Raw genomic sequence first — 115,343 nt, 5'->3', positions numbered from 1 at the left:
TAAATTCTTTTTGAACTATTCACATCACCACCATCCATAATTTTTATTTAATAATACAATCCTATTTTAAAAATTTCAATCTGCTTTTATCAACTGTAACTTTTGTTTTTTGCGCCATGTGTTTTATTGAAAGTTGGTTTAACTTACCTTTAATGACTCCTTATTAAACATGTTTATCTAAAAGATGAAAACTAGATTACTTCTTATCATCACCTTGTGCATTATTCCTTTGTGGAGTAATGGGCAAAACCTTTCCCCTCCAATTCAGAATTACAGTAGCTATGAATACAATGCCGCTAGTAAAAATTGGGGACTAACTATTGATGAGAACGGTGAATTATATGTGGCAAACAACATAGGCTTGCTTCACTTTAATGGCGAAAGTTGGACACTAAACAAACTGCCCAATAAAACGATAATACGCTCAACCGCATATGTAAATGGAAAAATTTATACCGGCTCTTATGAAGAATTCGGATTTTGGAAAATGAATCCATACGGTTCATTAGAATACACCTCTTTAACCCATTTAATAAAAGAACACGAATTTACAAACGAGGAGTTCTGGCAAATAATACCTCTTAACAATACCATCATATTTCGGTCATTTTCAACCGTATATATTTACCGAAACAATGAAATAACAGTTTTAGATGCTCCTTTTGTTGTTACAAATATTGCCAAGTATAAAAACGAGATTATTGTTGCCGGTGAACAACGTAGATTATATCGTATTAAAGACAATACACTTGCTCCCTTGGAATCTCAGGAAATATTGGAAGGAAAAACTATTGTAGATATGGTTTCCTTTGGAGACGATCTACTTATCGGCACCAAACTTAATGGTTGTTATATGCTCACCAATGGTCTAATAGCTCCATTGGACGACTCAATAAACAACGAGCTGAAAGACCACCAACTGAACAAAGTATTGTCTCTCGACAAAAATACAATTGCATTTGGCACTATTAAAAACGGCATCTACACGTATGATGTTAAGCACAATACCTTTCAAAACCTCAACAAAGCACTGGGACTGCAGAACAATACCGTTTTGGCCATGCTGCATTATAAAGAACAATTATGGCTGGGTCTAGATAATGGTATAGATAAAATTCAATTGAAAAACCCCATTACTTATTATACCGACCATTCAGGTGTTTTAGGTACCGTTTATGATCTTGTAGACCATGAGGGCGAGCTATATTTGGGCAGTAATACCGGTATTTATCATTTTAAGGATGACCAGTTGCAATTTGTACCTGGATCACAGGGGCATGTTTGGGATTTGGAAATTATAGACGGAGATTTATTCTGTGGTCATAACACAGGTACTTTCATTTTAAAAAATGATAAGCTCAACAAAGTGTCCGACATTTCCGGGGGATATCAAATAGCCAAAATCCCTGAAACACAATCTTCTTATATTCAGGGTACATATACCGGTTTAGCAAATTTTAAAAAGGGGGAAAACGGAAATTGGATCACCAGCCGTATCACCGGCATTGACTTTCCCGTAAAGCAATTATGTTTTGAAAACGCTACAACTTTATGGGCGGCACATCCATATAAAGGGCTTTTTAAAATAACCATGAACGGTACGCACACAAAAGTGCTATCAACAACAGAAATTAAAACTGGTGCCATACCCAACAATTACAACATCAAATTGTACAATATTAAAAACCAAATAATACTATCTAGTGAAGGTAATTGGTTCAAATATGATCCAATAGCTGATATTATATCTGAATTTGAAGAGTTTAAAGATTATGTAAATATGGATCTTGTCAACTATAATTCAAAAAGTTATTGGTTTTTTGATAATGATAATCAGAAAAAAATTATTCATACAGACCTTGGTGATAATCAATTTACTTTAGATGATGCCCTTCTTAGAAAAAGACTTGCTATAGAAACGGAAACCATAGTAAACTATAATGATTCCATATACTACTTTACCCTTACCGACGGTTTTGGAAAACTTAACTTGAATAAATTTGAAAATGAATTAAAAAATGTAGCATTACCAATACCCAGATTAAGTTCTTTTCAAGATGAAAAAGAAACGTATCTATTAAATAATTCAAGTTTTATAATACCCTTTAACAAATCCAAATCTTTACTTATTAATGTTTCCGCTGGCAGTATTAAACGGTATACCTATTTCTATGAACTTACGGGCACAATTGATCAGTCTAACTATTTAGATCATGGTACAATTCAACTTCAAAACCTACCCTTTGGAGATTACACGCTTAAAGTTCATACCGTTAGTATTGGTAATGAACTATCTGCCCCAAAGATTATTGAATTTAAAATTTTGAGGCCTTGGTATTTTTCCAATTGGAGTTTATTGGGCTATCTACTATTGATTATTGCGGCCATTCTTTTATTCCGCTGGTATAATAGGCAAAAATTGGCTAAAAAGCATAACCAACTAAAGGTTCAAATGCAACGGGAACAAGATGAACGTTTGGCACAAATAGAGAAAGAAAAATTAGAAAAAGAAATTAAAAGGAAACAGACAGAACTGGCAAGAACCACCATGAGTGTTGCCAAAAAAAACGAATTAATCATAGAGCTAAAAGATATGATCGCATTAAATCAAGAAGCCTTTAGCAACAAACAGCGCTTTAAGTCGCTATCTAAAAAACTTGATAGCTCTTTGGATGAAGACCAAGACTGGAAACATTTTGAAGTAAGTTTTAAAGAACTGCATGAAGATTTTTTTGAAAATCTTTTAAAGAAATATCCAAAATTAACACCCAAGGATTTAAGATTATGTGCTTACCTCAAAATGAATCATACCACAAAAGAGATTGCTCCGTTAATGGGTATTTCTGTTCGTGGTGTTGAGATCCACAGATATCGTCTTCGCAAAAAATTGAATATAGACAGCTCGCAAAACCTATCTAATTACCTCATTAAATTTAAATAAAACATCAATTAATGGTTTTTACAACCACCACTCGTATTAAGAATGCGTTAATTAGCTACATCATTACTACATCAAAACGTTAATTTTTACTTTTCCATTAACACATTTACTACTGCAAAACCCCATAATCAAGGCTTTTCACGCACTACACACTATTGATGTACTTTTTATGTAGTTCAATAAAATTTAACTGCTCCTTGTTTTGATAACTTGCTATCAAAATTAACAACTTGATAATTTTACAACTCAATTTTTAAACAATTATGAAAATAGGAATCAAATTTTTAACATTCTGCATTTTAATGACCCACTTGGCGGTTTTTGCGCAAAATGGAATTTCGGTTTCGGGAACTGTTATTGACGAAGGTGGTCAACCATTACCTGGTGCAAGTATTATAATTAAAGGTACTACTACAGGAACCCAAACTGATTTTGACGGTCTATATGTTTTAAACGATGTACCTAGTGATGGTACTCTTGTCATCAGTTACATTGGCTACTCTTCCCAAGAAATTTTGGTGAACGGTCAATCAACTATTGACATAAGCTTATCTGAAGATTCTCAAACTTTAGATGAAGTGGTTGTCGTGGGTTACGGTACTCAGAAAAAGGCAGATCTTACTGGATCTATTACGACCATTAAAACAGAAGATATCACTAGAACGCCAACGAGTGCGGCCATGCAATCCTTACAGGGTAAAGTAGCAGGTCTTCAGGTAGTAAGTAGCGGAGCTCCCGGTACAGGACCAACAATTAGGGTTCGTGGTATTGGATCATACGTAGGTGGCGCATCTGACCCACTATATGTAGTTGATGGTACCTTTTTCGATGACATCGATTTTCTTAACACAGAGGATATTGAAACTATCTCTGTTCTTAAGGATGCCTCTGCCTCCGCAATATACGGGGTACGTGCCGCTAATGGTGTAGTATTGATCGAAACCAAATCGGGTAAAATCAACCAAAAACCAGAAATTACATATAATGGTTACCAAGGGGTACAAATAGCACAAAATGTGGTTACACTTTCAAACAGTGAACAGTTCGCCACCTTGGCAAGAGAATCTGGTTCTGCTGCCGAGGCACAGTCTATTGAAAATGCCATACAACGATATGGAAGAAGTAGAATCAACCCTAATGTACCAGATGTCAACACAGATTGGTACGATTTAATTTTACGTCATGCCCTACAACAGAACCATAGTATTGGTGTTGCCGGTGGTACGGAAGCCGTAACATATTCATTAGGCTTAAACTACTTTGAACAAGAAGGTATTTTGAACATGAAGAATGAATACCAAAGGTTCAATATTAGGTCTAAGGTAAATGTGGATATTACCGATCGCTTAGATATTGGTATCTCTACCCTTTTTAGCAATGCTACAAGTTATAGACCGGAAAACACGGCTTTTGCTTTGGCATATTATGCAACGCCTACAATGCCTGTATTAGATACTTCTAAAACAGATGCATACCCTAAACCTTATGCGAATGCACAAGATTTAGGATACAGAGGTACGCAGAATCCTTTTCCTATAATGGAAAATACCGAGAACCGAGACAAGATCAGAAATACCTTGACTACGGTGGACTTGAACTATCAATTAGTACAAGATAAATTAACACTAAAAACTGCTTTTTACCACAACTTTGAGACTACAGAAACTAGAGAAGTACGCTTACCTTACTTTTTTGGAAATGGTAACGCATTTAGGGAAAATGCTGAATTGGTGAAAAGAAATGCCACTTTCTCCGAGCAAACTTGGGACAACACGTTAACCTATGACGATAGCTATGGTAAACATAACCTAACGGCATTGGTAGGTACTTCTTACAGAGACCGTTCTTATGAACAATTAGAGGCTAAGGGACTTAACTTTCCCAACGGACCCGGTATTGGCGATGAATCTTATTTCTTGGATTTAGCAAAAACTATTGACGTAGATGGCGTAGGTGATGACGGTCTTAGACAATATTTTTTCTCATACTTTGGGCGAATTGCTTATAACTTTGATAGCAAATACTTGCTCTATGGTACGTTTAGAGCTGACGGAACAAGCAAATATCAAGAGAAATGGGGCTATTTCCCAACCGTTGGTGTGGGCTGGGTGGTTTCCGAAGAATCTTTCTTGGAGAACAGTAATGTTATTGATTTTTTAAAATTGAGAGCTAGTTGGGGTGAGTTAGGTAATGCAAACGTTGCAGCCAGTACCGGTGGTATTACTTCAACAGAGGTAGATGCCGCTTTTGGTGATGTTCGTTATCCAGGCTTAGTAACCAGCAGTGATTTTGAAGCCCTAAAGTGGGAGGTTACTGCAGAAACCAACGTAGGTTTAACCACCAGATTATTCGATAATAAATTAACCATAGATTCTGATTACTACGTAAGGGAAACTCGTGATGCGGTTATACCTGTATCTAGATTGTTAGTACCAGGTGAAACCAGACAGAACGTGGGCGTCATTAGAAACTCCGGTTTTGAAATAGTAGCCAATTGGAATCAGAAAGTATCGGACAACTTTAGCTTTAGTGTTGGGGGTAATTTCTCAACTCTTGATAATGAGGTATTAGACTTAGCGGGACAAGAAAATTTAACTTCTGGTGGCGACACCGCCCAACGTACCGTTGTTGGCGGCACCATTAATCCGTTCTTCGGATTAAAAGTAGACGGTGTTTACCAGACCGATGAAGAAATTTTATCGGATCCTGCGGCACAAGCTGCAATTGCCAATGGTTTAACCGTAGCGCCAGGAGATTTAAAATTCGTTGATCAAAACGGAGATATGGTAATTGATGCCCAAGATAGAGTTGATCTTGGCTCATATCTTCCAACATATTCTTTTGGGTTCAATTTTGGAATGAATTATAAAGCGTGGGATTTTAATTTAAATGTAATTGGTCAAGGCGGTAATGTCATTGCCAACCAAAAACGTTTTGCCATTCGCCAGACACCAGATGCCAATATAGATAGAGATTTCGCCGTAAATAGATGGAACGGTGCCGGTAGTACCAATAGCTATCCATCGGCAAGAGGTATTAGAAACCCTTGGAGCAACCAGTTCTTAAGCAGTTTTTTTGTTGAAAAGGGAGATTTTGTGAGACTACAGAACGTAACATTAGGGTATACGCTACCAAAACTTAATAGCAAATTCAATCCTGATATAAGATTCTATATCACCGCAGAGCGTCCATTGACATTCTTCAACTATAACGGATTTACCCCTGAAGTTTCTGATGGTAGGGATACACAGACCTATCCTATACCTGGTGTATACACCTTTGGCGTAAATATTAAAATTTAAACATACAGCTATGAAATATATAAAAGTTAACAAACTAACAGTGCTTTTAGCCTTTCTAGGTACTGTACTAATAGGTTGTTCAGATGATCTGGATCAACCGGAACTGAATAATAATTTTGCGGGAGGAACCGATTTCTCCCAAACCGATGATATGATTTTTTCATTGATCGGAGTTTACCAATCTGTTGCAGATAGAGGTTGGGAACAGCCACTAGTGGTAGCCACTAGAGGTGATGATGTCAACGCAGCGGGTGACCAACAAGGTCTAAAAAATCAAGACCGTTACGTGTACGACAACTCCTTTTTTGGATCAAGAACCTTATGGGAAACGTATTATGGCGATATCATAGGTGCACATACCGGTATGGAGCAGATAGAGAGGTATATGGAGTTTGCAGATGATGAGGGCATCGCTTTAGGCAATCAATATATCGCCGAGGCAAAAGTTTTACGTGCCGTGCTGCTTTTTCAACTATCACAAGTGTATGGTTCGGTATTCATTCCTACCTCATCAAACTTAAATGATTTTGCAGACGTAACATCCGTACCTAGTAAAGATGAAGTTATGCAACACATTTCGGATCAAATGGACGAAGCAATTCCGTTCTTGCTTGACCTAAGGCCAAATGAAAGAACTGACCTACCTGGCGGCGTTACCAAGTACACCGCTTTAATGATTAAGGCAGAGGCAAATCAAGAACTAAAAAACTACCAAGCCGTAGCAGATGCAACTGGTGAAATTATTGCTTCTGGCAAGTTCAGTTTGTTCCCAGATTATTATGAACTGTTTAAAACTCCCGGTAAACTAAGCGACGAAAACTTATTTGAATTTCAATACTCGGATTTCGGCAATGGTGAGGGTGATAGGGTAAGCCACTTGTACGCTCCATATGGTCCAAACTCATGGAATCCGGAGGTTGATGGCTCTAGTAATGGCTGGGGATTCTTTGAACCTAGTTTAAAGTTTATAGAATTTATGTTGGACAGGGGCGAGACCGATCGTCTGGAAACTTCTGTTTTCTTTAGTCAAAAGGGTATAGACAGTTTGATCGCTACTACGCCTTATACTGCGGAAACCCTACCTTCATTTGTATCTCCCATTACCAGGGATGGTGATGAAAATACTTCAACGGTTCGTTCCATATTTTCAAGTGGAAAACACTATTTACCTACCAATCAATTAATACCTGGCCGTACGGCTTATGGCAGTAACAAGAACAACATTGTTTTTCGTTACTCAGAAACATTGCTAATGTATGCCGAAGCTCTAGTTCAAGGTGCCAATAATTCTGTAATGACTGCAGATGAGGCGGTAAACCAAGTAAGGGCAAGAGCAAATATGGCTCCATTAAGTGGTGTTACCCTTGATCAGATCGTGGATGAAAAATATGCAGAACTTTCAATGGAATGGGGAAAGCGTTTTTTCGATATGGTACGCTTGGGCAGGTATGATGAACTAAGTTTTGATGGCAGAACATTTACGGAAGACAAGGCTTTTGTAACCTATCATCAAGATCAGATAGACGAGTTTCCAATATTAGGTGAAATAGCAAACTAAAAATCAACTACAATGAAATATTTAAAACACATTATTACCTTTTGGTTGGCTGCCTTTGTTTTGGTTGCCTGCGAAGATGGTATAGATTCACTTACCGAAGTTGACCCAGGGGCAGATGAAACGGCTCCTAGTATTACCATTACTTCTCCAACAGAAGGTTTGGCAGTAAAAGTTAATGAAGAATTAGCAACTATTACCATAAAATTTGAAGCTCAAGATGATATAGAATTGGCTTCTGTCAACGTTGCTTTAGATGGAACAACTATTAAAAGCTATGCTGATTTTCTGGATTACAGAAGATTGGTAGTTGATGATTTGGTTTATGATCAATTAGCGGATGGTGATCACGTTCTTACCGTAACGGCAACAGACCTAGATGGTAAAACTACTAACGGCACGGTCAATTTTACGAAAGAGCCAGCCTATGTTATTAAATATCCTGGTGAAATTTTATATATGCCTTTTGATGGCGCGTATGTTGATCTGATCAGTTTTGAAGAAGCCGAAGAATTTGGCACCCCTTCTATTAGCGAAGATAACATTGCAGGAGACGGCGCTTACCAAGGTGCAACCGATACGTATTTGACCTTAGACCCTGATCGATTCAAGAATGCAGAATTCAGTGCTATCTTTTGGATGAAAATCAACAGTTCTCCCGATCGTGCAGGTGTATTGACTATGAGTGCGCCTTTAGTGAATGGCGCAGACAATGACCTTTCTAAAGGATTTAGATTTTTCCGCGAAAATGCTAATGGCAATCAACGCTTTAAATTAAATGTAGGTTCTGGTGATGCAGGTACTTGGTTTGATGGCGGCGAGGCTGCAGACGTAGATCCTTCTTCAGGAGAATGGGTAAACTTCGCATTTACCATTTCCGGTGCTGAAGCCGTAGTATATATTGACGGTCAAATTGCCAGTGAAGGTGCTTTTAGCGGAATTGATTGGACAGATGTTAACGTGCTTTCTATCATGTCTGGTGCCCCTAACTTTACAGCCTGGGGTCACTTGTCAGATGAAAGCTTAATGGATGAACTTCGTATTTTCAACAGAGCAATTTCTCAAGATGAAGTTCAACAAATAATGGCAGATGACTCTGGTGAATTCGTTTCTTCCTACCCTCCTACTTTTGACGGTGAAATGTTCTATATGCCTTTTGATGGCACTTATAATGAACGTTTTAGAGACATTGACGCTACCGTTGTAGGTACACCTGGTTATGCAGGTGAAAGCGTAGAAGGTGATAATGCTTATGCCGGTGCAGCAGATTCTTATTTAACGTTTCCAACGAATGAATCCGGAGCACTTACTACAGAAGAATTCAGTGCCACGTTATGGTATAAATTGAATGCAGACCCAACAAGAGGTTCCATCCTAGTTATGGGTCCGGAAGATGTGGATAACGCAGGTTACCCAGATGTACAGAACAAACGCACAAACGGATTCCGATTCTTTAGGGAAGGTGATGCAACAAGACAAGTATTTAAGTTGAATGTGGGTAATGGTGACGGTGAATCTTGGTTTGATGGTGGCGATGCGGCTGCACTGGATCCTACTACTACAGACTGGGTGCACTTGGCTTTTACCATCTCCGGTACTGAATGTGTGGTTTACTTTGATGGAGAAGTTGTTGCTCAAGGTGACTTTACAGGCGTAGATTGGACAGGTTGTGATCTATTATCCATAGGTTCAGGCGCTCCAAGGTTTACAGAATGGGGACATGGTTTTGACCTTAGTTTTATTGATGAGCTAAGATTATACAACAAAGCACTGACCCAACAAGAAATTCAAGATATAAGACAAGCAGGTCTTTAAGCACGATAATAGTTTAGTTTAAATTAGTTAATGTAGTAGATTTTATGAGGTTATTTTTAATTTCAATGACCATTGCAACTTTGTTAGTGGGTTGCAATGGTCAATCCTCTAAGTCCAAACTTAGAGATCAAGACAAGCAAAAAGAAGATATCAAATTAACGGATGAACAATTATTGGATTCCGTACAAAAACAGACATTCAATTATTTTTGGGAAGGTGCAGAACCTACATCAGGGCTGGCAAGAGAAAGAATTCACTTAGATGATATTTATCCTACCCATCATAAGGATATTATTACCATAGGTGGTTCAGGTTTTGGTGTAATGGCAATTTTAGTTGGTATTGAAAGAGAATTCATTACACGCGAAATGGGTCTTGAAAGATTGGAAAAAGCTGTAGATTTTCTTGACAATGCCGATCGTTTTCATGGCGCATGGCCACACTGGCTTACTCCAGATGGTAAAATGACTCCGTTCAGCAAAAAAGATAATGGAGGAGACCTGGTAGAAACCGCATTTCTTATTGAAGGCTTATTGACCGTTAAAGAATATTTTAAAGACGGTAATGAACGTGAACAAGCACTTGCCCAACACATACAACAACTATGGGAAGAGGTGGAATGGGATTGGTATACCAAAGGTGAAAATGTACTGTACTGGCACTGGTCCCCGGAGTATGAATGGGATATGAACTTCCCAGTAGGTGGTTATAACGAAGCTTTGATCATGTACATTTTGGCAGCGGCATCTCCTACCCATCCTATCAAAAAAGAAGTTTATGACAAAGGCTGGGCTAGAAATGGCGCTATAACAAAAGATACCACTTTTTACGGTCTACCCACCGTTTTAGATCATTATGAAAGTGATGCATCTCCCGTAGGCCCTATGTTCTGGGCTCACTATTCTTTTACCGGTTTAAACCCAAAAGGTTTAAAAGACCAATATGCAGATTACTGGGAATTGAACCATAATCATACCATGATACAGTACAAATATGCCGTTGACAACCCTAAGAATTTCAAAGGGTACGGAGAAGACCTTTGGGGGCTTACGTCTAGCTATTCTATTAAAGGATATGACGGACATAGACCAGATAGGGATATCAGCGTTATTTCCCCAACTGCGGCACTGTCTTCCATGCCATATGCCCCTAAGGAAAGTATGGCATTTTTAAGAAACCTATACACCAACCATGATACGCTTGTGGGTAAATACGGTCCATATGATGCCTTTAGTTTGGAAAAAAACTGGGTTTTGCCTAGATATTTAGCTATTGACCAAGGTCCTATTCCGGTGATGATAGAAAATCATAGAAGCGGATTATTCTGGATGCTTTTTATGACCAACAAAGATGTAATTAACGGGTTGGATAAATTAGGATTTTCAGTAGCATCTACAAAATGAAGGGCAAAAACCGACATAGGTACCAAAAGAAAGCACTCCAAAAGGCGTTCGCTATATTCTTGGGAATCTTAACGATGACGGTAATGGCGTGTTCCTCATCGGAACCCGATGCCCCAACTGGGCAATCTGAGCTACCGGAAATACCAACAGAGCCAGAACCAGACCCTGAAGTACCCGAAATTACGGATGAGGAACTTTTAGACCTTACCCAACGTGAAACTTTCAAATACTTTTGGAATTATGCCGAGGCAAACTCTGGTGCGGCGCGTGAACGTTTTCACCCCAATGAACCATCTAACGACCCAAATACGGTTAGTATTGGTGGTACAGGTTTTGGTTTAATGGCATTGATCATCGGAGCAGAAAGAGGTTTTATTAGCAGAAACGAATCTGTACAACGTATTGATCAAATCTTAAGTTTCCTGGAAACTGCTGATCGTTTTCACGGTGCGTGGCCACACTGGCTAGATGGTACCAATGGTACCGTTAGACCTTTTAGCGAAATGGATAATGGTGGCGACCTTGTAGAAACCGCATTTTTGGCGCAAGGCTTGATCTGCATTAAAGAATATTTTAAAGATGGTGACGATACCGAAAAGTCTTTAGCGGATAAAGCTGACACCCTTTGGAAAGGGGTTGAGTGGAACTGGTATACGCAAGATAAAAATAGCCTTTACTGGCACTGGAGTCCCAATTTTGGTTTTGATATCAACTTAGAACTTAAAGGGTATAATGAAGTAATGATTGCTTATATAATGGCTGCCGCTTCACCGGAATATTCCATTGAAAAAGATGTGTATACCAACGGTTGGGCATCTAACGGAGCTATTAATGATGCTACCAGTGCATATAATATTCCATTAGTGGTGGATCACGCAGGAAATTCTCCTAACGGCGGACCATTATTTTTTTCGCATTATTCTTATTTAGGGCTGCGACCACAAAACTTGAACGACGAATTTGTTGATTATGGTGCTGCGGCCATCAACCATGCTAAAATCAATTATCTGTACTGCGTAGAAAATCCTAAAAATTTCATCGATTATGGCGAAAATTGCTGGGGATTAACGGCTAGCTACTCCAGAAACACAGATGGCACTTTAGGGTATAACGCACATAGCCCAAGTAATGACACAGGCATAATATCTCCAACAGCGGCTATAAGCTCCATTCCTTACACTCCGGAAGAATCCCTAAAAGCGTTACGCTATTTTTATCAGCATAAAGATAAATTATTGGGACCTGCAGGATTTTATGATGCTTTTAGTCCGCAAAACAATTTTTGGGTTGCGGAAGCCTATTTGGCAATTGACCAAGGACCTGAAATCATAATGATAGAAAACTACAGAACGGGCTTACTTTGGAATCTTTTTATGCAGAATGAAGACATTCAAAACGGTCTTAACAAACTAGGTTTTACGTATGAAAAATAAACACTTGTTTCTTCTCGCCATAATTCTTGTGTGCAGCTATACAGCTTTTGCACAAGATACCAGCTTATTTGAAAAGAAAGAATTGATCGTAAAAGGTGATACGTTGCCATATAGAATGCTATACCCAGAAAATTTTGATAAGGAAAAAACTTATCCGTTGATCTTATTTTTACATGGTGCAGGTGAAAGAGGCAATGACAACCAAAAACAATTAACACATGGTAGTGCTTTATTTCTTGATCAAAACAATAGAACCAAATTTCCCGCAATTGTTATTATGCCACAATGCCCTAAAGATGATTATTGGGCTCAGGTAAACGTAGATCGTAGCAACTACCCTGTTCAATTGGACTTTCAATTTAAAAAAGGACCAACCAAGGCAATGGACCTTGTGCTGCAATTATTGGAAAATTATGAAAAAGAAGATTTTGTAGATAAAAACAAAACTTATGTCATGGGGCTTTCCATGGGCGGTATGGGCACCTATGAACTTTTAGCAAGACAACCAGACCGTTTTGCTGCCGCAATTGCAATATGTGGAGCGGGCGACCCAGCTTACGCAACAAATTACGCGAAGAAAATTCCTGTATGGGCATTTCATGGTGCTCATGATTACGTTGTTTCCCCTTTACAAACAATGGAAATGGTTAGTGCTTTACTACATGAGGGAGCTTTCCCCCGGCTTACCTTATATGATTTTGCCAACCATAATAGTTGGGATCCTGCTTTTACAGAACCAGATTTATTACCATGGCTTTTCTCTAACTCCTTGAACAAAGAATAAAAGGTCATTAAAACCGATATTTATGTCTCATACCTTTAAATTACTACCATTACTCCTATTGTCTTTTGCCATTTCTAAAATGTCTGCGCAAGAAACCATACCTGAAGTTGAAGCCTTATTGAGCAAAATGACTTTAGATGAAAAGATAGGACAGCTAAATCTATTGACACCTGGTGGCGGTATTGCTACAGGGTCTGTTGTAAGTGAAAATGTTGAAGCAAAAATAAAAGCTGGTCAAGTAGGTGGTTTATTTGGTGTATCAGGACCAGAGAAAGTTAGGCAAGCACAAGAAATAGCGATAAAAAATTCTAGATTAAAAATTCCTTTATTAATAGGTTCCGATATTATTCACGGTTACAAGACCACCTACCCTATTCCATTGGGTGTGGCTTCTAGTTGGAATATGGAACTAATTGAAAGTGCCGCAAAAATGGCTGCAAAAGAAGCTACCGCAGATGGTATTAACTGGAATTTTTCACCAATGGTAGATATATCCCGTGATGCCAGATGGGGAAGAATTTCTGAAGGTTCTGGCGAAGACCCATACTTAGGATCGGCTATTGCAAAGGCAATGGTGAAAGGTTACCAAGGTAAAGATTTAAAAAATGCGTATACCATGATGGCCACGGTTAAGCATTTGGCATTGTACGGTGCCGTTGAAGCTGGGCGTGATTATAATTCGGTTGATATGAGTAAGGTGAAAATGTACAACCAATATCTACCACCGTACCAAGCAGCTGTAGATGCCGGCGTAGGTAGCGCCATGACATCTTTTAATGATATTGACGGTATACCTGCTACTGGGAATAAATGGTTGATAACGGACTTATTAAGAAAGCAGTGGGGCTTTAAAGGTTTTGTTGTTTCTGATTATACTTCTGTAAATGAAATGACCGCGCATGGATTGGGAGATCTGCAAGCTGTTTCCGCCCAAGCAATTAATGCGGGACTTGACATGGATATGGTGGGCGAAGGTTTTTTGACCACACTTAAGAAATCTGTACAAGAAGGCAAGGTAACCGAAGAAGCCATTACCATTGCCTGTAGAAGGATTTTAACCGCAAAGCATCAATTGGGACTGTTTGATGATCCATATAAATACTCGGACACTTCAAGACCTAAAAAAGATATCCTGACCGCAGAAAACAGAGCAGCTGCCAGAAAAATTGCCACACAATCCTTTGTACTTCTAAAAAACGAGAACAACGTACTTCCTTTACAAAAAGATGCTAAAATCGCATTGGTTGGTCCTTTAGCAAATGATAAAAACAATATGCTGGGTACATGGGCACCTACAGGTGACCCTCAGCTATCCATTCCGGTTTTAGAAGGTTTAAAAAATGTAGCTCCAAAAGCTAAAATAACGTACGCCAAAGGAGCAAATATCACCAATGACCCTGAGCTGGCTTCACGTGCCAATGTTTTTGGGCTGCGCGTAGATATTGATAAACGATCGCCAGATGCCATGATCGAAGAAGCTTTGCAAAACAGTAAAAATGCAGATGTCATCATTGCAGTGGTCGGGGAAGCTTCAGAGTTTGCAGGGGAAGCAGCTAGTAGAACCGAAATATCAATACCTCAGAGTCAAAAAAAATTAATCAATGCCTTGGCAGAGACTGGTAAACCTGTGGTATTGGTACTCTTTAGTGGAAGACCACTGACCATCGCAGAAGAATTTAACCTACCGGTAAGTATTCTGCAAGTTTGGAACCCTGGTGTTGAAGCCGGTAACGCTATTGCAGATGTACTGTTCGGTGATTATAACCCGTCAGGTAAATTAACGGCAAGTTGGCCTAGAAACGTGGGGCAAATCCCCATATACCACAGTATGAAAAATACAGGTAGACCTGCACCTACCCATACATTTGAAAAGTTCAAATCCAATTACCTAGATAGTGAACTATCTCCCCTTTTTCCTTTTGGTTATGGGCTGAGTTATACCACATTTGAATATAGTGCAATAGCTGTTGACAAGAAAAAAATAGCACAAGATGAAGCTGTAAATATCTCGTTTACCGTAAAAAACACTGGTAATTATGATGGTGAAGAAGTAGTTCAACTCTACTTAAAAGATAAGGTCCGTAGTATAACACCTCCAAAAAGACAGCTTAAGGCTTTTAAAAAAATATTCCTGAAAAAAGGGGAAAGCCAAAGAGTAACTATCTCCCTTTCTGCAAATGATTTAAAATTCTATAACAGTGAATTAAAATTTGTAGCTGAACCAGGGAAGTTTATTGTTTTCGTAGGTGGAAATTCCAATGCTGAAATGTCTACTGAATTTGAACTGGAATAAATCTTTGATCCAATATTTAGAATAAAATTGAATTCGACTATGCGACTAGGCATCCTAACGCTTATAGGCTTATTGACCATTGCTTGTAACACCAAAATAAATACGAGTAAAAAAACCGTTGAAAAACCAAATATCGTATTTATAATGGCAGATGATCACGCCATTCAAGCAATAAGTGCTTATGGCCACCCCATCAGCAAATTGGCAAATACTCCTAATATTGATAGGATTGCCGAGAATGGAGCCATATTCCAAAACAGTTTTGTTACCAACTCCATTTGTGGTCCTAGTAGAGCAGTTATCCTCACCGGAAAACATAGCCATATAAACGGGTTTAGACAAAACGGAGATCACTTTAATGGTAGTCAGCCTACATTACCTAAAATGCTACAGCATTCTGGTTATAACACCGCAGTATTCGGTAAGTGGCATTTACATGGTTATCCAGAAGGATTTGATGATTGGAAAATTATTGTAGACCAAGGAAACTATTATAATCCTGATTTTATTGAACATGGCGATACAACCCGTATAGAAGGCTATGCCACCGATATTATTACCAATGATGCCTTACAATGGCTACAACAGGACCGAACAGATTCTATTCCATTTTTTTTAATGGTACAGCATAAGGCACCGCATAGAAATTGGATGCCCGCACTGCGACATGTAAACCTTTACGATTCTATACAATTTCCATTACCCGATAGTTATTTTCCTGATTTTAATAAACAATGGGCTTCCAAAGAGCAACTACAGACCATATATAATGACATGTACGAAGGCCATGATTTAAAAATGACCAAATCTTTTGGGAGCACACAACTCCTGAACAATCCATGGACCACGGACTTTGATAGAATGACCCCAAAACAACGTGATGCTTGGGATGCCGCTTACTTAGATAAAAACAACGACTTTCATAAAGCTCACTTAACCGGTAAAGATTTGGCCATTTGGAAAGGTCAACGTTACCTTCAAGATTATATGGCAACTATTGCCGCAGTAGATGAGGGTGTCGGCAAAATACTTGATTACTTGGAAGAAAGCGGTCTTGACAAAAACACGCTAGTGGTCTACACTTCCGATCAAGGATTTTGGATGGGTGAAAATGGTTGGTTCGATAAGCGTTTTATGTATGAAGAATCTTTTAAAACGCCACTACTAATGCAGCTACCTGGGACCATAAGACCAGGAACCAAAATCAATGCCATGGTGCAAAATCTAGATTTCGCCCCTACTTTTTTAGAACTTACCGGGTTTTCCAATTTAAGTAAAGACATGCAAGGAGAATCTTTTTTCGGATTATTGAACGGGACACTTAACGAAGACGATTACAGAGATGTGGTTTACTATCATTATTACGATTACCCTGCATTTCACATGGTGAAGAAGCATTACGGTATACGAACAAAACGTTATAAACTAATACATTTTTATGATGATATAGATACTTGGGAGTTATACGACCTTGAAAAAGACCCAAATGAAAAAATAAATTTGATCATGAATACCGATTATGACCAAGTCTTACATAGAATGCGCGTAAAACTGGATAGTGTACAAACACATTACAAGGTTACCGAAACTGAATTTAAAAAAGCTCCTAAAGACAATGTGGACAAAGCCTACGAGCAATTTAAAAGACTTAGGGGCACACCAGCTACATTTAACTAGGCTCGCTGCTCTAGGCTGTTATGTAAGTTCTTTGCCGCCAACCAAAATTTCTTGGTAGTGGGGTTTGGTATCACGTGCATTTCTTCATCGTCATCACTAGAACCCACCATAAGCTTTATATATTCAAATGCCTCATTAGGTATTTCATCCGATAGAAATGCCATACTCCAAGTATCAAACTCCCTAGAATAGATATTTCCCTCAGAGAGCAACTTTACCTCATGATGTCGTTTATCAACCTTTATCCTTTCGAACAATGTCAATACAACTTCTGCTTCCCCTTCCAAATATTGTATAAACATTTCATCATGATATATTAAACAACCCGTAATATCATGTTTAAAATTAAAATCTCTTGAGGTATTTAATATTTCATTTATTTGGGTTGCATTCAGTGTTTTGGCAATAGATCTATAAACCAAATTATACATAAAAACCGGTGTCTAATTATTAAATTCTACAACAATATCTTTAACATAGCGAGGGAACAAAAAGACATCTTTTTCTTACAATTATATTAAAAATAAATATCTTAACACTATTTAGCACCTAATCTTCTAAATTAAATCTGTAGGGTCAATTTTATTTTTTATAGCGACTATAGTATTTACATATATACCATAATTTTCGGTAACACTCTTAAAACATGAAGATTATGAAAAATACAATAGTTATAACTGCAGCATTGACCTTGATATTAGCATCATGCTCAAGCACAAAACAGACGACAACAAATCAAACAGAAACCGTTACCGAGCAGGTAAATACTGAACAAAACGTAACAACTGAGAATACAAATTCAGAAGCCTCGAACACATCGGTTATTGATCAGCAAAACATGGCCGCACAAGCTAATGGCTCAACAGGTGCCATGAACAACGTTATGGCAAAAGGTAGCACAACTACCATTAGAGATGAATATGCTGATATGTTCACAAAATTGGAAATGAGCAACGAACAAATAAGTACGTTTACCGCTGCCATGAACAGATTTAAAACTAAACAGGCCAACACACCAAGTGGCGAAATGTTAGGAAGTATGGAAAGTGAACGTACCCGACAATTAGAAGAAATTCTTTCTAGTGGCCAATATTCAAAGTATGAAGAATGGTTAGCTAATAATCAGTAAGTAGCTACGGCTTTCATTCATGTATTGCATCAATTCTATAAGCTATTCAACAAACTTTTGAGCAAAGCCCCTTGTACCTTTATACAATACTAATTATAAAATAATATTACAATGATAAAACCTACGCAAGAAGTACCTGAGTTAAAATTGCCGTTGATCAATGATACAAAATGGAGTTTGTATGATCAAGATAGTAAAGCATTTACAATGCTTGTTTTCTATAGAGGTCTACATTGCCCCGTTTGTAAAAATTACCTTGAAGCTCTAACAAAAAAATTAAAGGATTTTAGTGATAGAGGTGTTCATTTAATCGCCATAAGTAGCGATAGTGAAGAAAGAGCAAAAAAGGCTGGTAAGGAATGGAATATTCCTGAGCTACCCGTTGGTTATAATTTACCCATTGAAACCGCAAGGGAATGGGGGCTATATGTTTCTAAAAAAACATCTGACAAAGAGCCAGATGAATTTTCAGAACCAGGATTGTTTTTAATTCGACCAGATAATACTTTATATGCAAGTGCCATACAGACCATGCCATTTGCAAGACCTAATTGGGACGATATTTTAAACGCAATTGACTACGTTACCAAAAATGATTATCCTGCCAGAGGTGGAGAGTAAAAATTTGTGCTTTTTTATAGCACGCAACAAAAAAAGTGATTTGAATTCTTAAGAATCAAATCACTTTTTTCTGTTTTCAATCTATGTTAATTTCGTTTATTCTTTCTTCTCTTTCCACTTTTCAAACTTGGCTTTTGCTTCATCGCTCACCATAGGATAAAGCCCGATAATAGGCGTACCTGCTTGTACACTTTCCATTACGAACTCTTCATACATGGTCATTTCTAAACATTCATTGGCTACTTCATCTGCAAGATGCGCCGGAATAACCATTACACCATCATCATCACCCAATATAATATCTCCAGGAAATACCGCAACGTCACCACAACCGATCGGATCATTTATAGCAATTGCCTGGTGCAGGGTAAGATTTGTAGGTGCCGATGGTCTATTATGGAATGATGAAAAATCCAGATCCGCAATTTCCGCAGAATCCCTAAAACCGCCGTCGGTAACAATTCCAGATACCCCACGAACCATTAACCTTGTTACCAATATTGACCCTGCCGATGCCGCCCTTGCATTCTGGCGGCTATCTATAACCAAAACAGCACCTTCTGGACACTGCTCTACTGCTACCCTTTGCAAATGCTTTGGGTCTCTAAATACTGAAATTGGGTTAAGATCTTCCCTTGCCGGTATATAACGCAGGGTATACGCTTCGCCGACCATCGTAGGCCTTCCTAATTTCAACGGTTTAACATGCTGTATAAATTGATTTTTCAATCCTTTTTTAAAAAGACATGTTGCTACAGTAGCGGTACTTACTTTTTTTAATTTGTTTTTTGTAGATGTTGATACTTTGGTCATAATTGCTTCTTCAATAATTTTAATATTCCGCCTTTTTCCATGCTTCTTTGATAAAGGTTAAATCCTTTTCCATTTTAGCGAATACTTCTTTTTTATCCATTGTTATGGTTGTTGCACCATGTTCCGCACCACCAAGATCATATTCTAAATGCAATGACATAGGCACCTTAATTTTATACTTTTTTAGTATAGAGAAATAATGTACAAAATCTACCATTCCCTCTCCTAAAGGGGTATTGATCGGCTGCCATACACCATCTTTTAGACCCCACTTAAAATCTTTGATGACCAAAGATTTTATAAATGGCCGAATACGCCTTAAATCTAACTCCCAACTTTTACCTCCTTCTACTATGGCATGCCTAATATCATACTGACAACCGAGAAAATTAGTATCTGACTTGGCAAAAATAGGTGGCAGATCCCAAATTGGGGCACCTACATGATTGCCCGCATGGTTTTGATAACAACCAACCAAACGTAATTGTTTATTTACTTCTGCCAACTTCTTCGCTTGATCAGCAAACTCCTCCATACTTTCATCTATGGTTTTTTCCTCAGGATAAGATAACCAACCGGTACGATAATGTGTAAAACCTAATTGAGTTGCGGTCTGTAATACATTCAACTCATTTGGTTGCAAAATATCCCAAACGTTAGTGGTCATCATTTGAGGTTTTAACCCGTACTTCTTCATTGCTTCTACTACGCGAGGCAAATCGTTTGTAACATTATCTGGCAATACATGACCTTTTGGACGTACGGTTACATCCAATCCATTAAATCCTATTTCTGCCGCTTGTGCAGACATTTCATTGTAATCCAAAAATTGTAAATGTTTGGAGAACAGATTGATTTCCAATTCGTCTTCACTCGTAGCTATTGATGGAAAAAAAGAATTATTTATATGTAGTAACGGTATGCCTGCCAAGGCACTAGCAGATTTTTTCGCGAATTCTCTTCTTGATATCGATTTATTATCATTTCTCATTTTCACCTACTTAAAATTGTTTTACTGCCAGTTTTAATGTTAAAAATTTGGAGGTCTTACAAATATATGTATTTTTGGTCAACCAAACTGGTTAACCAGTTTTGATAAATTGACCTATTTTTTGACGATTAAATCTAATGTCAAATCACAACTAATAACATACACCTGTCACATAACATTTATAGAACAAGATTAACCCCGTTATAATGAAAAAGTATTTTACACTATTAGCTGCCGTCTTACTCCTAATTTCTTGCGGTAAAAAGACCAACGTAAATAATATTACCGTAAAGGATATCAGTGAGCTAAATACGGCATTAGCAAATGCAAAACCTGGTGATGAAATTGTTATGACCAATGGTGATTGGAAAAATGTAAACATTAAGTTTGTAGCCTACGGCAACGAACATAACCCTATCACCTTAAAAGCCGAAACCCCCGGAGAGGTTAAAATCACAGGAACATCTGACCTTAAAATTGGTGGTGAATATCTTATTGTAGATGGTTTACATTTTGTTAATGGAGCTTCTCCAACAGATGCCGTTATAGATTTTGGTATTAATCAGGATACAGTAGCCAATCACTGCAAAGTAATCAATAGCGCCATAACCGATTTTAATAAGGCGCAAAGGAACATGACCGATTTATGGGTTCGTTTTAGAGGAAGACATAATGAGCTTGACCATTGCTATATTGCAGGAAAATCAAATAGAGGACCAACAGTTAGAATAGATTTAGCAGGAAACAACAGTATCAAAAATTACCATAAGATTACCAACAATTATTTTGGACCCAGACCTCCAAAAGGTGGTCCCAGTGCAGAGACCATTCAACTAGGCAATAGTTTTACATCTATGGCTCCTAGCCATACCTTGGTAGCCAACAACTTTTTTGATCATTGTAATGGCGAGGTAGAGGTTATCTCTAGCAAAACAAATTTCAATGAATTTAGAAACAATGTATTTTATAAAAGTGAAGGATCATTGGTTACCAGACATGGTAACTACTGTATTGTAGATGGTAATATTTTTATTGGTGATGAAAAATCTGACCAAATTGGTGGCGTAAGGTTAATAGGTACGGGTCATTGGGTGACCAATAACTACTTTTATAACTTGAACGGACAAACGTTTAGAAGCCCATTGGCTGTTATGAACGGAATTCCTAAATCTCCATTAAATAGATATTTACAGGTTACAGATGTCGTTGTCGCTAATAATTCTTGGGTAAACTGTGTGTCTCCTTGGCAATTTGGCGTAGGATCCAATGTTGACCAAAAAGACATACTACCTAAATCAGAGATAAGATCGGCAACCCCTATACGTACCATAGTAGCCAATAACCTAATCTATAACGAAACACCGGACAAACAACCTATAGTCACCCATGATTCCATAGATGGTATTTTGTTCAAGAGCAATATGATCAACAACCAAGGCGGCATTTTCAAAACGGTAGACGGACTCATACAAGAAGATATTGCTATGACCGTTGCCAAAGGAGATATATTAATGCCCGAAAAAACAATGCCCGATTTTAAGCTGTACCACGGCTTTGAATTTGACCAGATCAAAACAGATCTTTTTGGTAGTCCCAGAGCTGATCACAACATGGTAGGCGCAGTTGTAGAAAAGCCATCTGACAAAAGTGATATGATGAATATTTCATTATATGGACCAGATTGGTACAACAAAGACACCGCTAAAAACTCCTTGACCAAAACACATACCGCTGCTAACACAACAGCACTTATAAGCGCTTTGTCTTCTGCAAATAATGGGGATACCATTGTACTATCTGCCGATCGTTATGAGATAAATTCCCCCTTGAAAATCAATAAAAAAATAGTTATTTCCGGTCCTTCAAACAACTCAAAGACCACCATACAATATAGTGGAGCATCTAAATCTCCTGCTTTTGAAATGCACCCAAAAGGCGAACTTATGCTTAGAAATGTTCATTTAAATGGTCAAAAAGAACAATACGCTTTTGCTAGTTTAAAAGAAAGCATGTCCAGCTTATACAATCTTACTGTTGAAAACTGTATTATTTCTGACTTTGATTACGTTCTAAAAGCCTATAAATACTCCTTCTCAGAACATATCACTTTTGAATCTACATCGGTATTAAACTGTGCGAACGGACTTGAACTATCTGAAGAAACTGAAGACAAAGGAGAATACAATGCAGAAAACATAACCATTAACAACAGCACATTTGATGGTGTAACCAGCAATGTGATCGACTATTATAGAGGTGGATATGATGAATCTACCGTTGGCGGTAATCTAATCATTACCAATAGCACTTTTACGCATTGTGGCTCAAAAGCTGAAGAAGGATTACTACTGAATACCTACGGAATTATCAATGTACACCTTAAAAACAATGAGTTTATAGATAATCCTGTAAAACTTGTTGCACGTCTTTGGGGAGCCAAAAACAATAATGCTTCTGGTAATGAAATTAAAAATTCTGGGGAATTGGTAGTACAAGAGAATTTGCCATTAAAACTAATGTATTAACATATTAAAATATGAAAAATACGGCAGCCCTTTTCCTTATAGGATTTTCAACAATGCTATGTGCTCAACATATTTCCTCAGATAGCGTTTTAGGTGTAAATGAACTTGCCACTGTTCTTAAACCCGAGACAAAAGCTGAGTTTTCTGAAGAAAACAACATTACGGAAAAACAATTGGCAGCCTATTTTAGAAGAAAGTTTACAGAACGTTTTTTCTATGATTACCGCACTGTTGATAATAGACTAGCCCTTTACAATGAAAAGTATCATAATTTTGAAGATCATAAGAGCAGAGCACAAGACCATATCTCAAAATACGCTGATTCTACCCAATGGGTTTTGCCTTTTAATTATTTAAACGGAGATAAAGTAAATGCTTACGCGCTACGCCATTTAGCCAGACAGCACAAAATGGCAGATATTATTCTCACCTATTTTAATGAGGATAGAGACCCAAAACACATTCAATATTTTGAAACTCAAATGCGCTCCTTAAATACCGCACTTGAAAGTGGAGCTTATGAAAAAATTAAAGATGGTAACGGAGTTTATGAGGTATTTAGATCCGGATATAGAATACTGAATTGGTTGTGGATCCATAATTTAATCTTGAACGAAGCCGAATATTCAGATAGGGACCAATTAACCACAATAGCTACCCTTCTGCAACACGGGCAACACCTTTACGAAAGAAACCAAGAGTTTCAACCAGGTAACCATCAAACAAGAGGTATGTCGGCTTTGGCAATGTTGTCTATTTTATTGAGGGATTTTGAAGGTACAGAGTTGTGGTACAACACAGCAATGCAGCGCCTTAGTGAGCATTTGGATAAGGAAATCAATGATGATGGGTTTCAATTTGAACGTTCTGTTCATTACCATATGAGCGACATCAATAACTATTATTACGTATACCAATTAGCTAAGATCAACAACATAACTATTGATACATCTTGGAAGAACAAGCTTGAGGGCTTATTCTCTACATTGGCAAAAATAGCTTACCCAGATAAAAGCGCACCTGTATTACAAGATGATACTGAAATTCCTTGGGCAGAAACCAATGATATATCAAAGGTTATGACCCTTGGATATTTATTATTTGAAAATCCTGAGTTTGGGTATTTTGCCTCGGATAATGTAGATGATAGAATGTATTGGTTCTTAAATCAAAATCAGCTGCATTTATTGCAAAATATTGAACGTAAGAAACCTACTTATGGATCTCTTGCACTAACGGACACTCACTATTACGTTATGCGTGAAGGATGGAATGCAAATGATAAAATGATGATGATTAGTGCCGGATTAGACGAGGACAAACCAGACCACCAACATGGAGATATGCTAGGCATACAAGCCATGGCAAACGGTCATGCCATTCTACCAAATTATCAGGTTAGATATTCGCTGAAAGATTTTGAATTATTCAAGAACTCCATGGTCAAGAATGTGGCTTTAGTAGATAACGAGCTACAGGGAAAACAATGGACTTCTAACAAAGGGGGCAGTGGCTTTGGCAAATTTGGTAATTTGCCAAAACCAACCGTTATTAATTGGACCACGCACAAAGATTATGACCTGTTCATTGGAAAGCATGATGGTTTTGACAACGTAGGTGTTAGTTACTCAAGACAGGTCATCTCTGTAAAAAATGATTTTTGGATCGTGAAAGACAACTTTTCCTCTGATCAAGAACATGAGTACAAACAAGTTTGGCAAGGGCATTACACAAATGAAAATGGATCCAATCTTTTACGGGCTACCGCACCTGACGCCAGCGGACATGACATCTTACAATTATATGCCACAGATACCGTAATCACTTCTGGCAGCAGAGGAAAAAATTGGTCTCAAGTTTCTAAATTGAATGAGAAGAATTTTAGCTTTTTAACCCTTATATATCCTTACAAAGGCTATGACAACAGAATTGATGAGACTAGTGAAACGTTAAATTTGAACGAATGGAACATAAACGCATCTCTTTCCAAAATTCAAAATGCAGGCTATACCAGCATCAGCAAAGAAAACACGGCTTATTTCTTTAATGCAAATAATATCTTGTTCCAAGAACTGAGCGTGAGAACTTCCAAAAATGCGGATTTTATCATTCAAAAAGTTGGAAATATATATCGACTCACTTCTACTAGTGCGGATGAAAATTCTTTTACGGTTTCAAAATTAAAATCTCCTGAAGAAACCAAAACCCTACTACCAGGGGAAACTTGGGAATTATAGTAACATCACCCCTCTATAACAACCCTATTCAACCAATTTACAATAAGGCATTTAGTGAACAAATTTTATTGGAGAAATCACAAAAATCAGCGACCGAATTTCAAAATTTAAATATTACGAAATTGGTAATTGTCCAAGGCATAAATTATCAAAACATAATTAAAAACACCTATAATATGTTAAATATTTGCCAGTCTTACAAATATCCTTATTTTTGGTAAACCAATTTGGTTAACCAGTTTTGCTTTATGAAACCTCATCATCTATTATTTTCAGTTTTATGTCTTTGTTTGGTATTCTCCTTTACGCCAAGCCCATCCTCTAACCTGGTGCATACCGTAGAAGAGTTTGAAGCTAAACTAAAACAAGTACAACCTGGAGATAGTATTGTACTCGCTAATGGTGTATGGACAGATGCTGAATTACTTTTTGAAGCCAACGGTACGGCAGAAAACCCCATAACACTTACTGTTGAAGAAATGGGCAAAGTCATTTTATCAGGTGAATCTAACCTAAGAATAGCCGGAAATCATTTAATTGTAAAGGGCTTGGTTTTTAAAAATGGCCACACCCCTACCAATGCTGTAATTTCATTTAGAAAGAGTAGGGAAAAAATGGCAAATAATTGCCGATTAACCGAATGTGTAATCGATAACTACAACAACCCAGAACGTCAAGTACAGGACTATTGGATCACCATTTTCGGAAAAAACAATAGAATTGACCACAATCACATTGCTGGAAAAAAGAACTTAGGCGTTACCATGATCGTTGGTTTAGATACTGAAGATAGTAGAGCCAATAACCACCAAATTGACCATAACTATTTTGGACCACGCCCTACGTACGGCAATAACGGAGGCGAGACTTTAAGAATTGGAACCAGCCACCATGCATTGGAAAAATCCAACACATTGGTTGAATCCAATTATTTTGACAGAACTAATGGGGAGCATGAAATTATATCCAACAAGTCTTGTAATAACACGTTCAAGTATAATACTTTCTTTGAATGTACCGGCACATTGACTATGCGCCATGGTAATGAAACCTTAGTGGATGGCAATGTGTTCATAGGCAACAACAAACCTAGCACTGGCGGTATTCGTGTAATCAATGAAAGCCAAACTGTAATAAACAACTACCATATTGGCTTAACCGGCTATCGTTTTAGAGGTGCTTTTGTTATGATGAACGGTGTACCAAACTCACCTCCTAATAGATATGTACCTGTTATAGATTCTAAAGTAAACAACAACACATTTATAAATTGTGATAACATTCTTTTTGGTGCAGGCAGCGACGAAGAAAGAAGTCAGGCTCCAAGGACATCAGAGTTTTCAGAGAACATCATTTATAATGAAAGCAAAAAAGATATTTTCACCATAGATGATGATATTAGCGGCATTACTTTTAAAAATAATATTCTTGGTGAACATTCTGAAACCACTATAGAAGAAGGGTTTAAAAATGCCAAAATTAAACTGGTAAAAGACGATAATGGATTATTGATTCCTACTTCTAATAAAATCAAATCGAAAGTATCTATCAGTCCTAAAATTGCAACTAAAGAAAATACAGGTACAACCTGGTATTCTAAAACTGATAATTACGTGACCTTAAACTCTGGCAACGTGATCAATGTTGAAGCTGGCATTAACACGCTGTACGAGGTGGTAAAAACATCAAAACCTGGTGATATTATTGTATTGGAAGATGGTGGTACTTATTTACTGACCAAAGCGGTTAACATTAACCATCCACTTACTTTTAAAACACTAGGTAATGAAAAAGCAACTATTCTCTTTGAAAGAATGATGGCTTTTGAAATACAGAACGGTGGTAGTCTATCATTGGAGAACATCACTTTTGACGGCACAAAATCTCCGGATTACGCAGGTAACGCTGTAATAAGTACCAGCAAAACCAGTATGATAGATAATTACAAACTGTTTATAGAAAAGTGTGAATTCAAAGATATGGTTGTCAACCACTCGTTTGATGTACTACGTGTTTCTAAAGGAACTTTTGCCGATACCATTAGCATAAAGAACTCTAGCTTTAAGAATATTTCTGGCAGTATTGCCGCATTGGACAAAGAAACAGATGACATTGGCGCATATAATGTAGAGTATTTTATAATGAAAAATAACGCTATAAATGATTTACAGGGCGCTGCATTACGATTATACAGAGGCGGTAAAGATGAAAGTACTTTTGGTCCGTTCTTAGAAGTTGAACACAACGTTTTTGACCATGTAGGTTATGGCAAAAAGAACAAATATGACGCTACCCTTTCATTATACGGCGTGCAGGAAATTGATATCAAGAACAATATTTTCAAGGACAGTAAAGCTATAAACATGCATTTGGTAGTTGGTGAACCTATTGTAAAAGTTCTCAACAACGCTTTAAGCAATTCAGAAAAATTGATCGTTACCGGAGACCAAAAATATCATGTAGAAAATCAGTGGCAACTTACCCCTGATTTTAAAGAAAGTAGCAATTATTCATTAAGTACAGACTCCCCTTTAAAAGGTAAAGGTACCGATGGCAAAGACTTAGGTCTTATTAAAAATCAACAACAAGAATGACCAAAAACATAACAACAATACAAGTAATTATTTGCTGCATTTTTCTTTGTTTCAGCACAATGGCCCAAGAGCACCCCAGCTTGATTCTGACCAAAGCCGGCGTTCAAAATATACGGGCAGAACTGGGTAACGTTCCCCTCTTTGATGCATCGCTAGAAAAGTTAAAACAAGAGGTTGATGCAGAGATCGCACTAGGTATTGACACTCCGGTGCCACAAGATTATTCCGGTGGTTACACACATGAACGTCATAAACGTAATATGGTGGTCATGCAGCAAGCAGGTCTTCTCTATCAAATTTTAGATGATGCAAAGTATGCCAAATATGTAAAAGACATGCTTATGCAATATGAAGCAATGTACAAGACCTTACCCTTACACCCTAAAACAAGGTCGTACGCAAGAGGTAAATTGTTTTGGCAATGTTTAAATGACTCTAATTGGCTGGTCTATGTTAGTCAGGCATATGATTGCATTTATGATTATTTGGATAAAGCCGAAAGAAAGAAACTTGAAAAAAATCTTTTTAGACCTTTTGCCGATCATATATCCGTAGATAGTCCGCAATTCTATCAAAGAGTACATAACCACAGCACGTGGGGTAATGCCGCCGTAGGTATGATAGGCTTGGTCATGAACGATAAAGAATTGATTGATCGCGCCTTATATGGCATAAAAGGGGTCAGTTTAGATAAGACAGCAAAAGATGATGATGGCGGTTTCTTAAATAAGGATGGTAAGGCAGGATTTTTAGCAAACATAGAAGAACCATTTTCCCCGGATGGCTATTATAACGAAGGGCCATATTATCAACGTTATGCCATGTATCCATTTCTAATTTTTGCGGAAGGATTGCATAATGTAAAACCTGAACTTAAAATTTTTGAATACAAAGACGGTGTACTGTTAAAATCTATAGATGCACTTCTGAATTTATCTGACGCAGACGGTGATTTCTTCCCCCTTAACGACGGTCAAAAAGGAATGTCCTATTATAATAACGCATTGGTTACAGCCGTAGATATTTCTTATTATTTTGGCAATCAAGATCCTGGTCTTTTGAGTATTGCCGCTAAACAGAACAAAGTTTTGCTAGATGATACCGGACTTGCCGTTGCCTTAGGTGTTAAGAATGGAAAAGCGGAGCCTTTTGAAAAAAAATCCATCAACCTGTCTGATGGACCAGAAGGCAAACAAGGTGGTGTGGGAATTCTAAGAAGCGATGGATTAGAACTTGTTTTTAAATATGCTTCTCAAGGATCTAGTCACGGTCATTATGATAAACTTTCATATTCTTATTATGAAAATGGAGATGAAGTATTACAGGATTACGGATTGGCACGTTTTGTAAATATTGAACAAAAAGGCGGTGGAAATTATCTAAAAGAAAACAAAACTTGGGCAAAACAAACCGTTGCACATAACACGCTAGTTCAAAATGAACAGTCTCATTACCAAGGAAAATATGATATAGGTAGCAAGTATCACCCAAATTTGTACCTATTTGATAGCTCTCAAGAAGATATTCAAATTGTTAGTGCTTCAGAAACAAATGCCTATCCTGGAACAAAAATGCATAGGACCATGGCCATCATTAAACAAGATGGATTTGAAAAACCGTTTATGTTGGATATTCTAAAAGTGACATCGGACAGTACAAACCAATATGACCTTCCATTCTATTTTATGGGACAAGTAGTAAAAACCAATGTAGACTATAAAATCCCCAATACCCTTGAACCTTTAGGTGAACGTAACGGCTACCAACATTTATGGTTAGAAGGTACCGGAATGACAAATAACGAAAACACAAAGTTCAGTTGGCTGGACAATGGTAGATTTTACACCATGACATCAGCTACATTACCAAATGATGAATTAAAATTGGTTAGAATTGGTGCCAACGATCCAGAATTTAATTTGAGGAGAGAAGCAGGTGTAATTTTACGTAGAAAAGACACCAACAATACATTGTTCGTTTCTACAATTGAATCTCATGGTAGTTATAGTCCGGTTTCGGAATTAGCTATAAACTCTAACAGTAACATCAAAGAATTGAAAGTTGTAGTAGATACCGCAGCATATACTGCCATTGAGATTACAGCCATTAATGACGAAACAAGCCTATTCATTATAGCCAATACAAACAACTCTAAGGAAGCTGAACATAAATTAAAAATTAACGATAAGAATTATGAATGGTCAGGTTCTTATCACTTTAACAAATAATAACAGAAATAGATTATGAAAAGATTTAGTGAAAAATATGTCATTGCAAAAGATATGGAATGGGAAGTTCTTGGTGGCGGAGTATCAAGAAAATTCTTAGGCTATGACAACCAAATTATGATGGTAAGAGTTAAATTCGACAAAGGAGCACTAGGGGCTCCACATCAACATTTTCATACACAGGCTACTTATTGTGTGTCAGGAAAATTCGAATTTGAAATTGACGGTGTAAAGCAAATTGTAGAAGCGGGAGACGGTGTTTATATCGAGCCAAATTTACTACATAGCGCAGTTTGCCTTGAAGAAGGAGAACTTATTGATACTTTCAGCCCTGTAAGAGAAGATTTCTTAACAGGTGAGGGTCCATCTTACTTTGGTGACAAAAAATAATTAAGATATATATTTCAATTAACGCTACGTTTTGCATTGGTTACGCCCCCTTTCATGACCCTTGCCATAAAGCATCAATATTAAAATTGTTACGAATGTAGTGTACCATTTTAATTCGTTTTCATAGCGATAACGAATATCAATTTAAAAGCTGAATCAAAAAATAATGGCAACAGACAATTTACCCCTTTTAGGAAAGATAAAACGAAGCCTTAAAAATTTTGGTCCAGCTTTTTTTATTATTGGCTATGTAGTAGGAACAGGAAGCGTAACCTCTATGGTGGTTTCCGGCGCAAAATATGGCCTTAGCCTATCTTGGGCGCTATTACTATCATGTTTTTTTACATATTTTCTTCTTGTAGCCATAAGTAAATTGACCATAGTTTCTGGAGACACCTTAATGTTCAATTTTAAAAAGACATTTGGTAAGCCATTAACTATATTTATAATTACTGCCCTACTCGTCTCTATAGTTTCTTCATGTATAGGTGTAATGGGTGTTGTAGCAGAAGTTACCATGGAATGGATTTCGGTAAAAACAGAAATCTCTTTCCTTAACGGTCCTATGGTATCCATTTTCTTTATTGCATTGCTTATTGCTCTTTTCTGGACCGGAAAACACGAAAATTTTATAAAAGCAATGAGTATAATGGTCGGTTTTATGGCGCTAGCCTTCATTATAACCAGTTTTATGGTCGTTAATGAAGCAGGTACTTCTATCACCGAATTTTTTCCGGAGCTACCCAAAGGGGATAATAACGGATTAGTTATTGCCGGTATTGTAGGCACTACAATGGCTGGTGTATGTTTAGCCTCTAGAAGTATTTTGGTTCAAGAACAAAATTGGGGTTTAAAGGATTTAAAGACCGAAAATAAAGATGCCATGTCATCTATGATAATGACATTCTTTATTAGTCTTGCCATTATGATCAGTGCTACCGGAACATTATATTTTAAAGGCGCACCGGTAGATGATGCAACTGACATGATGCATGCCTTAGGACCTTGGGCCGGAGATTTTGCCTTAACCCTGTTCACACTAGGTATTATTGGGGCAGGTTTATCTTCCATATTCCCTAACCTACTTCTATTCCCATGGTTAGTGGCAGATTACACCAATACGGAGCGTGACATGAAAAAACCACTGTATAAACTTATAGTTGTTTTAGTGGCATTATCCGGTCTAATTGTTCCTGTTCTAGGCGGTAAACCAGTATGGATCTTAATAGCCTCACAAGCTTTGAGTCCGTTTGTAATGCCATTGATCACATTGTTTTTACTTATTCTTTTAAATAAAGAAACGGTTATGAAAGAACATAAAATTAGCTTGTGGATGAATCTTGCTTTAGGTGCCACCTTCATTTTCAATTGCTATATGCTTTATGTAGCCTTAAACGGTTTTATTGATTTTATTTAGAATTACATTTATAGGAATAATTTTGATTGCAATAAAAAAAGAGCTAACAAATAACTTAATTATTGCAAACCCTTTTTACATCTTCTTAATTAAAAATTACTTTCTTAACTAGGAGGGTAACATAGCAAAATCTTAGATGCTATGGTAGATGAAAATTTCACTTCCTCTATAGCTGCCGAAAAAAATATTTCATCGCCTTGAGCAAAACTATACTCCTTACCTCCACTAATGATTGTACCCTCACCGTAATAAATAACAGCAACAAAAAAACTACCATTAGATTTTAAGGAATGTTCACCATTTACAGTTAAATCCAATTCACTTAAACCAAAGCAATCTGTATGGCTTTCATTAAATATTGTATTCAGGGTATGTTTATCAGATGAGTCAATGGTCTTTGGAGATACTTTCCACCTTTTCAACGCCTCTTCATAAGAGCAACCATCATAATGAAAACAGTCTAGCATATTTTGCTCACCAACACCTTGGTGTATTAACTCATCGGAAATTGTTAATCCCGCGAGAGTCACTTTTTCTACTCTCATAGTATAATCCGTAGGCTCTTGTACTTCCATTAAAAAACACCCACTACCAATGGCATGTGGCACTCCGCCATAAATCATATAAGCATCACCAGGGTTCACCTCTATTTTATGAAGGCAATCTAGCATACCTTCAATATCTTGATTTTTAAATAAGATTTCCCATTGTTCTCGGGTCACTCCTTCTTTAAACCCCATGTAAATGACACTCTTTTCGCCATTTATTTCACGTTTGTTCAATACATACCAAGATTCTGTTTTTCCAAAAGCGGAATCTAACATGGTTTTAGCATAGTCTTTATCCGGGTGTACCTGTATGGTTAATCGCTCTTTTGAGTCCAACATTTTTATCAGCACACCGGTAGTGCCAAATTTATCTGCCAAAGCCTTACCTAAATAAAGTTCTTTGTTAGACGCTACCAATTCCTTTAAAGAATAAGTTCCAGAAGGTGTTTGGACCATAGACAGACCTTCATTATCAGGTCTACCCTTACCCCTAGCCGTCACAGTTGACATTATCCACTCCTCTGGCAAGCTCCCATCAACCTCTGGAGAATCTTTTTTCCATTTATCGATTAAGGCGCCACCTTCATATGTTCTCCAAACCCTGTTTGAAAATTGTTTTAGCGGTATATAAGCATATTGCTGAAAATCGGTATTCATATTCATGTTTTAATATGTGTTTAGAAAAATCAAAAAGACCTATGAAAATCCAATATTTTGAATTCAAGGATTATTAATAAAAAGAAAAAACAATTGAAATTTTAGTGTAGAAAACCGTTCAAATTTAAGAATTAAAATACAGATTTTGGATAAAAAACTAGCATTAATGGATTCAAAATTCATTATCTCAAAAATGTTAGCATTTGTTAATTAAATACCGAATCCTCAATATTATATAGGGTTTACAGCAGATTTATAAAAATTAAGCCACCCCGAAGATGTTAAAATGTAAATTTCTCTTTTTTTAACGATTAAATAACATATATTTGGTAAACCAAATTGGATAACCAGTTTGGAAAACCAAAATTTCCAACATTACTCAACTTAAATTCGAACTTAAACTTCAATTAATTAAATGACAAAAATTAAGATTAACAACGAGATTACCCCTTAGTTCCACATTAGAACTATGTAATGATTTACCACTGTATACTATAAGCAAGAAGAATTAAAGATCAATCTAGATCAAACAGTGATTAAATGACTTAATCAGGCTTAAAACAAGTCGAACTTAAATTAACATAACAAGACAAAAATGAATTTAAAAACGAAATTAGCATTGATAATGATGTTGTTGGTCAACATTTCATTATTCGCACAAGATGGGTACAACCTGACCGGTACGGTTACCGACGAAACAAATATGCCTGTGCCCGGTGCCAATGTTGTTATTCAAAATACAACAACCGGAACTTCTACAGATTTTGATGGTAACTATTCCATTACCGTTAAAAACGGCGATGTTTTAGAGTTTTCTTACATTGGATACGCTAAAAAATCTGTTACTATTAATGGCCAGCAAACGTTAGACGTTGTACTAGCTGAAGATGCAAGTCAACTTGAAGAAGTTGTTGTTGTAGGTTATGGATCTCAGAAAAAAAGTGATATTACAGGTTCTGTTTCATCTGTAAAATCAGAAGAATTAAACGCTTACCCTGTACTGAATGCAGAACAAGCATTGCAAGGTCGTGCAGCTGGTGTTGTTGTACAGTCTAACAACGGTGGTGAGCCAGGTGCTCCAATCAGTATTAAAATTAGAGGTAATACCTCTATTAATGCAAGTAGTTCTCCACTTGTTGTTGTAGATGGTTTTGTTGGCGCTTCTATGCCACAAGCAAATGACATTCAGTCAATGGAAGTTTTAAAAGATGCATCTGCTACCGCCATTTATGGATCAAGAGGTTCTAATGGTGTTATACTGGTAACTACTAAAAAAGGTAGAAGTGGAAAATTATCAATTGAAGCCAACACTACTTATGCCATTCAAAATATCTCTAACAGATTAGATTTATTGAATGCCAGTGAATTTGCCGATTATCAAAATCAAATTAGAACTAACAATGGTGTAGCCACTCCTTATACTCAAGGACCAGCTGATACAGATTGGCAAGACTTGATCTATAGATCGGGTAGTACATCTAATAACCAAGTTTCATTTTCAGGTGGTAGCGAGAAAATTAACTTCTACGCTTCTGCCAACTATTTTAAGCAAGAAGGTATTATTATAGGTTCTGATTTTGAAAGATTAACATTCTTATCTAACGTTGATGCTCAAGTAACGGATAAATTAAAATTAGGTATGAACCTTTTTGGAAGTAGAGGAATTAAAAATGGTTCCGCTACTCAATCAGACGGTTCAGTTTCTGCCGGTGGAGATGATGTGATTACATTAGCTTTAAGATATGCGCCAGACCAGCCTGTATATAACGCAGATGGAACGTACACATTTGGTAATACCGTAGGTGACCCTGTGGACAACCCTTTTGCTGTAGCAACAGAGAGAATAGATGAAACAAAAACTGATAATTTTAGAGCTAACCTTTACGCTAACTATGAAATTATTGAAGGTCTTAGCTTTAAAAGTACTTTTGGTTTAAGTACAGAGAACCAGACTAGAGGTATATACTTACCTTCATTATTAACCCAAACAGCAGGTGGTGAAAGTGGAAGAGCAATTGTAAATACTGATAGAGAAACAAGTGTTTTAAGTGAAAACTATTTGACTTACAACAAAGAATTTGGAAAAAGTAATTTAACTTTATTAGGAGGTTACTCTTACCAAAAAACGGTTTCGGAAAACTTTTTCTCTGAAGCAACCGGTTTCATCTCTGATGGTTTTTCTTACTATGGCCTAGGTTCTGCAACCAATATATTACAACCAGATTCTTCAATATCAGAAGTAGAAATCCAATCTCAATTTGGTAGATTCAACTATGATTATGATGATAAATACTTATTGACTGCAACGCTAAGAAGAGATGGTGCATCTAACTTCTCTGCTAACGAAAAGTATGCTCTTTTCCCTTCTGCAGCTTTAGGATGGAAAGTTTCCAATGAGAATTTCCTTAAAGATAGTAAGGCTATTTCCAATTTGAAATTTAGAGCTAGTTACGGTGTAACCGGTAACCCATCAATTGGGGCTTACGAATCTTTATCAAGACTTGAAACTCTTTATGCTTCAAGTAACGGACAAACTGTTAGTGCCGTAACACCGGAACAACCAGAAAATCCTAATTTGAAATGGGAATCTTCGTATCAAACAAACTTTGGTATTGACCTAGGTTTAGTCAACAATAGAATATCCATGTCATTGGATTACTATAACATTGACACTAAAGATTTGATATTAACGGATAATAGTATCACCGAATACTTAGGGTTCTCAGGTGATGATATTCTAGCTAATGTTGGGGAAATTAACAACAGAGGACTTGAAATTGCTTTAAGCACAAAAAATATTCTTAAAGAAGACTTTAGATGGACAACTGACTTTAACATTGCCTTCAATAAAAATGAAGTAGTGAGCTTAGTTAACGATGCTGATTTGTTTTTTGATGCAACACCAAGTTATTTTAGCCATGATAGAAGTTATATCTTAAGAGTTGGCGAAGAAGTAGGTCTTTTCTGGGGTTATGAATATGCTGGCGTATACCAAGGCGGTACAGCACCAGATGGCACACAAACTTTATCTGGTGGTGTAGCAGGTGATCCATTATTCGTTGATGTAGATGGAAGTGGTGACATTACAGAAGCAGATAGAACAACAATAGGTAACCCTAACCCTGATTTCACATGGGGTTTCACTAACAATTTCACATACAGAAACTTAGATCTAAGCATTTTCTTTCAAGGTTCTCAAGGTGGTGACATCTTTAACTTGACCAATGTTCAGTTAACAAACGGTGATGCAAATACTACAAGAGCATATTACAATAGCGCTTGGACACCAACCAATACAGACACAAACACTCCGCGTGTAGGTAATAACAGTAACAGAGAAATTTCTTCTCGTTTTGTGGAAGACGGTAGTTATGTAAGACTTAAGAATATTTCTTTAGGCTATACAGTTCCTTCTGAAGTTTCAGAAAAGTTAGGTCTTGATAACCTAAGAGTATCTTTAAGTGGACAAAATCTATTGACCTTTACAGATTATTCTGGTTTAGATCCAGAAGTTAGTTACTACGGTTCTGGTGGTAACAATAATACTTCTGCTAACACTGCTCAAGGTTTTGACTTTGGTAACTACCCAACAGTAAAAACTGTTACAATGAGCCTTAATTTAAAGTTTTAATAACGAATTAATTTAAAATAAGAAAAATGAAAATATTTAAATTATTACTATTATTGGTAGGTTTATCAATAATGGGCTGTTCAGATCTAGAAGAAGAGCCTGTAGGTATATTATCAGCAGAAGGTTTCTTTGAAACTCCTGCGAATATACAAACGGCAGTAGATGGTTCGTTAACACATGCTATAAACGAGAAGTTCTGGGGAAGAAAATTGTCTATTGCGTTAATGTTACGATCAGACATGGTTAGTCTTGCCTCTAATGAAACAAGAAGAGTTGAAATGAATGAATTCACTACTCTTGCAAGTAACGGTATGATCAGTGAATTTTGGCCAAGAACTTACCAAGGTATTGCCGCTGCAAATGCTGCAATTGCAGGTGCTGAAGATGTAGATGTTGATGATTCCATAAAAAACCCGATAACTGCACAAGCTTATTTTGCAAGAGCATTCTACTATTTTCACTTAGTACGACTTTTTGGAGATGTTCCTTATATTGATGCTCCTGTTACTGATTTTGACGCTGCTACATCAATCAGTAGAACACCAGCTGCGGAAGTATATGAAAATATTATTTCAGATTTAGAGTACGCAAAAACATGGTTACCAGCAACGGTGACATCAAGAGCAACACCTTCAAAAGCGGCAGCTAGTTCGTATTTAGCCTTAGTTTATCTTACATTGGAACAATGGCAGAATGCTTACAATGAAGCTCAAGAGGTTATAGACAATGCAGGTACTTATAATTTAGCATTAGAGCCTAATTTTCAAAATCTGTTTAATGCTGATGCTATAGACGCATCTCTTGAACCAATTTTTGCATTGGATTATAACAATTTTGAAGCAGACGATAATGCTTATGATCAAACAGCTCCTATGACCGGTATCAGAGGCGACGATAGAAACCTAGGAGGAGGATGGTCTGTAGCCGTACCAACTTTAGAAGTATATACTACATGGGATGCTGCAGATTACAGAAGAGCGGTTAGTATGGATGACGAAGTATCTATTGGAGGTACAGTTGTTGACTACACTCAATTTGACATTAGTGGTCATGAATTTGCAAAAAACAACCCTTACATTGCAAAATACACTCGTTTCCCTGGACCATTTGCCCGTGCGAACGCTAGAGCAACTAGCCATAACTATTCTATGATTCGTTATGCGGAAGTATTATTAATTGCAGCAGAAGCGGCAGTAGAATTAGGAGACAATGCAACTGCGTTGAATTATATTAACCAAGTGAGAGCAAGAGCAAGAATGGGCGGAGAAACCCAAACGGGTGCAGGTGTTACCGTAGTAGTAGATCCTAGTGATGAACCTGCAGATCTTACAGGAACCGTTACTGTTGATGACGTTTTAGAAGAAAGAAGACTTGAATTTGCTTTTGAAGGCATAAGATGGTACGATATCGCTAGAAGAAGAATCGGAAATGAAGTATTTGGAGCATCTGGATTAGAAGGTGAAAAGCCCTTTTTCTCTGAAGATGATTATTTACTTCCATTACCTGAAGATGAATTGGAAAGAAACCCTAACCTAACACAAAACCCAGGGTATTAAAATATAGATCATATTAAAGAAGTTGTTTGAGTTGGTTTTTTAAAAGATGGCTGGCTTTTTGAGATAGCCAGCCCATCTTTTCCCTTACAACAAAAGAAGTTCTGAACATTAGACCGGCGAAAAATTTGTTTATACAGTTATTTTTTTAAATTTGACAAACCAATCTGGTTAACCAATTTTTTCCGTAACTAAAAAAATGTGAACTATGAAGTTGGAAATCTTAACAAGAAATGAACATAAGGAACTTCACAATACCATTATTGCTAAAATAAGGGATCTCATACTGAACAAGAATCTTGAGCCAGGTGACAAATTGCCTTCTGAGCGCATGCTATCAGAAAAATTTGAAGTAAGTAGAAATAATATTAGAGAAGCTATTCAAAAACTTGAGTTCTATGGCATATTAAAATCTAAACCACAAAGTGGAACCTTTGTTGCAGATATAGGACCAGTTGCCATGAAAGGGATGATGAAAGATATCCTTGCACTAGAGGATCCAGATTTTAAATCATTGGTAGAAACTAGAATATTACTAGAACTTAAAACAGTTAGACTAGCAGCAAAAAGAAGAACGGAAGAAGATTTGGCTAAAATGGAAGCGGCTTTAGAATCTTATAAAGAGAAAGTCTTGAATAATGAAGAGGCCGTACAAGAAGATTTACTCTTTCATTTAGCTATTGCCCAAGCTTGTGGAAATAGCACTATAAATAGAATGATGTTGATTATTACGCCAGAGATTATCAACAACTTTGAGAAATATCATGTTTGTGATAAAGACCAAGGTCCAAAACGAATTAAAGAGCATCAAAACATTTTTGACGCTATTAAAGAACAAGATACTCAATTAGCGAAACAAATGATGAAAGATCATTTTAATGAGCTATACAAGTATTGTTACAATATTTAAACGGATGATTTAATTTATCCTAATTAACCAGCTGAATGATAATACAAGGATTTTTATATACCAGCATAAAACGTCCACTTATTCTCATCGGTAAGCAATAACCAATAAATAAAGAATTATGAAAGTTAAGGGTTTAAGATGGTGGGTTATCGCTTTGATTGCATTAGCGACTATTATTAATTACATAGACAGACAGTCTATTGGAGTACTTTGGCCAGATATTGCTGAAGACTTATTTCCTGATAGTACCAATGACGAGCGAAAAGAAATTTTCGCAACTATATCGGTAGTATTTATGTTCGCCTACGCATTTGGACAAGCTATATTCGGAAAAATATTAGATTGGGTGGGCACTCGTATAGGGTTTGCCTTGTCAATTGGTGTTTGGTCTATAGCTACTGCCTTACACGCGCTTGCACAAGGTGTATTAAGTTTCGGTTTCTTCAGAACTATTTTAGGAATCGCCGAAGCTGGTAACTGGCCTGGGGCAGCAAAAGCGAATGCGGAATGGTTTCCCACAAAGGAAAGAGCATTTGCCCAAGGTTTATTTAATTCAGGTGCAGCAGTAGGTGGTATAATTGCAATACCGGCCATTGCCTTTATGACTGTATATTTCAGTTGGCAAATGATTTTTATTATCGTAGGACTAATTGGTCTGTTATGGTTAATTCCTTGGCTAATTTTAGTTAAAGCTCCACCAAAAAAACATCCTTGGATATCAGATGAGGAACGTCACTACATCTTGACCGGTCAGCAAAATCAAGATATAGATAATGATGGCACGCCTGATGAAGGATACAACCCAGATACAAAAAAACTACTCTCACATAAACAAAGTTGGGGTGTTATAATAGCTTCAGCTGCAATTGACCCAATATGGTGGTTATTCGTAGTATGGATTCCAATCTACCTTAACGAAGTATACGGCATGGATGTAAAGACCATTGGTATTTATGGTTGGGTTCCCTATGTAGGAGCAATGCTAGGTGCTTGGTTTGGTGGATTATTTGCCCAAAATCGTTTACAAGCAGGATGGACTGTCGATAAAACTAGAAAAATAATTATCACAATAGGATGTTTAATCATGTTGCCTAGCTTATTGGCCATGGCAAATCCGGGCGGACCAACTACAGCTGTTTTAATAATGGCCCTTATCTTATTTGGTTTCCAAACTGCAATCGGAAATGTTCAAACATTGCCTAGTGATTTTTTTGGAGGCAAAACAATTGGAACTTTATCGGGTATAGCGGGTATGGCTGCTAAATTAACCGCAGCGGCATTAATTTATTTAGTGCCTTGGTTAACATCTGGAGGTAACTATACACCAGCTTTTATCATCGGCGCAACAATGGCTATTATAGCTTTAGCCAGCATCTGGATATTATGCGGTAAAATTGAACCGTTAAATGAAAATAAATAAACTGAATTAAGAATAGATTAAAATAATTATAACATGAGTACAGAAGGAAAAGTAGCAGTAATTACAGGAGCAACTGGAGGAATCGGATTTGCAGTTGCTAAAAGATTAGGACAAGATGGTTACACCGTTATCTTAAATGGAATAGATGACGAAGCTGGTGCCGAAAGAATTAAAGAACTTACTGCAGAAGGTATTACTGCCGAGTACTTAGGATTTGATGTTACCAATGAAGAAGCGGTGGCAAAAAACATTAAAGCAATCGGTGAAAAATATGGTAAAATAGATACATTGGTAAACAACGCTGGTGGTCTAGGTGGTAGATCTCGTTTTGAAGAAATGACAACTGAATTCTATAGAGGTGTTATGGCCTTGAACTTAGATTCAGCTTTCTTTGCTTCTAGAGCTGCAATACCTTACCTTAAAAAAGGTGAGCACCCATCTATAATCAACTATACCTCTAATGCAGGTTGGACAGCCGGTGGACCAGGTGCTGGTATCTATGGTACGTCTAAAGCAGGAGTTCATGCTTTGACCAGAGCTTTGGCAAAAGATTTAGCTGAATATGGTATTAGAGCAAATGCAGTATCTCCTGGTACTATTGACACTCCTTTCCATGCTCAAATTAAAGCTACGAAACCAGAAGTTTTTGCTTCTTGGGCAAATAACATTATGCTAGGTAGATTAGGTCAGCCAGAAGATGTAGCTGGTGTTGTTTCTTTCTTAGCTAGCAAAGATGCAGCTTTCATTACTGCCGAAACTGTACAGATCGGTGGTGGTCAAGCTTTAGGAATTTAATAAAACCTCTGTTTATAATAATAAGGCGTCATTGTATTTACATTGACGCCTTTTATTTTGATGATTCCCTAATTATCAGTTCTGAATTCAATATTAATTTATTCAGTTTTTGTTCAACAACCTCCTTTTCAACGTAACCTAAAAAGGTTTCGGCAGCAAGCCTTCCTATTTGCGCACTATGCTGACTAATACTTGTAATGGTAGGAGTCACCAAAGAAGTAAACGGTTCATTTCCAAAGCCTACCAACTTAATATCTTGGGGCACCCTAATACCTTTTTCCTTAAGAACCTGTAAAGCACCCAATGCGGCATAATCACTTGCTACGTAAACCGCGTCAGGCCTGTTTTTAAGAGATAATAAATTTTCAATTTGCAACCTGCCGTCCTCTAAGGTCAAACCACTTTCTATAAGTAATTCTTCATCTGGTGGCAGATGATGTTTTTTAATAGCATCAACATACCCACGTATTCTATTGTTAAAAATTCTAGTTCTTCTATATCCTCCAATATGTGCTATGCGCTTACAACCTTGCCCCACTAAATGGTCTACGATCATATGGCTACTTTGATAATCGTCTATACCAACGTAATCCACATTTAGGTCATTCTCTCCCCTATCAAACAATATTAAAGGAATTCCATTAGATTTTATTTTCTCATAATAAGAAAGATCTACAGTTTCATTCGCCATTGACGCAATTATTCCATCAACTTGGGTATATAAAAGTGCATCGATATTCTTACACTCCTTTTCAAAAGATTCGTTAGATTGGGTAATAATTATATTGTATCCGGCTTTATTAAGAACACCTTCCATATTTTCAACTACCGATGAAAAGAAGTTACTATTTGTTCTTGGTACAATTACCCCTACCAAATTACTTTTACCTTTTCGTAAGGCACTTGCCAAATGATTTGGTTGGTAATTTAATTCCTTTGCAACTTGCTTTACCGCCTTCTTCGTCTTAACACTAATACGGGTATCGTCATTTAAAGCCTTGGAAACCGCTGCCGTAGAAATATTCAAAACATTGGCAATGTCTTTTAAAGTTGTTCTTTTTTTATTCAATTACTTTATATATATTTGTTTAATCGATTAACCAAAAGTAAGACTTTAATCAAAGTAAACAAAAAATGTCTGTTTTGGTTATTTTTTACCTCAAGTGGTTAATCGATTAAACAAATGATAATTTAGTACATATTAAACTTAATAGTCAACATGAAAAAAGTAGTAACATTCGGTGAAATCATGCTTCGTTTAGCACCACAAGGATTTTTAAGGTTTTCACAAGCCAATAATTTTGATGTAGTATATGGTGGAGGGGAATCTAACGTAGCTGTTTCATTAGCTAATTATGGTGTTCCTGTAGATTTCGTAACACGTTTACCAAAAAATGACATTGGTGAGTGTGCCATGATGGAAATGCGCAAAAGAGGCGTTGGTGTAGATAAAATAGTATACGGTGGTGATCGTTTAGGTATTTATTTCTTAGAAACCGGTGCGGTATCTAGAGGTAGTAAAGTAGTTTATGATAGAGCTCATTCCGCAATTTCAGAAATAGAATCTGGAATGATCGATTGGGATGCCGTATTCGAAGATGTAGAATGGTTCCACTGGACGGGTATTACACCTGCAATTTCCCAAGGTGCTGCAGATGTTTGCTTAGAAGCTGTTAAAGCTGCGAGTGCAAAAGGAATTACTATTTCTACGGATTTAAATTATAGAGCCAAACTTTGGACATATTGTGACGATGCTCACAGAGAAAAAATAATGGCCGGATTAACCGAATATTGCGATATTATATTAGGTAACGAAGAAGATGCCGAAAAGCACTTTGGTATTCACCCAGAAGGTTTAGATGTACATAAAGATGGTGCTGATGTTAAGGCTGAAGCTTTCTTATCTGTATGTAAGCAAATGATGAAGAAATTCCCTAAAGCTAAAAAAGTGATCACTACTTTAAGAGGTTCTATTTCTGCTTCGCATAACACATGGGCCGGTGTTCTTTGGGATGGAAATAAAATGTACGAAACCCGTCAATATCAAATTACCGACATCGTTGACCGTGTTGGTGGTGGAGATTCTTTCATGGGTGGTTTGATCTACGGATTATTAAAATACCCAGAAGATGACCAAAATGCACTTGATTTTGCAGTTGCAGCATCTTGTTTAAAACATACGATCAAAGGTGATGCCAACCTAGTTACAGTTTCTGAAGTTGAGAAACTAATGGGTGGTGATGCTTCTGGTAGAGTTGCTAGATAATAAAAACATTATCCTTTATCCTCTAAAACCAAAAATATGTCTCAAAAGTCAATTTTAATCCTCTGCGGTGGCGGTCCTGCTCCTGGTATAAATACCGTGATCAGTACTGTGGCAAAGGCATTTTTAAAAGACAATTATCGTGTTTTAGGTTTGCATGAAGGTTTTAAAGGAATTTTCGATGACAATCCGCAAATCAAGGAGTTTGATTTCTTCCATGCGGATCGGATTTTTAGTAGAGGTGGCTCCACTTTGATAATGAGTCGTTTTAAACCTAAAAACGAAAAACTAAACACTAACCTGTTTATTGATAATAATGTAAAACTGTTGGTAAGTATAGGTGGTGACGACACCGCCTCTACTGCCAATAGAATTACAGGTTATCTAGAAAAAGAAGGTATCTCAATAGCCAATATTCACGTACCTAAGACTATTGATAACGATTTACCATTACCTGACAGAAACCCAACATTTGGTTTTCATTCTGCTAAAGATGAAGGTGTACGCATAGGTAACACAACTTATGAGGATGCGCGTACAAGCCAAAACTGGTTTGTTATGTCTACCATGGGAAGATCAGCCGGTCATTTGGCATTTGGTATTGCTGCAAGCTGCCATTTTCCAATGATGATCATACCAGAAATGTTTGATCGTACCGCAATCACCTTTGATAAAGTAGTACGCATGGTCATTTCATCAATGATCAAACGTAAAATTGAGAACATTCATTACGGTGTTGCCTTGATCAGCGAGGGAGTGTTTCATAACATGCCAGATTCAGAATTAAAAAAGTGTGATATAAATTTCACTTATGATGACCACGGGCACCCAGAATTAGGTAATGTTAGTAAAGCGCATATTTTCAATATGCTCGTTCAAAAGAAATTAAAGGAATTAGGTATAGATATTAAAAGTAGACCAGTAGAACTAGGGTACGAATTACGCTGTTGTAGACCTATAGGCTTTGACCTAACCTTATGTACAGTATTAGGTCTGGGCGTAAAAAAATTATTTGACGAAGGTAAAAGTGGTTGTATGGTCACTGCAAATTCTAGAGGTGAAATTACACCGTTATTTTTATCCGATATTCAAGATGAAAATGGTAAAATAGCTCCTCGTTTGGTCAATATCAATTCTGAGTTGGCGGAACTATGCTTCCAAAATTTATTCTATGTAGGTGAAGATGATTATGAAGATGCAAAAAAATATGTGGACCATCCTTCAGACTACGATTTCAACAAAATTTTAACCGAGAAATAAAAAATTCAAATGGCACAATATTCAAGAATAGAAGTAGCAAATGTAATGAAGGAATCTGGTATGGTACCTTTGTTCTACCACCCAGACATTGAGTTAGGTAAAAAGGTTTTACAAGCTTGTTATGATGGTGGTGCACGTTTAATGGAATTTACCGCTCGTGGCGATTTCGCTTTTGAAGTATTTTCTGAATTGAACAAATATGCTATTAAGAACTTACCCGGTATGATTATGGGTGTAGGTTCTATAACCGATGCAGCTGCTGCATCATATTACATGTCTATAGGCGCAAACTTTATAGTAACTCCATCTTTAAGAGAAGATATTGCTATAGTTTGTAACCGTAGAAAAGTATTATGGTCTCCTGGTTGCGGTTCATTGACCGAAATCAACAAAGCCGAAGAAATGGGCTGTGAGATCGTAAAATTATTCCCTGGTTCTTTATATGGCCCTGGTTTTGTAAAAGGCATTAAAGGACCTCAACCATGGACCAGCATTATGCCTACCGGTGGTGTAAGTACAGATGAGGACAACCTAAAAGGTTGGTTTGATGCAGGGGTTACCTGTGTTGGTATGGGTTCAAAATTAATCAGTAAAGACATTTTAAACAATAAAGATTACGCAGGTTTAGAAGCTTTGGTAAAAGAAACCTTGGCTACTATCAAGAAATTAAGATCATAAAGTATAGAGACAGTACCTGAAACATTCTTGTTATCGGGAAAGTCTTTTAAAAGTGCATATTTAAGTTGTTAGTTGGAAAAGGGCATTAAAATCATGGCAATACGCCAGATTTTGTGCCCTTTTTATTTGGACAAAATTCAAGATAGATAAAATTTTCAGCCAATAAATAATTAACAACCCAACATTTAGTTTTAAGTAACTATAACTATTTTAGACAGTTACCATCTTAGAAAAAATTCAATATTATTAATAGCTAATTAGTTTATATTTTAGAGGTATGAACAACAAATTAAGCATAATCATCCCTCAATTTATATTCCTTGCTTTATTTATATTTCTAATACCCAATCACTCCTTAGCACAAGTTTCAAAAGATAGTTCACTACATTACAGAAAAGCAATTCTAAACCCTTCTCAACCTCAAGACCTGCCCTCTGGCGTTCACTATTTTACCAAGAAAAAAGAGCGGGATATAGAATCAAAAGATACCTTAAATGCAATTTATGACCTTAGGCTGCTTTCTATAGCTGAATTTAAAATTGGTAATAATTTCAGTAGTGAAAATCATATTGTTGAAGCCCTTAATCTTATTGAGTCAATGCAGACCAAAGATACTTTGATCAACTCTAGGGTAGGTCTTTACAACCAATTAGGGCGTATTTATAGAGCATCCAACAATGCAACCGAAGCCATTAGAACTTTTGACAACGCATTACAAATTGCCAATAAACTAAGCGATAGTGTTATCATTTTGAACAATAAGGCCAATATCTACAAAGATCTTTTGGAGTATAAAAATGCATTGGACATTTATTCGTTTCTATTTGAAAAACGTTTTGATTTTGCCAACGATTATCAAACCACCTTGGTAACCGATAATTTAGGTCTTGTACAGTCTAAACTTCACATTCCAGAGGGATTGGATAATTTAAAAAATGCTTTAACACTTCGTCAAAAAAATAATGACCTTATTGGTCAGCACGCGAGCAACACTCATTTATCAGAGTATTACTTGGATAGAAAAGACACTACAAAAGCATTATTTTATGCAGAGAAAGCGCTATCCCTTTCAGACAAGATCAACAGTAGTTCTTTTAAACTAGAATCCATATCATTACTTATGAATATGGATAAGAATCCTCTTATTCATGAATATAAAAAACTGACCGACAGCATAGCCAATGCCAAGCAAATAGCAGAGAACAAAAATGCATTTCTAAAATATAATGTAGCCGAAGAACAAAAGAAAACTCAAGCCAGTATACTATTACAAGAAATAGAATCACGTAAGCGGTTGGCTTACCAAGCCCTTGCCTTTATTATTTTTCTAATTCTCGTTGGTTCTTATTTTATCTACAGAAACCGATACAGAAAGGCTAAAATCGAAGAAATCTATAAAACCGAAACCAGAATTGCTAAAAAAGTGCATGATGAAGTTGCCAATGACATGTATAAAGTGATGACATCTCTTGAGAACAATTCAGAAATTGACACTACTATTTTAGATGAAATGGAAAAAATCTACACCAAAACACGAGATATTTCTAGAGAAAATAGTGCAATTGACCTTAGAAAAGATTTTGGCAAGCAATTAAACGATTTATTGCTAGGATATAAAAACAGCAAAGTCAATATCATAACCCGTAACCTTTCTAAAATGCCTTGGGACGGTATTTCTGAAATGAAAAAAACAGCTATCTATAGGGTATTGCAAGAGCTCATGACCAATATGCGCAAACATAGCCACGCAACTTTTGTAACCCTAGTTTTTGAAAAAGAAGGAAAAAAAATTCATATTAATTATCGTGATAATGGCGTTGGATGTGATCTTTTTAAGAAAAATGGCCTTCAACATACGGAATCCCGTATCACTTCTATAAATGGAACTATTAATTTTGAATCCAAGCAAGGTGATGGCTTTAAGGCATCAATAATTATTTAATGCATGTTCAAAAAAGTTTTAATTGCGGAGGATATGGAAGACATCAATAAAGGTGTATTTTCATTACTGACCGAATTGGGTGTTTCACAAATAGATCAAGTTCAATATTGCGATGATGCCTATTTAAAAGTAAAAAGGGCGGATTTGGATTCGGTTCCTTTTGATCTTGTAATATCGGACCTATCATTTAAGGTGGACCACAGGTCACAGACTTACCCATCAGGGCAGGCTTTAGTGGCTAAACTAAAGTCAGATTTCCCTTCTCTAAAAGTCATTGTATATTCTGTTGAAGATCGCTTGCAAGCTGTGCGCACTCTCTTTAACCAGCATGATATAGATGCATATGTTTGCAAAAGCAGAACCGGACTTAAAAATTTGACCCAAGCTATTTGTGAAGTTGCTAAAGATGGAAAGTTCTTATCCCCAGAAGTTTCAAATGCATTTAGTGCCGAGAACGAACTGGAAATTGATGACTACGATATTTCACTTTTAGACAACCTTAGTAAAGGCTTATCTCAAGATGAGATCAGCGCACTCTATAAAAAAGAGAATATTTCACCTGCTAGCCTAAGTTCAATTGAAAAAAGATTGAACAAATTGCGAATACAATTCAACGCCAATAATGCCATTCACCTTGTGGCTATCGTAAAAGATTTAGGGCTAATCTAAAAATAAACCGTTGCCTTACGGAAAACCGTAATACTGTTAGTTATAATGGTGTTAGGTTTGTTCTTGCTTAGCAATAGGCACACTAACCAGAATTAAAATACATATTGCTATGGCCATCCTGCTGAAGAGGTATTTCGGGGGAACTGACCGATTTGGTAGGTATGGCCTATTTATAAAATAAGCATTTGGTTCCTTTTAAACCACAGCAGCAATATCAACCGCCACTTTTAATTTACTCTGTCCACTACCATAAACAACCCCTTTTAAAGGTGGTACGTCATAATAGTCCCTACCCCAGCCTACCACAATGTGTTGGTCTTTGGGTATCTGGTTGTTCGTTGGATCAAAATCTACCCAACCGAAACCTGGAATATAAATAGCAAACCATGCATGGGAAGCATCGGCTCCTATTAATTTTTCTTTACCAGGAGCAGGTAAGGTTTCTATATAACCACTTATATAGCGTGCCGGCAACCCTACAGACCGTATACAAGCAATGGCTATTTGGGCAAAATCTTGACAGACCCCTTTTTTTTCCTTCATCACTTCCTCTATTGGCGTGGAAATAGTGGAGAATTCCGAATCAAAATCAAAGTCGGTATAAATGCGTTGCATCAATTCATATGCAGCTTCAAAAACTGATCTATCGCCCTTAAAGGACAATTCTGCATAGTTCCTAATCGCCTTATCCGTCCTTCTAATAAAAATAGATTCCAGCACATATTGCTTAGCTTCCAAAGTTTCCGCATCCATCCCTTGTAATGCAGCTAGGGCATGGTTCATGGTAATATTTTTACATGCCTCGCTATTGAAAGATTCATGGTATTGGGCGTATTCCCGTTTAATCTTACTCTTTGTGGTTACTTTTAATGTTCTATGCTCGGTTTGAATGGAAAAACGGGTTATATAATTTCCAAAAAAGTCTTTACGCTCGGTAATTTCAGCTGGTTCAGGCGATATTTCAATGGCATAATCCAACAGTTCCTGGCCTTTTGATTCTCTAGGGCGTAACGTTGCAATATTATGACAATAGCTAACGGGAGCGTTATAGTCATACTTGGTAATATGTGTAATATTAAATATCATTATTAAATGGGAAATGACTGTGTAAACAATTGTGTTTGCTTGTCCGTATGATTAAAATAGGTGTTGGATATAGATTGTGAGGTTTTATACAACAAATCAGAAAGTTCTTTTAAAAGGGTATCTAACTGCTCTCTTGTAACATCTGTTTCAGATTTTGTCTGAACCAACTTAGAAGACTCTGCCAATCTTAACTTTGAAAATGCCTCAAATACAAATTTTTGATAGTTACTTAACTGATGGTCATGTTTGGAGTGTGGCAATCTTGCGATATCTTTTTGCAATCTATTGATCATAAAGGTCAATGAACGTGCATAATCTAGATCCAACACCACTAGATCCAACACATGTGCCAACTCTATATGAGAGCGGTAACTGTACCTGTATATATTAAGGCTTTCATGACTGGTCAACAGGTACTCCAACAAATCATACTCTACCTGCTCATCATATTTTATGGTCAATAAGGCCCTACATTTAGTAATATTCAAACTACTTTGCTCCAATTGCAACCCTATAAAGTATAATAGTAAACCTTGTTGCACCATAATACTTTCTTCAATAAGCCCCATAAATGCAATTAACCGGGTAATCAATTGATTTAGGACTTTCAGAATTTTATTTATGGAGTGATCATCACCATCTACCAGGGAGTTCCAAATTTTTTGGATATTCTCAAATACGCGCCACATATCCGAGGACCATAAATTACGGATGGAATAATAGGAGTTCCCGAACATACTTATGGTATGCGCCAGACTGCCTACCCTATTCTTATCTAAAATAACGGACAACATTTCTTCATACGGATTATCCATGGCCAATTTGCCATCTTTTGACCTTTCAACGAAGCCAGGATAAGTCCCCGTTAACTGTGTAACCGCTTTAAAAAGTACTTTAAGTTTTTCAGAATCGGGTTTTTCGTTTCTGTTCTGCACAATGGCCATTTGTCGCATTACCGTACGTAAAAAACGTGCATTTACCAATGTACGCCCCACATAGCGCCCCGCCCAATATAAATTTTCTGCCGTTAAGCTGGGTAAATCATTTAGTCCCGAAATGGCAATAGATGATTTTTGCTGCCAATGCCTATTTTTTTCTTCCACAATGGGTTCATCGTCCAATATCCAAAAATCTTTACTGGTGCCACCTCTTTGATTAGACACCCTTACCGTCTCGCCATCTGGTGCCACCCTAACCAAACCACCTGGCATTACGGAATAGTCTTTTTTAGATGCGATGCAAAACGCTCTTGCCACAACATTTCTTGGCGCTAATTTATCATTTGTAAAATTGGGAGCCGTTGAGAAATTAATCCGTTCCTGTGCAACAAAACGATAGGGACGCTCCAAAATGACTTTTTTAAGTTCATCCAATGCTTCAGCACTCATTAGTTCTCCAAAATAGATACTTTCCCTGTTGGTACGATCTATTCTTTTTATGACCAATTTTGATATGTTATCCAAGACAAAATTTCTTTCCTTTTCTTGTCCGCACCACCATGATGCGATCTGAGGTAATTTTAATTCCTCATCCATAAAGAATTTTGCTATGGCCGGCATAAACGGAATCAATCCCGGATTTTCAATAACTCCACTTCCTATGGGGTTTATGACCGCTACATTGTTTCTTCGTACAACATCCAATAATCCGGCTACGCCCAAATGTGAATCCTCCCGTAGTTCCAAGGGATCGGTAAAGGCATCGTCTACCCTACGCAATACCACATCGATCTGCTTTAAGCCTTGTAAAGACTTCATCCAAAGAAAGCCATCACGCACCACCATATCATTACCTTGTACCAATGGATATCCTAAGAAAGACGCCATATAGGCATGTTCAAAATAGGTTTCGTTATGTGAGCCTGGTGTAAGAATCACAATATTCGGATTTTCCTTTTTCCCAGGTGCGGCATCAATAAGCATTTGATTGAATTCCTGAAAAAATCCGGATAAACGCTTCACTTTCATTTCCGCGTACAAATCCGGCAGAATTCTACTGGTCGTGGATCTATTCTCTAAAGCATACCCCATACCTGATGGTGCTTCTGTTCTGTCATTTACTACCCATAAACGCCCATCTGTTCCACGGCATAAATCTGCGGCATAAATAGACAAATACTGCTCTAACTGAAGCTCCATACCGGAACATTGCCTAAGAAAACCCCTATGCCCATAAATTACTTCATAGGGTACAATACCGTTTTTTATTAATTTTCGGTCGCCGTAGACATCTTTTAACACCAAGTTGAGCAGTTCTGCCCTTTGCTTTAACCCTTCCTCTACCTCTGCCCACTCATTTTGGTGCAGCATAAAAGGAACCACATTAAGGTTCCAAGGTCTATGCATACCCTGTGGATCGTTGTATACATTATAAGTGACCCCATTTTCTGACAATAACCAGTCTATATCTTTTTGACGTGCCGTTAGGCCCGTGACCCCCAAGGTATCAAAACTGGTCAATAGTTTGTTCCAATAGGGTTTTATACCATTGTTCAATGAATACATTTCATCATTGCCCTGTTGGGTATCATAATTATTGAACCACGTGGTTTTTGTTGTTGGCATTACCTCTTCAATTACTTCTTACGCAAATCTGTTACATGTGGATACTCTGGGTTGACCGGCATCTCTTTGTATGCAAATGTATTTGAACCTTTCTTAGGTTCTACCATTCTGCCCGTAAAATTTGTTGAGGCCACCAATTCTGTAGGAGTTACCTCATCTTGTGTCATGCCAATATCCCAAAATCTATTTATTCTGCGCGATTCTGCTTCTAAGCTATTTACCGGATAGGTGTCATACGACCTACCACCTGGGTGTGCCACAAAATAGGTACAGCCACCAATCGACTTTTTGTTCCAATCATCAACTATATCAAATACCAACGGAGTATCTACCCCAATAGTCGGGTGTAAGGCAGACCATGGTTCCCAGGCCTTAAAACGCACTCCCGCTACGTACTCGCCCTTTGTTCCTGTAGAGCTCAATTCAATTTTAACTCCATTACAAGTTAACGAGTATCGCTTTTCATTAAAATTATTGACTTTTACCTGTACACGCTCTAATGAAGAATCTACATAACGGGATGTTCCGCCACCGGTCATTTCCTCACCAAGCACATTCCACGGTTCTATGGCCATACGCAATTCCATTTGTATGGTATTGACATCTACCATACCGTACAACGGGAAACGGAATTCAAAGAAGGGGTCAAACCAATCTAATTTGAACGGATATCCCGCTTGGTTCAACTGCTCTACAATATCCTTGATATCTTCTTTTACATAATGCTCCAGCAAGAATTTGTCATGTAATTCTGTACCCCAACGCACCAATTTGTGCTTGTACGGTTTTTTCCAAAACCATGATACCAACGTACGCACCAACAACATTTGCATTAAGCTCATTTGCGCATGAGGAGGCATATCAAAAGCACGTAGCTCCAAGATACCCAAGCGCCCGGAAGAAGAATCCGGAGAGTATAATTTATCTATACAAAACTCCGCTCTATGGGTATTCCCTGTTATGTCCGTCAACAAATGCCTGAACAGACGGTCAGTGATCCAAAACGGGACCTCTTTATCATCTGGTATTTGCGAAAAGGCAATTTCAAGTTCATACAAGTTCTCCAACCTTGCCTCATCTACTCGTGGAGCCTGACTAGTAGGCCCTATAAATGCTCCTGAGAACAAGTAGGACAGTCCGGGGTGATGTTGCCAAAAAGTCAAAAGACTTCGTAATAACTGCGGGTTACGTAATAACGGACTATCAGCCGGAGTTACACCGCCCAAGGTAACGTGATTACCACCGCCTGTACCGGTATGCTTACCATCTAGCATAAATTTTTCGGTTCCTAAGCGGGCCTGCTTTGCTTCGGCATATAAGGTTAGCGTATTGTCCGTAAGTTCTTGCCAGTTTTTCGCAGGATGTACGTTTACCTCAATAACACCTGGATCAGGGGTCACCTTTAAAACTTCCAACCTATTATCACGAGGTGGTTCATAGCCTTCTAGAATCACCGGAACTTTCAATTCTTTTGCCGTAGCTTCTATACTTGCCACCAAGTCCAAAAAGTCTTCGGCACTATCTAACGGAGGCAAATAAAGAAATAATTTATTCTCCCTGACCTCTGCACAAATTGCCGTACGCACATATGGGTGCTTTCTTGGGTGACCTATAGATTTTAATTTCAACCGTTTTTCCAATGCATCGCCAGGTTTTGGCAAATCCGGCGAGGGTTCAAACAACTCTACCTCTGCCGTTGGTTCTGAAGGTATTGGTGGGTCTTGGGGCAATGCCGCCAAAGGCAAACGAAGTCCTATAGCGGAATTACCGGGTGTAAGAAACAAATGTTTATTTCTAAACTTCCATTTGTTCGTAAGCCATTTATTGTTCTTTTTTGTCAAAGGATATACGTGACCTACTACTTCACCAATTCCATTTTCCAATATTTCACCCAATTTTCTGCGTAGGTGACCATCATCTTTATTGTATTTTTTAGGATTGACATCTACCGGTAATTTTCCTTCTTCCCATAAAAAGTAAAAGGCATCTTCATAGGCTGGCATTACACTGTTGGTCTTACAACCCAAATAGCCACCTAAGGTCTTTAAAAATCGTTTGGTAATATTTCTGGGCATTTTATATTCCTCAGAAAAAGATGCCAATAAACTTGGATCGTTCCAAATGGGTTTTCCGTCTTTGCGCCAGTGGATACCAATGAGCCAACGCGGCAAGGCCTCTCCAGGATACCATTTACCCTGTGCGTGGTGCAAGAGCCCCCCTTTACCAAATACCTCTAGTAACCTAATGGAAAGTTTGCTCGCCAGTTCCCTTTTGTGTTGACCATCTGCAGCGGTATTCCACTCCTCAGATTCCATATCATCTATAGAGACAAATGTAGGTTCGCCTCCCATAGTTAAACGAACATCATTGGCCTGCAATTCTTCCTCTACCTTAAAACCAAGATCATAGATTGCTTGCCATTGTTCATCTGTGTAGGGCTTGGTTACACGTGGCGATTCAAAAATTCTAGTAACCGAATTTTCAAATTCAAAGGTAGTTTCGGCAAAATCACTAAATCCGCTTACCGGTGCGGCACTTTCATAAGATGGTGTACATGCCAATGGAATATGACCTTCTCCCGTAAACAAACCAGATGTGGCGTCTAGACCGATCCATCCGGCACCTGGTAAATATACTTCTGCCCATGCATGTAAATCGGTGAAATCTTCTTCTGGCCCTGACGGACCGTCCAATGATTTTTCATCCGATTTCAATTGCACCAAATACCCGGAAACAAAGCGAGCCGCCAAACCTAAATGACGAAGTGTTTGCACCAGTAACCATGCAAAATCCCTACAAGAACCCAACTTAGCCTCTAAGGTCTCTTCACAGGTTTGTACCCCGGGCTCCATTCTCAACGTATAATCCAAGTAATTATACAATTTGCTATTTAACCCAATTAAAAAATCAATACTTCTTTGCGGAGTCAAATCTATCTTTGACAGCCACTCTTTCAACAACGGACCACTCTCCACTTTTTCCAAATAGGGCAAAAGTTCTTTCTTAGCCTCATCGGAATATTTAAATGGAAATTCCTCTACAGCTTCCTCAACAAAAAAATCGAACGGATTGATCGTTTTTAAATCGGCTATAATTTCTACATCAATTGACAGCTCAGTGGTTTTATCGGGAAAAACAATTCGTGCCAAATAATTTCCAAAAGGGTCTTGTTGCCAATTAAAAAAATGATTTTCAGGTTTAATTTTAATTGAATAAGCCTCTATTGGTGTTCTACTATGTGGTGCCGGACGCAACCTAAAAATATGTGGCGATAGATTTATACTTCTATCGTAGATATACTTGGTCTTGTGTTTAATTGCAACTTTTAATGCCATACGGTTGTGGGATTTCGGTACTACCTAATATAAGCACTATAATCAGCAAATGAATATAAGTAGGCGTGAATCACAAAATTTTTATTCAAATTGGAGTTGGAACGCTATTTATTGATAGATTGCTAATGTTAGGGGGTGTTTGTTGATCTTTTTTGGATGGGTTAACATTGAAAAAAAGATGGTGCTGAATAACGCAACCCAAGGGGTTACTATTTTTTTGTAAATTGAAACATACATAAAACGCTCTACTTATGGAAAAGGCACTGCAAACCATGATCGACAACATGCCTGAAAAGACAGGAAAATCATTGAACGAATGGAAGACCATTCTTAAAGAAAAGTCATTTACCAAACATTCTGAAGGTGTCAATTATTTAAAGAAAGAACACGGTGTTACCCACGGTTTTGCAAATACCATTGTTACCCTTTCAAAAGAAGAAAACCATGCTCCAACGGATTTGGTGGATCAGCAATACAAAGGGAAAGAAAGCCTACTCCCTATTTATGAAAAGCTGCTACTTGTAATAAAGCCTTTTGGAGATGATATTACCATAACCCCAAAGAAAACCACTGTAAGTATCATTCGTAAAAAGCAATTTGCATTGATAAAACCTGCTACCAAAACTAGAATAGATTTAGGATTAAAAATAAAAGACAAGCCAACTACTGAGCGCCTGCAAAATTCCGGTCCGTTCGGCACCATGTGCACCCATAGAGTTCAACTTACCGAAGTTTCACAAGTGGATACCGAATTAATTGATTGGCTAAAAGAGGCTTATGAAAAAGCTATTTAACACAACCCTTTCATTAATTATATCGCATTAAGCTATCATACATTTTCTTGGCACTGTACCTTTGTCCTATGAGTATTGAACAGACTGCCATAAAAACAACATACTTTAGCATTGTAGGTAACATTCTCTTGGCCCTTATTAAAGGTTTAGCGGGATTCTTTGGTAATTCTTACGCTCTTATTGCAGATGCCATTGAATCTACCACTGACATCTTCTCCTCTATTTTGGTGTTATTAGGATTTAAGTATGCAGAAAGACCAGCAGATGAAAATCACCCTTACGGTCATGGTAAAATAGAACCCATTATTACTTTTTTAATTGTTGCTTTTCTAGTGATATCTGCAACCGTTATTGCCTATGAAAGCATTGATAACATACAAACTCCACACAAAACTCCAAAATCATGGACATTAATAGTTCTTGGCGTTATCATTCTTTGGAAAGAAATCTCATACCGAATCGTCATTAAAAAAAGTAAGGAAACCAATAGTACTTCGTTAAAAGCGGACGCTTGGCACCATAGAAGTGATGCCATAACATCAATCATGGCTTTTATAGGTATTTCAATTGCCCTAATTTTTGGAAAGGGTTACGAAACGGCCGATGATTGGGCCGCCCTATTAGCATCGGGTTTTATTCTTTACAATAGCTACCTAATCTTACGACCTGCGTTAGGCGAAATAATGGACGAGCAACGGTATGACGAACTATTGGAAGAAATACGTAAAAAATCACTGGAAGTACCCGGGGTTACCGGTACAGAAAAATGTTTTATACGAAAAGCCGGAATGAAATTTCATATTGACCTCCATGCCATGGTAGATGGCACTATATCGGTTACAAAAGGGCATGATATTGCACATTTACTAGAAGACCATCTACATCATGAAATTCCGAACCTTGGTCACATATTAATACATATTGAACCTGATGATTTGTAACTAAACCCCCAAATGCAACAAGGCCAAAGCATCTTCTGTTTTTCCTTCTGCCAACCACTGTTGTGCCAGTTTGTGCAATGCTACAGCATCTTCATCGCCGTTTAGTATAGATTTCACCTCAGCATGTGCAGCAATAGCAGCAATAGCTTCTTTAGTAGGCAATTGTTCTAAATTACCTAGTCTCCCTAAATTATTTCCTGTTAAAACCGAGCTATTACGAACAGCTTCGGGCAACATATCTACTCCTATTCCTTGGGTACGTATAGGTTTTGGAATTTCAAACAAAGCATCGCCACTAGCCCGGCAATACCAATTACCACCCATACGGGATACCAAGTCTAACTTGGGCGTATCCAATTTTCCTTCGGCATCTAAAAATGCTTTCTTTACGTGTATCTGAACCACTTTTGCCAACACTAGATTTCCTGCCCCTGGACCATCACCCAGTGCTATTACTTGGTCAACAACACACTCAAAAGCTACGGGAGCTTCCCCTACTCTCGGCGGCTTTACCTTATCACTTGGTACTTGCGTTAATCCTGATTTTACAAATTCATTTACCCCATCACCGTATTCCGTACTTGATAATGACATTTGCTCTACCATGTCATAATTCACGATATTGATTACCGTTTCCTTTACTTCCAATACATTTTCCAAGGTGTGCTTGGTGGTATTGTCACGACCTCTTCTAGAAGGGGAAAAAATCATGATTGGCGGGTTTACACTGAATAGGTTAAAATAACTGAACGGACTCAAATTTACATTGCCGTCCTTATCAACTGTGCTGGCGAAACAAATAGGTCTTGGCGCTACAGCAGATAATAAATACCCATGCAGTTCTTGTTGAGATATACTTGCCGGGTCTATTGTATTTATTTCTTCGTGTTGTGACATTGTGCTCATATTCTAAATTACTTACTGGGTAAAATAGTACCCGTTACTTCACCAAAACCAACCCTTACGCCTTCTTTTTCCGCAAATCCTTTCAAGGTTATGGTGTCATTATCTTCAATAAAGGTGCGTTTGCTTCCGTCTTTTAATTCGAAAGGTTTTTTACCTGCCCACGAAATCTCCAACAACGATCCATAGGAGCTTTCATCTTTACCCGATATGGTACCCGATGCCATGACATCGCCTACATTTACATTACATCCGTTTACGGTATGGTGCGCCAATTGCTGCATCATATTCCAATACATGTACTTAAAGTTTGAGCGACTGATTATTGTTTCTTCCGAAGATTTGGTACCCATGCCTACTTCTAATTGTATGTCATAATTTTTGGCTCCCTCATATTGTAAATACGAAAGTACGGCTGGTTCTTGCTTAGGTCCTTGAACCTTAAATGGCTCCAGTGCCTCTAACGTAACAATCCACGGCGACATTGATGATGCAAAGCTTTTGCCCAAAAACGGACCTAAAGGTACATATTCCCATTTTTGAATATCCCTAGCGGACCAGTCATTAAACAACACCAATCCAAAAATATGTTCCGAAGCATTTTCAACTGCAATCCGTTCTCCTAATTGCGTAGGTTTACCTATTATGAACCCCATTTCCAATTCAAAATCTAAACGCCCCGATGCTTGAAAAACCGGTGTTTCCATTTCATTGGTTTTCACTTGACCCATAGGTCTATGAATTTTGGTGCCGCTTACCACAATGGAAGAAGCGCGACCGTGGTAGCCTACCGGAATATGCCTCCAATTGGGCAACAAAGCATTTTCTGGGTCACGAAACATTTTACCCACATTGGTAGCATGCTCAATACTCGAATAAAAATCGGTATAATCGCCTACTTGCACCGGCAGATGCATAGTAGCGTCTTCCTGTTGCACAAATGCTTCAGGATGGTTTTTTAATGGCGAATTTTCCATCACCAGCAACTGCTGTATATCTAAACGGACTTTATTGGTAATCTTCTTTCCTAGAGCGATAAACTCATTTAAAGTTGATTGATTAAAATAGTTGGCATTGACCTCTAACAACCCTAACTCTGATACCACAACCAAATCAACAATTCGCGTTCCAATAGCAATACCTGCTCTTGGCTGATCATCGTTCACCGAAAAAACGCCAAAAGGAAGATTGTAAATGGAAAAATCTGAATTATGGGGTACGCTGACCCATGTTTTTAGTGTTGTCAAGTGTTTTCTTATTTCTGTTATAACCAAGATTTGTAATAATCGCCATCATCTAATTTCATGGCATTCTCAGTAACCATCAACGGTTTAAAGGTGTCTATCATAACCGCTAATTCTTCAGACCCTTTTTGACCTATGCTACGTTCTGCAGCACCTGGATGCGGACCGTGTGGTATACCTGCGGGATGCAAAGAAATATTACCTGGTTGTACACCGTTTCTGCTCATAAAATCGCCATCAACATAATACAGCATTTCATCTGAATCTATATTGGAATGGTTATATGGTGCCGGAATGGACTGCGGATGATAATCATACAGTCTTGGCACAAACGAACAAATTACAAAGGCATTTGTTTCAAAAGTTTGATGCACTGGTGGCGGCTGATGAATTCTGCCCGTAATAGGTTCAAAATTATGAATGGAGAATCCGTACGGGAAGTTATATCCATCCCAACCCACAACATCAAAAGGATGTCCAATATACACCATTTCATGCATGACCCCTTGCTTTTTCACCTTTATCAAATGTTCATTGGTATCGGTAAATGTTTCAAGGTCTTGCGGCAATTTATAATCGCGCTCACAGAACGGAGAATGCTCCAATAACTGCCCAAACCAATTGCGATACCTTTTTGGCGTATAAATCGGTGAATATGACTCGGCATATAATATGCGATTGTCTTCACTATCAAAATCAATCTGATAAATGGTTCCTCTGGGAATAATCAGATAATCACCATATTCAAATGGAATCTGTCCAAAAATAGTTCTTAAGGTACCAGAGCCTTTATGTATGAACAACATTTCATCGGCATCTGTATTCTTATAAAAATATTCGCGTAACGACTTTCGTGGTGCCGCTACCCCAATGATAATATCACTATTGACCAAAAGTGGCTCACGAGCTACTAAAAAATCGTCTTTTGCGGGTGCATTAAAACTAACCAACTTTAACGAACGTATATTCTTCTCCAACGCAATTTTAGGAGACACATCGGTACTCTTTACAATCTCTTTGACCATGGTAGGTCTATTATGATGATATAATAAAGAGGACATACCGTCAAAACCAATGGTACCGAACAATTGTTCCGAATACAACTCCCCGTTGGGTTTTCTAAACTGTGTGTGCCTTTTTGGCGGCAACGCACCTTGCTTATGATAGATAGGCATATACGTTCGTTTTATTAGTTACTACTATTTTATTAAAATTAAACTATTCTTGGCTTGTCAAGAAATCTGTTGAACTTATAAGGTTCCCCTTAATTCTTGCTCACGCTCAATAGCTTCAAATAAAGCCTTGAAATTTCCTTTTCCAAAAGAAGTTGCTCCTTTACGCTGAATAATTTCAAAGAACATAGTTGGTCTTGCCTGTACCGTTTTTGTGAAAATTTGCAACAGATATCCTTCATCATCACGATCCACCAAAATACCTAGTTTTCTCAATGATTCTATATCCTCATCGATTTCACCAACTCGCTCTGTCAATACATCATAATACGTTGTAGGTATGGTCAAGAACTCCACACCTCTACTTTTTAAATCAGAAACCGTTTTTACGATATCATCGGTTGCTACAGCTATATGTTGTACACCTTCACCTTCATAAAACTCCAAATATTCATCTACCTGAGATTTTTTCATTCCTGGAGCAGGCTCGTTGATCGGGAATTTAATACGACCGTTACCATTACTCATTACCTTGCTCATAAGCGCAGTATAATCGGTAGAAATATCCTTATCATCAAAAGACATTATTTGCTTAAAGCCCATTACATTGGCGTAGAAATCTACCCAATAATTCATTTTACCTTCGTTCACGTTACCTACCATGTGATCTACAAATTTTAATCCAGTAGAGGTTGGCTGATAATCGCTTTCCCATTTTTGGTAGCCTGGTAAAAATGTACCGTTATAATTTTTACGCTCTACAAAAATGTGTACTACTTCACCATAAGAATAAATACCAGAACTTACCACCTTACCGTGCTCGTCTTCTTCGGTTTTTGGCTCCATGTAACTTTTAGCTCCTCTTTTCATAGCCTCGTTGTAAGCATAGGTAGCATCATCTACCCACAGTGCCGTTACCTTAACTCCGTCACCATGCTTGTCTATGTGCCTACCCACATCTGTACCACTCTTTAACGGTGACGTCAAAACCAATCTAATTTTATCTTGCTCTACCACATAGGATTCAAAATCCCTACTACCGGTTTCAAGACCTTTATAAGCTAAGGATTTAAAACCGAAAGCGGTTTTATAATAATGTGCCGCTTGTTTAGAGTTACTTACATAAAGTTCTAAATAATCGGTACCGTTAATAGGCATAAAATCTTGTGCCTCTTTGTGTTTGTTTTCTGCTACTGTTGAAGTTGACATAGTATATGATTTAGTTTTATATTGTTTTTTTGTTGCTCATGCAACATATGTGATAAAAAATTTTATGCTGTGGTCGTTTGGCTCTTCATTAAAACCTCAATTGCGGCCAAAAGTGCTTGGTTAGCCTCTCTTACCCCAAAAGATATACGCACTTTTCCCGGCGCACCAAAATTACCTACAGGGCGTACCATTATACCTTTTTTTTCTAAAAAAGAGGTAAACTCCATATCATTCACCGGTGGGTCTATTAGCACAAAATTACCCTGTGTTGGCCAATATTTGATATTCATTGTATCAAGACCGTTCAAAACAAACTTTCTTTCCTCCTTAACCAATGCTACAGTTTTGTTTACAAACGCTACATCTTCCAAAGCAGCAATTGCCCCCTCTAAAGCCAATGATGACAATAGAAAAGGTTTACAAATCTTACGCATGTAATTGCTTAGTTCTAAAGGGGCATAACAATAGCCAACCCTTAGACCTGCCAAGCCATAGGTCTTTGAAAAACTATTGATTGCAATTACATTTTTACCTTCTACTACAAAAGGAATTCCCGAAGTGTAATCTTCGGCTTCGGCAAAATGTCTGTATACCTCATCTAACACCAGTACTACATGGTCAGGTAATTTATCAATGAAATTTCTTAAATCTGTCAGTGGAATATAATTTCCTGAAGGATTGTTGGGCGATGCTAGAAATACCAACTTTGTTCTTTCATTAATAGCCTCCAAAATACCGTCCAAATTGTAATCATAATCCTCGGTCATGGGTACGTTGATCGCCTTGGCTCCCATCCAACGGGTAAAGGCCGTATAAGGTAAAAAGCAAGGCTGACTCACAATTACCTCGTCATCTTCGTTCAAAAATGCCTTAGAAATCATATCTATAATTTCTGAACCACTATTTGCAGTAATAAAGTTATCTGCGGTAAGTACACCATCAAAATCTTTCACCAACGCCTCACGTAACCTTATATCCGTATTATCCGGATATAGGCTCAAATCATCTAAGGTATTTGCCAAGGCTTCCTTAACTTTTGGGGAATACCCTAACGGATTTTCGTTAGAGGACAATTTGTGAACGGTAACACCATCGGGCATTACAATCTTCTTACCTCCGCCTTTGTAAGTGCTATCTTCTAATATATATTTCTTAAAACCTGGTTGCATATTTCTAGTACTTTTTGCCAATTTGAACTAAGTAAAAATACAACTTTTTTTTAAAATTGTTGCATTAACAACAATTTTAACGATAAACTCCTGTATTTTTGGAAGAATAACTTTGAGATTATGGACAGGACGGAGGGCTTCGGCGTTTACATTGATCGTACTTTAAAAAAAGTACAGAGCACTTTTTTACAGGTATTTGCAGAAAACAACATTGATCTTACTATTGAACAATGGGTGATCTTGCAACGTGTACATTTAGAAGGAAAAGACGCTTCGCAAGCTGACATTGCCAAATCTAACTTTAGAAATAGAGCTACAACCTCTAGGGTAATCAGTGGATTATGCAAAAAAGGGTTGCTACGTAAATCAAGATTCAGAGATGATCAAAAGAGATATAAATTGGTCATCACAGAAGAAGGTTCTGCTCTAATAAAACAAGTAATGCCCTTTATTCTTGATTTAAGAAAAGTTAGTACCCTGGGAATCACTGAAGAAGAATTTGAAATTTTCTATAAAGTACTTGACCAATTATGGGAAAATTTTGATCAATACGAAGGTCGTTCATAGTCATATTCCAGTCAATAAAAGAAATAATTAAATTTTTATTGATTTTGGTTTTACCAGTCTATAAAAATCACTAAGTTTGCACCCACATTTGAAAAAATGGTGTCGGTCGCATAGCTCAGCTGGATAGAGCATCTGCCTTCTAAGCAGACGGTCGGAGGTTCGAATCCTCCTGCGATCACTCTGAAGCCCCTTTTTAGGGGCTTTTTTGTTTAAAAAGCTTGTTCAAGTCGTTCTATTTTTTCACAAACCCAATAATCTTAAGGTTTTTATTATTTTTGAGATACTAAGACCATCACCAAACTACCATGTATACACTTACCTACGAATCTACTGCCGTTAATATTATGACCAGTTCAGAAATGGAGTCTTTGCTTGAGGAAGCACGTACACATAACAAGAGTAAAGATATTACCGGTTGCCTTATCTATTATAAAGGAAAATTTGTTCAACTTTTGGAAGGGAACAAAAAGGAGGTGCAAGAACTCTATGATAGAATAAAAAAAGACCCACGCCATAAAGAGGTTACCTTATTTTCAGAGGATAAAATTATCAAAAGAACTTTCCCTAATTGGGGTATGGCTTACTACCCTATGGATGAGGAGCACACCAACCAATATGAACTTGAACAGTTTAAAAGAAACTTAATCTTACTTTCCGATCTTGTTGAACCTACTAATTTGACAGCAAAGCAATTTTGGAAAAAGATAAAGACAATGATTGCTGAATCGCCCAAGTAATTTACTCAATTCTATATCATTTTATTATCTAACAGTATTAGTCATCATCTTCATTCTTAATAAGTGGATGATCCGTTCTGCCTAAACCAATTATCTTTATAATATTGATTATCGTATTATACAACATTAATACCACTACGATCAAGGCAGAACTTAATATTGCGCTTACACCGATAGTAATGTAATATATAGCATCAAAATAATTTTCCGGAATATTTTCACTTTCGGTGACAGGTAGATTAAATACCAAAAAGAACAACAAAGAGGCTATAAAAATTGCCGTATCCAGCTTTGCAATTTGCATAATGTGCAAGTAATGATCATTCTTCAGTTTAGAATTTGTCCCTGAGCTCACCCCTAAAAGGGTTAACATTAACGCCAATATGGTTGCCGATGCTAGCACTATGGTATTACATAACGTATTTAATCCCGTAAGGCTAGACTTTATTAAAACTTTAGCTTCATAACCGCTTAAATTTCCAAGCATAAAAGTTCCTAATCCAATAAACCCTAATGAAATCAAGCCGCCTATAATTGCGCGCTTTGTATAAAGTGAAATATCCATACTCATATTACATAAACAAATTAATACTGATTAGATTTTTTTATAAGTTTCCCATTAAAACCTTGCGAATACCCATGAAACTGTAATACCGAAAATCATATGTGCAAGGATCAATTGCAAAAAGAAATATGTCCAGTTAATTTTTGGCGGGTTACTGTGATTACTAATTATCATTGACCACCCGGCAACACCTATGACCCCAAGTGCCAATCCAAAAATTAATCCCGTACAAATGACAATATCTTTATTGAAGTGGAAGTAATAGACGTACATAATGGCCGCCATACTAATGCCTATTAAAAAATGAATTAACCAGCCTAAGTAATAATTATTATCCACTTTTCCTTTAAAGGTCTTAGAAAGATCAATAAGCTGATTTAATAAATGTGCCTCATTAAATTTATGACCGCTTAACAATTCAACCAAATGGCTAAAACCTGTCATAATCGTAGTTCCTAAAATGCCAGCGCAAAATATAAGTAACAATTCCATTGCTGTTTTTATTTCATTAAACTAATCCAAGCATTAAATTAAATAATAATTGATGCTTACCACTATCTATATTTTTTTGAACCAACATTTACTTGTAATGAATTACTTTTTGGAGCTTAACGCCAGTACCTTCAATGTTGTTAAATGCATATCATAGCAGTTATGCATTCTAAATAATCAACTACTATTAAATAACATGGAAGAAATCATTGGAATTTTTGCCGGCATCTTTACCACCATTGCGGCAGTTCCACAAATTTACAGAGCTTGGAAAACAAAAAAGGTAGATGATGTTTCTCCTAAAATGTTTTTTATCTTAATTCTAGGGGTCCTGCTCTGGACAGTATATGGTGTTATGAAACAAGATGCTCCAATTATTATTACCAATGGTATTTCAACACTATTGAACATCACCATGTTCATTCTCATATTTAAATATAGAAAACTGGAAAAATGAAAGAATTATTTAACACTTCTTGGGAAACCGTAATGTTAATTTCAATCAGTGCATGTGGTATATATTTAGCAATTATTGTTTTTACACGCATTACCGGAAAACGAAGTTTTTCTAAAATGTCAAGTTTTGATTTTGCAATGACCGTTGCCGTTGGATCAATTATTGCCACTACAATCCTATCTTCTTCTGTAAAAATGATCGAGGGTATAGTAGGCTTGGCAATGGTATATCTTTTACAAATAAGCATTGCATTTGCCAGAAGAAATAAAACTATACAGAATTTGGTAGATAATTCACCTTTATTACTCATGGACGGGGAGAAAATTATTGAATCCAATTTAAGAAAAGCCAGAGTTACAGAGAGTGATTTACGTTCAAAATTGAGAGAAGCCAATGTAACTGAACTCAGTCAAATTAAAGCGGTTATTTTTGAAACTACGGGAGACATTTCAGTTCTACATAAAAAAGATGATGCTCCTTTAGATTTATGGATTATGAAAGATGTGAAAAGAGAATAGCACCTCCCTTCTCATAACTTACACCATTATAATTTAGTCCTAATTTGTGTCGTATTGCTATCATTATTTATCCATATGCTATACCGCACAATTTCCAATCAAAAGAGCAAATCAATTAAGTGCTCAAATTTTAATTTCAAGTAAGAAATTACAACATATTAAAATCTAACAAGATGAAATTAGCATATAAAAGTTGCATAGAAGCCTGTAAAAAATGCTTTATCGATTGCCAAAACTGCATAGTTAACATGGCTGGTAAAGAAAGTATGAACGAGTGTCCAAATTGCTGTATGCAGTGTGTAGATACTTGCCTTAGCACCATTAAAATATTAATGGCAGATAGTCCTTTTTCTTCAAAACAAGCAGCGCTTTGCGCTGAAATTTGCGAATGGTGCGCAGAACAATGCCAACAACATGACCATGAGCATTGTCAATTATGCGCAGAATCTTGCTTGGCATGTGCCAAAGAATGTAGAAAACTTGCAGCCTAATACGTATTTAAAACTAAGAACATGGAAAATATAACGATAGATAAAAATCAAGAACAGGCAAAACAACCTGGTAATGAATTCAAAATGAATCCTGAGCCACTTACCATACGTGAAAGCTACAAAGGCAGTAATAAATTAAAAAACAAAGTTGCACTGCTTACAGGTGGAGATAGTGGTATAGGTAAAAGCGTAGCGGTACATTTTGCAAGGGAGGGCGCAAAAATTGCCATCATTTACCTAAACGAGGAAAAAGATGCACTACAAACTAAAATTGAAATTGAAAATGAAGGTGGAGAGTGTCTTTTGATCAAAGGAGACGTTAAAAATGAACAGTTTTGCAAAGATGCTGTTGATAAGACCATTTCTAATTTTGGAACCTTAAACTGTGTTATCAATAATGCGGCCATGCAATTCCCTACCGAGCATATTGAGGATATCAAAATAGAGAATTTGCATACCACTTTTGAAACCAACATCTACCCTTATTTTTATATTGTCATGGCTGCCATGAAACATTTAAAATCTGGTGATACCATTATCAATACGACATCTGTTACTGCATATAGAGGGTCTGAGCACTTAATAGATTATGCCAGTACAAAAGGAGCAATTGTTTCTTTTACCAGAAGCTTGTCAAAATCACTTGCAGAGAAAGGAATCCGTGTAAATGCTGTAGCCCCCGGACCTATTTGGACTCCTTTGATACCAGCTACTTTTGATGGTGAAAAACTAGAGAAATTTGGTAAAGATGTGCCGTTGGGTAGACCTGGCCAACCGGCTGAAGTAGCCCCAGCCTATGTCTATTTAGCCAGTGAAGACAGTAGCTACATGACAGGACAAGTATTACATATAAATGGTGGTGAAGTAATTGGTGGATAATTAATTGTATACATAATGATCAAAGATGAAGTGTTCCATATTTATATGGCAGAAGATGATATGGAAGATCAACAAATATTTAGAGATGCTATAGCTAGTTTGCAAGAAAATATAAATATTACCATGTTCTCAAATGGGTTAGATTTACTAAATGAATTGCAAACTAAAACTCTAAAGCCAAATGTTATTTTTCTGGATCTTTTTATGCCTCGATTGAATGGAGAGGAAAGTTTGACCGAAATTAGAAAGAGTACTGCCCTTGATGATATTCCGGTAGTTATATTTTCTAATCTGTACGATATTGACCGTATTTCAAATTTGTTCCAAAATGGTGCAAATAGATATCTCCATAAGCCTAATTCATTTAAAACGCTAACATTTGCTTTAAAGAGAACTATAGAATCTATTAAAAACAACACTTTAGGGGGTACGGCGATAATAAACTATGTAGAATAATAGTTACATAGTAGGATGATTCATTTTTTTTTAACTCAAAAAAATCAATAACCTTTTAGGTATTGAGTTATTTTTAAAATCAATCGCATTATTGCACAACAAAGCCAAAAGCTAACTTGCAATTGAATTATCAGCACATATAGTGCATATTCAACCAAATAATTTTAGAGTACAAATTATTTACCGAACATGAGCAAACCAATTTTAAATGTTTTCCTGGCAGATGATGACAGTGATGACAGAACATTCTTTTCTGACGCTTTGCGTGAAATACCGATACAAACCAAGATTTCGGAATTTAACAATGGTGTTGATTTAATGGCAGAACTACTATCTGATACAGCAGCACAGCCAGATGTAATATTTTTAGATTTAAAAATGCCCATGATGGATGGTTTTGAATGCTTGGCCGATATAAGAGATTTAGAAAAATTTACTGATATACCGGTAATCATTTACTCTACTTCTTACCATCCTAAAGAAATTGACAGATTAGAGCAAATGGGGGCTTCATTGTACCTACAGAAACCCTCATCTTACAATCAATTAAAAACACTTTTACACAAATGCCTTCGATATGTAAAAAATACTGAGGGCAATATTATCGACAAGGAATTTGTAATCTCTATCTAATTCCCCTATTCATATTACCCTCCTCCTTTAAATTATATCAGAACACTTTTTTATTTATCAGTTTTTTTATTAATTGTTACATTAAACCAGTAATACCTAAATAGCACTTATCTGGCAAATAATTATTTTATAAAGCCAGATTTCGATTTTTGATACCACGTAATACTTCAGATTTTTCCAAAATAAAAAAGCCAGCTCTATGAGCTGGCTTTTTTATTTTTATATCGTTCGTCTTATGCAGAAAGAGATACGTTTCTAATATTCATTAAGTAAGCTTTTGGCGTACAATTAAATTTGTTTCTAAATATTTTAGAAAAATAACTTCTACTGGTAAATCCTATTGAATATACTATTTCAGAAATATTCATATCAGAAGTCTGTATTAGCTCTTCCGCTAAAATTAAACGCTCATTTCTAATAAAATTAGTAACCGTGGTACCTTCCATCACTTTAAAACCTTCTTGAAGTTTTGTTGGCGAAAGACCGTATTCTTTACTTAAATCTGTAACGGTATAAGGGTACTCTGGCTTTCTCTTAATTGCATTCACTGCTTCCTCTATTCTTAAAAGCTCTTTTTTGGTTAACATTGAAGATACTTGTCCATCATTCTCCATATCTTGCTTACAATGTAAAATCTCTAACGCAAGGGTAAAATTCACTATTCCTTCAATAAGTAGCTTTCTTACCAAGCCTACCTGCGTAATAGCTCTAATCTGCAATAATTGTTCTTTAATCTTTAAATTAAAAGTACCTATATGTGGTTCTCCATCTTCATTTAGAAAAGTTGCGAATAATTGATCATAAAGTTCTTGATGGTTATTATTATCTATTGCACTACCATCTTGAGTAACCTTAATAATGGATAAATTGGATTTTGAAGCTCCTCTCAACTTAATATTTATTGTATCGTTAGATCCACCTACTACAACGGTTTGCAGAGCCTCTACTTTTTGAGAATCGTTACCTTTTGTAAATCTAAAATTACCTTCTAAACAGTAAACGAAATATAAACTACGGTTTTCATCAAGCTTTAAATCAAAATTAAAATCTTGATTTAAATTCATGTCATATTCAGTATAAGATATACCTGATCCTAATGAGACTGTTTGTATTCTACCTGTTCCCTTATCATTATCGTATTGAAGAATACGATCGCCTTGAAAGCTAGAAATACTTCCACCTAACACATTGTTGAAATAACTTAATTGATTATGAACTATTTGCATGATAAATTGTTTTGAAGGTTATTATTTAATGCAGCCTCTTGTGCCTCAAAAGCATTTGATGAATCAGGAGTGCTACCTTTTACATTTGACGTTTGGTCATAAGAACTTTTTCGTCTTACGTTACCTACTCTAGCATATTGAAGATTATTCATAGGGACTTGCATTTCTTGTTGTTACAAAGATGCAGCCAAAGAAGTGTAAATGTGTTACATGATTTTTAGAAGCTGTTACACAATTTTAAGAAAGGCGAATTATGTACTATAACAAGGTAGGTAAGTAAACAGTAAATTCTGCACCTTTATTGATTTCCCCTTCGGCATGTATTACACCATTATGGGATTGAACAATTTTTTTACAAATAGACAACCCTAAACCTGTACCGGTAAATTCGGTTTTTCCGTGTAGTCTCTGAAAAATCTCGAATATTTTTTCTTGATACTTTTTCTCAAAGCCTATACCATTATCAATGAACTGTAATTTTACATAATTGATATTAGGTAGCAACGTTTCTAAACTATCATTTTTGCCATTAATAACACTGCTTACAATCTTAATTTGAGGTTGAACCCCTTCCCTTATATACTTTAAAGAATTACCAATAAGATTAGCAAATAGCTGTTCTAATTGAAACTGAATGCCGTTGACCACCGGTAAATTTTGAGTAACAATTTCAGCATTCAACTCATTTATACGTTCACCAAGGTCTTCAAGCACATTATTTAAAACATCGTTGAGATCTACCCTTTTTGGTTGCTCATTAACCTCATCAATTTTTGAATATGAGAGAAGATTACTTATCAAATTTCGCATTCGATCAGATGAGTATTTTATTTTATCCAAATATCCCTGCGAACGACTATTTAAACGACCTTCTTCTTCATCATGCAAACGACTAGCGAACATTTGTATTTTACGCAAAGGTTCTTGCAAATCATGACTGGCCACTCTATTAAAAGCTTCTAGATCAGCATTTGTCCTCTTTAGCTCAGCATTTTTAATCTGTAAAACGGATTCTTCCTCTATTTGATTGGTAACATCTCTTATAACGCCTACCATATACCAATTACCTTCTTTTTGGTAACACTCGCCAATGGTGTTCATATACTTAAGTTTATTAGACTTCGTATACACCCGAAACACTTGATCTGTCTTCGATTTTTTTCGTTTAGCCTCTTTAAAACTTGTCTTAACCTTTTCTATATCATTAGGGTGCAGAAAGGTCAATAAACGATCATACTGATTGTCAAACTCGTTAGGTTCATAGCCAAATAACCGGTACACATTATCCGAGTACTTAATCTGTTCTTTCTCTAAATTCCAACGAAAACTACCAATATTGGCCACATGTTCAGCCTCTGACAATAATCTATTTTGTATGAAAAGTTCATTCTCATATTTCTTTTCTTTGGTAACATCTTTGGAAAATAAAATGAGACCATCGTTCATTTTAACAGCTCTAGTACTTAACCAAAATGATTCTTCCTTAAATATGAACTCCCTAGTATATTCTTTATTCTCTCCCGTAGCATAGCAGGTTTTCAATATTTCCATTACTCCGTTTTCTGAATTCTTTGGATAATATTCTAAAATACTCAACCCTACTATTTTATCGGCTTCTTCATTGGTAATTTCATCCATTCGATTATTTAAATAATCGATTCTAAAATCTTTAACCTCACCGTTATCATTGAAAATAGGCTTTAAATAGCATATAATACTATCATTACTATCTAAAACGCGAACACCAAATAGATTGGAAATTTCCAATTCATGCGTTCTAGATTGTTTAGTACCCAACGGTAGTTTGGACTCGGCATCGGTAATATAACTTGGTTCCAACTCAGCTAGGGTAATCAAAAGCCCATTATTAAGGCACTTTGCATCTACACGGTAATTAAAAACCCCGTCATCTTTTTTAATAGATATATGTGTAGTATTTGGTTCTTTGGTGGTAAATACCTTATTAGCAACAGTTAGTATTCCATCAACATTGGAAAGTTCCCCAAAATTTAGGCCAGTAACTACTTCGGTTGTTTTGCCAAAAAAGTCAAGGGCTTTTTGGTTGGCATACTTTAAAGTATATGCTGAACTTTTTGAAGTTACATCGGTTTCTGGTTCAATATATAGCAGTGCAGTGTTGAACCCGTCAACAATATCCTCAAAAAAACTGCCTACCATATTATTCACCATTATCTCCTACTATTTTTTATTTTAAGTTAATACACTGCGAAGTAACCGTTTATATTATGATTTGACTAGTGCTAAAACAAAAAAAGTTGCTCCTAATGAAACAACTTTTACCTATAAGACCTATTGAAAATTTAAATTTTCAATAAAAAATTCTCTTTCTTAAAATCATTTAGGTGGTATGCCCAATTCATTTTAACCACTTGTTTCAATGACTTTTTAAGCTCGCTGAAACTAGAAGGTTTTTTTATGTAAATGTTTGCCCCTTTTTCAAAGGTCTCCTCAATATCTCTTTCTGCAGAAGAGGTAGAATAAATAGCCACCAACAAATCTTTAAGATGTGGTGTATTTCTAATGGCTTCTAAACACTCAAACCCATTCATTATAGGCATGTTCAAATCTAAAAACACCAAATCTGGAGTGTTTTCCGTATCACTAAGCAAAAACTCCATACAACTTTTTCCATTTTCCAATTGGTGCAAATCTGTATTAAGCTCTATTCCTTCTAACGCATCAGCAAAAAACTGTCTGTCGTCTTCGTCGTCATCTACAAGGAGTATCTTTAATTTATCCATTTCACTTTTCATGTATTGAAAGAAGAACCATTCTTCTTACTTTTTTCTAAACTTCAAGTATTGGGTAATTGTCAACCCCGTTACTTTTTTAAACTGATTCGATAAATGAGGTACACTACTAAAATTCAAGTCGTGGGCAATTTCGCCCAAACTTGCATTTTCTAAAAGCACTAACTCCTTCACTTTTTCAATGCGCACTAAGATATAAAAATTCTCAATTGAGGTGAATGTTTTACTAGAAAACAAGTTTGAAAGATATGGATAACTAAAACCCAACTGATTAGAAAGCATTTCCGATATTTTTACGTTTCTAATATCCCCATCATACACCATTTTCTTAATGTATATCTTGATTTCCTCAACGATATCCCTATTCTCCTTTGTTTGGATTTTTATTCCAAAACCTTTAAGCTCTTTTGAAATTGACTCAAGCTTTTCATTGCTTAAATCTTCAGGTAGCTTAATAGTACCGTCTTCCAAAATTTCAAAATCAATCCCCGCTGCAACCATTGTTTTACGAAATACTTCACTAACCATTTTTTCAGGGTCGACTATGAAACTATATTCCATTTAAAAACAGTAATTATTTCGCAACAGTTTAAGTTGTAAAAGTATTATTTATATAAAACTTAATATAACAAAATACAATAAATATTGACCACTATTAAGTCCATTGCAAATTATTACTAAATTTGTAAGATTTAAGCTACACTGTTTATAGTGTCAGTAGAAATTAACCAAACACATGTTTGCTATTTCATTGTATAAATTAATGCTCCATATGCAGGTATATTCATTTTTCCAGTGAAATGTTTGGCGTCTGTGACTTTATCTACAAATTCTACATCGGCAACTTCCATATTAGAAAATGCATTATCATAGATTTCACTCCCTGCATTGATTTTTAACATAAATGGTTGGTTCTCATTTAACCCAATGCCATAGTCCTTATATTCTTGATTGCTGAAATTCAAAATAACCAATACTAGTTCTGTAGGGTCATTGGCATCAAAACGTTTGTAAGCTAAAATTTTGGTTTCGTTATTAACATGAAGAAACTCAATATGCTGGCTTCTTAGCCCTTTGCCTCCCGGCATTTCTCCAGTTCTCAAATGAATAATGTCACTTACCAAAGTTTCTATTCCTTCATGTTTTTGCAGTTTTCCCCAGTCTAAAGCTTCGGTGTCTTTAAAATATTCATCCTCGATAAACTCTTGTCCTTGAAAAAGCATGGGTATACCAGGTGCGGTCAGCGTTAATACCATTCCCAATATGGCTCTTTTCTTGGCAAAATCACTCTCTGCATCGCCTGGCTGAATCTCTTCCGGCACCCTTGCTTTACCGTTGGCCACCTCATCATGAGATTCTGTATAAACTACACGGCTAAAGGCATCGTTACTGTATTTAAAGCTTAGAGCTCCTACGATTTTTTCCAAATCCCTACTATCATCATGGGTGTCTTCAATTACTTCCCTTACCGGATGCACAAAATTCATATCCCATTGCGAACCATACATTAACCCACCGTGCTCTACGGCATCCGTCACCCTACTATCACCTTTCAAATCTTCTGCTATGGTTAAAATTTGAGGATATTTCTTCCTAATCTCCATATTAATGTCGCGCATTAATATATTTCCTTCTTCTATTTCTGTATCATATCCCAATCCGCCACCTTCATAGCGTATGTATGAAGTAGCGTCCATTCGCAGCCCATCACAATGGTATTTCTCTATCCACATCAATGCGTTATCTCGCAAATATTGGCGTACTTCCTCTCTACCATAATCTGGTCTGGTGTCTCCCCAAGGCGTATCGCTTCTGTGATCATTATAAAAGTATATACCGCCTTTGTCATTTTCGCTCCAACCATCAAACTGCCACAGATCAACATCTGAAGGACCAAAGTGATTGTATACTACATCCATAATTACCGCAATTCCTTTTTTATGCGCCTCATTCACAAGTTTAGCAAAACTATCTGGTCCACCATAATCTTGTTCAATAGCAAATGGATGAGCCGGATTGTACCCCCAAGAAATTCCACCTGCAAATTCAGCCACAGGCAATAGTTCTATACAATTAATCCCCAAACCTTTTAAATAATCCAACTTTTCAATAACATCATCAAAAGTACCTACGGCATCTGGTGACGACCTGTTAAAAGTACCAACATGCAGTTCGTAAATCACCAATTCATTCCAACTTGGCATTTTAAAATCGGTATCTTCCCATTGAAAATCCAAAGACCTTATCACAGAATTTCCATTACTGTTCGTTACCTCATAGGCATAGGGATCATTTCTTGACAATAAGTTGCCGTTGTACTCAATAAAATATTTGTATTCATCACCAGGTGATGCTATATCTGTGACCATTGACCAATAACCATTCTCCTCTAATTCAAGGGAAAGTTCTCTTTTAGACCAATTGTTAAAGCTACCTGCCACAAAAACTTTGTCTGCATTAGGTGCCCATACTCTAAAGGTTACGGTACCATCATCTATGATAGCACCCATACCTGCCGATTTTGTAATAGAAGTCGTGTTCATAAGTCAAAAATAGACTTCAATTTTGGCTTGTAATACCCTTAAAGCCTGATGCTTTAACTCAAAAAAATAAATTTTGAATAACCGCTAAATGAAATATTATGGAGTTGAATAATATTCTAAAATATATGTTTACTGCTGCTTAGGAACAACTACAGTAAAAACGGAACCTTTGTTTAATTCGCTCGTTGCACTGATGTACCCATAATGGTTCTGTACAATCTTTTTAACGATTGCCAAACCTATACCGGTACCTACATATTCTTGCTTGGTATGCAAGCGCTGAAAGACTTCGAATATTTTCTTAGAGAAGTGTTCTTCAAATCCTATACCATTGTCTATAATAGTTATTTTCACATACTCCTTACCTTCCAATAAATTATCATCAATAATCTGTGCATTGGTTATAGTTTCCGTATCAATGGTTATATCAGGTTCAGTATCATTCTTTGCATACTTTAATGAATTGGACAATAAATTATAGACCAACTGTCTAAATTGAAATGGCACTACCTCCAATTCTGAAGAATTCAGCAAAGTAATTTTTCCGTTCTTTTTCTGAAGCTCTTCCCCTAGATCACTTTTTACGTCTTCTACGAGATTCTCCAGTTCAATTTTTTCAAATACCCGTTGCTCGGTATCTGCCCGTGAATAGGATAATAAATCATTAATAAGAGATTGCATTCTAAAGGCTGCGGACTGTATTTTTTTAAACTTTGTCTTACCGGAATCAGACAGTTTATCGTACTCTTTATCAAGTAAAATTTCCGTAAACATTTGAATTTTACGCAATGGCTCTTGCAAATCATGACTAGAAATATAGGCAAAGGACTGCAGTTCTTTGTTCATGGCTTCTAACTTAATATTGCTATCCGCCAATTCCTTGGTACGGTTCTCCACTTCCATTTTCAACTCATCAGCAAATGATTTTTGCTTATCAATACTCATGGCCGTACCTACAAAGCCCACCATCTCTTCCTTCTCATATTTTGGAACTCCTAGCACTTTGAACCATTCATATTTACTGGTTGAATGCCTTTTGACCCTATACTCCAAGGCAAAATCGGTTTTGTTCTCTACAGCATGCCCAAACCCGGCATAGACCAGATCCAAATCATCTGGATGAACTACATCTACCCAAACCTGTCCCGTAAAATCTTCTTCCTCTTCTATTCCAACATAGTCCAATAACGCACGGTTGGCATATTGTATATTTATTTCCTTATCGGTTACCCAAATCCATACTGGTGAAAGATTTGCCAATTCCCTGAATCTTCTTTCACTCTCTTTTAATCTTCTTTCTGCAAGTACAGCTTCTGTTGTATCTGTTACAATGACCAAAACCCCAGACACATCACCTTCCTCATCTTTTACCGGGCTATAACTAAATGTCCAATAAACATCTTCTATTCTACCATTTCTAAAAATAGGTATCAACAAATTTTCTCTCCAAATAGATTCGCCCTTATCTGTAACAACTTTTAACATTGGTTCAACTTCTTCCCAAACTTCATTCCAAGCCTCTTTTCCATTTAGTCCTAAAATTCTTGGATGTTTACCATCGTTACCTAAAATTGGCCTATAGGCATCATTGTAAAAACTTTTTAAAGTCTTTCCCCAAAACAATAACATAGGAAAGGGTGAATTCAGTAGAATGTTTATGGTTGTTCTTAAACTCTGCGGCCAGCCATCAGGAGGTCCTAAAGGTGTTAGTGACCAATCTTTTTCTCGCATCAACCTACCCATTTCACCACCATCATCAAGAAAATGAAATTTTTTGTTCATAAGGCTTGCAAATAGAAGTTTCTAAAATTATGGTTATTGTACTCTTTACGTAAAAGCATTATAAGATTAGCTAAATTAAACTAGCTATTACAAATTAAATAATTTATTGAAGAAAGTCTTAACTCAATAAAATAGAATTGCTCTTTATTAAGACCTTGAGGAGTGATTGCAACAATGTGACTTTTCCATTCCATTTTATAAAAAACCTTAAAATTGAAAATGTTAGAAAATTAGCAATTTTGACTCAAAAACAAGCAAAAAACCCTTTAAAATAGTCAAAAAAATCATAAAACAAGTCAATTTCTTGCATTTTAACTGAATTTTACTATGTTACTGTTTAACTAAAGTTATTCTATGCGACAATTAAAGATCACAAAACAAATTACGAACCGAGATGCCAAATCATTAGAAAAATATTTTCAAGAAATCAGTAAGATAGATTTAATTACTGCCGACGAGGAAGTAGAGCTGGCGCGAAAAATTCGTGAGGGTGATCAAAAAGCATTGGACAAGCTAGTGAGCGCAAATTTAAGGTTCGTAGTATCTGCCGCCAAGCAATATCAAAATAGAGGCCTACGCCTTACAGACCTTATTAACGAAGGCAATTTAGGCTTGGTAAAGGCTGCAAAACGTTTTGACGAGACTAGAGGATTTAAGTTTATCTCATATGCGGTTTGGTGGATCCGCCAGTCTATTTTACAAGCACTTTCCAAGAATTCACGCATGATACGTTTACCTCAAAACAAAATAGCGGTTAGTTCTAAAATTTATCAGGTGTATTCAACATTGGAGCAAGAAAATGAAAGACCTCCAAGTGCTACGGAAATTGCAAAAGAATTGGATATGAGCGTTTCTAAAGTTAAGAGCTCTATGAAAAACTCCGGAAAATCCATTTCACTTGATGCTCCTTTTAAAGAAGGTGAATCCTCATCCCTTTACAACGTATTAGAGTCTACATCTCTGGAAAGACCGGACAAGGATGTTATGGCAGAGTCGTTGAAAACAGACATCAATCAAGTTTTGCAAAAAATTCCAGAAAGACAGGGCGATGTTTTACGCCTGTTCTTTGGCCTAGGGAACCAACCTGCTATGAGTTTGGTTGAAATAGGCGAAGTATTTGATGTTACCAGGGAACGAGTTCGCCAAATCAAAGACAAGGGTATTAAGTCTTTACGCCGAGCTTCTAACACAGAAGTATTAAGAGCCTACCTGTAAACCAAAGCTAAATAATTAGCTAATCACCTTATACACAAACTATTATTAACACCCCTTAAAAATAGTATAACATAAGCTTAACACCTCTAATTTGTAGTTGGTGATGCTTATGTTATGTTACTGTTTTAAAAAAGAATACATGAAATTAATCTACATCAAAAGAGAAAGTAATATTAAAGAACTTTACAGAACACGCACCGGACTTATGAAATCGAAAGTGACATCGATCACCAAATATTTTATGGGAGTACCTATAAAAACCATTCACTCATACAAACAAATTTATCAAGGGCGTAAAAATAATGCCATTGAAAAAATGCTATTTATATAATCACATTATCACACAAATATTATCCAATAAATTAAACAGAATTCATGAAGATATTAGTAATAGGAGCAGGTAACATGGGCTTAACGTATGCTGAGGGCATGTCCAAATCAAAATTACTTAAGAAAAGGAATATAATGGTGCTTGACACTTCTGAAGAAAAATTGGAGGAATTAAGAGAAAATCCTCAATTTGATGCCTTTGATGACCTTAAAAATTGTGCCCCACAGGCAGATATCATTTTTATTGCCGTTAAACCATACCATGCTGAAAGCGTTTTTTTAAAGCTAAACCCGTTAGTAAAACCTGGCCAGATCATGATATCGATCATGGCGGGCGTTACCATAGATACCATAAAACAATTAACGGGACTCACAAAAATAGTACGTGCCATGCCTAATTTACCGGCCCAGATCGGTAAAGGCCTCACCTCTTTTGTAGCCTCTGAAGATGTTACCAGAATTGAGCTATTGACCATTGAAAGTCTTTTGGACACCACAGGTAAATCTATATTGGTTAGTGATGAAAACTTTATTGACGCCTCTACAGGTATTTCAGGTAGTGGACCAGCTTACGTTTTCTATTTTATGCAAAGTATGATGGAGGCCGCTTTAAAAATGGGCTTTACCCCAAGTGTTTCTAAAGTACTGGTAGCACAGACCTTTACAGGAGCCATTGAACTTTTTAACCAAAATGAACTATCGCCAAATTCTTGGATGGACAAGGTAGCAAGTAAGGGTGGTACTACCCGTGCAGCCCTAGACTCTATGGAAAATAACAATGTTGGTGAATTAATTAAAGAAGCAGCGTTCGCAGCATTTGAACGTGCAGTAGAACTTGGAAAAGAAAAAGTAAATGTATAAACAGAAAATAGTAATTAAGGTAGGCACTAACGTCATGACCAATAAGGACAATCGTATAGTGAGACCGGTATTACGAAATTTGGTACAACAGATCGCAGAACTATATGAACGTGATATTTTAACCGTATTGGTATCATCAGGATCGGTAATTGCAGGTCGTGAGGTGCTTGGCACATCGTCTATAGAGAACGACACGCAACGCAGACAGGTGTATTCGGCTATTGGCCAACCTAGAATGATGCGATTGTACTATAACATTTTTCATGATTATGGTATGAAATGTGCCCAGGTACTGCCTACAAAACGCGATTTTACACCTGGTGTACACAGACAGAACATGATCAATTGCGTAGAAGGTCTGTTGTCCGAAGGGGTAATACCGATCGCCAACGAAGATGATGCCGTATCTGTCACCATGAGTATGTTTTCCGATAATGACGAACTGGCAAGTTTAATAGCCCAGCTGATAGATGCTGACAAGCTGATTATTCTAACGGATATTGACGGACTCTATACCGGTAACCCTAACGAAGAAAGCAGCGACCTTATAGCACATGTTAATCCTGAAGAAAATTTAGAAGAATTTATTCAAGATAACACTAAAAAAGCAGGTGAAGGTCGTGGTGGCATGGGTTCTAAATTAGATTACGCTCAGCAAGCCGCCGCAAAAAACATACCTACGTTTATTGCCAACGGTAAAAAAGATCGGACGATCATTGATATTATAGAAGGAAAAAATGTGGGTACAAAAGTTACCCTTGAAGAAAAAGCAGAAGCATAATGAAGATAATTTCAACAGAAATAAAAAATAAGGTTTTAAATAGTATGATGTTACTTTTGGATACCAACCGAAGTAGCATTCTCAATGCCAACAAGAAAGATCTTGACCTGTTTACCAAAGAAGATCAAGCTATGTATGATAGACTTATTGTAACCAACGGTAAAATTGATGGTATGATCGGATCTATTAAAGAGGTGATGTCTCAAGAAGACCCTGTAGGTAAAATCATTTCTACCAAAAATTTGGATAACGGATTAGATATTACCAACAAAACAGCTCCTTTTGGTACAATCATGATCATTTATGAATCTAGACCGGACGTCACCATAGAAGCCGCTGTTCTTGCTTTTAAGGCCAACAACAAAATTTTGCTAAAAGGTGGTAAAGAAGCGCTTTACAGTAATACAATTCTTGTTGAACTATGGCACAAGGCTTTAGAGGAGAACGGACTGTCTAAAGACTACATTCAACAATTGACCATGAACAGGGAAGAAACACAAGAGTTTTTAAGAAACCCTACCGAAAAACTTGACCTCATCGTACCTAGAGGTGGTGAACGCCTCATTAACTTTGTAAAGGAACATGCAAAATGTGCCGTGTTGGTTAGCGGAAGAGGAAATAACTTTTTATTTGTAGATAAAGAAGCGGATTGGGAAAAAAGCGTTAAGGTCATCATGAACGCCAAAACCGAAAAAATATCGGCATGTAATGCTTTGGATAAAATATTGATCAATTCCAATATTGAAAATTACGAACAAAAATTAGCGGATATTTACCAACTTCTAAATGCAAATGGTGTGGAAACATTGGTTGATGCCGATGTAAACAATATTCTAAAAGATGCTCAACAAATACATGATGAAGCAATTTGGGAAGAAGAATTTCTAGCCATGAAATGTTGTTTAGGTGCTGTTGAATCTCTCGATGAAGCGATAGAAAAAATAAACGATAATTCTGGCGGACACTCTGCCACTATTATGACCACCAATAAGAATACGGCACTACAGTTTATGGAAGAAGTAGATTGTGCCGCAGTATACCAAAACGCATCTACAAGGTTTACAGATGGCGGTCAAATGGGTGTTGGTGCAGAACTTGCGATTAGTACAGATAAATTGCACCATCGTGGTCCATTAGGTCTTAAACAATTGGTAACCAATAAATATTATATATTTGGTAACGGACAAATTCGTGAATAGCATTCTAGTTCCCCTAAAAGTGAAATAATGTTCGAAACAATTGAAAATATAGACGGCGCATTGGTCTATCATGGCAACATGCACAAACGAATCTTTTTTTCTGAAGCAGAAAATGTCAATCTAGACCATTTACTTCTTAAAATGAAAGATTTGGCCAAAAAGAAAAACTACGAAAAAATACTTGGCAAAGCATCTGAAAAAGGTGTTAAGGTTTTAAAATCCAAAGGGTTTGTAGTGGAGGCTAAAATACCAGGTTTGTATCGTGGTACAGTTGATGGCTATTTTCTTGCAGAATACACCAAGCAAGAACGTCTTGCCCATGATGAAAAGACCAAAAAGACCATTAGCACGGTTAAGACCATTGCAGAAGCCGCTAATAAACCTCAAACAGATCCACATCTTCAAATGCCTAGTAACCTGAAAATAAGGTCACTCACGGTTTCGGATTTTAAAAATTTAGAAGATTTACATCAGAAAGCGTATAAATATCACCCGCATCAAATTAAGAATACAGAATACTTCTCTAAATTAAAGAGTTTGAACCATGAGTTCTATGGGCTCTTTCAAGATGGTCAATTACTGGTTTCTGCTATTCTTGCCATTAATGAAAGTGAACTGAATATGGAGATTGTAGATTTTGTAACCCATCCAGATTTTAGAGGTCAAAATCTTTCTTATTACCTAGTACAGGATATTAAGGGTCAAATGAATATTTATGGATGCAAAACCCTTTATACCATGGTAAGGGCTACCTCATATGGTTTAAACATCACCTTTAGCAAACATGGGTTTGTTCTTGCCGGCACCCTTACCAATAATTGTATGGTAAGAGATGCTATGGAGAGTATGAACGTTTGGTATTACAAAGAAAAGTAATATAACACTACACATAATGAATGCCGGTTTTGAGCCTATGACTACTCAAAATCGGCATTATTTATTTATTGTCTCACTTTATGACAATAATTCTTTGATAGTGTTCAATTTTGTGCTTTATTTGAAAAAACTATTCAAATTTTATCAAATTCACTCATGAAAGGTGCAAATAATACGAATTACATTCCTAACCTTTCTTATGATTGTGTCATATTCGGTTTTAATGGTAAGTCGTTAAAAATACTCATTCTTGAATATCATAACACTGGTTTTTTTGCACTACCAGGTGGCTTTATCAGAAAAAATCAAAGTTTAAAAGAAGCCGTACAACAAGGGGTAAAAGAACGTACTGGATTAACCAATGTTTACCTAGATCAGTTTCAGGTATTTGGTGAAGTTGACAGGGCAGATTCTTATGCCATGAGCCGTATTTTAGATGGTAGCAACAAAAACACCCCCGAAAACCAATGGATGATGGATCGTTTTTTAACCGTTGGCCATTACGCACTGATCAATTATGAAAAGGTAGACCCAAAACCAGACCATTTATCTGACAGCATTGGCTGGTACGCAATAGATGATGTTCCAAAATTAATGATGGACCACAATGAAATCGTGGATAAAGCATTAGAGGTTCTTCGTAATAACATTAGCGAAAAATTGATAGGGCTCAACCTATTGCCCCAAAAATTCACCATGAAACAACTACAACAGGTTTTTGAGGCAATTCTAGACCAAAAATTAAGACGTACAAGTTTTCAACGTAAAATGCTGTCATTGGATATTTTAGAACGTCATGAGAAGCTTTTTGAAGGCAAGGCGCACAAAGCACCTTATCTATATAGCTTTAAACAATAAAAATAATACTCACACTTTATACAACAACAATGAAAAATTCAACTAACAACTTATTTAAATGCATGGCAATTGCCATTTTTATGCTGGGCACGGTAACCACCTATGCCCAAAAGAAATTTGGAGGTCTTGCGCTTTACACGGTCAGAGATGACATGGGCAAAGACGCCAAAGCTACATTACAAGCGGTATCAGATGCAGGATACAAGAATATTGAAGCTGCAGGTTATGAAGATGGAAAATATTATGGTATGACTCCAGCTGACTTTAAAGGTTTATTAAAATCTTTAAAACTGAAACCGATCAGTACGCACCAAAGCGCGGTTACCCTTGACAATGCCGATCAGATGATGGCAGATGCCAAAGCCGCCGGTTTTAAGTATTTCGTTGTTCCTATTCCACCAATGGGCATGTTTACCTTTAACCAAGAGAACATGACTATGGGCATGACCGGTACCATAGAAGAACTGGCGGAAATTTTAACCACCTTAGGAGAAAAGGCAAATAAGGCAGGGTTAAAATTATTATACCATAATCATGATTTTGAATTTAAAAAGAATGAAAATGGTATTGTACCTATAGACTACCTATTGGAAAATGTAGACCCAAAATTATTGAACTTTCAAATGGATCTTTATTGGGTAACCAAGGCTGAGGCCAACCCAATTGCTTACTTCAACAAATATCCGGGAAGATTTAAAATTTGGCATGTAAAAGACATGGATGAGCAAGGAAGATTTGCCCCTGTTGGCACAGGATCTATCGGTTTTGAAAATATCTTGGACAACAAAGAACTTTCTGGCATGAAATATTACATGGTAGAACAGGACATGACTTTTGACGGACTAAAACCTTTAGAAGCTATAAAAATAAGTCATGAAGGCATTAAAGAAATAGGTTTCAAATAAATTTAAATACCAAACAACGGAGACTGCCCCAAAGAATTTATTTTCTTTGGGGTTTTCTTTTTTTTGCACTGTCCAGATTAAACCTTTTATAATTTTTTAGGTCTAAAACTCTTATTAACTATAATCTTACATTTGCACGCGCAAAACCGACTTTAAAATTTATAAAATGAAAATGACCACCAGTTTACGAATGAGAATTATTCACCGCTACCTAGGCTTCTTTCTAGCAGGTATTATGGCTATGTATTCCATAAGCGGAATAATCATGATTTTTAGACAGACCGATTTTCTTAAGAGTGAAAAAATAATTGAGCAGCAATTACAGCCAAACTTAAAAGCTGGTGAACTTAGCGGAGCACTACGTGTTAAAGGTGGCATAAAACCGGAAAAAACGGAAGGTGACGTAGTCTATTTTAAGCAAGGGCAATACAATAAAGCTACAGGTATGGCTACCATTAAAAAGATGGAACTTCCATTTATCTTAGATAAGATGGAGCACCTACATAAAGCCACGACCAATAGCCCTGTTTATTTCTTGAATATTTTCTTTGGACTATCATTACTGTTTTTCGTGATTTCATCATTTTGGATGTTTTTGCCCAAAACTTCAGTTTTCAAAAAAGGACTTTATTTTTCTTTGGCAGGTATGGTTTTGACTATTATACTGCTATTCGTTTAGTACAAACTCGACTAATTCAAACGTGAACCGTTGTAAGGAACTTTCTTTACAGCGGTTTTTTGTTTTAGCAGCTATCAGTATAGTGACAATACCAAAAACCTCCCCTCTCGGGAGGGGACCAAAGGGGTGGGTAAACGGATGCAGAAGATTTCATGGAACATGCTAACCCTAAAGAACCCACCCCTAGCCCCTCCGAGGAGGGGAACAGTTTGTGACTATTATTATACTTTTTAGATAATAAAGTGGTGATAACCTTTTTGAAAACGTAGCTCCCCAACAATCAACAAACCCCAAAACAAAGACGAAAACCTCCCCTCTTGGGTGGTGACCAAAGGGTAGGTAAACGGGTACTGTAGGTTTTATGGAATATGTTAACCCGGTAGGACCCACCCCTAGCCCCTCCGAGGAGGGGAATAGTTTGTGACTGTTTAAACTCCATCCATTAACCCTTAATTAATCAAACTTCTGTATCTTTCCATAAGCAAAGTACTCTCCCCTAACACTTTATAATATTATCTTTATAGTAAATCCATAACCATTGGATTTTATTAAAAAACCGTAAAACAAATATCTGACCAAATGAAAAAAGTTTTAACCCTTCTTATCCTTTTAGCAACTACATCATCCGTTCTAGCACAATCAAAACTCATAAAAGCAGCTTCTTTTTTAGATGTTAGAACCGGTAAATTAATTTCACCTGCCAACCTGCTCATTGAAAACGGAAGTATCAAATCTATTAATCCGAAGGCATTACCCGATGGTTTGGAAACGATTGACTTAACGGGTAAAATATTGTTACCCGGGCTTATGGACATGCACGTGCATTTAGATGGGGATTTTAAAGGTAGTTGGGACTATGTTTATAAGGAAAGTGCCAGTCAAGGTACTATTAGGGCTGTTGCAAATGCTGAAAAAACACTGATGGCAGGCTTTACCACCATAAGAAGTATAGGGCAATTACATATTACTCCAGAATTAATTGATGTTGCCGTTTCAGAGGCTTCTGACCAAGGTACCATAGCTGCACCACGAATTATTCCATCGGGACATATGATTACCATTAGTGGCGGACACGGGGATATTTCTTTAGGACTGGCGGAAGGATTGGTTACCGTAGGTCCAAATGACGGAGTGATCAATGGTAAGTATGATGCCATAGAAGCGGTAAGATATCAAATTAAGCATGGTGCCAAATTCATAAAAATGCACGCCACGGCAGGTGTGCTCTCTATGGAAGATGCCATTGGCGCCCAACAACTAAGCAATGAGGAAATGAAAACCATTGTTGACGAAGCTGCTAGGCATCATATTAAAGTTGCCGCCCACGCACATGGTACAGAAGGTATTAAAGAGGCGATAAAAGCCGGTGTGTACTCTATTGAACATGGGTCTATTATAGATGATGAAGGTATTCAACTTATGAAAGAAAATGGTGTTTATCTAGTACCTACCAGGGGGCTGGCCACTATAATAGAACCCATGATAGATAAAATGGATCCCGTTATGGCCGGTAAGGCAGAATATGTAATGCCCATTGCCAAACAAAACCTTACCAAAGCTATAAAAGCAGATGTCAAAATTGCCTTTGGGACGGACACGCCTATTATTCCCCATGGAAAAAACGCCATTGAATTTGCGGCATTAATAGATTGTGGTATGAGTACTAAAGAAGCCATCAAAACCGCTACTACCAATAGTGCAGAAATGCTAGGGCTCACGGATCGTGGTGAGTTAAAAGAAGGTATGCTTGCAGATATTATTGCTGTAGACACAAATCCAATTGAAGATATCTCCACTTTGGAACACGTAAAATTCGTGATGAAAAACGGTACAGTTTATAAGAATAAAAAATAAATAACCTAGAGTAATTCAATCAATCAAAAAAAACAAATTATGAAATCATTACATCGCAGTATTGGCAGTATGTTACTTACTTGCTTATCTGTTATGCTTTTAATAAGCACTGCAGCAATCGGGCAATCAAAATCAGACGATATAGATGCACTCCTAGATCAATATCTCTCATATGGCAAATTCAATGGTTCTGCTCTTGTTGCCAAAGATGGTGAGGTTATTCTTAAAAAGGGTTATGGTTTGGCGAATATGGAGTGGGATATTCCTAACAGTTCCAACACAAAACATCGTTTAGGATCGATCACCAAGCAATTTACCGCCATGCTTATTCTTCAATTGGCATCGGATGGAAAGTTAGATCTTCAAGCTCCCATAACCACATACTTACCAGAATATCCAAAAACTACCGGAGACCAGATTACCACCCACCATTTATTGACCCATACCGCCGGTATACCCAACTACACCTCATTCCCTAAGTTTTTTGAAGAAGATAGTCGCGACCCATATTCGCCAGAAGAGTTCACTAAAAAGTTTCAGGATATGGAATTGGAGTTTACCCCTGGGGAAAGATTCAATTATAGCAATTCGGGGTACTTTCTATTGGGTTTGCTTGTTGAAAAACTATCCGGAAAAACGTATGAAGAAATGCTAACGGAACATATATTTTCTCCACTAGGAATGAAAGATTCCGGATTTGACCATCACTCCAACATCCTTAAAAATAGAGCTACAGGCTATGAAAAAAATGGAAGCGAATTCATTAATGCTCCTTACCTAGATATGACCATTCCGTATGCCGCAGGATCTCTCTATTCTACCGTAGAAGATTTATACCTGTGGGATCAAGCGCTATATACCAACAAATTGTTATCCCAAAAATATATGGATATGTATTTTAAACCATACATCCCTGCATTTGGCAGTTTTCACTATGCCTACGGATGGATGTCCGGTAATGAAGCTCTTGGGAATACAACGGATAGTATTGCCGTAATTAGCCATGGTGGTGGAATTAACGGATTCAACACACAAATTTCCAGAGCGCCATCGGACCGATCATTAATCGTGCTTTTAAATAATACAGGCGGAGCTCCCTTAGGTCAAATTACGCAAGCTATTCTCGGTATTATAAACGATAAGAGCTATGACCTCCCAAAAGCTTCCTTGGCATCTAAAGTTTTAGAAGTTATAGAGACAGCAGGTATTGATGCAGGAGTAGCCTTTTATGAGAAAAATAAAGACAATCAAGATTTTAATGTCAATGAAAATGAGATGAACCAAGCGGGATATAAATTATTAAGGTCTAACAAAACCAAAGAAGCTATTCAAGTCTTTAAGTTAAATGTAGACGCGTATCCAAATTCTGCCAATGTATATGATAGTTATGCCGAAGCGTTAATGAAATCTGGTGATAATAATGGTGCTATTGAAAACTATACCAAAACGGTAGAAATGAATCCTGGAAATATAAATGCGATTGATATGCTTAAAAAATTAGGTGTTGATACCAGTAGTCTCACAAAAGAGTTTGAAGTACCAGAAGCGCTACTGGAAAGTTACCTAGGCGTCTACGAATTGATGCCCACTTTTAAAATTACGATTACCAAAGATGGTAAACAATTAAAAGCACAGGCAACGGGACAACCATCATTCAATATTTTCGCCAAATCGAAAGATACTTTTTACTTAAAAGAAGTTGCCGCACAAATTCAGTTCATAAAAGACGAAAACGGAAATACAGAAAGTTTGACCCTATTTCAAAACGGACAGGAAATGAACGGTATGAAGGTGGAGTAAAATACCCACCCCTAGCCCCTCCGAGGAGGGGAAAAAATTGAGACCGTAATTTAACTTTAAGCAAAATAATTATATGACAATTGAACTTTCAACCAACACTAACTTCACAATCAAAAACGCAATTCTCCCCTCTTGGGAGGGGACTAAGGGGTGGGTACTACTATGAGAAAAATAATACCATACCACCCATATTTAGTAGAACTGGCTAAAAAGCTAAGGAACAATATGACCTTAGGTGAAATTGCCCTATGGCGAGAAATTAAGGGTAAAAAATTGGGTTACAAATTTAGCAGGCAAATACCTATTGACCAGTATATAGTAGACTTTTATTGTAAAGATCTTCAACTTGCGATAGAAGTAGATGGTAGTATCCACTTTAAAGAAGGACATGAAGAAAAAGATAGGAAACGGCAAGCACGTTTGGCATCTTTAGGCGTAAATATGATTAGGTTTTCAGATAGTGATGTGAAGAATAATCTATCTAGCGTTTTGGAAGAAATTAAAGAGTATATTGAAGAATTGGAACAAGGAAGGACCCACCCCTAGCCCCTCCGAGGAGGGGAATAGATTGGGACTTTTATTACACTTTTTAGACATAAAAGTGGTTGTAACCTTTTTGAAAGCGTAGCTCCCCAACAACCAAAAAACCCAAAACAAAGACGAAAACCTCCCCTCTTGGGAGGAGATTTAGGGATGGGTGATCGTGTGCTGTAGATTTCATGGAATATGTTAACCCGGTAGGACCCACCCCTAACCCCTCCGAGGAGGGGAATAGTTTGTGACTTTTATTACACTTTTTAGATAAAAAAGTGGTGGCTACCTTTTTGAAAACGTAGCTCCCTAACAACCAACAAACCTAAAACAAAGACGAAAACCTCCCTTCTCGGGAGGGGACCAAAGGGGTGGGTGATCGGGTGTGGTAGGTTTCATGGAATATGTTAACCCATAAGGACCCACCCCTAGCCCCTCCGAGGAGGGGAATAGTTTGTAACTTTTATTATACTTTTTAGATAAGAAAGTGGTGGTAACCTATTTGAAAACGTAGCTCCCCAACAACCAACGAACCCAAAAACAAAGACGAAAACCTCCCTCTTGGGAGGGGATTGAGGGGTGGGTGATCGGGTGTGGTAGATTTTATGGAACATGCTAACCCTAAAGGACCCACCCCTAGCCCCTCTGAGGAGGGGAACAGTTTGTGACTTTTATTGGATTTTTTAGATAAAAAAAGTGGTGGTAACCTTTTTGAAAACGCAGCTCCCCAACAACCAACAAACCCCAAAACAAAGACGAAAACCTCCCCTCTCGGGAGGGGATTGAGGAGTAGGTAAACGGGTACTGTAGATTTTATGGGACATGCCGACCCGGTAGGACCCACCCCTAGCCCCTCCGAGGAGGGGAATAGTTTTTAGCTATTATTACACTTTTTAGATAAAAAAGTGGTGGCTACCTTTTTGAAAACGTAACTCCCCAACAAGCAACAAACCCAAAACAAAAACGCTGACCTCCCCTCTCGGGAGGGGACCAAAGGGGTTGGTGATCGGGTGTGGTAGGTTTCATGGAACATGCTAACCCATAAGGACCCACCCCTAGCCCCTCCGTGGAGGGGAATAGGTTGTGACTTTTATTACACTTTTTAGATAAAAAAGTGGTGGTAATCTATTTGAAAACGTAACTCCCCAACAACCAACAAACCCAAAATAAAGACGCTGACCTCCCCTCCTGGGAGGGGACCAAAGGGGTGGGTAATCGGGTACTGTAGATTTTATGGAACATGCTAACCTGTAAGAACCCACCCCTAGCCCCTCCGAGGAGGGGAATAGTTTGTGACTATTATTATACTTTTTAGATAATAAAGTGGTGATAACCTTTTTGAAAACATAATTCTCCCAAAACCAAAAATCTTAAAACAATGACGAAAACCTCCCCTCTTGGGAGGGGACCAAAGGGGTGGGTTCTTGGGTGTTCTGATCTCAATTATAAACCTCCCCGCCCCATAGTAGGCAGCCCATTTATTTTTCTGACAGTTTTACGGAAAGCCGTAAGAAAATATACCATAACTTCTTTATATTGCAGTAGCAAGTAAAGTACACTCCCCTAACACTTTAGCTAAAAACCATTATAAAAACCATTGCACGTATATTTTACTATTTACGAATATGTGTAATTGTACACTTACACAATAGTTTGCTACAATTATGAAAACAAAAAACTACTCAAAATAATATGTTCAAAAGAATTTGGAAAGACCCAGTTGGGAGTAAAATAATTGCTTGGTCAATAATAGGTTTAATTGGAATAATTTCAGTTAAATTAACTAGTCTAGCTAAAGGAATTACTTTCCAACAAACTTTAAGAGATATCTACGAATTTAAAGTGAAAATTGTTTATGTCGCATTAATACTTTTAGTGTCTTTCATTTTGTTTCAAGTTTTTAAGAAAAAAAGAAGTTATTACTCGAAAGCTCAAAACAAATTGAGAAAGTTTAATAGAAATCTCGACCCTGAAACTGGAATTTTGTACAAGTGGAAAGTCTATTTTAAAAGCAATGGAGACCCTTTTATTTCAGATTTAGAGTTTTATTGTACAAAACACGATGACATTCCTTTAAGGTTTATCAGAAATAATTGTCCTATGAATGGTTGTGAGAATTCAAGGGTAAGACTGGATGAGTTCGGAACTAAAAATCACATAGAATCAATTGTAATCAATGAATGGGAAAAAAATTAATGGTTAACTATATTTATGAATAAAAGTTACTTGAAATGGCAAGATATTAGAATTAAGCAATTAGGATATGCTAACAATTTGATTATTGCACTAGCTGTTGCAGTACTTGGATTTGCAATTAATTTTATCCAAACAGAAGATTTAATATTAAGCAGTTTTCAGAAAAAGCTTTTCTGGGTAGCAAGTTCTTTAATTATCATTTCAATTGGACTTGGAATATTTGTAATTTTAAATAGACTTGAGGATTTTAAACTAACCGCACAAATCGCTAGAAAAAGGGATAAGAACGAAAGAGACAGAATTGAAGATGACAGACTGAAATCTGAAAAAATGGGAAAAAAAACTTGGAATAGTTTTATATGGCAAATTGTGACATTTCTTGTTTCTTTTCTTTGCTTATTGATATTAGTTCTGATTTCATTAAAAGAAATAATTATATAAAATAACTGTAGCCAACAACTTATATAATCCATTGCTAGTGAGAGCCTACTAGCAAAAATCCTAACGGATTTTCTATTCGGTTTTATTTGCTAAATTAATTGCTAAAACCACGCAACTAATCTTATACGAAGTCGTTAGGGCACATAAGAATATGACCATCAGAATAGCCATAAATAAAAATCAAGAATATTATAAAAGTATGCAAGAGCAGATTGTTCTTGAAAATCAATACGATGGAAAAAGTCTTCTGAACAAAGAAATTGACAAACTCTATAAGCGAAATAAGTACGTGAAAGGACAAAACCATTTTGAGGAAATAATTGTAAAATGTGCAGTTATTATCGAGAAAATGAAGAAACAAAAAAGAGTTTGGTCGAATCGCGAACTGAATAATCAACTTGAAGGCGGAATTTATTATTACTTAAACGGATTTGATAATACAATCAGTGAATTTTACAGAAAACCCCCAAAGATAATCTCTCCAGACGGACATATTGTTCGTTCAAATTCAGAATTGATTATAGACTTATGGTTAAATTATCACTCTATCAAACACGATTATGAACCTTTAATTTATAAAAATAAAAAAGTTGTAATCATTTCTGATTTTTACCTTCCAGAGTACGATTGTTACATTGAATATTGGGGGCTTGAGGGAGACTCTGAATACGAAAAAAGAAAACTTGAGAAAATAAAAACCTATGAAGAATTAAAATTGAGATTAATATCCATTTATAATCAAGATTTGAATAATCTAGACAAATTATTGGCAAAAATAAAAAACGTGCCCTAACAACGGTAACCGTTGCACAAGCCTATAATTAGAAATAATCACTATCCATATTAGTCTTTATTGGGCTTTTTTTATTCCATGTCAGAAGCTGAACCTGTATTTTCGGTATACTGGAGAAAGGCTTTTTATGTAATTACACTTTCCTTTAAACTAATGGATTATTCTAAATATCTTATCTTCAACTATAGAAACAAACATACGATCTGAAACCGTTAAGTACAATTAAATCATCAATGAATCCATGGGATAACATATTTGAAGAAAACTTTGAACTAGCACTAGATCAAGCGGAAAAAAATTATGATGAAAACCCCAGTGATTTAAATTTAAGAACAAAAGCAACTTGTAATTTGTTAAACAACAATTATCAGTCCGCACTAAATGATTACACTGACCATTTTGAGAGAAATTTAGCTTCAAAAAATTTAGGAGATGTTTTGTGTTTGAAAATCGGGCTTTGTTATTATGCTCTTGAAGATTATGAAATGGCTAAGAAATATTTTGCCTACCCTATTGTTAACAAGTCTACTGTTAATTATACTAGTGGAATATTTAGGCCTTCTAGTTTTCTTCTTTTAATCTCTAAGGTTTTCAAAGATTCAAAACTAGAAAAGGTAGCTATAAAGGAGTTGAACAAAAGTCAATTAACGATTCCTAAATATTTAACTAATCGAATAACAGAACTAGAATTAACAAAAGAACTTGATCAAATTGAAAACACAACCTTAAAAAAAAGATCTGCATGTGTCTTTGAATTTTATAAAGCAGTAAATGCTTTTGATAATGACGCTAATGAACAGTATATATATCATTTGCAAGAATGTAAAGGAATCAACGGTAAGTTTCTTGAGTTTGAATATTATTTTGCATCTATTGAATTAGACAGGTTAAAGAAATTTAATAAAATAGCTCCAATTTGAACAACCACCACAAAGAAAACCAAGAAAAGAAATTGAGAAAAAGACAATTAATCAATGCTGCATTGATCGGCTTTCTCGCAGCCATATTTGTTATTGGCACGGTGGCATCCATTTATAAGAAAAATGCTTTGGGTATAATACCCATGTTAATTCCGCTTTTTTTAATCTATAAAATTGCACGTAGTTCAAAGAGACATAAAACTGAGTAAAACTGGTGTAAGCTATCCATCCCTATGAAAACCATCTTCTCCACCATTATTTTCATACTACTACATGTATACAGCAATGCACAGGACAGCTTCAATAAACTGCCACTGGAAGCAAATATCAGTTGCCCAATACTCTTGGTTGACGAGCATATTATCGCCAATAAAAACATCATCACTTCAAAAGAAGTCATTGAAGAAATAGAAGTGATAAAGGAAAAACCTAGCCGAAAAGCGCATTTTTATAATCTTACGGCAAACGGTATTTTGTTTGCCAAACTAAAAAAGAAGATACCTTCTAAAACACAAACAGAACTCAATGCCTTTTTTAATTTGGAACAGAACAACCCGGTGTATGTAAACGGCTATCTATTAGAGCATGATATCTATACCATTGCAACAGAAAGTATTGCGACCATAGACCTTGTAATGCCAAATAAAGAAAATGACTTAGACCAAAAAGTCATCAATGTTTGGATTCTCTCCCAAGAAGAGCGTAAAAATGGCTGTTCACCGCAACAAATGGAGTAAATTAGTTGCTCACTTCATCATCGCTCATCATGAAAAAAACAATTCTATTTATCTCTTTCATCCTATGTACCACAATAACATTGCTTGCCCAGCAAGATCAATTTTTAGAAGATAGTATTGAACGTTTGGAGAACTCCCGCAAGTATTTGCTCTTGGTCGCGGAAATGATGCCCGAAGAAAAATATGGTTACAAAGCCACGGCAGAATCTTTGAGCTTCTCCGAGAATCTAATGCACATTGGTTTTGCGCTAGATTGGCATAGCCAGTCGCTCTTAGGTAATCGTGAAGCCCGTGTATACCAAACCGATACCGTTTTTAAACCTGCCCATAAAACCAAGGCGGAAATGATGGCGCGTATAGACCAAACCTTTACCGAAGCCATTGCCTTATTAAAGGATTTTGACCCTAAAGCATTGGACGATCATTTGGATTATTTTGGGCTGGATCGATCTAAAAGGCAAATATGTATGCTGTTGGCAGACCATATTACCCACCATAGAGGGCAAATGTTGGTTGCCATGCGCTTGAACGGTCTTACGCCACCACGGTACGTTTTGTATCAATAATATTACTCCTGCTTCTTTTTATCGGTATTCATAATAGAAAGTACAATACCTACCAGGGCAATGCAGACACCGGCAAATACGGCGATCATTACTACACCATTGCTCCAGTTCACCAAGGGAAGATTCATTGTTATCATAGTTTGGTCATTTTAATTGCGGTAAATGTAATTTCTAACGGCTGTTTATTCTATGACAATTGTCAGTCCGCCAACAATAATATACTGTATTTCTGATTGGATTATCGCCTAAAGATTGTATGCCTAATTTGGGTTCTGTATTTTTATAGTTACAAATGATATTTGAACATGGTAGATAAAATTAAATGTCCGAATTGTGCGCATGAGTTTGATGTTGAAGAGGCGCTTTCTGGCAAAATGCAGGCTCATTTTAAGGCTGAATACGAACGTAAAGTAGCAGAGCAGGCAGAGAAATTCAATAAAGAACGTAGAAAGCTTGAACTTGAGGTAGAAGAGTTCGAGAAAAAGAAAGAAAAAGAGAACGAGCTTTTTAAAGAGAAGCTGGCGCAACGTCTTGCCAAGGAATCTGAAAAAATACAAAAGCAGACCAACGAATCTTTTGAGCAGCAACTGCGTGCCCTACAACAAGAGAACGAAAAAAAGAAAGAGGAGAACAGAGCTTTGCGCGCCCAAGAGATCGATCTTTTAAAACGTGAGAACGAATTAAAGGAGAAAGCCGAGGAACTGAAGATGAACGTGCAAAAAGAGCTATTGGAGAAGCAATCTATCATAGAAGAAAAAGCCAAGGCAAAAGAGCGTGAGGCCATGGCGCTGAAAGAGAAGGAATACCAAAAGCAACTGGACGATCAAAAGAAACTTATTGATGAAATGAAGCGTAAGGCCGAACAAGGTTCTATGCAAATGCAGGGCGAAATACAAGAACTTGCCTTAGAAGAGTTGCTACGTAACACCTACCCTTTTGATAATATAGACGAGGTTGGCAAGGGTATTCGTGGTGCAGATTGTATACAAACGGTGATTAACTCCCTTCAGCAGACCTGTGGTTCTATCGTATATGAGAGCAAGCGCACCAAAAACTTCAGTAATGATTGGATCAATAAGCTAAAGCAAGACCAGATCAATTGCAAGGCAGATATTGCGGTGATCGTTACGGAGACCTTTCCACCAGATATGGATCGCTTTGGTGAGAAGAACGGTGTATGGATCTGTGGGTTCAATGAGGTAAAAAGTGTATCACTGGTGCTGCGCGAGTTGCTGCTAAAAACACAATCGATCAAATCATCTGACGAGAACAAGGGCGATAAAATGGAACTTTTATATTCTTACCTTACCAGTAACGAGTTTGTACAGAATATCAATAGAATTATTGAAAATTATGATTCTATGATCAAGCAACTGAACTACGAGAAAAAAGCCGCCTACAAGAATTTTGCGGTAAGGGAAAAGCAAATTTGGGGCGTTCAAGAGAATATTAACGTGCTGTTTGGTTCTATTAAAGGTATTGCCGGTAACTCATTATCTACCTCAACCATTCTTGACCTTCCGGATGCGGAGATTGATGATTAGTTGTTAGTGGGTTAGTTTGTTGGTGAGTAAGTGCGTTTTCGCTGCGCGCTGGGCGCTAAGCTCTTTTTAGTTTGGAATTTAGCCAGGTGATCATCTTTTCAAATCGGAAAGAGATGAATATTAAATATATACAGCTTATAAAACTACCGAAATTACTACTTGATGTATCTTTAAAATAGAACACATTTAAAAGTGTTGCCGCTAAACCTAAAACACCAACAGTAAGAATAAAGTATTTTAAAATTTTCATGGTAAGGGGCTGAATGTGTTTTTGCATGTTTTGGACGATTTTGATAATTAACTACGCCTATATGTAGCATTTTTGTGCAAATTGTTACATGTTTTGATGAAAAATAAAAATTTTACTTTCACCTACCTACCCAACTTTTAAAATCCGACGCTTTTGCCTTGCTCACTACAATACGCTCACTACACGGCGGATGGACTTCTACCAACAGCTTACTGTTAAAGTGTAGTTTTATAGTCACAATAGCTTCTCTGCGTACTATAAATTGCCGGTTTGCCCTATAGAAAAGTGTTGGATCAAGTGCCTCTTCCACTTCCTCTAACTTGATATCCAAAACATACGAACGCTCTTGCACCGTAACCGCTTTTACCACGCCGGTATCTATAAAGAAATAAGCAATATCCGCAGTTTTAATAGGCAACAATTGATCACCGATACCCACTAAAAATGTCTGTTTATACGTATTGGGCTTGGTCTGTATTAAATGTAAGAGACTTTGCATTTGCTGCTCGTCCATACCCTTTTTTTGATTTTGGGCATTAAAGCGATCCAAGGCATCTGAAAGCTCTTCTTGATCAATAGGCTTCAACAGATAATCAATACTATTCACTTTAAATGCCTTTAACGCATACTGGTCATAAGCGGTGGTGAATATAATAGGAATGTTAATAGTGACCTGATCAAAAATCTCAAATGAAATACCGTCTGCCAAGTGAATATCCATAAACACCAAAATACCTTCAAACGGATTACTGAAAAAATCTACGGCAGCCTTAACGGTATCTAACACCGTAACGATCTCAATATTTGGATCGATCTTGGTCAGCAGATACGTCAAGTTATCACTAGCAGCAAGTTCATCTTCTACAATTATTACTTTCATGCCGGTAGGTTTAAGGGCAATTCTACTTTGAATATATCATTTTGGGTGCTTACCTTAACTTCATTCTTTAGTAAAAGCAAGTAGCGTTTCTTTAAATTGTACAAGCCCGTGCCCATACCTTCTGCCACGGTACTACGCGTACGAATAGGATTTTCCACAAACAACGATTCCTCTGTAGAATACACCTTAACGGTCAACGGGTTGGTAGATGATATCTCATTATGCTTTACAGAATTCTCCACTAACGATTGCAAAGCCAAAGGTGGCACTTTACGATCTAAGAGTTTTTCATCTATATCTACCTCTATTCGTATACGATCACGGTAACGGGTTTCCATTAAATAAATATAACTACGTAAAAACTTTAGCTCGTCTTTAACGGGCACCAAATTGATCTCGCTACTCTGCAAAATATAGCGGTACATGTATGAAAGCTTATTTACGAACTGCGTAGCTTTTTCATTCTCACGAATTAATGACGATAACGAGTTTAAGGAGTTGAACAGAAAGTGTGGATCTATCTGGTTTTTAAGGGCGGCAAGCTCATTCTCCAAATTTTGTTGTTTCAACTGTTCATTTTCTATTCTACTCTCTTGCTTATCCGTACTTACCCGTAATAACCTAGCTATAAAAAATAGCACTATAGATAGATTGATGAAGGTGAAATTGACCCAACCTTCTTCGTGAGATTCCAATACCCTGCCATTTACCAAAGGATAAAACGCAATAATCACCTTGACCACAACAAATAGCGATACTACATTTATGATCAGAATTAATAGCCATTTTAAAAACGGAGGCCATTTTAAACCATCATAATCTATATTGGCATTTAACTGAATGACCGACCAAGAAAAACAGAAGAAAAATAGGTACCTATATAAAAAATCGGTTACCCATGACATGGAGAAATTTAAATTCCCCTCCATAATACCATTATATAGATAGATCGTTTTTGGCAACGATACCAAAATACCTATAAGTAGGGCCGTTTTTACTACTTCACCCTGTTTAACCTTTGTCAATGCCATGTAATCTCTTTTCTAAATGGTACTTCTCAAATATACCGTAATAATAACTTTGAATTTGTAAAACGTAAAAAAGCCGGCCTTCGCAAAAGCAAAGACCAACTTACATTTAAACTACACTAACTTCTTAAAGTGCATAGGCGTCAAAATTGTTTGGCAAATATGCCGCAGTTTCAAAACCTAATTCCACTATTTCTTCCTCTTCAAAAATTTCAAAATCTATATCGGATAAATTAGCACCTGCATAGGGATCAAAATCAAGGGGCAAATATTCAAAGGTGTCAAAACCCAAGTTTACTTCTTCGGCCATCTCAACCACTTCTATTTCATTGGCGTTTAATTTGCCCATTTCTAAAGATGCTTCTAACTGCGCTTCTAGATCAATAACACAATCTTCAAAAATAGCAGTGATTTCTGCTTTCTCTGCTTCCTTTTGTTTCTGTACTCCTTTAAATGAAATAAAGGTGACGGCCACTATGACTACCGCCGATAAAATTTTAATGTTTTTCATGATTTTATAATTTTAAGTTTTTAGAATTGTTTTTCTATACCCCAAAGATATTGAGCAATACCGCAGGCAGATAATATTAGTGACTCAACTGTCGAATTTGCCATCTAAAACAGCTTTAGACAGTTATGAATTATTTTTGGTGGATGTAAAGCGGGAATAATTTTGAAGAAATTAGTACTTGAGCACTACCAATCTGATGCTTTTAAACAAAGAGTATACTTTTGTTTTTATGGATGCCTTCCTATTTAGTGAACCACTCCCTAACCGTTTCCTCTGCCAATTTATTATTTGGGGTAAACGCATTGTTATGCTCGCCACGGTATTCTATGTAGCTAGGAAATTTCCACCATAGTATGCCCTGGCACCATGGCTCATTTTGAATTCCCTTAAATATAACCTCATAAGACCTTTGCTGTGCCTCTTCATTGATAGTTTCATCTGCCTCAGCATGCGGATTCTTCCAAGGGGTATCTATACTCCTGAATCCGATTTCGGTAAAAACTATTGGCTTTTTAAAACGGTCATATACTTTTTTAATTTTGGTCTTCACCGTATCGAACCTTAAGCTCATTTCGGCATTGGTAGGATTGTCTTTTTTACTTAATGGATAGTAGGAGTTCAACCCAATGAAATCTAAATCGTTCCAAAACTCGATTTTCTCGAACTCATCGCCCCAATTGGCGGCATAAGTGATCTTACCTGAGTAAAGTGCACGGGTTTGTTTGATCATTTGGCGCCAAGCATCTGGTCTTGCCAAAGTGGCCTTTGTAAATTCCACACCAATACATAAGGCATCCATCCCATGAATTTCTGCCAAGAAGGCGTAATGACGAATCCATCTATAATAATAATCATGAAATTTATCCCATTGGGCATCCGTAGGCATATCTATACCACCTGGCCAGCTTCCACCTACATATATCTGTGGCTTTAGCAAAGTATACATGCCCATTTTACTTGCCATGGACACGGCATGTACCACGGCATCATCATTTTCACTACCGGCATTATCACTAAAGTGTAAAGGGGTTGGTGTATTAATATCATTAATACCCGTATAGGGTACAATGGCCATGGCATTACTGCCCATATTCTTTTGTTTTAAAAGAGATTCGGTCGCTTTTTGAGAACCGTAACCGTTGTAAATACTATAACCTTCATGTGCAAAATTAAAACCTTTTAGATAGGGTAATGTCTTTGCTTGCTTTTGGACTTTAGGATGCGCTTTTGGCAACTCCTCTAAATACTGCTGCCATTTTACGTTCAATCTATTTTTCTCAGCATCAGAAAGCGATACGTTCTTATATTGTTTCAAGTACCGTTCCTTACCCCAAGTCTTGACCAAAAAATCTGTGAAAGCACCTGCCATACAATCCCTGATCAATGAAGATTCCATTTCTAAAAATGAATTGTCCAATAGCTCTGCTACGGTATACGTATTTTCAGATTCTACCAATCTTGCCGCCCAGTACTTATAGCCTTTCATTTGCCAGGTATCCGTAAAATAAATAGGTAGACCTACATTAAATATGGTTTTACTACTCTCCCCAATAAGGTTGTACAAAACCAATGCATTGTCCCTACCTATATTATTATGTGCATATATATTGTTGACAATAGTATGTACGGCATTTGTTGCGGGATCAAAAGTAGAGTGATCGGTATTGCCTGTCATTAAACCTTTCTCTTCTGTACAGGTATAAAAATTATAGGTGATTTTTGGGACATTGCCGTTACCAACAAAATTGACCACTTTGGCCTTGGCCGCTTTGACCTCTTTTAATTTTTTAGTTACATCAGCGGTATCGATCGCTTTTTGATGGTCTATAAACTTAAACTCCTCGGTATCCAATAACACTCTTGTACCTGTGGCGAAATCAAAGAAAGTAGACCCTTCAATTCCCCAACGGGTATTAAAATCGCCCATAACCAATCGTTCTTTCTGCTCATATACCTCATATTCTAAATTCTGACGGTAAAACGACTGACCTCTTTCTGCTACCTTATCGGCAAAAAGTTCAAACACTTCTTTGGCATCGGTACCAGTTAAATATGCGAAAGGTAATTTTGAGTCTACCGGACTTGGGTAAAAACAAACGCCTAAAATTGAATTGTTATTTGGAATGCTCCTAGTCCCTATGGTTATATCGGTTTCAGAAATTTGAAACGGCGTATTGACCATATATTTTTTAATGAAAGGGTTTTCATCTACAGCACCCACCAAATAGACAATAGATGTCTTAAATTCTTCTTGATCAACCTCCGCTACCGATTTAAAACTCACCTTTACACTGCGTCTAGAACGAGTAAGCTCTTGTTTTGAAAGTTCTTCCAGAAGTTTTTGATATTCCTGTTGCAAGTTGGGGTCCTTTGCCCCATACACCACTAATATCTCTCTTTTATCAAAGAACGACCTGCGTAAATCCCTTCTAGTAGAAACGGAATCCAGAGCTACGGAAACACCTCCATTTTCCGATGTTGGCAGATATTGTACCCCTGCAAAACCTACAATGCCAACTATTACAAAAAGTGTGACCAAAAGATATTTCCTTTTCATGAACCAAGAGATGATTAAACTATAGTATAAGATAGCAAAACTGTAAAACCTAAAGCTGACCAAGGCGTTTTTTAACTTAAAAAAAGGAGTTTTATGATTTGCTACCGCATGGTGCTTAAAATCAAATTGTATCTTAACTTTGTAATCTAACTGCCAACGCTTCATGAAATCTTTGCTATTTTTTACCATGCTTTTCTGCACTACCCTTTTAGTTGCTCAAAACAACGCTGTAATTCCTTTAGAAAACTTTACCGAGTTACAAGTGTATGATAGAATTAGCGTTACCCTAGTAAAAGGTGAGGAAAACAAGATTGAAATACCTCTTGAACATAAAAAAGACCTTAGCATTACCGAAAACGATGCACGTTTACGCTTAAAAATGTGTTCTGGGGAATCTGTATTAAATTCCACCTTAAGCCTTAAACTTTATTATACCGAAGCATTATCGATAATAGATGCCAATAAGAATTCTAGAATTATATCTACAGGATTGGTCATTGGTACAGATTTAGCGATCGAAGCACAAGATGCCAGCACCATTACCTTAAATATTGCCTATAACAATGTATCTGCCAAAAGCACCAGTGGTAGTGAGATAAAACTTTCGGGTACCAGCACTAACCAAGAGGTCATGATCAATACCGGAGGTAAACTTTTTAACAAGGGGCTAAAGACTAAAAACAGTACCGTAATAGTGCTATCTGGTGGTAGTGCCGAAGTTTATGCCAGTGAGGCCGTTATTGCAAAAGTAAAAGCTGGTGGTTCCATTACAGTATATGGAAATCCAAAATCAGTGGACAAGGATGATACCTTTGGTGGCAAGATTGCCATACCCGAGTAATTACTGTTCTATACTCTGAACATTAAACGCTACAAGTTCACTTTCTTGAAATTGCGGAGTAACCTCGATCGGGTTACAGCATACTTCACAATCTTCTACATAAGTCTGTTGCGCAATAGATGGGTCTAGAAGCATGGAAACTTCTTCCCAGCAATACGGACATTGAAAATAATGCTCGAACATAGAAAATGGTTATGCTTTCAGCTCTTTTGCCAATTCTTGTAAGGTAAGAGTTTGTATAAGATTTCCGCCATTTGAGGTGAAAATGGTCTCATGACCTAATTTTATGGCCAAAATATCCTCATCCTCTTCCAAATGAATATCGGTAGCGTTGATCTGTACTTCTTCCAACTTTACATCAAAGCGTTTTTTTAAGGTTATTGAACCGTTCGCCTTACGTAACTCAAATCCGTAAAAATCGAAAAGTCGTTGTAATCCACTAAAAAAACTGAAGCCAATAAAAATTAAGGCTGCCATGGCAAATTTATATGCCAAGGTAAAAACATCCAGTTCATCGCCATTTATAAAGGTGTATACCAAATTGATACAACCGTACACGCCCAAAAGAAACACCAAAAGACCAACAATAACCGCTAAAACATCTGTAAACAATGCTTTTTGAGTTCTTGTAACGGTAAATCCGTCAACGGTTCTATTTGCTTGAAAACCAAAATCCTTCAAATACTCTAAATTCTGGATCTGTGCCCTTTTATTTGCAATGGTGGTGTTTAAATCACTAAGGTCCACAACAACAGCACGTTTTTGCAACTCCTCCTGTAAACTTAATTGCGCTTCAAAAGTGAGCAATGAATGTTGGTTCATTATCTCTATGAGTTCGCTATTTGTTCTATCGCTATACATGTCTTTCGTAATTAATTGCCCCTTACAATTCTATATTCAATAACTGCCCAGTTAGCTGCAACAATTGTAGTTCTGCCAGCTTAGCATCATATTTTGCCAAATTCTTATTGGTCTGCGCATTCAATAAATTAATCTGTGCCTGTCTAAATTCTATGGACGTAATACTACCTAACTGAAACTGCTCTTTTGAACGTTCAAAGTTATTTTCATTGGTAAATACGTTCTGTTCTTGTATTTGATATATTTTCAGCAGATTCTCATATAACGCCATGGCATTCTGCATATCACGATTTACCTCTAGCTCTACCTGCTTTCTTAACAATTCTTGATTGGCATAGGCAATTTTTGCATTCTTTACGCTTACCGTTGTACTACCGCCATCAAAAAGATTCCATGTTAAACTGGCACCCAATGCATAATTACCAACGTTAGAATTTGTACCCGGAAAAACCGCTCCCGTTAAAAATGCAGAAGGGGCATTCTGGTTTCTGTTCCAACCGTAAGAACCCGTTAGCCCAATAGTAGGCAAATACCCAGACTTATTTACTTTAATGTCATAGGCATTAATGTTCAAATTGGTCTCTGTCTGTAGTACGGCCACGTTATTGGCTATGGCTTGATCCATAAACTCCACTATTTGAAACTTAGGTATAAAGACCACTGTGGTATCTACCATATACTGTGAACTTAAATCTTGATTCAACACTACGTTTAGATCGCGCTTTGCATTGGCCAATTGCTGCTCAGTGTTCAATAATGCAATGCTATCATTGGTCATATCTACCTGTGCGTTCAAAATATCCAATTTGGTATTTTGCCCGTATTCAAAAGAATATTCCGACCTTGTAATCCTATCCCTAGAAATCTCCAAAGCTTGCTTTTGTACATTTCTATTTTCAGTTAAACGGGCAATTTCAAAATAGACCGTAAACATTTGGATCATGGTGTTCTCAATAGTCTCACGTGCCTGTAAGGTACTTAGCTGATACTGCTCTTTTAGTCTTTTATAATTGTAGTACCTACCCAAACCATCAAACAAAGTGTAATTAAGGTTTAAAGCCGCACTGTATCTTTGGCTCTCTGCACCATCTATGGAAATATCATCTCTAGCACTACCATCATCATTGAACTGCCCTGGGAATTCCGTAGTGGTATTATTGTTATTATATGTAGCAGCGGCAGTACCCGTTAACGTTGGCAAATAGCCGGAGTTGAGCACACTGGCATTATTCTCGGCAATATCAACCTGACCTTTTGCAATCTCAATTCCAAAATTATTCTCCAATGCCTTAGCTACAGCTTCTTCTTTTGAGAGTGTTTTCTCTTGTGCAAAAATTGAACAAACAGGGAGAAATATCAATAATGTGATGAATCTTACTTTACTCATTATAACTTATCTAGATTCTTATGTGTTTGTGCACCATCTTCTATTGCATGTTGCGTATGACCTTCTAAATGCGCAGCTTCCTTTCTTTCCTTGATCGCTCTTTCTACCTCTTCTTTCGTAATCTTATGACCCGAAGCGAAAGATAGATTCTGTGCTTTTAAGTTGTTACTGAACGATAAAAACAATGGCAACATCAATAAGGTAAGCACCGTAGCAATACCAATACCATAAGCAATGGAAATTGCCATTGGCTTTAAGAATTGCGCCTGTCTACTAGTCTCTAACATTAATGGAGCTAAACCGGCGATTGTGGTTACCGATGTTAAGAAAATTGCCCTAAATCTTGATTTACCGGCTTCAAAAATGGCGTTGTCAAAAGACATACCTTCCCTTAAATTAGAATTGAACTTACCTATAAGTACCAAACCATCATTAACCATAATACCGATCAATGCAATGATACCCAATATAGAAAGTACGTTTATAGGAAAATCATGAATCCAGTGACCCCAAGCAACTGCGGTAAAGCTAAATGGCACCAATAACAATAACATTAACGGCTGACTGAAACTTCTAAACGTAAATGCAATTGTGATGTATATTAAAAGGATTACCGTAAAACCAACCAGTTTTAAAGACCCTGTCAACTTCTCCAATTCTCTATTTTGCCCTTCATAAGAAGCACTTACCGTTGGATATTTAGATTGTATTTCCGGCATGTGTACGTTCTGAATCTCCGTCATGATTTCCGTAGGACTATCCTTTACATCTTTCATATCTGCGGATACCTGAATTTCTCGCCTTCCTTCTAAACGGTTGATGGCTACATCTCCACGAACAATAGTATAATCTGCAACCTCACTTAATGGCACACGCTCACCAGACGGAGTTACAATTCTCATATCATCTAAATTGGAAATAGAAGAACGCTCTTCTCTATCATAGCGCACCCAAACCCTAATCTCATCTTGTGACCTTTGAAAACGTTGTGCCTGTACACCAAAGAAACCGGCACGAACCTGGGTCATTAAAGCTTGAAGATCCAAGCCAAGTAAATAGGCATTTTCCTTTAAGGTCAATCTGATTTCTTTAATACCGGCAGGATCATTATCGGCAATATCCTTTAATCTTGGGTTTTTAGTAAGAATTTCTTTAAGCTCAACCTTTGCAGCCTTTAATTGCTCTATATTATTCCCTAATAAGGATACCGATACAGGCGATCCACCAAAATTACCACCGGAACCATAAATCAAACTTTCTACACCTAAAACCGGACCCACCAATTCTTCCAATCTACGGGTAACCATATCCGCAGAAATCTCATTAGGTCTTTCTTCGCCTGGTAATAGGTTAATGGTCAATACCGCAGATGAAGACCCCGGTCCTAATCTTCTGATCATATTTTCAAAAACCATTTTATCACCTTCAGGAAAATATTTATCGGACAGTTCTTGATTTACTATGATTGCTTTCTCCTCTATAAATGAAATAATAGAATCTGTTATTTTCTCATTGGTTCCGTTTGGCATTTCTAATTCTATACCCACACGGTCACTGGCAATTCTTGGAAAGAAAGCCGTTCTAATAATACCACCACCAACAGAACCTAACGTTAATATGAATGCCGAAGCGAAAACGGCGAACATAAATATTTTATGATTCATTGAAAATCTCAATACGGGAGTGTAAAGATTATCACGCATCCATACCATTAATCTATCTCCAAACTCATTGATTACCCTAAGTTTGGCAAATGCATTTGCGAATCCGCTTTTTGGCTTGGTATCAATAGGCTGTAATGCTTTTGAATGTGCCAAGTGAGCAGGTAATATGACCAATGCCTCTACCAAGGACACCACCAATGTTAAAATAACGATTACGGATACTTCACCAAAGAATTCCCCAATTCTACTATCTAAAAACAAGAAAATAGAGAATGCCAAAATAGTGGTTATAATAGCGGAAATAATTGGAGGTAATACCTCCATAGTACCGTCTACAGCTGCCTGAACAGGAGATTTACCCTTTTCATAATGCTGATAGATGTTCTCTGCAATTACAATACCATCATCTACCAGAATACCAATTACGATAATCATACCAAATAATGACAGTACATTAATGGTAACATCAAAGAAGCCCGCAAAAACAAACATTCCTAAAAACGCTACCGGTAAACCAAAGGCTACCCAGAACGCCAATCTTGTATTCAAGAAAAGTGATAGGAATATCAACACCAAAACCATACCCATAATGGCATTTTCGGTTAATAGTTGCGTTCTTTGATTAAGTGTGATAGATTGATCGGAAACAACATCCAATTTAATGTTATTGTACTTTTCATTGAATACATCAACATATTCATTCACCTGATCGGCCGCTACAATAAGATCTTCATTATTGGTACTTGTAATAGAGACACTAACAGATAGATTGCCATTGAAATAACTTGCATTTGGCGTTTCTGCAAAGCGATCCCTTACTACCGCCACGTCTTTCAAACGAATTACGTTACCTGATTGATCTGCCCTAACCACAAGATTATTTAACTCACTACCATAATACGAACGGTTATTGGCACGTATTAAGTACTCTTCGGCATCAGTCTTAATATTACCACCGGTTACAAGTATATTGGCATTACCAACTGCACTTGCAACTTCTGTAAATGAAAGTCCGTAGGCCAAAAGGTCATTCTCGTTCACGGCTATTTCAATTTCCTCATCTGGAAAACCAGAAATCTCTATTTGAGATATACCGTCCATTGCACGTAGGTCATTCTCAATTTCCCTACCTACACTTTTTAATGTTGCCAACGGAATATTATCTCCACTTATGGCAAATGATATGGTTTGGCGAACGGTCTCTAACTTAGAAACGATCAAAGGCTCCATACCTGTTGGAAAGGTCGGCACCCTATCTACCGCATTCTTGACCTCCAAAAGCATGAAATCTATATTTTCCCCTTTTTCGATCTCCACATTGATCGTACCACTATTTTCTCTTGAGGTAGAGGTTACACGATCAACACCTTCAAGTCCTTTTAGGTTATCTTCTATCTTTAGAACAATACCTTCTTCCACCTCTTGTGGCGAAGCACCTGGATAGGTAATGGTGATAGAAATATTCTTAGAATCCGTTAGTGGAAAGTAAGAAGATTTCAATGCCTTTGCACCAACTATACCAAATAGGGCAAAGGATATTACTACGACATTTACGGCAACATGATACCGAATAAAATATTCAATCAGTTTACGCATTATCCTTTAGTATTTTCTGGTTGTTCAGCATAAATTTTAACTGCCATACCGGTATAAGCTCCGCTTATTGGCTTTGACACTATAGTAACACCATTGGGTACGTTCTTAAGAACTACACGTTTATCTGAAAAATAAACGGGCTCTACATCTATGACATCAAGTATAGAATCCCTAACTACAAAAATCTTGTTATCTTCCAATAATAGACCTCTATCTACCTCAATAGCATTCTCCTCTTTTTTAGCATCAAGATCTGCCTCTAAGTACATTCCTTCCCTTAGATTCTTATCTTCTACCTCTATATATGCATTTACGGTTTGTGTCGCTTGATCAATACTTCCATTGATTCTAGTAACCTTGCCCTTATATGTGCTGTTATCATCCAAATTTGTTAGTTCTACCGATTCACCCACTTTCAATAGATCCGTATATCTTTTACTTATGGCAACTTCCAATTCATAAACTTCGGTATTAATGAACTCCCCTAGTTTTTGACCTGATCTTACCAAAGTACCTTCTGTAACCAAAGTCTCTGTCAGTACTCCGGAAAATGGTGCCACAATACGGTATTTGGATAATCTTTGTTCTAAATTCTTAACATTATAATAGCTGGTTAAAATACCTCTCCCAGAGATGAAGAACTTTTCTTTTTCAGTAGCCATTTCCGGTAACGCCGGAGTACTTTTAGACATATCAAAATTGGTAAGATAGTCTTGCCACTTTGAGTAAATGTCCGGATAATCTAAACGTAAATCTGGCATTACCGCCGTTAATTGATTGAAGAGATTACTTTTGGCAGACTGCACACTTGCCGCGTATTCATCTGCATCTATATTTATAATGGTCTCACCCTTACGAAAAGATTGACCTTCTTTAAACAATTTGCTCCCCTTTTTGAAGACTCCTTGTACCTCTGCATATAGCTCTACGCGTTGTTTAGCGGTTAAATTACCATTTGCCGATACTATAATCGGTACCGTACCATTTTCAACGACCTCGGTAAATACTGTTTTTACTACTTTCTCAGATTTGGGTTTGAATGTTTTCTTACTATCAATAATATAACCCGCTAAAAAAAAGGATACTACAATTAGTAAAATACCTAGAACGGTAAAAATAATTTTTCGCATTTTATTATAATTTATAAGCGTATTTCAAAAAACACAGGATCAAAAGTACTTTTTAATATCCCTTAGGATGATGATGATTAAATGAACCGACCAAATTCAAGAGTGAAACGACTTTGAAACAATCTCAGCTTAAATCAACATGCCGTTTTGTACAAAAGTTTTTAAAAAAAGCACTTACTATCAACGAGTAAAATGTATTTACCTTATAGGGTAATCATCAAAATATTGTTAAAACAGAATAGCTTTTTTAAATAGACTTTAACTAGAATTTTTTGGAAATCATTTAATCATTGGCGAAACTACAAAAAAACACTTCTGGCATTGAAAGCCTTTATGGTTAAAGTAATCATAAAAAATATTGGTTTTACGGTAGGTATAAAATAAAAAAGGGTTGCTCTCGCATCCCTTTCCCTTTGTATTTATAAGCTATTTAATTTCGCTTCGCATCTTCATATTTGGTATCTACTATACGTGTTCTATTTACTTCGCCCGTACCAAATTTTAAATTCAAAAATTCGTCATCACTATCAAACACCGCAAGTTTAGTACTTTGCATTCTTAACAACGAGTTTAGCGACCTAAAATCATTGCCTTGTAATTGCACAAATTCTAGGTTACTCAATGTTTCCATACCACTAGGCAAATCGCCTTCAAATTTATTATAAGAAAGAATTATTTCCCTTAAGTTCACCAAACGTCCTAAATCTACTTCAATTGCTCCTGCCAACTTATTTCCAAATAACTCTAAACGCTCTAATTTTTCAAGTTTTTCAAGCGACTTGGGCAAACTTCCCTCCAAATAATTACTGGAAAGATTCAAAATCTTAAGATTAGAAATTTCACCGATACCATCAGGAATTTCACCTTGAAATAAATTATTGAACATAGAAAGTTCTTCCAATGCTGCCATTTTTGAAAAATCTTGGGGCAAAGTCCCTGATATCTTGTTCATTTCTAAACGCAATGAGGACAATTTTTGCAAACTAAACAAATCTTTAGGCAGTTCACCTTCAATCACGTTAAAAGCAAGGTTCAATGATTTTAAATGAGAAAGCGCAGAAATACCATCTGGAATAGCACCTGTTAAATTGTTGCGATATAATTTTAAACCAACAACATGACCGTTTGCAACCTCAACTCCATGCCAAGTAGCTGGATCGGACTTCAAATCCCATTTACGCTGCCACTGTTCACCAACGGTGCTCTTATTGAAATCTATTAAATATTGTTTCTCCTTTTCAGGTATTTGTGCATTGACCAAATAACTACAGGTCATGAAAAGTACTATGCAGGTAAAATTAATAACATTTTTCATACTGAAAATATTAAGGTTTGGGGGCTTTTTAAATACACTTTTCACAGCTTAAACAAGTATAAACCTACTTTAGTGTAAAAGGTACTTTTATTATAACGTGCAAAAAATACATTTATGATATATAGCTGAACCTTTATGGTATAAAAACAAGAAAGAGATGCTGTTCAACATCTCTTTCTTTCACCAAACTAACTAAAAGTGTAAACTACTCTTACTCTTCTATATCCTCAAACTTCGTATCCGCCATTCTGGTTCTACTGAAGTTTATATCCTTAAATTCTATTTTTTCGTCTTCTTTATCGTAATCAAAAACCAAATACTCTTTAGTTTCCAAAAGCTCTAAAGCTTTAAAAGAACTAAAATTGTTGTTCTGAATTTGAAATACCTCTAGGCTAGCCAATTGTGAAAACTCGTTGGGAATATCACCTATAAGTCTATTGTTCGCCAATACCAATTCCTTTAAATTACTAAGGTTACCCATATCTCTTGGAATAGCACCTTCTAATCTATTTTCAAAAAGACCCAAAGTCTCTAATTGAGATAATGCACCCAATGAACTTGGTATATCACCAATGAATTCATTACTAGAAAGGTTCAGCACCTTTAATCCTTTTAAATTACCAACCGTAGATGGAATCTCCCCTGTGAAAAAATTATTGAAAGCAGAAAGTTCCTCTAGTTGTAACAAGCTACCAATACCTTCAGGTAGTTCACCGTTTAGCCTGTTCATTTCTAACTTTAATATTTTTAAATTGGATAGGTTTTCAATTTCTACCGGTAACTTACCTGTTATTGAATTAAATGCAAGGTTCAATACTCTTAGGTTCTCAAGGTCACCTATTTGCGAGGATAAAGACCCCATAAGATTATTATGAAACAAGTTGATTTCAACTACCTTGTCATTTTCAACCTTAACACCGTGCCATTTAGAAACTGGTGCATTCAGATCCCATTTCTTTACCCAATGCTTACCATTGGTAGTTTCGTAAAGATCAATTAATGCCTTTTTCTCTTTTTTAGATACTTCTGCAAAACAAACTGTTGTCAGAAATAATAAGCTGAAACTTAAATAGTATAGTTTTTTCATATGATGGTGGTTTGGTAAACGTATTCAACTAGGAATTATCCTACAAATTTGAATTAATAACGTTGAAAACTGAAATTTTATCGTTGATTTACCCTGCTATGTTGTGAAAGTAGCTAAATCTGTGGTGAAACTATCAAAATCTGTGGTGAGACAAAACTGAATTATGTTAATTCCTCAATATCAATAGTTAACGTTTCCCACTTTTGCATTAACGTCTCTAATTTCTTCTTTTTGGCTTGATATCCATCAAAGAAATTAGGCTCAGCTATAGTAGCATCATAGTCTACCAGCAAATTATGATCAATCTCTTTAATCTCCTTTTCCAAAGAACCAATTTTACTTTCCACAGAGCTTAATTGATTTTTTAAACTCTTAATTTTTTTCTGATCTTGAAATGATGTGGATGCTTTTGGCTTCTCCTTTTCGGCAACAACGGTCTGTTTTTTCTCAATTGCCCTAAAATCCACTACTTTACGTTGCTCCAAGTAAAAATCTACATCGCCCAAATATTCTCTAATCTTTTGGTCTTTAAATTCATAGACTTTATTGGTAAGCCCTTGTAAAAAGTCTCTATCGTGAGAAACTAAAATTAAGGTGCCTTCAAAATTTAAACAGGCTTGTTTTAGTACATTTTTAGATTTGATGTCCAGGTGATTGGTAGGCTCATCCATTACAAGTACGTTAAATGGCTGCAATAACATCTTTGCCAAAGCCAAACGGTTACGCTCACCACCGGACAAAACTTTAACGTATTTATCAACTTCATCTCCCCTAAACAAAAATGACCCTAAAATATCTCTAACCTTACTTCTATTCTTTTCATTGGCGGCATCTATCATGGTATCAAGTATGGTCTTATTACCATCTAAATACTCTGCCTGGTTCTGAGCAAAATATCCTATTTGCACGTTATGCCCCAATTTTAAGTGACCCTCATGTTCCAGATCACCAACTATAATTTTAGCCAGGGTAGATTTTCCTTGTCCGTTCTGCCCAACAAAAGCCGTTTTGCTGTCACGTTCAATGAGCAAATTAATATCGTTTAACACCAAATTTTTGCCATAAGACTTAGAAAGCTCCTCTATCTCAACCACTACTTTGCCAGGGGTGACGGATACAGGAAAACGCAGACTCATTACACTGTTGTCATCTTCATCAACTTCAATACGTTCAATTTTATCAAGCTTCTTTATTAAAGATTGTGCCATAGAAGCCTTGGTAGATTTTGCCCTAAACTTCTCTATTAAACGCTCTGCTTGCTGAATCTCTTTCTCTTGATTCTTTTGTGCATTAATTTGTTGTTGTTTGATCTCATTCCTTAAAACCAAATACTGGGTATATGGCTTATTATAATCATATATGCGACCTAAAGATATTTCTATAGTTCTATTGGTTACATTATCCAAGAACATTTTATCATGAGAAACAATTACAACAGCACCGGTATAATTATTTAAAAACTGCTCAAACCAAATAATGGATTCTATATCCAAGTGGTTGGTGGGCTCATCTAATAGCAACACGTCATTACTTTGCAGCAGTAGTTTTGCAAGTTCTATACGCATTCGCCATCCACCGGAAAAAGTTTCGGTCTTTTTATCAAAATCCTCTCTTTTGAAACCTAAACCTTGCAGTATTTTTTCTGTCTCTCCTTGGTAGTTATATCCTCCCAAAATTTCATAATGTTGGGTAATATCACTTAAATCTACTATTAATTGATTGTACGATTCTGATTCATAATCTGTACGCTCTGCCAATTGATGGTTAATCTCATCTAACTTTAACTCTAGAGCTTTGATCTCTTCAAAAGCTTGATAAGCTTCTTCTAAAACCGACCTGCCTTGAACAAAATCTATATCCTGTCTTAAAAAACCAATTTTTATGTCTTTTTCAACCGCAATTACTCCGGTATCCAAAGCCATATCCTTATTAAGCAGTTTTAATAAGGTTGACTTACCTGCACCGTTTTTACCTACTAATCCTACTCTATTACCGGCATTTAAGCGAAATGAAATTTCTTCAAATAGATATTCTCCTCCAAAAGAGACAGATAGGTTGTGAACGTTTAACATAAATTCTAATTCTTCTTGTTAGCCTTGGATATAGATAAAAATTATCTATACATACATGCTTAATTATCTTTTCTTCAAATAGATATAAGACAAGAAAAATGCCTTAAAATCGTACCTTAGTATAAAGTTTTGCAAATGTTAAAAAAAGGAAACAAACTCTACAGTATTTTAACAGGAAGTTGCCCCAGATGCCATAAAGAAAGTATGTATGTGGACAAAAACCCATATCATATGGGCAAAATTTTTGAAATGCACGATAGATGTGGTCATTGCGACCTAAAATATAAAATTGAGCCTTCTTTCTTTTATGGCGCTATGTATGTTAGTTATGCAGTAGGTATTGCTTTTGCCGTTGCAGCTTTTGTCATTGCCAATCTTTTTCTTGGAGCTAGCCTCATCACCACTTTTATTGCGATAATTGGAACCCTGGTCGTATTTATGCCTGTAATCATGAGAATTTCTAGAAATATTTGGATCAATATGTTCGTGAAGTATGATGCCAAGGCCACTTTACACAACACTAGTCGTTAGTAAACCGGGCTATGTCCATTTCTGCCAATAGCGGTGCTTTTGTTTCAATACGATCATAAAGAGATTTGGCCGCCCACGGTGCAATGGTAATACCATGAGATCCAAAACCGTTCAGCACCCATAAGTTTTTGTGTTTAGGATGTTGCCCCACCAATGGTCTTCTATCTTTTACCGTAGGTCTCATACCTGCTACATGATCAACCACGGTATAATTACACTTTAAAAGGCCATTAAGTTTTTCTATAAGTTCATTCTTGGCTTTCTCTGTAGTAATATTGTCTTTTTGTTCTCTGTTGTAGGTAGCACCCACTTTGTATAGATCATCACCAAGCGGAATTAAAAAAATAGATGATTTAATAATATTCCTCTCATTTAAATCTTTTGCCTTGATTACAATATATTCTCCTTTAGACCCCTGCATTGGCAAATAATTGAAAAACGGATTGCACACCATACCGTACCCTTCGGTAAATACAATGTTTTTAGCTTTTACATTTTGATATACAACACAATCCTCTTCAATTTTCAATTGCTCATAATGAAATGTCTGTGCGTAAATTTTATCATTTTCACTTAGCCATTTCTCATAACTATCAAATAAGAATTTAGTATCTAGTTTACCTGTTTGTAATACTTTACCAAACTGAAAAGGGATGTTAAGGGCTGCATTATCGTTTTGCGATAAGGCAACATCCAAAAAGGGCTTTAACTTGTTTTTATCGGCAGCTTCAAACCACAAATTTTGCTCTTCAATAAAAGCGAATTTTCGGAGTACATTTAATTTTTCATCAAACCTTACATTTAAAAATTGCTCTAACCCGCTATAAAATTCGGTAGCCACAGGTAATTGCTCATCTGCCCGCCATGAGAGTGTAAACCTTTTTAAAATTATAGGATTGTACAAACCACCTGCAACCCTAGAAGATGTTTGCGAACGGTCATTAAACACTATGAAAGTCTTATTCTTTCTGCGCAGGTTTTCACAAAAGGCAGTACCTGCCAAACCTAGACCAACAATCATATAATCTACCATACCACAAATGTACTTACAATGTATGAAACAGTATATAAAACAAAAGACCCGATCTATAGATCGGGTCTTTTTTATGTGAATTGGATTTTCAGCAAGCTTAGTAAGCCCACATGTCTTGTTCTTTATCTCTAATAGTTTCTTTGATTCTTTTTGCTTCCAACAATTGGAACAAAGCATTATCAGAAATGTAATCATCAATATTTCTATCTCCTTGAACGTTATCTTCTTTATAAATAACAGCATCAAACCTACGTGCATTCAACAACATGTCAAATGATATGGGTTGTGCAGAATTCTGGGAGTTAAATAGTTTAGCCTCGTGCAACATTTCACGCGCATCTGGGTACCATACCCAAAAAAGCTCAACCATATCTGGATTTTCGTCGTCCATAAAGTTAACATCCGGAGCAACAGGAGCAATACCTAAAAGACGGTACTTTAACTCTCCTTGTCTTTTATCAAAATACCAAATTCCTTTTATATGATATTCTTCAATATCCGCTGCA

Annotated in this window: 97 protein-coding genes and 1 tRNA gene (1 of these 98 only partly in view); 60 read left to right on the top strand and 38 right to left on the bottom strand. The window is 36.7% G+C overall.

The genetic code is table 11. The features are described 5' to 3' along the window. Positions 1-184 precede the first annotated feature (184 nt). The 9 genes from CSC80_RS09575 to CSC80_RS09535 all read left to right on the top strand — a co-directional run bounded on the left by CSC80_RS09575 (position 185) and on the right by CSC80_RS09535 (position 17,203). The gene (locus tag CSC80_RS09575) at positions 185-2,941 is read left to right on the top strand and encodes a LuxR C-terminal-related transcriptional regulator (protein ID WP_099191279.1); all 2,757 of its coding nucleotides are present in this window, start codon (positions 185-187) and stop codon (positions 2,939-2,941) included. A gap of 263 nt (positions 2,942-3,204) precedes the next feature. Then, the gene (locus CSC80_RS09570) at positions 3,205-6,243 is read left to right on the top strand and encodes a TonB-dependent receptor (protein WP_099191277.1); all 3,039 of its coding nucleotides are present in this window, start codon (positions 3,205-3,207) and stop codon (positions 6,241-6,243) included. A 10-nt stretch (positions 6,244-6,253) separates the two neighbouring features. Further along, entirely contained in the window at positions 6,254-7,801 is a 1,548-nt protein-coding gene (locus tag CSC80_RS09565) for a RagB/SusD family nutrient uptake outer membrane protein (protein WP_099191275.1), read from the top strand. 12 nt (positions 7,802-7,813) lie between these two features. Beyond that, positions 7,814-9,613: a LamG-like jellyroll fold domain-containing protein gene (locus tag CSC80_RS09560; RefSeq protein WP_099191273.1), complete on the top strand. Its 1,800-nt coding sequence runs from the start codon at positions 7,814-7,816 to the stop codon at positions 9,611-9,613. Between the two features lie 44 nt (positions 9,614-9,657). After that, on the top strand, positions 9,658-11,016 hold the full coding sequence (locus CSC80_RS09555) for a glucoamylase family protein (protein ID WP_099191271.1): 1,359 nt from the start codon (positions 9,658-9,660) through the stop codon (positions 11,014-11,016). Then, a complete protein-coding gene (locus CSC80_RS09550; protein ID WP_236973354.1) occupies positions 11,013-12,449 on the top strand; it encodes a glucoamylase family protein in 1,437 nt (478 codons plus the stop codon). Before CSC80_RS09555 ends, CSC80_RS09550 begins: the two co-directional genes overlap by 4 nt. Further along, positions 12,439-13,233, top strand: a complete 795-nt coding sequence (locus CSC80_RS09545) for a prolyl oligopeptidase family serine peptidase (RefSeq protein WP_099191269.1) — start codon at positions 12,439-12,441, stop codon at positions 13,231-13,233. The genes CSC80_RS09550 and CSC80_RS09545 overlap by 11 nt, the downstream gene beginning before the upstream one ends. A gap of 22 nt (positions 13,234-13,255) precedes the next feature. Beyond that, a complete protein-coding gene (gene bglX / locus CSC80_RS09540) occupies positions 13,256-15,526 on the top strand; it encodes a beta-glucosidase BglX (RefSeq protein ID WP_099191267.1) in 2,271 nt (756 codons plus the stop codon). Between the two features lie 39 nt (positions 15,527-15,565). Beyond that, on the top strand, positions 15,566-17,203 hold the full coding sequence (locus tag CSC80_RS09535; protein ID WP_099191265.1) for a sulfatase: 1,638 nt from the start codon (positions 15,566-15,568) through the stop codon (positions 17,201-17,203). On the opposite strand, the gene CSC80_RS09530 is transcribed toward CSC80_RS09535, so the two are convergent. After that, on the bottom strand, positions 17,200-17,634 hold the full coding sequence (locus tag CSC80_RS09530) for a BLUF domain-containing protein (RefSeq protein ID WP_099191263.1): 435 nt from the start codon (positions 17,632-17,634) through the stop codon (positions 17,200-17,202). The genes CSC80_RS09535 and CSC80_RS09530 overlap by 4 nt on opposite strands. A gap of 224 nt (positions 17,635-17,858) precedes the next feature. Here CSC80_RS09530 and CSC80_RS09525 point away from each other — a divergent pair, with 224 nt between their 5' ends. Together CSC80_RS09525 and CSC80_RS09520 are read left to right on the top strand one after the other, a co-directional pair. Further along, complete coding sequence (locus tag CSC80_RS09525; RefSeq protein ID WP_143751734.1) at positions 17,859-18,332, top strand: hypothetical protein; 474 nt, start codon at positions 17,859-17,861, stop codon at positions 18,330-18,332. A gap of 111 nt (positions 18,333-18,443) precedes the next feature. Beyond that, positions 18,444-18,953 carry a peroxiredoxin-like family protein gene (locus CSC80_RS09520; RefSeq protein WP_071340316.1) on the top strand — a complete coding sequence of 170 codons (510 nt, stop codon included), beginning with the start codon at positions 18,444-18,446 and terminating at the stop codon, positions 18,951-18,953. 96 nt (positions 18,954-19,049) lie between these two features. On the opposite strand, the gene CSC80_RS09515 is transcribed toward CSC80_RS09520, so the two are convergent. Both CSC80_RS09515 and CSC80_RS09510 read right to left on the bottom strand, forming a co-directional pair. Then, positions 19,050-19,766, bottom strand: a complete 717-nt coding sequence (locus CSC80_RS09515; RefSeq protein ID WP_058105203.1) for a ribonuclease activity regulator RraA — start codon at positions 19,764-19,766, stop codon at positions 19,050-19,052. A 19-nt stretch (positions 19,767-19,785) separates the two neighbouring features. Continuing rightward, a complete protein-coding gene (locus CSC80_RS09510) occupies positions 19,786-20,757 on the bottom strand; it encodes a TIM barrel protein (RefSeq protein WP_099191259.1) in 972 nt (323 codons plus the stop codon). Positions 20,758-20,963: 206 nt separating this feature from the next. On the opposite strand from CSC80_RS09510, the gene CSC80_RS09505 reads away from it, so the two are divergent. The 6 genes from CSC80_RS09505 to CSC80_RS09480 all read left to right on the top strand — a co-directional run bounded on the left by CSC80_RS09505 (position 20,964) and on the right by CSC80_RS09480 (position 32,148). After that, entirely contained in the window at positions 20,964-23,282 is a 2,319-nt protein-coding gene (locus tag CSC80_RS09505) for a chondroitinase-B domain-containing protein (protein ID WP_099191257.1), read from the top strand. Between the two features lie 11 nt (positions 23,283-23,293). Further along, positions 23,294-25,519 (top strand): heparinase II/III family protein, encoded by a 2,226-nt coding sequence (locus tag CSC80_RS09500; RefSeq protein WP_099191255.1) that lies wholly within the window; start codon positions 23,294-23,296, stop codon positions 25,517-25,519. A 248-nt stretch (positions 25,520-25,767) separates the two neighbouring features. Then, complete coding sequence (locus CSC80_RS09495; RefSeq protein WP_099191253.1) at positions 25,768-28,113, top strand: chondroitinase-B domain-containing protein; 2,346 nt, start codon at positions 25,768-25,770, stop codon at positions 28,111-28,113. Between the two features lie 59 nt (positions 28,114-28,172). Further along, a complete protein-coding gene (locus CSC80_RS09490; RefSeq protein ID WP_236973366.1) occupies positions 28,173-30,341 on the top strand; it encodes an alginate lyase family protein in 2,169 nt (722 codons plus the stop codon). Positions 30,342-30,356: 15 nt separating this feature from the next. Next, positions 30,357-30,731 carry a cupin domain-containing protein gene (locus CSC80_RS09485; protein WP_058105197.1) on the top strand — a complete coding sequence of 125 codons (375 nt, stop codon included), beginning with the start codon at positions 30,357-30,359 and terminating at the stop codon, positions 30,729-30,731. Positions 30,732-30,897: 166 nt separating this feature from the next. Continuing rightward, positions 30,898-32,148 carry an Nramp family divalent metal transporter gene (locus CSC80_RS09480; RefSeq protein WP_074669971.1) on the top strand — a complete coding sequence of 417 codons (1,251 nt, stop codon included), beginning with the start codon at positions 30,898-30,900 and terminating at the stop codon, positions 32,146-32,148. Positions 32,149-32,252: 104 nt separating this feature from the next. On the opposite strand, the gene CSC80_RS09475 is transcribed toward CSC80_RS09480, so the two are convergent. After that, positions 32,253-33,353 (bottom strand): type I phosphomannose isomerase catalytic subunit, encoded by a 1,101-nt coding sequence (locus CSC80_RS09475; RefSeq protein WP_180268594.1) that lies wholly within the window; start codon positions 33,351-33,353, stop codon positions 32,253-32,255. Positions 33,354-33,948: 595 nt separating this feature from the next. Here CSC80_RS09475 and CSC80_RS09470 point away from each other — a divergent pair. From CSC80_RS09470 to CSC80_RS09450, 5 genes are all read left to right on the top strand, one after another. Further along, a complete protein-coding gene (locus CSC80_RS09470; RefSeq protein WP_099191247.1) occupies positions 33,949-36,984 on the top strand; it encodes a TonB-dependent receptor in 3,036 nt (1,011 codons plus the stop codon). 26 nt (positions 36,985-37,010) lie between these two features. Then, the gene (locus CSC80_RS09465; RefSeq protein ID WP_074669973.1) at positions 37,011-38,540 is read left to right on the top strand and encodes a RagB/SusD family nutrient uptake outer membrane protein; all 1,530 of its coding nucleotides are present in this window, start codon (positions 37,011-37,013) and stop codon (positions 38,538-38,540) included. 205 nt (positions 38,541-38,745) lie between these two features. Beyond that, positions 38,746-39,447 carry a FadR/GntR family transcriptional regulator gene (locus CSC80_RS09460; RefSeq protein ID WP_058105191.1) on the top strand — a complete coding sequence of 234 codons (702 nt, stop codon included), beginning with the start codon at positions 38,746-38,748 and terminating at the stop codon, positions 39,445-39,447. 118 nt (positions 39,448-39,565) lie between these two features. Then, positions 39,566-40,867 carry an MFS transporter gene (locus CSC80_RS09455; protein WP_071340325.1) on the top strand — a complete coding sequence of 434 codons (1,302 nt, stop codon included), beginning with the start codon at positions 39,566-39,568 and terminating at the stop codon, positions 40,865-40,867. Positions 40,868-40,900: 33 nt separating this feature from the next. Further along, positions 40,901-41,662: an SDR family NAD(P)-dependent oxidoreductase gene (locus tag CSC80_RS09450; RefSeq protein WP_058105189.1), complete on the top strand. Its 762-nt coding sequence runs from the start codon at positions 40,901-40,903 to the stop codon at positions 41,660-41,662. Positions 41,663-41,714: 52 nt separating this feature from the next. Here the strand turns inward: CSC80_RS09450 and CSC80_RS09445 are convergent, their stop codons facing one another. Continuing rightward, positions 41,715-42,731: a LacI family DNA-binding transcriptional regulator gene (locus CSC80_RS09445; RefSeq protein WP_058105188.1), complete on the bottom strand. Its 1,017-nt coding sequence runs from the start codon at positions 42,729-42,731 to the stop codon at positions 41,715-41,717. Between the two features lie 150 nt (positions 42,732-42,881). Here CSC80_RS09445 and CSC80_RS09440 point away from each other — a divergent pair, with 150 nt between their 5' ends. From CSC80_RS09440 to CSC80_RS09420, 5 genes are all read left to right on the top strand, one after another. Beyond that, the gene (locus CSC80_RS09440) at positions 42,882-43,928 is read left to right on the top strand and encodes a sugar kinase (RefSeq protein ID WP_058105187.1); all 1,047 of its coding nucleotides are present in this window, start codon (positions 42,882-42,884) and stop codon (positions 43,926-43,928) included. 36 nt (positions 43,929-43,964) lie between these two features. Beyond that, complete coding sequence (locus tag CSC80_RS09435) at positions 43,965-45,185, top strand: 6-phosphofructokinase (protein WP_099191245.1); 1,221 nt, start codon at positions 43,965-43,967, stop codon at positions 45,183-45,185. 9 nt (positions 45,186-45,194) lie between these two features. Then, positions 45,195-45,863, top strand: a complete 669-nt coding sequence (locus CSC80_RS09430; protein ID WP_071340327.1) for a bifunctional 4-hydroxy-2-oxoglutarate aldolase/2-dehydro-3-deoxy-phosphogluconate aldolase — start codon at positions 45,195-45,197, stop codon at positions 45,861-45,863. A 277-nt stretch (positions 45,864-46,140) separates the two neighbouring features. Beyond that, a complete protein-coding gene (locus CSC80_RS09425; RefSeq protein ID WP_099191243.1) occupies positions 46,141-47,805 on the top strand; it encodes a hypothetical protein in 1,665 nt (554 codons plus the stop codon). A 3-nt stretch (positions 47,806-47,808) separates the two neighbouring features. After that, positions 47,809-48,474, top strand: coding sequence for a response regulator (locus CSC80_RS09420; protein ID WP_099191241.1), 666 nt, complete (start codon positions 47,809-47,811; stop codon positions 48,472-48,474). A gap of 195 nt (positions 48,475-48,669) precedes the next feature. On the opposite strand, the gene CSC80_RS09415 is transcribed toward CSC80_RS09420, so the two are convergent. Genes CSC80_RS09415 through CSC80_RS09405 form a run of 3 tightly spaced genes read right to left on the bottom strand, consistent with a single transcriptional unit; the run spans position 48,670 to position 55,459 of the window. After that, positions 48,670-49,560 carry a transglutaminase family protein gene (locus CSC80_RS09415; protein ID WP_099191239.1) on the bottom strand — a complete coding sequence of 297 codons (891 nt, stop codon included), beginning with the start codon at positions 49,558-49,560 and terminating at the stop codon, positions 48,670-48,672. 2 nt (positions 49,561-49,562) lie between these two features. After that, positions 49,563-52,124, bottom strand: coding sequence for a circularly permuted type 2 ATP-grasp protein (locus CSC80_RS09410; RefSeq protein ID WP_099191237.1), 2,562 nt, complete (start codon positions 52,122-52,124; stop codon positions 49,563-49,565). Positions 52,125-52,135: 11 nt separating this feature from the next. Further along, positions 52,136-55,459, bottom strand: coding sequence for a transglutaminase family protein (locus tag CSC80_RS09405; protein WP_099191235.1), 3,324 nt, complete (start codon positions 55,457-55,459; stop codon positions 52,136-52,138). A gap of 251 nt (positions 55,460-55,710) precedes the next feature. On the opposite strand from CSC80_RS09405, the gene CSC80_RS09400 reads away from it, so the two are divergent. Together CSC80_RS09400 and CSC80_RS09395 are read left to right on the top strand one after the other, a co-directional pair. Further along, positions 55,711-56,253: a DUF4287 domain-containing protein gene (locus tag CSC80_RS09400; RefSeq protein WP_074669982.1), complete on the top strand. Its 543-nt coding sequence runs from the start codon at positions 55,711-55,713 to the stop codon at positions 56,251-56,253. 68 nt (positions 56,254-56,321) lie between these two features. Next, positions 56,322-57,194: a cation diffusion facilitator family transporter gene (locus CSC80_RS09395; RefSeq protein ID WP_099191233.1), complete on the top strand. Its 873-nt coding sequence runs from the start codon at positions 56,322-56,324 to the stop codon at positions 57,192-57,194. On the opposite strand, the gene CSC80_RS09390 is transcribed toward CSC80_RS09395, so the two are convergent. The 5 genes from CSC80_RS09390 to CSC80_RS09370 form a co-directional block, all read right to left on the bottom strand. After that, positions 57,195-58,091, bottom strand: a complete 897-nt coding sequence (locus CSC80_RS09390; RefSeq protein WP_099191231.1) for a flavin reductase family protein — start codon at positions 58,089-58,091, stop codon at positions 57,195-57,197. Between the two features lie 17 nt (positions 58,092-58,108). Then, positions 58,109-59,344 carry a fumarylacetoacetase gene (gene fahA, locus CSC80_RS09385; RefSeq protein ID WP_099191478.1) on the bottom strand — a complete coding sequence of 412 codons (1,236 nt, stop codon included), beginning with the start codon at positions 59,342-59,344 and terminating at the stop codon, positions 58,109-58,111. A 17-nt stretch (positions 59,345-59,361) separates the two neighbouring features. Continuing rightward, positions 59,362-60,516, bottom strand: a complete 1,155-nt coding sequence (locus CSC80_RS09380; protein WP_099191229.1) for a homogentisate 1,2-dioxygenase — start codon at positions 60,514-60,516, stop codon at positions 59,362-59,364. Between the two features lie 75 nt (positions 60,517-60,591). Continuing rightward, positions 60,592-61,722 carry a 4-hydroxyphenylpyruvate dioxygenase gene (hppD, locus tag CSC80_RS09375; protein WP_071340338.1) on the bottom strand — a complete coding sequence of 377 codons (1,131 nt, stop codon included), beginning with the start codon at positions 61,720-61,722 and terminating at the stop codon, positions 60,592-60,594. Positions 61,723-61,784: 62 nt separating this feature from the next. Beyond that, complete coding sequence (locus CSC80_RS09370) at positions 61,785-62,912, bottom strand: histidinol-phosphate transaminase (protein ID WP_236973353.1); 1,128 nt, start codon at positions 62,910-62,912, stop codon at positions 61,785-61,787. A 99-nt stretch (positions 62,913-63,011) separates the two neighbouring features. Here CSC80_RS09370 and CSC80_RS09365 point away from each other — a divergent pair, with 99 nt between their 5' ends. The 3 genes from CSC80_RS09365 (at position 63,012) to CSC80_RS09355 (ending at position 64,195) form a co-directional block, all read left to right on the top strand. Beyond that, positions 63,012-63,458, top strand: a complete 447-nt coding sequence (locus CSC80_RS09365) for a MarR family winged helix-turn-helix transcriptional regulator (protein WP_058105173.1) — start codon at positions 63,012-63,014, stop codon at positions 63,456-63,458. A 104-nt stretch (positions 63,459-63,562) separates the two neighbouring features. Beyond that, a tRNA-Arg gene (locus CSC80_RS09360) sits at positions 63,563-63,636 on the top strand. A gap of 127 nt (positions 63,637-63,763) precedes the next feature. After that, the gene (locus CSC80_RS09355; RefSeq protein ID WP_099191225.1) at positions 63,764-64,195 is read left to right on the top strand and encodes a BLUF domain-containing protein; all 432 of its coding nucleotides are present in this window, start codon (positions 63,764-63,766) and stop codon (positions 64,193-64,195) included. A gap of 37 nt (positions 64,196-64,232) precedes the next feature. Here CSC80_RS09355 and CSC80_RS09350 read toward each other — a convergent pair whose 3' ends face one another. Continuing rightward, positions 64,233-64,760 (bottom strand): hypothetical protein, encoded by a 528-nt coding sequence (locus tag CSC80_RS09350; RefSeq protein ID WP_083414316.1) that lies wholly within the window; start codon positions 64,758-64,760, stop codon positions 64,233-64,235. Positions 64,761-64,814: 54 nt separating this feature from the next. Next, positions 64,815-65,252 (bottom strand): DUF6789 family protein, encoded by a 438-nt coding sequence (locus CSC80_RS09345; protein ID WP_143751733.1) that lies wholly within the window; start codon positions 65,250-65,252, stop codon positions 64,815-64,817. A gap of 196 nt (positions 65,253-65,448) precedes the next feature. Between CSC80_RS09345 and CSC80_RS09340 the strand changes: the two genes are divergently transcribed. The 6 genes from CSC80_RS09340 (at position 65,449) to CSC80_RS09315 (ending at position 68,686) form a co-directional block, all read left to right on the top strand. After that, entirely contained in the window at positions 65,449-65,709 is a 261-nt protein-coding gene (locus tag CSC80_RS09340) for a SemiSWEET transporter (protein ID WP_071340343.1), read from the top strand. Further along, the gene (locus CSC80_RS09335) at positions 65,706-66,227 is read left to right on the top strand and encodes a YetF domain-containing protein (protein ID WP_058105168.1); all 522 of its coding nucleotides are present in this window, start codon (positions 65,706-65,708) and stop codon (positions 66,225-66,227) included. The genes CSC80_RS09340 and CSC80_RS09335 overlap by 4 nt, the downstream gene beginning before the upstream one ends. 248 nt (positions 66,228-66,475) lie before the next feature. Further along, positions 66,476-66,718, top strand: a complete 243-nt coding sequence (locus CSC80_RS09330) for a four-helix bundle copper-binding protein (RefSeq protein ID WP_236973352.1) — start codon at positions 66,476-66,478, stop codon at positions 66,716-66,718. Positions 66,719-66,739: 21 nt separating this feature from the next. Then, positions 66,740-67,597, top strand: coding sequence for an SDR family oxidoreductase (locus tag CSC80_RS09325; protein WP_099191221.1), 858 nt, complete (start codon positions 66,740-66,742; stop codon positions 67,595-67,597). A 15-nt stretch (positions 67,598-67,612) separates the two neighbouring features. Beyond that, the gene (locus CSC80_RS09320; protein WP_099191219.1) at positions 67,613-68,053 is read left to right on the top strand and encodes a response regulator; all 441 of its coding nucleotides are present in this window, start codon (positions 67,613-67,615) and stop codon (positions 68,051-68,053) included. Positions 68,054-68,242: 189 nt separating this feature from the next. Further along, entirely contained in the window at positions 68,243-68,686 is a 444-nt protein-coding gene (locus CSC80_RS09315; RefSeq protein ID WP_099191217.1) for a response regulator, read from the top strand. Between the two features lie 233 nt (positions 68,687-68,919). Here the strand turns inward: CSC80_RS09315 and CSC80_RS09310 are convergent, their stop codons facing one another. The 7 genes from CSC80_RS09310 to CSC80_RS09285 form a co-directional block, all read right to left on the bottom strand. Beyond that, positions 68,920-69,912, bottom strand: coding sequence for an AraC family transcriptional regulator (locus tag CSC80_RS09310; RefSeq protein ID WP_099191215.1), 993 nt, complete (start codon positions 69,910-69,912; stop codon positions 68,920-68,922). After that, a complete protein-coding gene (locus tag CSC80_RS19455) occupies positions 69,903-70,064 on the bottom strand; it encodes a hypothetical protein (protein WP_156894535.1) in 162 nt (53 codons plus the stop codon). Before CSC80_RS19455 ends, CSC80_RS09310 begins: the two co-directional genes overlap by 10 nt. 106 nt (positions 70,065-70,170) lie before the next feature. Further along, positions 70,171-72,102 (bottom strand): ATP-binding protein, encoded by a 1,932-nt coding sequence (locus CSC80_RS09305; protein ID WP_099191213.1) that lies wholly within the window; start codon positions 72,100-72,102, stop codon positions 70,171-70,173. A gap of 131 nt (positions 72,103-72,233) precedes the next feature. Beyond that, positions 72,234-72,674 (bottom strand): response regulator, encoded by a 441-nt coding sequence (locus CSC80_RS09300; RefSeq protein ID WP_074674670.1) that lies wholly within the window; start codon positions 72,672-72,674, stop codon positions 72,234-72,236. A gap of 36 nt (positions 72,675-72,710) precedes the next feature. Then, on the bottom strand, positions 72,711-73,244 hold the full coding sequence (locus tag CSC80_RS09295; RefSeq protein ID WP_099191211.1) for an AraC family transcriptional regulator: 534 nt from the start codon (positions 73,242-73,244) through the stop codon (positions 72,711-72,713). Between the two features lie 182 nt (positions 73,245-73,426). Next, the gene (locus tag CSC80_RS09290) at positions 73,427-75,226 is read right to left on the bottom strand and encodes an alpha-amylase family glycosyl hydrolase (protein WP_201796624.1); all 1,800 of its coding nucleotides are present in this window, start codon (positions 75,224-75,226) and stop codon (positions 73,427-73,429) included. Between the two features lie 129 nt (positions 75,227-75,355). Continuing rightward, positions 75,356-77,008 carry a PAS domain-containing sensor histidine kinase gene (locus CSC80_RS09285; protein ID WP_099191209.1) on the bottom strand — a complete coding sequence of 551 codons (1,653 nt, stop codon included), beginning with the start codon at positions 77,006-77,008 and terminating at the stop codon, positions 75,356-75,358. A 354-nt stretch (positions 77,009-77,362) separates the two neighbouring features. Here CSC80_RS09285 and CSC80_RS09280 point away from each other — a divergent pair, with 354 nt between their 5' ends. The 19 genes from CSC80_RS09280 (at position 77,363) to CSC80_RS09190 (ending at position 94,550) form a co-directional block, all read left to right on the top strand. Beyond that, positions 77,363-78,223, top strand: coding sequence for an RNA polymerase sigma factor RpoD/SigA (locus CSC80_RS09280; RefSeq protein WP_099191207.1), 861 nt, complete (start codon positions 77,363-77,365; stop codon positions 78,221-78,223). 139 nt (positions 78,224-78,362) lie between these two features. After that, positions 78,363-78,554 (top strand): hypothetical protein, encoded by a 192-nt coding sequence (locus CSC80_RS09275; RefSeq protein ID WP_071340352.1) that lies wholly within the window; start codon positions 78,363-78,365, stop codon positions 78,552-78,554. A 44-nt stretch (positions 78,555-78,598) separates the two neighbouring features. Beyond that, positions 78,599-79,414: a pyrroline-5-carboxylate reductase gene (proC, locus tag CSC80_RS09270; RefSeq protein WP_058105158.1), complete on the top strand. Its 816-nt coding sequence runs from the start codon at positions 78,599-78,601 to the stop codon at positions 79,412-79,414. Then, positions 79,407-80,195 (top strand): glutamate 5-kinase, encoded by a 789-nt coding sequence (gene proB, locus CSC80_RS09265; protein WP_058105157.1) that lies wholly within the window; start codon positions 79,407-79,409, stop codon positions 80,193-80,195. Before proC ends, proB begins: the two co-directional genes overlap by 8 nt. After that, entirely contained in the window at positions 80,195-81,394 is a 1,200-nt protein-coding gene (locus CSC80_RS09260; protein WP_099191205.1) for a glutamate-5-semialdehyde dehydrogenase, read from the top strand. Before proB ends, CSC80_RS09260 begins: the two co-directional genes overlap by 1 nt. A 27-nt stretch (positions 81,395-81,421) precedes the next feature. Beyond that, the gene (locus tag CSC80_RS09255; protein WP_099191203.1) at positions 81,422-82,270 is read left to right on the top strand and encodes a GNAT family N-acetyltransferase; all 849 of its coding nucleotides are present in this window, start codon (positions 81,422-81,424) and stop codon (positions 82,268-82,270) included. Positions 82,271-82,426: 156 nt separating this feature from the next. Then, the gene (locus CSC80_RS09250) at positions 82,427-83,128 is read left to right on the top strand and encodes an NUDIX domain-containing protein (RefSeq protein WP_099191201.1); all 702 of its coding nucleotides are present in this window, start codon (positions 82,427-82,429) and stop codon (positions 83,126-83,128) included. 80 nt (positions 83,129-83,208) lie between these two features. Continuing rightward, positions 83,209-84,033 (top strand): TIM barrel protein, encoded by an 825-nt coding sequence (locus tag CSC80_RS09245; RefSeq protein WP_236973365.1) that lies wholly within the window; start codon positions 83,209-83,211, stop codon positions 84,031-84,033. A gap of 166 nt (positions 84,034-84,199) precedes the next feature. After that, positions 84,200-84,712: a hypothetical protein gene (locus CSC80_RS09240; RefSeq protein ID WP_074670002.1), complete on the top strand. Its 513-nt coding sequence runs from the start codon at positions 84,200-84,202 to the stop codon at positions 84,710-84,712. 579 nt (positions 84,713-85,291) lie between these two features. Then, positions 85,292-86,566: an amidohydrolase family protein gene (locus tag CSC80_RS09235; protein ID WP_099191197.1), complete on the top strand. Its 1,275-nt coding sequence runs from the start codon at positions 85,292-85,294 to the stop codon at positions 86,564-86,566. A gap of 39 nt (positions 86,567-86,605) precedes the next feature. Continuing rightward, positions 86,606-88,366 (top strand): serine hydrolase, encoded by a 1,761-nt coding sequence (locus CSC80_RS09230; protein WP_236973351.1) that lies wholly within the window; start codon positions 86,606-86,608, stop codon positions 88,364-88,366. A 162-nt stretch (positions 88,367-88,528) separates the two neighbouring features. Next, the gene (locus tag CSC80_RS09225; protein WP_099191193.1) at positions 88,529-88,912 is read left to right on the top strand and encodes a DUF559 domain-containing protein; all 384 of its coding nucleotides are present in this window, start codon (positions 88,529-88,531) and stop codon (positions 88,910-88,912) included. A 1,677-nt stretch (positions 88,913-90,589) separates the two neighbouring features. Continuing rightward, entirely contained in the window at positions 90,590-91,093 is a 504-nt protein-coding gene (locus CSC80_RS09220; protein ID WP_099191191.1) for a hypothetical protein, read from the top strand. Between the two features lie 15 nt (positions 91,094-91,108). Then, a complete protein-coding gene (locus CSC80_RS09215) occupies positions 91,109-91,534 on the top strand; it encodes a hypothetical protein (RefSeq protein ID WP_099191189.1) in 426 nt (141 codons plus the stop codon). 151 nt (positions 91,535-91,685) lie between these two features. Continuing rightward, complete coding sequence (locus CSC80_RS09210) at positions 91,686-92,327, top strand: hypothetical protein (protein WP_099191187.1); 642 nt, start codon at positions 91,686-91,688, stop codon at positions 92,325-92,327. Positions 92,328-92,560: 233 nt separating this feature from the next. Further along, the gene (locus CSC80_RS09205; RefSeq protein WP_099191185.1) at positions 92,561-93,247 is read left to right on the top strand and encodes a hypothetical protein; all 687 of its coding nucleotides are present in this window, start codon (positions 92,561-92,563) and stop codon (positions 93,245-93,247) included. Then, positions 93,244-93,456, top strand: a complete 213-nt coding sequence (locus tag CSC80_RS09200) for a hypothetical protein (protein WP_099191183.1) — start codon at positions 93,244-93,246, stop codon at positions 93,454-93,456. The genes CSC80_RS09205 and CSC80_RS09200 overlap by 4 nt, the downstream gene beginning before the upstream one ends. A gap of 24 nt (positions 93,457-93,480) precedes the next feature. Beyond that, the gene (locus tag CSC80_RS09195; RefSeq protein WP_099191181.1) at positions 93,481-93,984 is read left to right on the top strand and encodes a hypothetical protein; all 504 of its coding nucleotides are present in this window, start codon (positions 93,481-93,483) and stop codon (positions 93,982-93,984) included. Positions 93,985-94,013: 29 nt separating this feature from the next. Beyond that, positions 94,014-94,550 (top strand): DinB family protein, encoded by a 537-nt coding sequence (locus CSC80_RS09190; protein WP_099191179.1) that lies wholly within the window; start codon positions 94,014-94,016, stop codon positions 94,548-94,550. A 2-nt stretch (positions 94,551-94,552) separates the two neighbouring features. On the opposite strand, the gene CSC80_RS19755 is transcribed toward CSC80_RS09190, so the two are convergent. Next, positions 94,553-94,687, bottom strand: coding sequence for a hypothetical protein (locus tag CSC80_RS19755; protein WP_262493739.1), 135 nt, complete (start codon positions 94,685-94,687; stop codon positions 94,553-94,555). Positions 94,688-94,855: 168 nt separating this feature from the next. Between CSC80_RS19755 and CSC80_RS09185 the strand changes: the two genes are divergently transcribed. Then, positions 94,856-96,094 carry a DUF2130 domain-containing protein gene (locus CSC80_RS09185; protein ID WP_058105094.1) on the top strand — a complete coding sequence of 413 codons (1,239 nt, stop codon included), beginning with the start codon at positions 94,856-94,858 and terminating at the stop codon, positions 96,092-96,094. 55 nt (positions 96,095-96,149) lie between these two features. Here CSC80_RS09185 and CSC80_RS19315 read toward each other — a convergent pair whose 3' ends face one another. The 5 genes from CSC80_RS19315 to CSC80_RS09165 all read right to left on the bottom strand — a co-directional run bounded on the left by CSC80_RS19315 (position 96,150) and on the right by CSC80_RS09165 (position 101,320). Then, a complete protein-coding gene (locus CSC80_RS19315; RefSeq protein WP_143751732.1) occupies positions 96,150-96,371 on the bottom strand; it encodes a hypothetical protein in 222 nt (73 codons plus the stop codon). Between the two features lie 91 nt (positions 96,372-96,462). Beyond that, positions 96,463-97,224 (bottom strand): LytTR family DNA-binding domain-containing protein, encoded by a 762-nt coding sequence (locus CSC80_RS09180; RefSeq protein ID WP_099191177.1) that lies wholly within the window; start codon positions 97,222-97,224, stop codon positions 96,463-96,465. Then, positions 97,221-98,255 (bottom strand): histidine kinase, encoded by a 1,035-nt coding sequence (locus CSC80_RS09175; protein ID WP_099191175.1) that lies wholly within the window; start codon positions 98,253-98,255, stop codon positions 97,221-97,223. The genes CSC80_RS09180 and CSC80_RS09175 overlap by 4 nt, the downstream gene beginning before the upstream one ends. A 124-nt stretch (positions 98,256-98,379) precedes the next feature. Further along, complete coding sequence (locus CSC80_RS09170; protein ID WP_099191173.1) at positions 98,380-98,763, bottom strand: hypothetical protein; 384 nt, start codon at positions 98,761-98,763, stop codon at positions 98,380-98,382. 241 nt (positions 98,764-99,004) lie between these two features. Further along, entirely contained in the window at positions 99,005-101,320 is a 2,316-nt protein-coding gene (locus CSC80_RS09165; protein WP_180268593.1) for a glycosyl hydrolase, read from the bottom strand. A gap of 163 nt (positions 101,321-101,483) precedes the next feature. Here CSC80_RS09165 and CSC80_RS09160 point away from each other — a divergent pair, with 163 nt between their 5' ends. After that, positions 101,484-102,161 (top strand): head GIN domain-containing protein, encoded by a 678-nt coding sequence (locus CSC80_RS09160; protein ID WP_099191169.1) that lies wholly within the window; start codon positions 101,484-101,486, stop codon positions 102,159-102,161. Here CSC80_RS09160 and CSC80_RS09155 read toward each other — a convergent pair whose 3' ends face one another. The 8 genes from CSC80_RS09155 to CSC80_RS09120 form a co-directional block, all read right to left on the bottom strand. Then, a complete protein-coding gene (locus tag CSC80_RS09155) occupies positions 102,162-102,344 on the bottom strand; it encodes a CPXCG motif-containing cysteine-rich protein (RefSeq protein ID WP_058105087.1) in 183 nt (60 codons plus the stop codon). It lies immediately after the preceding gene. Between the two features lie 9 nt (positions 102,345-102,353). After that, positions 102,354-103,022 carry a hypothetical protein gene (locus CSC80_RS09150; RefSeq protein WP_099191167.1) on the bottom strand — a complete coding sequence of 223 codons (669 nt, stop codon included), beginning with the start codon at positions 103,020-103,022 and terminating at the stop codon, positions 102,354-102,356. 22 nt (positions 103,023-103,044) lie between these two features. After that, positions 103,045-104,409, bottom strand: a complete 1,365-nt coding sequence (locus tag CSC80_RS09145; RefSeq protein ID WP_091601678.1) for a TolC family protein — start codon at positions 104,407-104,409, stop codon at positions 103,045-103,047. Then, positions 104,409-107,669, bottom strand: a complete 3,261-nt coding sequence (locus CSC80_RS09140; RefSeq protein WP_099191165.1) for an efflux RND transporter permease subunit — start codon at positions 107,667-107,669, stop codon at positions 104,409-104,411. Before CSC80_RS09140 ends, CSC80_RS09145 begins: the two co-directional genes overlap by 1 nt. Further along, the gene (locus CSC80_RS09135) at positions 107,669-108,799 is read right to left on the bottom strand and encodes an HlyD family efflux transporter periplasmic adaptor subunit (protein ID WP_074670018.1); all 1,131 of its coding nucleotides are present in this window, start codon (positions 108,797-108,799) and stop codon (positions 107,669-107,671) included. The genes CSC80_RS09140 and CSC80_RS09135 overlap by 1 nt, the downstream gene beginning before the upstream one ends. A 430-nt stretch (positions 108,800-109,229) precedes the next feature. Next, on the bottom strand, positions 109,230-110,114 hold the full coding sequence (locus CSC80_RS09130; RefSeq protein WP_099191163.1) for a hypothetical protein: 885 nt from the start codon (positions 110,112-110,114) through the stop codon (positions 109,230-109,232). Between the two features lie 211 nt (positions 110,115-110,325). Continuing rightward, on the bottom strand, positions 110,326-111,201 hold the full coding sequence (locus CSC80_RS09125) for a leucine-rich repeat domain-containing protein (protein WP_074670020.1): 876 nt from the start codon (positions 111,199-111,201) through the stop codon (positions 110,326-110,328). Between the two features lie 161 nt (positions 111,202-111,362). After that, the gene (locus tag CSC80_RS09120) at positions 111,363-113,273 is read right to left on the bottom strand and encodes an ABC-F family ATP-binding cassette domain-containing protein (protein WP_099191161.1); all 1,911 of its coding nucleotides are present in this window, start codon (positions 113,271-113,273) and stop codon (positions 111,363-111,365) included. 135 nt (positions 113,274-113,408) lie between these two features. Between CSC80_RS09120 and CSC80_RS09115 the strand changes: the two genes are divergently transcribed. Further along, positions 113,409-113,804, top strand: coding sequence for a DUF983 domain-containing protein (locus CSC80_RS09115; protein WP_099191158.1), 396 nt, complete (start codon positions 113,409-113,411; stop codon positions 113,802-113,804). Here the strand turns inward: CSC80_RS09115 and CSC80_RS09110 are convergent. Both CSC80_RS09110 and gldN read right to left on the bottom strand, forming a co-directional pair. Beyond that, complete coding sequence (locus tag CSC80_RS09110; protein WP_099191156.1) at positions 113,794-114,837, bottom strand: FAD-binding oxidoreductase; 1,044 nt, start codon at positions 114,835-114,837, stop codon at positions 113,794-113,796. The two genes, CSC80_RS09115 and CSC80_RS09110, sit on opposite strands and share 11 nt — an antisense overlap. A gap of 97 nt (positions 114,838-114,934) precedes the next feature. Further along, positions 114,935-115,343, bottom strand: the 3' portion of a protein-coding gene (gldN, locus tag CSC80_RS09105) for a gliding motility protein GldN (protein ID WP_058105077.1). It continues 479 nt past the right edge of the window; 409 of the gene's 888 nt are visible here — the last part of the coding sequence; its start codon lies off the right edge, out of view — the gene reads right to left on this strand; the stop codon is at positions 114,935-114,937.

The sequence above is a fragment of the Maribacter sp. 6B07 genome (assembly GCF_002700155.1).
GTDB lineage: Bacteria > Bacteroidota > Bacteroidia > Flavobacteriales > Flavobacteriaceae > Maribacter > Maribacter dokdonensis.
The sequence above is the reverse complement of the archived record's forward strand: the minus strand, read 5'-3'. Positions and strand labels throughout refer to the sequence as shown.

What these genes read in the sequence shown, in the direction of transcription:
- CSC80_RS09575 (WP_099191279.1), top strand. Translation starts at nt 185, where the DNA reads ATGAAAACTAGATTACTTCTTATCATCACCTTGTGCATTATTCCTTTG.
- CSC80_RS09570 (WP_099191277.1), top strand. Translation starts at nt 3,205, where the DNA reads ATGAAAATAGGAATCAAATTTTTAACATTCTGCATTTTAATGACCCAC.
- CSC80_RS09565 (WP_099191275.1), top strand. Translation starts at nt 6,254, where the DNA reads ATGAAATATATAAAAGTTAACAAACTAACAGTGCTTTTAGCCTTTCTA.
- CSC80_RS09560 (WP_099191273.1), top strand. Translation starts at nt 7,814, where the DNA reads ATGAAATATTTAAAACACATTATTACCTTTTGGTTGGCTGCCTTTGTT.
- CSC80_RS09555 (WP_099191271.1), top strand. Translation starts at nt 9,658, where the DNA reads ATGAGGTTATTTTTAATTTCAATGACCATTGCAACTTTGTTAGTGGGT.
- CSC80_RS09550 (WP_236973354.1), top strand. Translation starts at nt 11,013, where the DNA reads ATGAAGGGCAAAAACCGACATAGGTACCAAAAGAAAGCACTCCAAAAG.
- CSC80_RS09545 (WP_099191269.1), top strand. Translation starts at nt 12,439, where the DNA reads ATGAAAAATAAACACTTGTTTCTTCTCGCCATAATTCTTGTGTGCAGC.
- bglX (WP_099191267.1), top strand. Translation starts at nt 13,256, where the DNA reads ATGTCTCATACCTTTAAATTACTACCATTACTCCTATTGTCTTTTGCC.
- CSC80_RS09535 (WP_099191265.1), top strand. Translation starts at nt 15,566, where the DNA reads ATGCGACTAGGCATCCTAACGCTTATAGGCTTATTGACCATTGCTTGT.
- CSC80_RS09530 (WP_099191263.1), bottom strand. Translation starts at nt 17,634, where the DNA reads ATGTATAATTTGGTTTATAGATCTATTGCCAAAACACTGAATGCAACC.
- CSC80_RS09525 (WP_143751734.1), top strand. Translation starts at nt 17,859, where the DNA reads ATGAAAAATACAATAGTTATAACTGCAGCATTGACCTTGATATTAGCA.
- CSC80_RS09520 (WP_071340316.1), top strand. Translation starts at nt 18,444, where the DNA reads ATGATAAAACCTACGCAAGAAGTACCTGAGTTAAAATTGCCGTTGATC.
- CSC80_RS09515 (WP_058105203.1), bottom strand. Translation starts at nt 19,766, where the DNA reads ATGACCAAAGTATCAACATCTACAAAAAACAAATTAAAAAAAGTAAGT.
- CSC80_RS09510 (WP_099191259.1), bottom strand. Translation starts at nt 20,757, where the DNA reads ATGAGAAATGATAATAAATCGATATCAAGAAGAGAATTCGCGAAAAAA.
- CSC80_RS09505 (WP_099191257.1), top strand. Translation starts at nt 20,964, where the DNA reads ATGAAAAAGTATTTTACACTATTAGCTGCCGTCTTACTCCTAATTTCT.
- CSC80_RS09500 (WP_099191255.1), top strand. Translation starts at nt 23,294, where the DNA reads ATGAAAAATACGGCAGCCCTTTTCCTTATAGGATTTTCAACAATGCTA.
- CSC80_RS09495 (WP_099191253.1), top strand. Translation starts at nt 25,768, where the DNA reads ATGAAACCTCATCATCTATTATTTTCAGTTTTATGTCTTTGTTTGGTA.
- CSC80_RS09490 (WP_236973366.1), top strand. Translation starts at nt 28,173, where the DNA reads ATGGCCCAAGAGCACCCCAGCTTGATTCTGACCAAAGCCGGCGTTCAA.
- CSC80_RS09485 (WP_058105197.1), top strand. Translation starts at nt 30,357, where the DNA reads ATGAAAAGATTTAGTGAAAAATATGTCATTGCAAAAGATATGGAATGG.
- CSC80_RS09480 (WP_074669971.1), top strand. Translation starts at nt 30,898, where the DNA reads ATGGCAACAGACAATTTACCCCTTTTAGGAAAGATAAAACGAAGCCTT.
- CSC80_RS09475 (WP_180268594.1), bottom strand. Translation starts at nt 33,353, where the DNA reads ATGAATACCGATTTTCAGCAATATGCTTATATACCGCTAAAACAATTT.
- CSC80_RS09470 (WP_099191247.1), top strand. Translation starts at nt 33,949, where the DNA reads ATGAATTTAAAAACGAAATTAGCATTGATAATGATGTTGTTGGTCAAC.
- CSC80_RS09465 (WP_074669973.1), top strand. Translation starts at nt 37,011, where the DNA reads ATGAAAATATTTAAATTATTACTATTATTGGTAGGTTTATCAATAATG.
- CSC80_RS09460 (WP_058105191.1), top strand. Translation starts at nt 38,746, where the DNA reads ATGAAGTTGGAAATCTTAACAAGAAATGAACATAAGGAACTTCACAAT.
- CSC80_RS09455 (WP_071340325.1), top strand. Translation starts at nt 39,566, where the DNA reads ATGAAAGTTAAGGGTTTAAGATGGTGGGTTATCGCTTTGATTGCATTA.
- CSC80_RS09450 (WP_058105189.1), top strand. Translation starts at nt 40,901, where the DNA reads ATGAGTACAGAAGGAAAAGTAGCAGTAATTACAGGAGCAACTGGAGGA.
- CSC80_RS09440 (WP_058105187.1), top strand. Translation starts at nt 42,882, where the DNA reads ATGAAAAAAGTAGTAACATTCGGTGAAATCATGCTTCGTTTAGCACCA.
- CSC80_RS09435 (WP_099191245.1), top strand. Translation starts at nt 43,965, where the DNA reads ATGTCTCAAAAGTCAATTTTAATCCTCTGCGGTGGCGGTCCTGCTCCT.
- CSC80_RS09430 (WP_071340327.1), top strand. Translation starts at nt 45,195, where the DNA reads ATGGCACAATATTCAAGAATAGAAGTAGCAAATGTAATGAAGGAATCT.
- CSC80_RS09425 (WP_099191243.1), top strand. Translation starts at nt 46,141, where the DNA reads ATGAACAACAAATTAAGCATAATCATCCCTCAATTTATATTCCTTGCT.
- CSC80_RS09420 (WP_099191241.1), top strand. Translation starts at nt 47,809, where the DNA reads ATGTTCAAAAAAGTTTTAATTGCGGAGGATATGGAAGACATCAATAAA.
- CSC80_RS09415 (WP_099191239.1), bottom strand. Translation starts at nt 49,560, where the DNA reads ATGATATTTAATATTACACATATTACCAAGTATGACTATAACGCTCCC.
- CSC80_RS09410 (WP_099191237.1), bottom strand. Translation starts at nt 52,124, where the DNA reads ATGCCAACAACAAAAACCACGTGGTTCAATAATTATGATACCCAACAG.
- CSC80_RS09405 (WP_099191235.1), bottom strand. Translation starts at nt 55,459, where the DNA reads ATGGCATTAAAAGTTGCAATTAAACACAAGACCAAGTATATCTACGAT.
- CSC80_RS09400 (WP_074669982.1), top strand. Translation starts at nt 55,711, where the DNA reads ATGGAAAAGGCACTGCAAACCATGATCGACAACATGCCTGAAAAGACA.
- CSC80_RS09395 (WP_099191233.1), top strand. Translation starts at nt 56,322, where the DNA reads ATGAGTATTGAACAGACTGCCATAAAAACAACATACTTTAGCATTGTA.
- CSC80_RS09390 (WP_099191231.1), bottom strand. Translation starts at nt 58,091, where the DNA reads ATGTCACAACACGAAGAAATAAATACAATAGACCCGGCAAGTATATCT.
- CSC80_RS09380 (WP_099191229.1), bottom strand. Translation starts at nt 60,516, where the DNA reads ATGCCTATCTATCATAAGCAAGGTGCGTTGCCGCCAAAAAGGCACACA.
- hppD (WP_071340338.1), bottom strand. Translation starts at nt 61,722, where the DNA reads ATGTCAACTTCAACAGTAGCAGAAAACAAACACAAAGAGGCACAAGAT.
- CSC80_RS09365 (WP_058105173.1), top strand. Translation starts at nt 63,012, where the DNA reads ATGGACAGGACGGAGGGCTTCGGCGTTTACATTGATCGTACTTTAAAA.
- CSC80_RS09355 (WP_099191225.1), top strand. Translation starts at nt 63,764, where the DNA reads ATGTATACACTTACCTACGAATCTACTGCCGTTAATATTATGACCAGT.
- CSC80_RS09350 (WP_083414316.1), bottom strand. Translation starts at nt 64,760, where the DNA reads ATGGATATTTCACTTTATACAAAGCGCGCAATTATAGGCGGCTTGATT.
- CSC80_RS09345 (WP_143751733.1), bottom strand. Translation starts at nt 65,252, where the DNA reads ATGGAATTGTTACTTATATTTTGCGCTGGCATTTTAGGAACTACGATT.
- CSC80_RS09340 (WP_071340343.1), top strand. Translation starts at nt 65,449, where the DNA reads ATGGAAGAAATCATTGGAATTTTTGCCGGCATCTTTACCACCATTGCG.
- CSC80_RS09335 (WP_058105168.1), top strand. Translation starts at nt 65,706, where the DNA reads ATGAAAGAATTATTTAACACTTCTTGGGAAACCGTAATGTTAATTTCA.
- CSC80_RS09330 (WP_236973352.1), top strand. Translation starts at nt 66,476, where the DNA reads ATGGCTGGTAAAGAAAGTATGAACGAGTGTCCAAATTGCTGTATGCAG.
- CSC80_RS09325 (WP_099191221.1), top strand. Translation starts at nt 66,740, where the DNA reads ATGGAAAATATAACGATAGATAAAAATCAAGAACAGGCAAAACAACCT.
- CSC80_RS09320 (WP_099191219.1), top strand. Translation starts at nt 67,613, where the DNA reads ATGATCAAAGATGAAGTGTTCCATATTTATATGGCAGAAGATGATATG.
- CSC80_RS09315 (WP_099191217.1), top strand. Translation starts at nt 68,243, where the DNA reads ATGAGCAAACCAATTTTAAATGTTTTCCTGGCAGATGATGACAGTGAT.
- CSC80_RS09310 (WP_099191215.1), bottom strand. Translation starts at nt 69,912, where the DNA reads ATGCAAATAGTTCATAATCAATTAAGTTATTTCAACAATGTGTTAGGT.
- CSC80_RS19455 (WP_156894535.1), bottom strand. Translation starts at nt 70,064, where the DNA reads ATGAATAATCTTCAATATGCTAGAGTAGGTAACGTAAGACGAAAAAGT.
- CSC80_RS09305 (WP_099191213.1), bottom strand. Translation starts at nt 72,102, where the DNA reads ATGGTGAATAATATGGTAGGCAGTTTTTTTGAGGATATTGTTGACGGG.
- CSC80_RS09300 (WP_074674670.1), bottom strand. Translation starts at nt 72,674, where the DNA reads ATGGATAAATTAAAGATACTCCTTGTAGATGACGACGAAGACGACAGA.
- CSC80_RS09295 (WP_099191211.1), bottom strand. Translation starts at nt 73,244, where the DNA reads ATGGAATATAGTTTCATAGTCGACCCTGAAAAAATGGTTAGTGAAGTA.
- CSC80_RS09290 (WP_201796624.1), bottom strand. Translation starts at nt 75,226, where the DNA reads ATGAACACGACTTCTATTACAAAATCGGCAGGTATGGGTGCTATCATA.
- CSC80_RS09285 (WP_099191209.1), bottom strand. Translation starts at nt 77,008, where the DNA reads ATGAACAAAAAATTTCATTTTCTTGATGATGGTGGTGAAATGGGTAGG.
- CSC80_RS09280 (WP_099191207.1), top strand. Translation starts at nt 77,363, where the DNA reads ATGCGACAATTAAAGATCACAAAACAAATTACGAACCGAGATGCCAAA.
- CSC80_RS09275 (WP_071340352.1), top strand. Translation starts at nt 78,363, where the DNA reads ATGAAATTAATCTACATCAAAAGAGAAAGTAATATTAAAGAACTTTAC.
- proC (WP_058105158.1), top strand. Translation starts at nt 78,599, where the DNA reads ATGAAGATATTAGTAATAGGAGCAGGTAACATGGGCTTAACGTATGCT.
- proB (WP_058105157.1), top strand. Translation starts at nt 79,407, where the DNA reads ATGTATAAACAGAAAATAGTAATTAAGGTAGGCACTAACGTCATGACC.
- CSC80_RS09260 (WP_099191205.1), top strand. Translation starts at nt 80,195, where the DNA reads ATGAAGATAATTTCAACAGAAATAAAAAATAAGGTTTTAAATAGTATG.
- CSC80_RS09255 (WP_099191203.1), top strand. Translation starts at nt 81,422, where the DNA reads ATGTTCGAAACAATTGAAAATATAGACGGCGCATTGGTCTATCATGGC.
- CSC80_RS09250 (WP_099191201.1), top strand. Translation starts at nt 82,427, where the DNA reads ATGAAAGGTGCAAATAATACGAATTACATTCCTAACCTTTCTTATGAT.
- CSC80_RS09245 (WP_236973365.1), top strand. Translation starts at nt 83,209, where the DNA reads ATGCTGGGCACGGTAACCACCTATGCCCAAAAGAAATTTGGAGGTCTT.
- CSC80_RS09240 (WP_074670002.1), top strand. Translation starts at nt 84,200, where the DNA reads ATGAAAATGACCACCAGTTTACGAATGAGAATTATTCACCGCTACCTA.
- CSC80_RS09235 (WP_099191197.1), top strand. Translation starts at nt 85,292, where the DNA reads ATGAAAAAAGTTTTAACCCTTCTTATCCTTTTAGCAACTACATCATCC.
- CSC80_RS09230 (WP_236973351.1), top strand. Translation starts at nt 86,606, where the DNA reads ATGAAATCATTACATCGCAGTATTGGCAGTATGTTACTTACTTGCTTA.
- CSC80_RS09225 (WP_099191193.1), top strand. Translation starts at nt 88,529, where the DNA reads ATGAGAAAAATAATACCATACCACCCATATTTAGTAGAACTGGCTAAA.
- CSC80_RS09220 (WP_099191191.1), top strand. Translation starts at nt 90,590, where the DNA reads ATGTTCAAAAGAATTTGGAAAGACCCAGTTGGGAGTAAAATAATTGCT.
- CSC80_RS09215 (WP_099191189.1), top strand. Translation starts at nt 91,109, where the DNA reads ATGAATAAAAGTTACTTGAAATGGCAAGATATTAGAATTAAGCAATTA.
- CSC80_RS09210 (WP_099191187.1), top strand. Translation starts at nt 91,686, where the DNA reads ATGACCATCAGAATAGCCATAAATAAAAATCAAGAATATTATAAAAGT.
- CSC80_RS09205 (WP_099191185.1), top strand. Translation starts at nt 92,561, where the DNA reads ATGAATCCATGGGATAACATATTTGAAGAAAACTTTGAACTAGCACTA.
- CSC80_RS09195 (WP_099191181.1), top strand. Translation starts at nt 93,481, where the DNA reads ATGAAAACCATCTTCTCCACCATTATTTTCATACTACTACATGTATAC.
- CSC80_RS09190 (WP_099191179.1), top strand. Translation starts at nt 94,014, where the DNA reads ATGAAAAAAACAATTCTATTTATCTCTTTCATCCTATGTACCACAATA.
- CSC80_RS19755 (WP_262493739.1), bottom strand. Translation starts at nt 94,687, where the DNA reads ATGATAACAATGAATCTTCCCTTGGTGAACTGGAGCAATGGTGTAGTA.
- CSC80_RS09185 (WP_058105094.1), top strand. Translation starts at nt 94,856, where the DNA reads ATGGTAGATAAAATTAAATGTCCGAATTGTGCGCATGAGTTTGATGTT.
- CSC80_RS19315 (WP_143751732.1), bottom strand. Translation starts at nt 96,371, where the DNA reads ATGCAAAAACACATTCAGCCCCTTACCATGAAAATTTTAAAATACTTT.
- CSC80_RS09180 (WP_099191177.1), bottom strand. Translation starts at nt 97,224, where the DNA reads ATGAAAGTAATAATTGTAGAAGATGAACTTGCTGCTAGTGATAACTTG.
- CSC80_RS09175 (WP_099191175.1), bottom strand. Translation starts at nt 98,255, where the DNA reads ATGGCATTGACAAAGGTTAAACAGGGTGAAGTAGTAAAAACGGCCCTA.
- CSC80_RS09170 (WP_099191173.1), bottom strand. Translation starts at nt 98,763, where the DNA reads ATGAAAAACATTAAAATTTTATCGGCGGTAGTCATAGTGGCCGTCACC.
- CSC80_RS09165 (WP_180268593.1), bottom strand. Translation starts at nt 101,320, where the DNA reads ATGAAAAGGAAATATCTTTTGGTCACACTTTTTGTAATAGTTGGCATT.
- CSC80_RS09160 (WP_099191169.1), top strand. Translation starts at nt 101,484, where the DNA reads ATGAAATCTTTGCTATTTTTTACCATGCTTTTCTGCACTACCCTTTTA.
- CSC80_RS09155 (WP_058105087.1), bottom strand. Translation starts at nt 102,344, where the DNA reads ATGTTCGAGCATTATTTTCAATGTCCGTATTGCTGGGAAGAAGTTTCC.
- CSC80_RS09150 (WP_099191167.1), bottom strand. Translation starts at nt 103,022, where the DNA reads ATGTATAGCGATAGAACAAATAGCGAACTCATAGAGATAATGAACCAA.
- CSC80_RS09145 (WP_091601678.1), bottom strand. Translation starts at nt 104,409, where the DNA reads ATGAGTAAAGTAAGATTCATCACATTATTGATATTTCTCCCTGTTTGT.
- CSC80_RS09140 (WP_099191165.1), bottom strand. Translation starts at nt 107,669, where the DNA reads ATGCGTAAACTGATTGAATATTTTATTCGGTATCATGTTGCCGTAAAT.
- CSC80_RS09135 (WP_074670018.1), bottom strand. Translation starts at nt 108,799, where the DNA reads ATGCGAAAAATTATTTTTACCGTTCTAGGTATTTTACTAATTGTAGTA.
- CSC80_RS09130 (WP_099191163.1), bottom strand. Translation starts at nt 110,114, where the DNA reads ATGAAAAATGTTATTAATTTTACCTGCATAGTACTTTTCATGACCTGT.
- CSC80_RS09125 (WP_074670020.1), bottom strand. Translation starts at nt 111,201, where the DNA reads ATGAAAAAACTATACTATTTAAGTTTCAGCTTATTATTTCTGACAACA.
- CSC80_RS09120 (WP_099191161.1), bottom strand. Translation starts at nt 113,273, where the DNA reads ATGTTAAACGTTCACAACCTATCTGTCTCTTTTGGAGGAGAATATCTA.
- CSC80_RS09115 (WP_099191158.1), top strand. Translation starts at nt 113,409, where the DNA reads ATGTTAAAAAAAGGAAACAAACTCTACAGTATTTTAACAGGAAGTTGC.
- CSC80_RS09110 (WP_099191156.1), bottom strand. Translation starts at nt 114,837, where the DNA reads ATGGTAGATTATATGATTGTTGGTCTAGGTTTGGCAGGTACTGCCTTT.